Annotated in this window: 74 protein-coding genes and 1 pseudogene; 37 read left to right on the forward strand and 38 right to left on the reverse strand. The window is 71.8% G+C overall.

Features of this window, described 5'->3' with window-relative positions; all coding sequences use genetic code 11:
* Positions 1-139: 139 nt before the first annotated feature.
* Positions 140-1,237: a bifunctional succinyldiaminopimelate transaminase/glutamate-prephenate aminotransferase gene (locus tag ACGF4C_RS30745; protein ID WP_393570580.1), complete on the reverse strand. Its 1,098-nt coding sequence runs from the start codon at positions 1,235-1,237 to the stop codon at positions 140-142.
* A 149-nt stretch (positions 1,238-1,386) separates the two neighbouring features.
* Entirely contained in the window at positions 1,387-1,707 is a 321-nt protein-coding gene (gene fdxA / locus ACGF4C_RS30750; RefSeq protein ID WP_018089397.1) for a ferredoxin, read from the reverse strand.
* Positions 1,708-1,847: 140 nt separating this feature from the next.
* Between fdxA and ACGF4C_RS30755 the strand changes: the two genes are divergently transcribed.
* Together ACGF4C_RS30755 and ACGF4C_RS30760 are read left to right on the forward strand one after the other, a co-directional pair.
* Positions 1,848-2,918 carry a GNAT family N-acetyltransferase gene (locus ACGF4C_RS30755; RefSeq protein WP_393570582.1) on the forward strand — a complete coding sequence of 357 codons (1,071 nt, stop codon included), beginning with the start codon at positions 1,848-1,850 and terminating at the stop codon, positions 2,916-2,918.
* 17 nt (positions 2,919-2,935) lie between these two features.
* Entirely contained in the window at positions 2,936-3,805 is an 870-nt protein-coding gene (locus ACGF4C_RS30760; RefSeq protein ID WP_393570584.1) for a tetratricopeptide repeat protein, read from the forward strand.
* On the opposite strand, the gene ACGF4C_RS30765 is transcribed toward ACGF4C_RS30760, so the two are convergent.
* The 9 genes from ACGF4C_RS30765 to ACGF4C_RS30805 all read right to left on the reverse strand — a co-directional run bounded on the left by ACGF4C_RS30765 (position 3,772) and on the right by ACGF4C_RS30805 (position 12,974).
* Entirely contained in the window at positions 3,772-4,905 is a 1,134-nt protein-coding gene (locus ACGF4C_RS30765; protein ID WP_393570586.1) for a PP2C family protein-serine/threonine phosphatase, read from the reverse strand. The two genes, ACGF4C_RS30760 and ACGF4C_RS30765, sit on opposite strands and share 34 nt — an antisense overlap.
* A gap of 94 nt (positions 4,906-4,999) precedes the next feature.
* Positions 5,000-5,605 (reverse strand): response regulator, encoded by a 606-nt coding sequence (locus ACGF4C_RS30770; RefSeq protein ID WP_393570588.1) that lies wholly within the window; start codon positions 5,603-5,605, stop codon positions 5,000-5,002.
* A gap of 54 nt (positions 5,606-5,659) precedes the next feature.
* Complete coding sequence (locus ACGF4C_RS30775; protein WP_393570590.1) at positions 5,660-6,901, reverse strand: sensor histidine kinase; 1,242 nt, start codon at positions 6,899-6,901, stop codon at positions 5,660-5,662.
* Positions 6,898-7,635 (reverse strand): ABC transporter permease, encoded by a 738-nt coding sequence (locus ACGF4C_RS30780; RefSeq protein WP_393570592.1) that lies wholly within the window; start codon positions 7,633-7,635, stop codon positions 6,898-6,900. Before ACGF4C_RS30780 ends, ACGF4C_RS30775 begins: the two co-directional genes overlap by 4 nt.
* Positions 7,632-8,627 (reverse strand): ABC transporter ATP-binding protein, encoded by a 996-nt coding sequence (locus ACGF4C_RS30785; protein WP_393570594.1) that lies wholly within the window; start codon positions 8,625-8,627, stop codon positions 7,632-7,634. Before ACGF4C_RS30785 ends, ACGF4C_RS30780 begins: the two co-directional genes overlap by 4 nt.
* Positions 8,628-8,796: 169 nt before the next feature.
* Entirely contained in the window at positions 8,797-10,947 is a 2,151-nt protein-coding gene (locus ACGF4C_RS30790) for a hypothetical protein (protein ID WP_393570596.1), read from the reverse strand.
* Positions 10,948-11,165: 218 nt separating this feature from the next.
* On the reverse strand, positions 11,166-11,693 hold the full coding sequence (locus ACGF4C_RS30795; RefSeq protein ID WP_393570598.1) for a DUF6113 family protein: 528 nt from the start codon (positions 11,691-11,693) through the stop codon (positions 11,166-11,168).
* Positions 11,690-12,631, reverse strand: a complete 942-nt coding sequence (gene mshB / locus ACGF4C_RS30800) for an N-acetyl-1-D-myo-inositol-2-amino-2-deoxy-alpha-D-glucopyranoside deacetylase (protein WP_393570600.1) — start codon at positions 12,629-12,631, stop codon at positions 11,690-11,692. Before mshB ends, ACGF4C_RS30795 begins: the two co-directional genes overlap by 4 nt.
* A gap of 148 nt (positions 12,632-12,779) precedes the next feature.
* The gene (locus tag ACGF4C_RS30805) at positions 12,780-12,974 is read right to left on the reverse strand and encodes a hypothetical protein (protein WP_360947039.1); all 195 of its coding nucleotides are present in this window, start codon (positions 12,972-12,974) and stop codon (positions 12,780-12,782) included.
* A 268-nt stretch (positions 12,975-13,242) separates the two neighbouring features.
* On the opposite strand from ACGF4C_RS30805, the gene ACGF4C_RS30810 reads away from it, so the two are divergent.
* Positions 13,243-15,411 (forward strand): prolyl oligopeptidase family serine peptidase, encoded by a 2,169-nt coding sequence (locus ACGF4C_RS30810; RefSeq protein WP_393570603.1) that lies wholly within the window; start codon positions 13,243-13,245, stop codon positions 15,409-15,411.
* 207 nt (positions 15,412-15,618) lie between these two features.
* Here the strand turns inward: ACGF4C_RS30810 and ACGF4C_RS30815 are convergent, their stop codons facing one another.
* Positions 15,619-16,743, reverse strand: a complete 1,125-nt coding sequence (locus ACGF4C_RS30815) for a hypothetical protein (protein ID WP_393570605.1) — start codon at positions 16,741-16,743, stop codon at positions 15,619-15,621.
* Between the two features lie 509 nt (positions 16,744-17,252).
* On the opposite strand from ACGF4C_RS30815, the gene ACGF4C_RS30820 reads away from it, so the two are divergent.
* From ACGF4C_RS30820 to ACGF4C_RS30845, 6 genes are all read left to right on the forward strand, one after another.
* A complete protein-coding gene (locus ACGF4C_RS30820) occupies positions 17,253-18,287 on the forward strand; it encodes an ABC transporter permease (protein ID WP_078865975.1) in 1,035 nt (344 codons plus the stop codon).
* A 109-nt stretch (positions 18,288-18,396) separates the two neighbouring features.
* A complete protein-coding gene (locus ACGF4C_RS30825; protein WP_393570607.1) occupies positions 18,397-20,196 on the forward strand; it encodes an ABC transporter substrate-binding protein in 1,800 nt (599 codons plus the stop codon).
* 141 nt (positions 20,197-20,337) lie between these two features.
* Positions 20,338-21,309: an ABC transporter permease gene (locus ACGF4C_RS30830; protein WP_030412233.1), complete on the forward strand. Its 972-nt coding sequence runs from the start codon at positions 20,338-20,340 to the stop codon at positions 21,307-21,309.
* A gap of 11 nt (positions 21,310-21,320) precedes the next feature.
* Positions 21,321-22,382 carry an ABC transporter ATP-binding protein gene (locus ACGF4C_RS30835; RefSeq protein WP_393570610.1) on the forward strand — a complete coding sequence of 354 codons (1,062 nt, stop codon included), beginning with the start codon at positions 21,321-21,323 and terminating at the stop codon, positions 22,380-22,382.
* Between the two features lie 12 nt (positions 22,383-22,394).
* Positions 22,395-23,528 (forward strand): ABC transporter ATP-binding protein, encoded by a 1,134-nt coding sequence (locus ACGF4C_RS30840; RefSeq protein ID WP_393570612.1) that lies wholly within the window; start codon positions 22,395-22,397, stop codon positions 23,526-23,528.
* Between the two features lie 84 nt (positions 23,529-23,612).
* The gene (locus ACGF4C_RS30845; protein WP_393570614.1) at positions 23,613-23,981 is read left to right on the forward strand and encodes a MerR family transcriptional regulator; all 369 of its coding nucleotides are present in this window, start codon (positions 23,613-23,615) and stop codon (positions 23,979-23,981) included.
* A gap of 8 nt (positions 23,982-23,989) precedes the next feature.
* Here ACGF4C_RS30845 and ACGF4C_RS30850 read toward each other — a convergent pair whose 3' ends face one another.
* The 7 genes from ACGF4C_RS30850 to ACGF4C_RS30880 all read right to left on the reverse strand — a co-directional run bounded on the left by ACGF4C_RS30850 (position 23,990) and on the right by ACGF4C_RS30880 (position 34,412).
* Positions 23,990-25,024, reverse strand: coding sequence for an ABC transporter ATP-binding protein (locus ACGF4C_RS30850; RefSeq protein WP_393570616.1), 1,035 nt, complete (start codon positions 25,022-25,024; stop codon positions 23,990-23,992).
* Complete coding sequence (locus ACGF4C_RS30855; RefSeq protein WP_393570618.1) at positions 25,011-26,051, reverse strand: ABC transporter ATP-binding protein; 1,041 nt, start codon at positions 26,049-26,051, stop codon at positions 25,011-25,013. Before ACGF4C_RS30855 ends, ACGF4C_RS30850 begins: the two co-directional genes overlap by 14 nt.
* An 11-nt stretch (positions 26,052-26,062) precedes the next feature.
* Entirely contained in the window at positions 26,063-27,052 is a 990-nt protein-coding gene (locus ACGF4C_RS30860) for an ABC transporter permease (protein WP_393570620.1), read from the reverse strand.
* Positions 27,045-27,968 (reverse strand): ABC transporter permease, encoded by a 924-nt coding sequence (locus tag ACGF4C_RS30865; protein WP_030412226.1) that lies wholly within the window; start codon positions 27,966-27,968, stop codon positions 27,045-27,047. Before ACGF4C_RS30865 ends, ACGF4C_RS30860 begins: the two co-directional genes overlap by 8 nt.
* Positions 27,969-27,992: 24 nt before the next feature.
* Positions 27,993-29,615 (reverse strand): ABC transporter substrate-binding protein, encoded by a 1,623-nt coding sequence (locus tag ACGF4C_RS30870; RefSeq protein ID WP_393570623.1) that lies wholly within the window; start codon positions 29,613-29,615, stop codon positions 27,993-27,995.
* Positions 29,616-29,913: 298 nt separating this feature from the next.
* Positions 29,914-31,818, reverse strand: coding sequence for a translational GTPase TypA (gene typA / locus ACGF4C_RS30875; RefSeq protein WP_201801693.1), 1,905 nt, complete (start codon positions 31,816-31,818; stop codon positions 29,914-29,916).
* A 203-nt stretch (positions 31,819-32,021) separates the two neighbouring features.
* On the reverse strand, positions 32,022-34,412 hold the full coding sequence (locus tag ACGF4C_RS30880; RefSeq protein WP_393570625.1) for an ABC transporter family substrate-binding protein: 2,391 nt from the start codon (positions 34,410-34,412) through the stop codon (positions 32,022-32,024).
* Positions 34,413-34,819: 407 nt separating this feature from the next.
* On the opposite strand from ACGF4C_RS30880, the gene ACGF4C_RS30885 reads away from it, so the two are divergent.
* From ACGF4C_RS30885 to ACGF4C_RS30905, 5 genes are all read left to right on the forward strand, one after another.
* Positions 34,820-35,119 carry a hypothetical protein gene (locus tag ACGF4C_RS30885; RefSeq protein ID WP_393570627.1) on the forward strand — a complete coding sequence of 100 codons (300 nt, stop codon included), beginning with the start codon at positions 34,820-34,822 and terminating at the stop codon, positions 35,117-35,119.
* A gap of 104 nt (positions 35,120-35,223) precedes the next feature.
* Positions 35,224-36,051, forward strand: coding sequence for a hypothetical protein (locus ACGF4C_RS30890; protein ID WP_393570629.1), 828 nt, complete (start codon positions 35,224-35,226; stop codon positions 36,049-36,051).
* A gap of 83 nt (positions 36,052-36,134) precedes the next feature.
* Positions 36,135-38,078, forward strand: coding sequence for a fumarate reductase/succinate dehydrogenase flavoprotein subunit (locus ACGF4C_RS30895; protein ID WP_393570631.1), 1,944 nt, complete (start codon positions 36,135-36,137; stop codon positions 38,076-38,078).
* The gene (locus tag ACGF4C_RS30900) at positions 38,075-38,893 is read left to right on the forward strand and encodes a succinate dehydrogenase/fumarate reductase iron-sulfur subunit (RefSeq protein WP_393570633.1); all 819 of its coding nucleotides are present in this window, start codon (positions 38,075-38,077) and stop codon (positions 38,891-38,893) included. The genes ACGF4C_RS30895 and ACGF4C_RS30900 overlap by 4 nt, the downstream gene beginning before the upstream one ends.
* Before the next feature lie 140 nt (positions 38,894-39,033).
* The gene (locus ACGF4C_RS30905) at positions 39,034-40,449 is read left to right on the forward strand and encodes an amidohydrolase family protein (protein ID WP_393570635.1); all 1,416 of its coding nucleotides are present in this window, start codon (positions 39,034-39,036) and stop codon (positions 40,447-40,449) included.
* A 34-nt stretch (positions 40,450-40,483) separates the two neighbouring features.
* Here ACGF4C_RS30905 and ACGF4C_RS30910 read toward each other — a convergent pair whose 3' ends face one another.
* From ACGF4C_RS30910 to ACGF4C_RS30935, 6 genes are all read right to left on the reverse strand, one after another.
* Positions 40,484-43,171 (reverse strand): SpoIIE family protein phosphatase, encoded by a 2,688-nt coding sequence (locus tag ACGF4C_RS30910; RefSeq protein ID WP_393570694.1) that lies wholly within the window; start codon positions 43,169-43,171, stop codon positions 40,484-40,486.
* Positions 43,172-43,342: 171 nt separating this feature from the next.
* On the reverse strand, positions 43,343-43,804 hold the full coding sequence (locus ACGF4C_RS30915) for an ATP-binding protein (protein ID WP_037807863.1): 462 nt from the start codon (positions 43,802-43,804) through the stop codon (positions 43,343-43,345).
* A 341-nt stretch (positions 43,805-44,145) separates the two neighbouring features.
* Positions 44,146-44,571, reverse strand: coding sequence for a (deoxy)nucleoside triphosphate pyrophosphohydrolase (locus ACGF4C_RS30920; RefSeq protein ID WP_393570637.1), 426 nt, complete (start codon positions 44,569-44,571; stop codon positions 44,146-44,148).
* A 50-nt stretch (positions 44,572-44,621) separates the two neighbouring features.
* Positions 44,622-44,801, reverse strand: coding sequence for an SPOR domain-containing protein (locus ACGF4C_RS30925; protein ID WP_030412215.1), 180 nt, complete (start codon positions 44,799-44,801; stop codon positions 44,622-44,624).
* A gap of 264 nt (positions 44,802-45,065) precedes the next feature.
* Complete coding sequence (locus ACGF4C_RS30930) at positions 45,066-46,769, reverse strand: APC family permease (RefSeq protein ID WP_393570640.1); 1,704 nt, start codon at positions 46,767-46,769, stop codon at positions 45,066-45,068.
* Positions 46,770-47,202: 433 nt separating this feature from the next.
* The gene (locus tag ACGF4C_RS30935) at positions 47,203-47,955 is read right to left on the reverse strand and encodes a GntR family transcriptional regulator (protein WP_201801698.1); all 753 of its coding nucleotides are present in this window, start codon (positions 47,953-47,955) and stop codon (positions 47,203-47,205) included.
* A gap of 459 nt (positions 47,956-48,414) precedes the next feature.
* On the opposite strand from ACGF4C_RS30935, the gene ACGF4C_RS30940 reads away from it, so the two are divergent.
* Positions 48,415-49,164 (forward strand): PIG-L deacetylase family protein, encoded by a 750-nt coding sequence (locus tag ACGF4C_RS30940; protein WP_393570643.1) that lies wholly within the window; start codon positions 48,415-48,417, stop codon positions 49,162-49,164.
* A 12-nt stretch (positions 49,165-49,176) separates the two neighbouring features.
* Here the strand turns inward: ACGF4C_RS30940 and ACGF4C_RS30945 are convergent, their stop codons facing one another.
* Both ACGF4C_RS30945 and ACGF4C_RS30950 read right to left on the reverse strand, forming a co-directional pair.
* Positions 49,177-50,157 carry an alpha/beta fold hydrolase gene (locus ACGF4C_RS30945; protein WP_393570645.1) on the reverse strand — a complete coding sequence of 327 codons (981 nt, stop codon included), beginning with the start codon at positions 50,155-50,157 and terminating at the stop codon, positions 49,177-49,179.
* 198 nt (positions 50,158-50,355) lie between these two features.
* Entirely contained in the window at positions 50,356-50,778 is a 423-nt protein-coding gene (locus ACGF4C_RS30950; protein ID WP_393570647.1) for an ATP-binding protein, read from the reverse strand.
* Between the two features lie 176 nt (positions 50,779-50,954).
* On the opposite strand from ACGF4C_RS30950, the gene ACGF4C_RS30955 reads away from it, so the two are divergent.
* A complete protein-coding gene (locus ACGF4C_RS30955) occupies positions 50,955-51,722 on the forward strand; it encodes an IclR family transcriptional regulator (protein ID WP_393570649.1) in 768 nt (255 codons plus the stop codon).
* Between the two features lie 36 nt (positions 51,723-51,758).
* Positions 51,759-53,273: a glycerol kinase GlpK gene (glpK, locus tag ACGF4C_RS30960; protein ID WP_393570651.1), complete on the forward strand. Its 1,515-nt coding sequence runs from the start codon at positions 51,759-51,761 to the stop codon at positions 53,271-53,273.
* 133 nt (positions 53,274-53,406) lie between these two features.
* Here the strand turns inward: glpK and ychF are convergent, their stop codons facing one another.
* Positions 53,407-54,495 carry a redox-regulated ATPase YchF gene (gene ychF, locus ACGF4C_RS30965; RefSeq protein WP_030815653.1) on the reverse strand — a complete coding sequence of 363 codons (1,089 nt, stop codon included), beginning with the start codon at positions 54,493-54,495 and terminating at the stop codon, positions 53,407-53,409.
* A gap of 621 nt (positions 54,496-55,116) precedes the next feature.
* On the opposite strand from ychF, the pseudogene ACGF4C_RS30970 reads away from it, so the two are divergent.
* Positions 55,117-55,455: pseudogene (locus ACGF4C_RS30970) on the forward strand (DUF6542 domain-containing protein); the annotation flags it as partial.
* Between the two features lie 13 nt (positions 55,456-55,468).
* Here the strand turns inward: ACGF4C_RS30970 and ppgK are convergent.
* Positions 55,469-56,356, reverse strand: a complete 888-nt coding sequence (gene ppgK, locus ACGF4C_RS30975) for a polyphosphate--glucose phosphotransferase (RefSeq protein WP_393570654.1) — start codon at positions 56,354-56,356, stop codon at positions 55,469-55,471.
* 99 nt (positions 56,357-56,455) lie between these two features.
* Positions 56,456-57,514 (reverse strand): 4-hydroxy-3-methylbut-2-enyl diphosphate reductase, encoded by a 1,059-nt coding sequence (locus ACGF4C_RS30980; RefSeq protein WP_393570656.1) that lies wholly within the window; start codon positions 57,512-57,514, stop codon positions 56,456-56,458.
* Positions 57,515-57,611: 97 nt separating this feature from the next.
* Between ACGF4C_RS30980 and ACGF4C_RS30985 the strand changes: the two genes are divergently transcribed.
* The 4 genes from ACGF4C_RS30985 (at position 57,612) to ACGF4C_RS31000 (ending at position 61,607) form a co-directional block, all read left to right on the forward strand.
* Positions 57,612-59,099, forward strand: coding sequence for an APC family permease (locus ACGF4C_RS30985; protein WP_393570658.1), 1,488 nt, complete (start codon positions 57,612-57,614; stop codon positions 59,097-59,099).
* A 47-nt stretch (positions 59,100-59,146) separates the two neighbouring features.
* Positions 59,147-60,382, forward strand: a complete 1,236-nt coding sequence (gene xseA, locus ACGF4C_RS30990) for an exodeoxyribonuclease VII large subunit (RefSeq protein WP_393570660.1) — start codon at positions 59,147-59,149, stop codon at positions 60,380-60,382.
* 181 nt (positions 60,383-60,563) lie between these two features.
* Entirely contained in the window at positions 60,564-60,767 is a 204-nt protein-coding gene (locus ACGF4C_RS30995) for an exodeoxyribonuclease VII small subunit (RefSeq protein ID WP_030412200.1), read from the forward strand.
* A gap of 246 nt (positions 60,768-61,013) precedes the next feature.
* Positions 61,014-61,607 (forward strand): malonic semialdehyde reductase, encoded by a 594-nt coding sequence (locus tag ACGF4C_RS31000; protein WP_201801725.1) that lies wholly within the window; start codon positions 61,014-61,016, stop codon positions 61,605-61,607.
* Between the two features lie 118 nt (positions 61,608-61,725).
* Here the strand turns inward: ACGF4C_RS31000 and ACGF4C_RS31005 are convergent, their stop codons facing one another.
* Positions 61,726-62,256 carry a DUF4245 domain-containing protein gene (locus ACGF4C_RS31005; protein WP_393570697.1) on the reverse strand — a complete coding sequence of 177 codons (531 nt, stop codon included), beginning with the start codon at positions 62,254-62,256 and terminating at the stop codon, positions 61,726-61,728.
* 236 nt (positions 62,257-62,492) lie between these two features.
* On the opposite strand from ACGF4C_RS31005, the gene glpX reads away from it, so the two are divergent.
* Positions 62,493-63,524, forward strand: a complete 1,032-nt coding sequence (glpX, locus tag ACGF4C_RS31010) for a class II fructose-bisphosphatase (protein WP_030412197.1) — start codon at positions 62,493-62,495, stop codon at positions 63,522-63,524.
* Between the two features lie 87 nt (positions 63,525-63,611).
* Here the strand turns inward: glpX and ACGF4C_RS31015 are convergent, their stop codons facing one another.
* Positions 63,612-63,971: a WhiB family transcriptional regulator gene (locus ACGF4C_RS31015; protein WP_030412196.1), complete on the reverse strand. Its 360-nt coding sequence runs from the start codon at positions 63,969-63,971 to the stop codon at positions 63,612-63,614.
* Between the two features lie 208 nt (positions 63,972-64,179).
* On the reverse strand, positions 64,180-65,037 hold the full coding sequence (locus ACGF4C_RS31020) for a DUF1707 domain-containing protein (protein ID WP_393570663.1): 858 nt from the start codon (positions 65,035-65,037) through the stop codon (positions 64,180-64,182).
* Between the two features lie 215 nt (positions 65,038-65,252).
* On the opposite strand from ACGF4C_RS31020, the gene ACGF4C_RS31025 reads away from it, so the two are divergent.
* The 5 genes from ACGF4C_RS31025 (at position 65,253) to ACGF4C_RS31045 (ending at position 72,728) form a co-directional block, all read left to right on the forward strand.
* Positions 65,253-66,935, forward strand: coding sequence for a fumarate hydratase (locus ACGF4C_RS31025; RefSeq protein WP_393570665.1), 1,683 nt, complete (start codon positions 65,253-65,255; stop codon positions 66,933-66,935).
* A 118-nt stretch (positions 66,936-67,053) separates the two neighbouring features.
* The gene (locus ACGF4C_RS31030; RefSeq protein ID WP_393570667.1) at positions 67,054-68,466 is read left to right on the forward strand and encodes a class II fumarate hydratase; all 1,413 of its coding nucleotides are present in this window, start codon (positions 67,054-67,056) and stop codon (positions 68,464-68,466) included.
* 89 nt (positions 68,467-68,555) lie between these two features.
* Positions 68,556-69,296, forward strand: a complete 741-nt coding sequence (locus ACGF4C_RS31035) for a DUF402 domain-containing protein (protein ID WP_393570669.1) — start codon at positions 68,556-68,558, stop codon at positions 69,294-69,296.
* Between the two features lie 222 nt (positions 69,297-69,518).
* Positions 69,519-70,202 carry a class I SAM-dependent methyltransferase gene (locus ACGF4C_RS31040; RefSeq protein WP_393570671.1) on the forward strand — a complete coding sequence of 228 codons (684 nt, stop codon included), beginning with the start codon at positions 69,519-69,521 and terminating at the stop codon, positions 70,200-70,202.
* Between the two features lie 90 nt (positions 70,203-70,292).
* Complete coding sequence (locus ACGF4C_RS31045; RefSeq protein WP_393570673.1) at positions 70,293-72,728, forward strand: SpoIIE family protein phosphatase; 2,436 nt, start codon at positions 70,293-70,295, stop codon at positions 72,726-72,728.
* A gap of 80 nt (positions 72,729-72,808) precedes the next feature.
* Here the strand turns inward: ACGF4C_RS31045 and ACGF4C_RS31050 are convergent, their stop codons facing one another.
* Positions 72,809-75,103: a transglycosylase domain-containing protein gene (locus tag ACGF4C_RS31050; RefSeq protein WP_393570675.1), complete on the reverse strand. Its 2,295-nt coding sequence runs from the start codon at positions 75,101-75,103 to the stop codon at positions 72,809-72,811.
* 396 nt (positions 75,104-75,499) lie between these two features.
* Between ACGF4C_RS31050 and ACGF4C_RS31055 the strand changes: the two genes are divergently transcribed.
* The 7 genes from ACGF4C_RS31055 to ACGF4C_RS31085 all read left to right on the forward strand — a co-directional run bounded on the left by ACGF4C_RS31055 (position 75,500) and on the right by ACGF4C_RS31085 (position 81,888).
* Positions 75,500-76,402: an SPFH domain-containing protein gene (locus ACGF4C_RS31055; protein ID WP_393570699.1), complete on the forward strand. Its 903-nt coding sequence runs from the start codon at positions 75,500-75,502 to the stop codon at positions 76,400-76,402.
* A gap of 73 nt (positions 76,403-76,475) precedes the next feature.
* Positions 76,476-76,745 (forward strand): hypothetical protein, encoded by a 270-nt coding sequence (locus tag ACGF4C_RS31060; RefSeq protein WP_393570677.1) that lies wholly within the window; start codon positions 76,476-76,478, stop codon positions 76,743-76,745.
* Positions 76,746-76,833: 88 nt separating this feature from the next.
* Complete coding sequence (locus tag ACGF4C_RS31065) at positions 76,834-77,358, forward strand: PadR family transcriptional regulator (protein ID WP_030412186.1); 525 nt, start codon at positions 76,834-76,836, stop codon at positions 77,356-77,358.
* A complete protein-coding gene (locus ACGF4C_RS31070) occupies positions 77,355-78,044 on the forward strand; it encodes an ABC transporter ATP-binding protein (RefSeq protein ID WP_393570680.1) in 690 nt (229 codons plus the stop codon). Before ACGF4C_RS31065 ends, ACGF4C_RS31070 begins: the two co-directional genes overlap by 4 nt.
* A complete protein-coding gene (locus tag ACGF4C_RS31075) occupies positions 78,041-80,461 on the forward strand; it encodes an FtsX-like permease family protein (RefSeq protein WP_393570682.1) in 2,421 nt (806 codons plus the stop codon). The genes ACGF4C_RS31070 and ACGF4C_RS31075 overlap by 4 nt, the downstream gene beginning before the upstream one ends.
* A 116-nt stretch (positions 80,462-80,577) precedes the next feature.
* A complete protein-coding gene (locus tag ACGF4C_RS31080) occupies positions 80,578-81,165 on the forward strand; it encodes a Uma2 family endonuclease (protein WP_393570684.1) in 588 nt (195 codons plus the stop codon).
* A gap of 96 nt (positions 81,166-81,261) precedes the next feature.
* Entirely contained in the window at positions 81,262-81,888 is a 627-nt protein-coding gene (locus ACGF4C_RS31085; protein WP_393570686.1) for a Uma2 family endonuclease, read from the forward strand.
* Between the two features lie 3 nt (positions 81,889-81,891).
* Here the strand turns inward: ACGF4C_RS31085 and ACGF4C_RS31090 are convergent, their stop codons facing one another.
* Positions 81,892-82,851, reverse strand: a complete 960-nt coding sequence (locus ACGF4C_RS31090) for a LysR substrate-binding domain-containing protein (RefSeq protein WP_393570688.1) — start codon at positions 82,849-82,851, stop codon at positions 81,892-81,894.
* A gap of 131 nt (positions 82,852-82,982) precedes the next feature.
* On the opposite strand from ACGF4C_RS31090, the gene ACGF4C_RS31095 reads away from it, so the two are divergent.
* Complete coding sequence (locus tag ACGF4C_RS31095; RefSeq protein WP_030800852.1) at positions 82,983-83,537, forward strand: peroxiredoxin; 555 nt, start codon at positions 82,983-82,985, stop codon at positions 83,535-83,537.
* Positions 83,538-83,542: 5 nt separating this feature from the next.
* A complete protein-coding gene (locus ACGF4C_RS31100) occupies positions 83,543-84,076 on the forward strand; it encodes an alkyl hydroperoxide reductase (protein ID WP_030412180.1) in 534 nt (177 codons plus the stop codon).
* Between the two features lie 85 nt (positions 84,077-84,161).
* On the opposite strand, the gene ACGF4C_RS31105 is transcribed toward ACGF4C_RS31100, so the two are convergent.
* From ACGF4C_RS31105 to ACGF4C_RS31115, 3 genes are all read right to left on the reverse strand, one after another.
* Entirely contained in the window at positions 84,162-85,670 is a 1,509-nt protein-coding gene (locus tag ACGF4C_RS31105) for an AI-2E family transporter (protein WP_393570691.1), read from the reverse strand.
* A gap of 124 nt (positions 85,671-85,794) precedes the next feature.
* Positions 85,795-86,493, reverse strand: a complete 699-nt coding sequence (locus tag ACGF4C_RS31110; protein ID WP_030412178.1) for a transglycosylase SLT domain-containing protein — start codon at positions 86,491-86,493, stop codon at positions 85,795-85,797.
* A 452-nt stretch (positions 86,494-86,945) separates the two neighbouring features.
* Entirely contained in the window at positions 86,946-88,283 is a 1,338-nt protein-coding gene (locus ACGF4C_RS31115; protein ID WP_030412177.1) for a PhoH family protein, read from the reverse strand.
* Positions 88,284-88,883 lie beyond the last annotated feature (600 nt).

Consider the following 88,883-nt stretch of genomic DNA (forward strand, 5'->3'; position numbering starts at 1 on the left):
CGGACGCCCTCCCCAGACACAACGTCGGCCTTCACGACCACAACCAGGTCGTGAAGGCCGACGTCACGCTCGGGCCCGAATTAACCAACAGCGTCAGAGTGTCTCCCCGGGCCCCTGTATGCGTGGCGTCAGACGGCGGTCATCCCGCCAGGCGGCCCACCGCGGCGGCCACCCGCTCGTCGGTGGCCGTGAACGCGATCCGGACGAACCGCTCGCCCGCGGCGCCGTAGAACTCACCCGGGGCGACCAGGATGCCGCGCTCGGCGAGGGCGCCGACGGTGTCCCAGCAGGGCTCGTCGCGGGTCGCCCACAGGTAGAGCGACGCCTCGCTGTGCTCGATGCGGAAGCCGTCGGCGAGCAGCGCCTCGCGCAGCGCCGTACGGCGGGCCGCGTAGCGCTCGCGCTGTTCGTGGACGTGCGTGTCGTCGCCGAGCGCCGCCACCACCGCGGCCTGGGTGGGCGCCGAGGTCATCATGCCGCCGTGCTTGCGGATCTCCAGCAGCGGGCCGAGGACGGCCGGGTCGCCGGCCAGGAAGGCCGCGCGGTAGCCCGCGAGGTTGGAGCGCTTGGAGAGCGAGTGGACCGCGACCAGGCCGTCGTACGAGCCGCCGTTGACGTCCGGGTGCAGGACCGAGACCGGGTCGGCCTCCCAGCCCAGTTCGAGGTAGCACTCGTCGGAGACGAGGAGCACGCCGTGCTCGCGGGCCCAGGCGACGATGCCGGTCAGCTCGTCCTTGGACAGGACCCTGCCGGTCGGGTTGGACGGCGAGTTCAGCCAGAGCAGCTTCAGGTGCGTCGGGTCCAGCTCGCGCGGGTCGTCGTAGACCACGTGATCGGCGCGGGCCAGGCGGGCGCCGACCTCGTAGGTCGGGTAGGCCAGGCGCGGGTGGGCGACCTTGTCGCCCGGGCCGAGGCCCAGCTGGGTCGGCAGCCAGGCGACGAGCTCCTTGGAGCCGACGATCGGCAGGACGTGGTGGTGGGTGACCCCGCGGGCGCCCAGACGGCGCTCCAGCCAGCCGGTGATCGCGTCGCGCAGTGCGGGGGTGCCCCAGACCGTCGGATAGCCCGGGGAGTCCGCCGCGTCGATCAGCGCCTTCCGGACCAGCTCGGGGACCGGGTCGACCGGGGTGCCGACGGAGAGGTCGACGATCCCGTCCGGGTGCGCGGCGGCCGTCTTCTTGTACGGCTCCAGCTTGTCCCAGGGGAAGACCGGAAGCCGGGCGGTGACTGCGGACACGGGGTGGCTCACTTTCCTCGGTGCGGCAAACGCCTCGGTCCCGTACGGCGGCGATCAAGGCGATCGGGCCGTACGGGACCGTGGCGGCGCCGTTCGGCCGCTGATGACGCCGGGGAGGGGGAGCCGGCCGGCTCCCTCCGCCCGGGCGGTTACTGGTTCTGCGGCGGCAGCGCTGCGATGAAGGGGTGGTCCCGCTCGATCAGGCCGAGCTTGCTGGCGCCACCGGGCGAGCCCAGCTCGTCGAAGAACTCGACGTTCGCCTTGTAGTAGTCCTTCCACTCCTCCGGGGTGTCGTCCTCGTAGAAGATGGCCTCAACCGGGCAGACCGGCTCACAGGCGCCACAGTCGACGCATTCGTCCGGGTGGATGTACAAGGACCGGGAGCCCTCGTAGATGCAGTCGACCGGGCACTCCTCGATGCACGCCTTGTCCTTGACGTCGACACAAGGCTGCGCGATGACGTAGGTCACGCTGTCGTTCCTCCTCGTTAGGGCCGGCGGACCGATTGGCGGTACCGCCGCAGGGCGCGCGGGAGCGCGGCGTCGTCGATGCCCGCCACCTAGTATCTCCGTTCCCGGGCACGAGACGAACAAGAGGGGCGGTTTGAGCGATGGAATTCCTGGCCGGCGGTCGCACGGAGGTCCGCATCACCCGTGCTGACGTGGGCAAAAGGGTATCCGTCCGGCGCCTCACCGGGGACCGGGAGGGCGGAGCGGCGTTCACGGACGCGGTCGGGGTGCTCACATCGTGGGACGAGGGTGTGCTGAGCATCACACGCCGCTCCGGTGAGTGCGTACGGATCGAGGAGTCCTCGCTGGTCGCCGCCAAGGTGGTGCCCGCGGCCCGGCCCCGCCGGAAGGTCCCCTCCGCCGGCGCACGTGAGCTCCAGGAGGTCGCGGCACGCGGCTGGCCGGCCACCGAGACCGAGCGTCTCGGCGAATGGACGCTGCGGGCCAGCGTGCAGGAGGTGCCCGGCGAAGCCGGTCCCGGTGGGGTGGTGGCCGGGCGACGGGTGGGCTTCACCAGGCGGGGCAATTCCGTGCTGCCGCTCGGCGATCCCGGGATGCCGCTGGACACCGCGCTGGAGCGGATCGCGCAGTGGTACGCGGCGCGCGGGCTGCCGCCGGTGATCACGGTCGCCACCGGCCGCCCGGACGCCGACGACGCGCTGGCCGCGGAGCTGGCGCGGCGCGGCTGGACCGCCGAGGCGCACACCCGGGTCCTGATCTCGGCGCTGGCCCCGCTGGCCGACACCGACGCGGACCTCTCCCGCGTCACGCTGTCCCGGGAGCCGGGCGACGCCTGGCTGGCCCTCTACAACCGGACCGGCGACGCCGGCGGCCCCACCCCGACCGCTCGGCAGGTGCTGACCGGCGGCCCGTCGGTGTGGTTCGCGACGGTACGGGGTGAGGACGGCGGCACGGCGGCCATCGGGCGGCTGGTCGTCGACGGCCGGTGGGCCGGTTTCGCAGCGATCGAGGTGGCCCCGGCCGAGCGGCGGCAGGGGCTGGCCTCACTGGTCATGGCGGCGCTCGCCGAACGGGCGCTGGACGAGGGCGCCTCCGCGGCGTACCTCCAGGTCGAGGCGGACAACGAGGGCGCGCTGGCGCTCTACGAACGGCTCGGCTTCACCGACCACCACGGCTACCACTACCGGCGGGCCCTGCCCGGCGGGCGCTGAACGGGTATCGGTCGGGTATGGCATCCCGTACGCCCGAGGAACCCGGGCCGGAGCCGGACGCGCGGGCCGCGCGGCGGCGCCGGTTCGCCGCGGCCGCCCGCGAGGAGCGGCCCGATCTGTCCCTGCTCTGCCTGCTGGTGGCGGCCGAGGCCGATCCCGGGCTGGACGAGGCCGGCCTGGACGCGGCCCAGATCGAGCTGGACCGGCTGGCCGGGCTGCTGCCGTACCACCCGGCGGGCGGCCCGGGGGCCTGGGCCCGCAATCTGGCCGAGCTGCTCGGCACCCGCTGCGGTTTCGGCGGCTCGCCCGCCGACTACCGGCGGCTGTCCTCCTCGTTGCTGCACGAGGTGCTGCGGCGCCGCCGCGGGCTGCCGATCCTGCTGTCGGTGGTGTGGATGGAGGTCGCCCGGCGGGCCGGCGCGCCGGTGTACGGGGTGGCGCTGCCGGGCCATTTCGTCGTCGGCTTCGGTGATCCGGCCGGGGCGCATGTGCTCGCCGATCCGTTCGCCGGCGGGCGGCTGCTCACCGACGAGGACGCGGCGCTGCTGGTCGCGGGGGCGACCGGCGGGCAGCTGACCCGGCCGATGACGGCCCCGGCAGATCCGCTGGAGATCGTGCTGCGGGTGCTCAACAACATCCGGGCCTGGGCCGAGGCCCGGCCCGAGCACAGCGCGGTGCAGCTGTGGGCGCTGGACCTGTCACTGCTGCTGCCCAGCCGTCCCGCGCGGCTGCGCCTGGAGCGGGCCCAACTCCTGGTCCGGCGCGGGGAGTTCCTCGAAGGGGCGGCGGAGCTGACGGAGTACGCCGAGGTGGTGGCGGCGGTCGACCCGGCCGGTGCGGAGGCGATCCGCCGTCAGGCCGCGGCGGCCCGCGCGATGCTCAACTGAGCCGTCTCCGCGCGGCGGCCGACGACCAGGACCGTGGCGTCGTCCTTGAGGTCGCCGCCGGTGAAGCCCTCCAGGTCGGCCCGCAGCGTGCGGGCCAGTTCGGGCGGTGCCAGCCGGGTCCAGCCGGCCAGCCGCTCGCCCAGGGGGTAGAAGGTGCCGTCCGGGCCGCGCGCCTCGGTCACGCCGTCCGTGCACAGCAGGATCCGGTCGCCGGGCTCCGGGCGGACCGGCACCCCGCGCCGTGGTTCGCCGCCGAGCGTGCCCAGGCCCAGCGGCAGCCCGCCCTCGCCGTCCCGGCGCTCGTACACCGCGCCGTCGCGGATCAGGTAGTACGGGATGTGGCCGCAGGACAGCACCCGGCCGCGCGGCGGCCCGGCCCCGCCGTCCCGCACCTCCATCAGCAGCGCGGTGACGAACCGCTCGTCGGTGCCCTGCTCGGCCGAGCGCGTGTTGTAGCGGGCCAGCGCCTGCTCCATCCGGTCGGCCACCGTCTCCAGGGCGTCGTGGTAGTGCGCGGCCTCCCGGAACGCCGCCAGCACCTCCAGCCCGGCGCCGATCGCCGGCATGCCCTTGCCCTGGACGTCGCCGATCATCAGCCGCAGCCCGTGCGGGGTGTCGACGGCCTCGTAGATGTCGCCGCCGACCCGGGCGCCTTCCTGGGCGGAGACGTAGAAGCCGTACGCCTCGACCGGGCCGGCGCGCAGCGGCAGCTCGCGCAGCATGGCCCGCTGCACGGTGTCGGCCACCAGGCTGGTCCGGGCGTGCAGCGCCTCCCGCTGGAGCCGGACGCGGCACAGCATCACGGAGAAGGCCGCCGCCAGGCAGGCCCAGAAGACGGCGGTGATCCGGCTGACCGGGGCCCAGTCGACGGTGGTGAAGGTGTCGACGTACGTCAGGCACAGCAGGTAGACGGCCGCGACCAGGACGGTCCGCCGCAGGGAGCAGCGCAGCGCGGCGTACAGCGGGGCGATGCCCAGGAAGGCGGACTGGTGCAGTTCGGGGCCGATGTCGACCGCGTCCAGGACCGTGACGCCGACGATCACGAGGATCAGCACCACGGTGGTGCCGCGGCCGCCCTCCGGGGCGCGGTTGAGGGGCATAACACTTCAAGCCTGCGGGACGGCACCCGACGGCGCACAGGGGAGCAGGTCCCGGGGCGGGCGGCCCGGGCGTGCGGGGCGGTGCCCCGGGGTCTTACAGCCAGCCCTTGTCGCGGGCCGTGCGCACCGCCTCGGCGCGGTTGCGGGCGCCGGTCTTCTGGATGGCGGTGGACAGGTAGTTGCGGACCGTGCCCTGGGAGAGGTGGAGGGCGGCGGCGATCTCGGCGTTGGTGGAGCCGTCCGCGGCGGTCCGCAGCACCTCCCGTTCGCGCTCGGTGAGCGGGCTGGCGCCGTCGGCCAGCGCGGCCGCCGCCAGCGCCGGGTCGATGACCCGCTCGCCGCGCAGCACCCGGCGCACCGCGTCCGCGAGCCGGGCCGCCGGGGCGTCCTTGACCAGGAAGGCGTCCGCGCCGGCCTCCATGGCGCGGCGCAGATAGCCGGGGCGGCCGAAGGTGGTGAGGATGACGATCTTCACGCCGGGCAGCTCGCCGCGCAGCGCGGCCGCCGCGTCCAGGCCGGTGAGGCCCGGCATCTCGATGTCCAGCAGGGCGACGTCCACGTCGTGTGCCCGCGCGGTGGCCACCACCTCGTCGCCGCGCGCCGCCTGTGCGACGACCTCCAGGTCCGCCTCCAGCGACAGCAGCGCGGCCAGCGCCTCCCGGACCATCGACTGGTCCTCGGCCAGCAACACCCTGATCATGCCGGTCAGCTTAGAGGCTGGGCGCGGCCCGCCGGGCGGGCGTGCGGCCGGTGGCTACGCCTGGCCCGGCAGCGGCTCCGGGAAGGCCCCGGCGGCGGGCGGCGAGGGGGCCGGGGCGGCCAGCGGCACGTAGGCGCGCAGGGCGAAGCCGGGGCCGCGCGGGGCCGGGCCGGTCTCCAGCCGGCCGTCGGCCAGGGCCAGCCGCTCGCGCAGGCCGGTCAGGCCGTTGCCGTCGTGTCCGCCGCCGCGCGGCGGCCCGATGCCGTCGTCGATGACCGCCAGGCACAGGTAGCGCCGCTCGTCGGCCTCCCACTCCTCGGTCAGCAGCACCTCGCAGCGGTGGGCGCCGCTGTGCCGGACGACGTTGGTGACCGCCTCGCGCAGCGCCCAGGCCAGCGCGCTCTCCTCGTCGGCCGCGAGGCCCCGGTGCTCCTCGTCCAGCGCCGGGTCGACGGCGGCGGTGATGCCGGCGGTGCGCAGCGCGGCCCGGACCCCGGCCAGCTCGACGGCGATCCGGGGGCGGCGGTAGCCGGTGACCGCCTCCCGCACGTCGACCAGCGCCTGCCGGCTGACCCGTTCGATGTCGGCCACCTGGCGGGCGGCGTCGTCCGGGCGGTCCGGCAGCATCCGGCCGGCCAGCTCGCTCTTGAGCGTGATCAGGGAGAGCGAGTGGCCGAGGAGGTCGTGCAGATCGCGGGCGAGCCGCAGCCGCTCGTCGTTGGCGGCGAGCCGGGCGACCTCCTGGCGGGCGGCGCGCAGCTCCTGGGTCGTACGGATCAGGTGCTGCACGCCGACCATCGCGAAGCCGCTGAGCAGACAGGGCAGGGCGTAGGCGAACAGGTAGATCCGGACGTCCGGGTAGCTCGTGCCGACCAGGACGAGGACGGCGGTCAGTGCGGGGATGGCCCACCGGGACGTGCGGAAGGGCTGGGTGACCGCGACCGCGACGCACACGAACGTGAAGAGCACCAGCCAGTTCGGCCCGAGCGTCGAGGCCAGCAGCACGGCCAGCGCCGCGATGAAGACCACGGCCGCCCGGATCACGCCCGAGGGCATCGGCCGGTGGGCCATGTGCCGGAAGACCAGGACGAAGTAGACGCCGACGAACGTCAGGAGACCGCTCCAGCCCAGCACCTCGCGGGCCGGGGACAGCCCGCCCTCGGCCAGGCTCCCGATGGGGCCCGCGAGGTAGAGGAACCAGATGACGATCCAGACGGACTTCACCAGCGCCTGGCGGCGGGTGCGCGGCGGGGTGCCGATCATCACCGGGTTGTCGTCGGTCTCCGGTCCGTTCATGCCCGGCGGGTGTCCTTCCGGTAGAGCCAGGCCGCGCCGCCGGCGAACAGCACCAGGTAGCCGGCGAGGAGGGCGATGTCCTTCACGTGCGGGGCGCCACCGGCCTCGACGGCGGTGCCGAGCGCCGTGTACGCGTGGGTGGGCAGCCATTCGGCGATGTCCTGCACCCACTGCGGCAGGATCGTCAGCGGCATCCACAGGCCGCCGAGGAACGCCAGGCCGAAGTAGATCAGCATGGCGATCGGGCGGACCGCGTCACCGGTGGCGAGGTAGCCGATGGCGACGCCCAGGGCGGCGAAGACGAAGCTGCCGAGCCAGGTGCCGGCGGCGATCGCCAGCCACTGCCAGGCTTCCAGCCGGACGCCCTTGACGACCGCGGCGGCGAGCATGACCAGCACGATCGACGGCAGGCTGACGGTCGCGGCGGCGGCCATCTTGGCGGCGACGTAGCCGCGGCCCGGCAGGGCGGTCAGCCGCAGCTGCCGCACCCACCCCTTCTCGCGCTCCTTGGCGATGCGCTCGCTGTTGCCCAGCAGCACGGCGGTCATGGCACCGAATGCTGCCATGGACACCATGAAGTACAGCCCCATGTTCAGTTTCATGCCGGGGATCGGGGTGCTGTCCGCGCCGCCGGCGATGATCAGGTACAGCGCCGGCGGGTAGATCACCGAGAAGAACATGAACTTCTTGTTGCGCAGCGCGCGGACGATCTCCAGCTTGATCAGGGTGGTCATCGGGCCGCCTCCTCGGCGGTGGCGGGGCTCTGGTCGGACGCGGTGGTCAGGGCGATGAAGGCCTGCTCCAGGCCGAGGCCGGAGACCTCCAGGTTGTGCGGGTAGAGGCCGAGGCGGTAGACGGCGTGCACGGTGGCGTCGGCGTCCCGGGACTGGATCCGGACGGTGCGGCGGGAGCCCGCGGCGGAGCCGCCGTCGGACACGGTCAGCGAGGTCAGGTGCGGCAGGCCGTGCAGCGCGTCGTGATCGACCGGCCCGTCGAGGTCGAAGGTGATCCGGCGGGCACCGGCCCGGGCCTTGATCTCGGCGGCGGTGCCGTCGGCCAGCACCCGGCCGCGGTGCAGCACGATCACCCGGTCGGCGATCGCGTCGGCCTCTTCGAGGTAGTGGGTGGCGAACAGCACCGTGCGGCCCTGCTGGGCCTGCTTGCGCATCGCGCCCCAGAAGGTCTGCCGGGACGTCACGTCCATGCCGGTGGTCGGCTCGTCCAGCACGATCAGGTCGTTGGCGCCGGCGGTGGCGAGCGCGAAGCGGACCCGCTGTTCCTGGCCGCCGGAGAGCTTGTCGACCATGCGGTCGGCGATCTCGGTGATGCCGGCGGTGGCCAGGACCTCGTCGAGCGGAGCGCCGCGCGGGTGCAGATCGCGGGCCAGCTTCACCAGCTCCCGGACCTTGACGCCCTCCATCAGGCCGCCGCTCTGCAGCATCGCGCCGACCCTGCCCTGTTCGATGGCGCGCTGCGGGGTGGTGCCGAAGAGGGTCACCGTGCCGGCGTCCGCGCTGCGCAGGCCGAGCAGCAGGTCGAGGGTGGAGGACTTGCCGGCGCCGTTCGGGCCGAGGAGGGCGACGGTCTCGCCGGGGTGCAGCTCCAGGTTCAGGTCGGCGACCGCGCGCACCGCGCCGTAGCTCTTGCTGACCTGTCGGAAGCTGACCACCGGTGCCCGGTCCGCCTCCTGGGCGGCGGTGACTGTGCTGGTCGCTGTCGTCGTCATGGTGCCAGCTTCCCGGGCGCGCCCCGGTGCCCGGCAGTGTCGGACGTCCGCACTCCGGCATGACATCTGTCATGGGGGAGGCCCCCTAGGGGTTCTCCCGGGGCGGTGCGCCGGGAGTGCCTCCAGGGGGCCTCGGGCCGGTGGCCGGCCGGGTGCGTACGGTCCGCCGTCAGCCGTCCGCGCCGATGGTCTGGATCCGCTCGGCGGGGGTGCGGCCGAGCAGCGCCTTGGCGACCGCGCTGGCCACCTCCTCGACCGTGATCGGCTTCTTCGAGCCGTCGCCCTTGGTGAGCAGGACGCCGTTGAAGGTGTCGCCGTAGAGCTGCTTGAGGGCCGCCCGGTCGTAGTACGGCACCAGCTCGCCGTTGCTGCCGATCTTGAACGACAGGAACTTCGGGATGGACTTCTGCGGGCTGAAGGAGACCGCGTGGGCGCCCGTACGGACCGTCACCAGGCCGGACATGGCGGGCTGGGCGTACTGCTTCATCGCCCGGTCCACCGCGGCCTTGCTCACCCGCGGCTGCTGGGTGCCGGCGGCGAGCACCACGGGGGTGTCGGTGCCGTTGGTGACCCGCTCGCGGTAGGCGTCGGCGACCTTCTGGCGGGAGGCCTTGACGTCGATCGCCTTGTGCGGGACGCCGTAGTGGGGCACCGCCTTGCCGTTCTCGAAGGTGATCCCGCCGTCCTCGGCGGCGCCGCCGGGGCCGGCGATGTTCTCCAGCGCGACCGACAGCTTCTCGTCGTCGACGACCATGGCGGGCTTGGCCGTCCGGTCGACGCCGAACAGCGAGCCGATGACGGAGACCGGGTTGTAGTCCCGGCCGGCCGCGTTGCGGACCGTCGCCTGCGGGTCGATGTCCAGGCCCGCCTTGGCCGGCAGCAGGGTCGCGGGCTTGCCGTCGACGGTGAGCTTGAGCGGCGCGGTGCGGCGGTCCTTGAGCGCCGACTCCAGCTTCTTGACGGCCTCTTCCTTGGTGGCGCCGCCGATGTTCACGCCGAGCGCGGTGGTGCCGTTGGGCACGTCGGCGTGGTCGAGCAGCAGGCCCGCGCCGTAGGCGACACCGGCCAGGACGACGACCGCGACGGCCGCCAGGACCAGCTTGTTGCGGCCCTTCTTGGGCGGGTTGATCGGCTCGGGGATCTTGGGCCGCGGCTTGGGGGCCGCGCTGTCGCCGTCACCCGGTGCGGAGGCGAACGGCGACGGGGCCGACGGGCCGTCGGATCCGGGCACCGTGGGAATGCCGCTGACCAGGGTGTCGCCGGACACCCGGTCGCGACGGCCGGGCGCCTGGCCCCGGGTGCCGCCCTTCGGGCCGCCGGCGGCCGGGCCGGCCTGCGAGCCGGGCAGGCCGCCCGAGATGCCGCCGGCGCCGCGGCCGCTGCCCGGGCCGGTCAGCGGTCCGGGGGCCTGCGGGGTGAGTTCGGCGGTGTCGTCGATCTTCGGTGCCGGGCCGCCGAAGCCGGGCGGGAGGTTGAGCGCCGAGTCGCCCTTGGCCGGACCCGTGGTGGGGCCGGCGGGTCCGCCCGGGCCGCCCACCGGGGCGTCGAAGGGGCTGTGGTCCGGGGCCACGCCGGTGGGCGCGTCGAACGGCGAGGCGCTGCCCTGCCCCGCGCCGTCGAACGGCGAACCGGCGTCCCGCGGGCCGCCGTCGAAGGGCGAACCGGCGTCCGGCCGCCCGCCGTCGAACGGCGAGGGGCCACCGGCCCGGCCGCCCTCGTCGAACGGCGAGCCGCCGCCCTGCGCCACCGGGGCGTCGGAGAAGTACGGCAGATCGGGGCGCTGGGGCGCGCCGGTGCCCGACGGGCCGCGCGGCGGGGTCGGGCCGCCCGGGGCGGGCGGCGCGGGGTGCGATCCGGTGCTCGACGACGAGCCGGCCGGCCCGGGCGCCCCGGCCTGCGGCTTGCGCGGCGCGAACCAGTCGCTGGTCTTGTCGCCGCGGCCGCCCGTGGTGGCGTCGTCCGCGGCGGCCTCCGGGCGGGGGGTGCTGCCGGTGCGTTCGGCACCGCGCTCGGCACCGCGCGCCGGGCGCGGGGCGCCACGGGAACCGCCGGAAGCGGCCGATGCGTTCATACCGGACTCCTCACCGACGGGCTTGCGCACGACGACCGGCGGGATCGGGCGGGAGCCCGGAATGTTGATCTTGATCCGCGTCGTCAGCGTGGTCTCGGTCTTGGGCTCCTCCGGCTGCGCCGCGGCACCGGGCGCCAGCCCCTCGTCGGCGTCTCCCCTGGGCGAGCCGTACGGCGGCGTCCCCGACGGGTACGCGGCTCCGCCACGGCCCCGCGGGCCGGAGGACGAACTGTCAGATTCACGACTCAAAGCAGGTTCTCCCGGTTGGCGCTCCGCCGCTCGTCAGAGATGATCCCCGGCCTCAGGACCGGAGGGTGCCCCCAGGGCGGCGCGACGGCGCGCACCACCATACTGTCCGCCGCAGGCGGACACCCGGGGAGCTTACGAACACCGCCGCCATGGGCGAACCCCCTGGACCGGGGCCGTTGGTCCGGACCCGCACGGCATTCGTCCCGGTATGCACCACGTCATCCGCCAACTCGGCCGGGCCGGGCGCCCATCGTGCGCATCTGGGCCGCGGTGGCACAGATCACAGCCACCACGATGCCGCCCAGCAGGAAGACGTAGGAGCCGGCGCCGGGGCCGAAGAGGAAGTCCCCTTCCGGCCGGACGTCGCTCAGCAGCACGAACACCGTCACCAGCCAGGCCGCGCCGGGCACCAGCGCGCCCGCGGTGGTGCCGCTCGCCCGGGTGCCGCCGTAGAAGAGGCCGCCGACGGCCGCCAGGGCCAGCACCAATCCGCCCGGGAACCAAGCGGCTTGCACCAGCGTCCCGGCCAGCGCCACCAGCACGCCCGCGACCAGGAGCAGGACGTATATGCCGATCCGGCCGGGGGTGAGTGGTGCCGGCCCGGCCGCGGGTGCGGCCGGTGCGCCGGACCGCCCGCCGGGCCCGGACCCGCCGCCGGACGTCGCGCGCGAGCGCCGCCCCTCGGCCGCGCCGCCCTTGCCGTCGTCAGCGGCCGCGCCGCCGTTGCCGCCCTTCGCCGTGCTCATTCCGCAGCCTCCTCGATCCGGGCACTCTCCTCCATACCCACCATTTCGCCGATACCCGCGAAGAGGTCGTCCTCACGGTCCCCGGCCGCTGCCCCTGGAACTCCGTGCACCAGCCGATAGTGCTCCGTGCCGAACAGCGGCTGCCCCAAGTCGTTGGAGAGCGCGAAGAACGGCCCGTCGACCGCGATCTGGGTGTAGTGGGCGCGCATCGCCGCCGCCTTGGCGGCGGCGTACGCCGGGCCGCCGGAAATCGAGGCGGTGACCTCGGAGTCCGGCACCACCCCCGGTACGTCGTCGACGGTGGCCACGCCGGGGAAGCTGTGCCCGGCCGCCTGCAGCCGCGCGAAGCCCTCCTCGACCACGGAACGGGGGTTGCAGTTCCAGTAAATCTTCCCGATCGCATACGCGCCGCCGAGCTCCGGACGGAAATCCGCCCGCGCGGCCAGCTCGGCGCCGCGCATGGCCACGCGGTGCGCCTTGATGTGGTCGGGGTGGCCGTATCCGCCGTTCGGGTCATAGGTGACCAGGACCTGCGGCCGGACCTCGCGGATGACCGCCACCAGATCGGCGGCCGCCGCGTCGAGCGGGGCCTGCCAGAAGGAGTCGGGGCGGTCGTTCTGCGGGGCGCCCATCATGCCGGAGTCGCGGTACCGGCCCGGCGCGCCGAGGAAGCGGTGGTCGGTGACGCCCAGCTCGGCCATGGCGGCGGCCAGCTCACCGACGCGGTGCGGGCCGAGGGTGTCGTCCCGGTCCGGCGCGAGGTGCGCGAGCTCGGACGGGATCACCTCGCCCTCCTCGCCGCGCGTGCAGGTGACGAGGGTGACCAGCGCGCCCTCGGCCGCGTACTTGGCCATGGTCACGCCGTTGTTGATCGACTCGTCGTCCGGATGGGCGTGGACCAGCAGGAGACGACGGGCGGAGGGAGGGTGCGCGGTCATGCGGACAAGCCTACGAGCCGCCACCGACACCCTCACCCCGCGCTCGGTCCGCCGGCCGGGGACCGGCCGGAACGCACCGCTTGGGACGTACCGCTCAGGAAGTACCGCCCGGCACGTGCCGCTCGGCACGCTGCCCGGAACCCGCTGCTCAGAACTTGATGCCGCCGATCATGCTGGCGACGTTCGTCGTCAGCTGCTTGACCGACGGTGCGATGGACGAGCTGGCCAGATAGAAGCCCAGCAACATACAGACGAAGGCATGCACGGCCTTCAGCCCGGCCTTCTTGACGAGCAAGAAGACGATGATCGCCAGCAGCACCACCGCCGAAATCGAGAGTGCCACGGCGGCTCACCTCCAAGTATCCACGGCCCGAACAGAGTTGATGGCACACGGACCGCCGTCGCGGACCCGTACACCGGGGTATGCCAAGGGCTCTTTACCCCGTACCCACTACGCGCAAGGGATCATAACTTTCCGTCCAAGCGCATAAGTCGGAGCACGGAAGCAGAGCGGGGGCGCACACGATCTTCACGAGCGCGACGCGGTGAGCCGGGCAATCCCCCGCTCCCGAACCGGCCCGATCCGGGGACACCTCGCCTAGGCTCGGCCCATGACCGGACAGCCTTCGTTCCCGCGGCAGTACGCCCGTACGCAGCGCTTCACCCTCGGCGCCCCGCGCAGCTACACCGTCTCCCCCGACGCCGCCCGGATCGTCTTCCTCCGTTCCCCCTCGGGCACCGAGCGCAGCCAGCAGCTGTGGGTGCTGGACCTGGACGAGGGACGGGAGTTCACCGCCGCCGATCCGCAGGCACTGCTGGCCGGCGCCCAGGAGGACCTCTCCCCCGAGGAGCGGGCCCGCCGCGAGCGCAGCCGGGAGAGTTCGGCGGGCATCGTGGGCTATGCCACGGACGCCGCGGTGGAGTTGGCGGCGTTCCCGCTCTCCGGCCGGCTGTTCGTCTCCGAGCTGCGGGCCGGCACCACGCGTGAACTCCCGGTGCCGGGCCCGGTGGTGGACCCCCGCCCGTCCCCGGACGGCCGGCATGTGGCCTTCGTGGCGGAGGGCCGGCTGCGGGTGGTCGCAGTGGCCGGCGCGATGACGTCGGACGGCGGCGGGACGGCCGAGAGGGTGCTGGCCGAGCCGGACGGGCCCGAGGTGACCTGGGGCCTCGCGGAGTTCATCGCGGCCGAGGAGATGGGGCGGTACCGGGGCTTCTGGTGGTCCCCGGACAGCGACGCGGTGCTGGCCGCACGGGTGGACGAGGCACCGGTGCGGCGCTGGTGGATCTCCGACCCGGCGCACCCGGACCGCGAGCCCGCCCGGATCGCGTACCCGGCCGCCGGCACCGCCAATGCCGAGGTCTCGCTGACCCTGTTCGGGCTGGACGGCTCGCGCACCGACATCGACTGGGACCGCGGGCGCTACCCCTACCTCGCCCGCGTCCACTGGTCCGCGGCCGGTCCGCCGCTGCTCCTCGTCCAGGCCCGGGACCAGCGCGACCAGCGCTATCTCACGGTCGACACCGCGACCGGTGCGACCCGGACGGTGCACGAGGACGAGGACGAGGCGTGGGTCGAGCCGTTCCCCGGGGTGCCGGCCTGGACGCCGGACGGCCGGCTGGTGCGGATCGCCGACGAGGGCGGCGCGCGCAAGCTGTTCGTCGGCGACCGGCCGCTGACCGGGGCGCCGCTGCACGTCCGCGCGGTGCTGGACATCGGCGAGGAGGACGTGCTGTTCTCCGCGAGCGGCGCCGACATGCACGACATCGGCGTCTACCGCGCCTGGTTCCGCGGCAGCGGCGACCAGGGCGGCTGGGAGCGGGTGGGCGACCGGCCGTACCCGACGGTGTCCTCCGCGGTGCGCGGCGGCGCGCTGACCGTGCTCTCCCAGACCTCACTGGAGCGCCCCGGCACCCAGGTGGACGTGGTCCGGCTGGACCCGGACGGCGGGGAGAAGACCCTCGCCACGATCGGCTCGTACGCCGAGGAGCCGGCGCTCACCGCCCGGCCCCGGCTGGTCCTGGCCGGCGAGCGGGAGATCCCGTGCGCGGTGCTGCTGCCCGACGGTTATGCGGAGGGCGACGGTCCGCTGCCGGTGCTGCTGGACCCGTACGGCGGTCCGCACGGCCAGCGGGTGGTCGCCGCGCACAACGCGCATCTGACCTCGCAGTGGTTCGCCGACCAGGGGTTCGCGGTGATCGTCGCGGACGGCCGGGGCACCCCGGGCCGCTCCCCCGCCTGGGAGAAGGCGGTCTCCCGGCGGATCGCCGAGATCACCCTGGACGACCAGGTGCACGCCCTGCAGGCACTGGCCGGATCCTTTCCCCTGGACCTCGACCGGGTGGCGATCCGCGGCTGGTCCTTCGGCGGCTATCTGGCGGGGCTGGCCGCACTGCGCCGGCCCGATGTCTTCCATGCCGCGGTGGTCGGCGCCCCGGTCACCGACCTCCGGCTGTACGACACCCACTATCAGGAGCGGTACCTCGGCCATCCGGACCAGGAACCGACGGTCTACGCGGAGAACTCGCTGGTCACGGACGAGGGGCTGGCCGGGGCGCGGGAGCCGCACCGCCCGATGCTGATCGTGCACGGCCTGGCGGACGACAACGTGGTCGTGGCCCACTCACTGCGCCTGTCCTCGGCCCTGCTGGCGGCCGGCCGCCCGCACGAGGTCCTGCCACTGTCCGGGGTGACCCATATGACGCCCCAGGAACAGGTGACCGAAAACCTACTGCTGCTCCAGGTGGACTTCCTCAAGCGGTCATTGGGGATGCGGCGTTGAGGCTGCCGTACGAGGGCGCCGCCCCGACGGGTCCGTTCTGACGGGCCGTTCTGACGGGGCCGTTCTGACCGCGGGAATATCCCCCTGCCCCGACCCGTTGTGGCCCCGAAGGGGGGCATGTGTCCCTTAGGGGATCTGTTCGACCGCCCCCTAAGGGCCGATCCGGCCCCGCCCCGCCCCACCCGCTCCCCCCACCCCGCCCCGTGATCACCACCCCGGCGGCAGCGTGCTCGGCGGGGGTGGGGCGTGTGGGGGGCGGGTCTCGCCCGGGGCGGAGCCGTAGGCGCGCAGCTCGTCGGGGTCCGCGGCGGGCGGTGGCAGACCGGGCCGGGCCGCGGCGAGCAGCACGACCGGGCCCGCGGCCGCCGACAGGGCCGCCGCGGCGAGCCCGAGCTGGACCCCGCCCGGCACCACCGCCAGCCGCCCGAACTGCCCCGCGCGCACGGCGAGGGCAAGCGTCACCGCGCCGTGCACGGTCAGCAGTGCCCCGGCGGCGGCCGCTGCGGGCCGGGCCCAGGCGGCCCGGCGGAACGCGGCCGCCGCACCGGCCAGCGCCAGCAGTGCCAGCACCGCCGTCTGCCAGTCGGCCGGGGGCTCCAGCAGGGCCCGTACGGCGCCCGTGCCGCCGGTCAGCCGCCTGCCGTACGCCTCGCCGCCGAGCCGTACCCAGTGGTGGGCCTCATGGGCCGTCAGGGCCAGTCCGGCGGCGCCCAGGAGGAGGCCCGCAAGGACCGCCGGCCCCTTGTACGGGCGGCCGGCCGGGCCGGGGCCCGCCCCGTACGGCACCGCGTGCACGACCCCGTACGCCGAGGACGCCACCTCGGGCAGGGCGTCGGCCCGGCGCCCGCCGGGCCGGCCCGTGCGCCCGCGCCGCCGGACCGCGCCGGCCGCCACCGCGCACAGCACCGCCGCCGCCACGAGCTGGGCCCCGACGGTCGCCCGGGCCCACGTCAGCAGCCCGCCGTCCGCGCCGGGCGGCGGGGCCGCGGCCGTCGTCCACAGCACCGGCAGCCGCAGCAGGACGAGGCCGGCCGCGAGGGAGCACAGGGCGCCGGCGGCGACGGCGGGAGCGGGGGCCCGGCGCCGTACGGCCGCCACGGCACCGAGCGCGCCGAGCACCAGCAGCGGGTCCAGGGCCGAGGTGGCCCAGACGGTGTGCCCGCCCGGCCGGCGGGCCGCGCCGCTCCAGTGCCGCCACAGGTCCGCGCCCTGCCCGGCGACGGCGAGGTCCCGGACGATCCAGCCGGCGCCGGAGAGCGCCAGCAGCACGCAGAGCCAAGTGGCGGTGCGGCGCATGCCTTTGGTGAGAAAGCTGTCCCGCTCTGTGGACACGGCCCGTCCCCCGTCCGTGTCGGTGTGCCGGGTGGCCTGGGGCGCCGCGGGGACGCGGCGTCCACCGCAGATCTACTCCAGTACCGGCGTGGGCACAACAGAGCGGGACGGGGTACGGGGTGGGCGGGCCGCCGCACCGTGGGGACAAAACCCCCCGAAACGGCAACCGGCCGGGCCGCCCTCTGGCGTCCCGGCCGGTCCACGGCACCCGCACGGCCGTACGTTGTTCATCATGGCGCGTCCGTATATCGGTGTTGCGACAGTGAAGTTGCCTTCACGTTAAAGCGGTTGGTGGCGATATGTCCCCCATGCCGGATATCCCGCCCTCCTGTCAAGCACGCACTGGCGTCGATCTGCGCAATGTTCGCTCAAGAAGTAGACGACCTGTTCGCGAGCACACCCGATCCCCTTGACTCCGCCATAAATCACTTGCGAAAGTCCGCACATCCAGCGGTGCGAATCGACACCGCTTCACGTTCCAAGAGAACTCGGCGCGGGGGCACTTCGCGATGACTAGTCCATCCCAGACCGCCGCTGACAGGTCCGACACCCCAGGGCTTGGATCCGGCGGCCTGAAGAAGGAAAAGAAGGGCAAGGGCGGTGAGCTCGTCGGCCGTTCCCCCGGCCAATTGATGTGGACGCGCTTCAAGCGCGACCGCACCGGCATGATCTGCGCGATCGTCGTACTCGCCTTCTTCGTCATCGCGGCACTGGCCCCGGTGATCAGTGCGCTGTACGGCAAGGACCCGTACACCCTCTACGGCAGCGACGACCCGAATCTCCTCGATGAATTCGGCTATCCGGCCGGCCCCAACGGCGGGATCTCCCCGGAACACTGGTTCGGCATCGAACCGCAGCTGGGCCGCGATGTGTTCATGCGGCTGGTCTACGGCATGCGGATGTCGCTCGGCATCTCCGTCGCGGTGACCCTCCTGACCGTGCTCACCGGCATCATCATCGGCATCACCGCCGGCTACATCGGCGGCAAGACCGACTACTTCCTCAGCCGGGTCATCGACTTCCTGCTGGCGTTCCCGAGCCAGCTGACCTTCGTGGCCTTCATGCCGGTCGTGGTGGCGCTCTTCGTGCCGCCGGGCGACGAGACCCCGACCTACGTGCGGGTCTGTGCGCTGATCATCGTGCAGTGGTCCCTGGGCTGGATGGGTCTGGCCCGACTGCTCCGCGGCCAGGTGCTCTCCCTCCGCGAGCGGGAGTTCGTCGAGGCCGCGAAGATCACCGGCGCCTCGCCCTGGCGGATCATCCGCAAGGAACTGCTGCCGAACGTCGTCACTCCGGTGCTGGTGCAGGGCACCTACATGCTGCCCCTCTTCGTGACCGCGGAGGCGGGTCTGTCCTTCCTGGGCGTCGGCATCGTCGAGCCGACCCCGGACTGGGGTGCGCTGTTCCAGGCGGGCGCGCGCTTCTACGAGAACGACCCGACGTTCCTGCTCATCCCCGCCGTGGCCATGGTGGTCTTCGTGCTCTGCTTCAACCTGCTCGGAGACTCGGTACGCGACGCCTTCGATCCCAAGTCCGGGCGCTGATCGTCCGCTTGAGGGGGCTTGCTGTCACCCCACCCGTCCGGGCCTGTCCCGGGATGCGTCAGACAGCACATCTGGACCCACCAACTGACAGGCAGGTGCTTGGAACCCCATGAACGCACTTTCTACGCGCAGAGCACGCGCGGCGATCGTGGCCCTCGCGGCCGGATCGCTCGCGCTCACCGGCTGCAGCGGCGGCAGCAACAACAACAAGGACAAGGCGCAGACCGACGCGGACGCCGCGGCCCAGGCCAAGACGATCCCGATGGGCACCGCCGCCGACTCCACCGGCCCGGCCGTCGCCGTCAAGGGTGCCCGCAACGGCGGCACCATCCGCGTGTACCAGCGTGACAGCTACAACCACCTGGACCCGGGTCAGATGTACGTCAGCGACATGAAGGCGCTGTCGCAGCTGATCTTCCGCGGGCTGACCGCCTTCAAGCAGGACGACCAGGGCAACGCCAAGGTCGTCGGTGACCTCGCCACCGACGCCGGCCAGATGTCCGACGGCGGCAAGACCTGGAAGTACACGCTCAAGGACGGCATCAAGTTCGAGGACGGCAAGCCGATCACCTCGAAGGACATCCGCCACTCCATAGAGCGCCTGTACGCCAAGTTCATCACCGACGGCCCGACCTACGTCCAGACCTGGCTGTCGGGCGCCGGCACCACCTACCGCAAGGCGCTGCCGGAGGGCCCGTACAAGGGCGACCACCTGCCCAAGAGCGTCCTGGACACGCCGGACGACAAGACCGTCATCTTCCACTTCAAGAAGCCGCAGTCGCAGCTGCCGTACGCGCTGACGATGCCCGGCTACAGCGTGGTCCCGGACAGCGCCAAGGACACCAAGGACGCCTACGACGTGGCGCCGGTGTGCTCCGGTCCGTACAAGATCGCGTCGTTCAAGTCCGGCAAGTCCATGCAGCTGGTGCGCAACAAGAACTGGGACGCGAAGACCGACCCGGTCCACCACCAGTACCCGGACGGCTTCAACATCACCTTCAACCACCAGGCGTCGGACTCCACCAAGCGCCTGATGGCCGACCAGGGTGAGGCCAAGAACGCGGTGAGCTTCACCAACGCGGTCGACCCCACGCTGACCAAGGACGTGCTGAACAACGCCAGCGCCAGCAAGCGCATGGTGCAGGGCTACCAGCCCTACGTCTGGCAGATGAACTTCAACATGGACCGCCTCAAGGACAAGCGGATCCGTGACGCGATCACCTACGCGCTGCCGGACCAGCAGCTGGTCCGCCTCAACGGCGGCAGCTACGGCGGTGAGATCGCCGGCGGTCTGCTCGCCCCGACCGTCGCGGGCTACAAGAAGGGCTACGACCCCTACGGCAAGCTCTCGCACCCCAACGGTGAGCCGGAGAAGGCCAAGAAGCTCCTCAAGGAGGCCGGCAAGACGGGCATGAAGCTCGTCTACGCGTACTCCAACACCGAGTCCCGCCAGAAGGAAGCCGTCGCCATCGAGGACGCGCTGACCAAGGCCGGCTTCAACGTGCAGAAGAAGGAGGTCGACGCGGCCTCCTGGTACGAGCAGATGGGCAAGGTCGACAACGGCTTCGACATCTACATGACCGGCTGGGGCCAGGACTGGCCGGACGCCTCGACCGTGATCCCGCCGTCGTACGACGGCACCACGATCCAGGACGGCGCCTCGAACTACTCCCACGTCAACGACAAGCACGTGAACTCCGAGATCGCCCGGATCTCCGAGATCACCGACGTCAAGAAGGCGACCGAGGAGTGGCAGAAGCTGCACCAGTACATCGTGGAGAAGGTCAACCCGGCCGCGCCGGCCTTCTACACCAAGGTGCTCCAGCTGTACGGCTCGAACGTCGGTGGCATCCGCTACAACCTGGACGTCAGCTACCTCGACCCGAACACGCTGTACCTGAAGAAGTGACCCGAGCGGTTGCCCTTACGGCAATCGCCTGACGAAGGCACTCCGGAGAGCGCGCACACGGCGGAACGCGCGCTCTCCGGGGCCTTCGTCCGCCACCCCTCACGCCCACTGCCGCCGCCGTCCTGAGAGCAGCGAACTGCCATGCTTCAATTCCTACTTCGCCGGACGTTCGGCGCTGTTGTCATCCTTCTCCTGCTCAGTGCCTTCACCTTCTTCGTGTTCTTCGGTGCCGGCGACCCGGCAGCGATGTCCTGCGGCAAGAACTGCACCGCGGACAACATCGCGCTGATCCACCAGAACCTCGGCCTCGACAAGCCGCTGACCACCCAGTACTGGGACTGGCTGGTCGGCATCTTCGCCGGCCGGGACTACTCCATCGGCCACTGCAGCGCCCCCTGCTTCGGCTACTCCTTCGCCACCAAGCAGGACGTCTGGTCCACGCTGATCGACCGGCTCCCCACCACCGCCTCGCTGGCCATCGGCGGCGCCGCGGTGTTCCTGACCGTCGGTCTGGCCACCGGCCTGCTCGCCGCGTACAAGCGCGGTTCGATGCTCGACAAGGTGCTCACCTCCATCTCGATGGTGCTGAGCTCGGCGCAGATCTACATCCTCGGCCCGATCGCGCTCGGTCTGTTCGTCTACAGCGGCCTGATGGACTCGCCCAAGTACGTGGACTTCACCTCGGACCCGGCCGGCTGGTTCATGGGCCTGCTGATCCCCTGGATCGTGATGGCGACGATCTTCACGGCGCAGTACACCCGTATGTCCCGCTCGACGATGATCGAGCAGCTGCAGGAGGAACACGTCCGGACGGCCAAGGCCAAGGGCATGTCCAGCAGTTACGTCTTCCTGCGCTACGCCTGGCGCGGTTCGCTGATCCCGATCGTGACCATCCTCGGCATGGACCTCAGCTCGCTGTTCGGCGGCGCGATGATCACCGAGTTCACCTTCCAGCTGGCCGGTGTCGGACGGCTCGCGATCGACTCCGTCATCACCCTTGATCTGCCCATGGTCCTGGGCGTGCTGGTCTTCAGCGCCGCCCTGATCCTGGTGTTCAACATCATCGTGGATGCGACGTACGCCTTCATCGACCCGCGCGTGCGCCTGTCCTAGGAGAGCCTGAAGTGACCACACTCACCAAGACCGAAGGCACCACCGTGCCGGCCGGGTCCGACCCCTTCCTGTCCGTTCGTGACCTGCACGTGCGGTTCTCCACCGAGGACGGCATCGTCAAGGCGGTCGACGGTCTCTCCTTCGATCTGGAACGCGGCGAAACGCTCGGCATCGTCGGCGAATCGGGCTCCGGCAAGTCGGTGACCAACCTGGCGATCCTGGGTCTGCACAACCCCAAGGCCACCGAGATCGGCGGCGAGATCCACCTGGACGGCCAGGAGCTCACCGGGGCCAAGGAGAAGACCCTGGAGAAGCTCCGCGGCAACAAGATGGCGATGATCTTCCAGGACGCGCTGACCGCGCTGTCGCCGTACTACACGGTCGGCCGGCAGATCGCCGAGCCGTTCATGAAGCACACCGGCGCCAGCAAGCGCGAGGGCCGGCAGCGCGCCATCGAGATGCTGACCAAGGTCGGCATCCCGCAGCCCAACCTGCGGGTGGACGACTACCCGCACCAGTTCTCCGGCGGTATGCGCCAGCGCGCGATGATCGCCATGGCGCTGGTCTGCAATCCGCAGCTGCTGATCGCCGACGAGCCGACCACCGCCCTCGACGTCACCGTCCAGGCGCAGATCCTCGACCTGCTCAAGGACCTCCAGCAGGAGTTCGGCTCCGCGATCATCCTGATCACCCACGACCTCGGCGTGGTCGCCAACACGGCGGACAAGCTGCTGGTGATGTACGCGGGCCGGGCGGTCGAGCGGGGCTCCGTCAAGGAGATCCTCACCGAGCCGCGGCACCCGTACACCTGGGGCCTGCTCAGCTCGATGCCGCGGCTCTCCTCGGACGTCACCGAGGCGCTGCACCCGATCCCGGGCTCCCCGCCGAGCCTGCTGAACCCGCCGTCCGGCTGCCCGTTCAACCCCCGCTGCGGCTTCACCGCCGAGGTCGGCGGCAGCCGTTGCACCGACGAGCGGCCGCCGCTGGCGCCGGGTCGCGCCGCCGCGTGCCACCTGAGCGTCGAGCAGAAGCAGACCTTCTTCACCGAGCAGATCAAGCCCCGGCTGGGCTAGGGAGCGACCACCATGACCGACAACGTCACCCTCCCCGCGCCCCGGGACGCCGTGCCCGCGAAGGGCGAGCCGCTGCTCACCGCCGAGGGCCTCACCAAGCACTTCCCGATCTACGGCGGTTTTCCGTTCAAGCGGCGGGTCGGCGCGGTGCAGGCCGTCGACGGCGTCGACCTGACCGTGCACGCCGGGGAGAGCTTCGGCCTGGTCGGCGAGTCCGGCTGCGGCAAGTCCACCACCGGACGGCTGCTCACCCGGCTGATGGAGCCGACCTCCGGCAAGATCACGTACCAGGGCCGGGACATCACCCACGCGGGTCGCAAGGAGCTGGCACCGATCCGCTCCGAGATCCAGATGATCTTCCAGGACCCGTACGCCTCGCTCAACCCGCGGCAGACGGTCGGCACGATCATCGGCGGCCCGATGGAGATCAACGGGATCAATCCGCCCGGTGGCCGGGAGAAGCGGATCCGCGAGCTCCTGGAGACCGTGGGTCTGAACCCGGAGCACTACAACCGCTTCCCGCACGAGTTCTCCGGCGGCCAGCGGCAGCGCATCGGCGTCGCCCGGGCGCTCGCCCTGGAGCCGAAGCTGATCGTCGCCGACGAGCCGGTCTCCGCGCTCGACGTGTCCATCCAGGCGCAGGTCGTCAACCTGCTCCAGGACCTCCAGCGCGAGCTGGGCATCGCGTTCCTGTTCATCGCCCACGACCTGGCGATCGTGCGCCACTTCAGCGAGCGGGTCGCGGTGATGTACCTCGGCAAGATCGTCGAGGTGGGCAGCCGCGACGAGATCTACCACCGGCCGCGCCACCCGTACACCCACGCGCTGCTCTCGGCCGTGCCCGAGGCCAAGTTCGTGGAGAGCGAGGAGGAGGAGCGCGAGCGCATCCGCCTCGCCGGTGACGTGCCCTCGCCGGTCAACCCGCCCTCGGGCTGCCGCTTCCGCACCCGCTGCTGGAAGGCGCAGGAGAAGTGCGCGACCGAGGAGCCGCCGCTGATCCAGCTCGGCGGCAACGCGGCGGGCCACCTGACGGCCTGCCACTTCCCCGAGGAGCCGACGACCGCGGCCCGCGACGAGGACATCATCCTGGACCCGGCGCTGGCAGCCATCGAGGAGTCCGCGGCGGAGTCGGAGTCCACCGAGTAACGCGGACGCGACGGCCCGGCGCCGCCGTGGCGGGAATGATCCCCGCCACGGCGGCGCTGTCGTTTCCACAGGAGGTGGGTGCCGATGCGGATCGGGGAGCTGTCGGAGCGTACGGGCACGCCCCGGCGGCTGTTGCGGTATTACGAGGAGCAGGGGCTGATCGTCTCCGACCGCTGCGCCAACGGCTACCGCGCCTACGACGAGCCGACCGTCGACCGGGTGCGGCAGATCCGGGGCCTGCTGGACGCCGGGCTGCCGACCCGGATCATCCGGCAGATCCTGCCCTGTCTGAACGGGCCCCGGGCGATCCACTTCCCGGACGCCACCCCGGAGATGCTCGCCACCCTGGAGCACGAGCGCGACCGGATGACCGAACGCATCGAGACCCTGTGCCGGAATCGGGACGCCATCGGCGCGTACCTGGCGGTGGTGCGCGGCGGCGTCCGGGCCTGAGGCACCGGCTACTCGCTCGGCACGACGTGCCGCTCCTCCGCGAAGTGGCAGGCCGACGCGTGGTGCGCGGGTCCGGTCGACTCGCGGAATTCCGGGGGCACGTCGAGCGGCGGGACGACCTCGGCGCACAGCGGGCGGGCCTTCCAGCAGCGGGTGCGGAAGGGGCAGCCGGACGGCGGGTCGGCCGGTGAGGGGACGTCCCCGCTGAGCAGGATGCGGTCCCGGTGGACGCGGGCCTCCGGGTCGGGCACGGGGACGGCGGAGAGCAGGGCCTGGGTGTAGGGGTGGGTGGGGTGGTCGTAGATCTGCTCGTCGGTGCCGGTCTCGGCGATCCGGCCCAGGTACATCACCGCGATCCGGTCGGAGATGTGCCGGACGACGGACAGGTCGTGCGCGATGAAGACGTAGGAGAGGTCGAACTCGTCCTGCAACTGCTCCAGCAGGTTGACCACTTGGGCCTGCACGGAGACGTCCAGCGCGGAGACCGGTTCGTCGGCGACGATGATCTCCGGGCGCAGCGCCAGACCGCGGGCGATGCCGATGCGCTGGCGCTGGCCGCCGGAGAACTGGTGCGGGTAGCGGTTGACGAACTCCGGGTTGAGGCCGACGACTTCGAGGAGTTCCTGGACCCGGCGGCGGCGGTCCCCCTTGGGGGCGGCCTCCGGGTGGATCTCGTACGGTTCGCCGATGATGTCGCCGACCGTCATACGGGGGTTGAGGGAGGTGTAGGGGTCCTGGAAGACCATCTGGATGTTGCGGCGCACGGCGGTGAGGGCGCGGCCCGAGAGGGCCGTGATGTCCTCGCCGTGGTAGCGGATCTGACCGGACGTCGGGCGTTCCAGGCCGACCAGCAGCCGGGCGAGGGTGGACTTCCCGCACCCCGATTCGCCGACCACACCGAGCGTTTCGCCCTTCCGGAGCGTCAAGGAGACCCCGTCGACGGCCTTGACCGCGCCGATCTGCTTCCGGAAGAGCACGCCCCGGGTGAGCGGGAAGTGCTTGACCAGGTCGCGCACTTCGAGGAGGGGTTCACCGGGCGCCATCGAGGGTCTCCTTCCAGAAGTGGCAGGCGCTGGCCCGGCCGGGCCCGGCCTCGTACAGCGGCGGCGGGTCGGTGCGGCAGACGTCCTGGGCCAGCGGGCAGCGCGGGTGGAAGGGGCAGCCCGGCGGGATGGCGGTCAGGCTGGGCGGCAGTCCCTTGATGGCGTGCAGCCGGCGGCCCTTGTGGTCCAGCCGCGGGATGGACTCCAGCAGTCCGCGGGTGTACGGGTGGGCGGGCGCGCGGTAGAGGGCGTGGACGGGCGCGGTCTCGACGATCCGGCCCGCGTACATCACCGCGATGGTGTCGGCGACGTCCGCGACCACCCCGAGGTCGTGGGTGATCAGGATCAGTCCCATGGTGAGCTCGCGCTGCAGCTCGGCGAGCAGGTCCATCACCTGGGCCTGGACGGTGACGTCGAGTGCGGTGGTCGGCTCGTCGGCGATGATCAGGTCGGGGCCGAGGGCGAGCGCCATGGCGATCATGATGCGCTGGCGCATCCCGCCGGAGAACTGGTGCGGGTAGTCGCCCACCCGCTGCCGGGCGGCGGGGATGCCGACCCGTTCCATCAGCTCCACGGCCCGGCCGCGGGCCGCCTTGCGGGAGGTGCCCTCGTGGACCGTGAACATCTCGGCGAGCTGGGCCCCGACGCTGAGGACCGGGTTCAGCGCGGACAGCGCGTCCTGGAAGATCATCGCCATCTTGGCGCCGCGGATCCGGCGCCGCTCGTCCTTGCGCAGGGTCAGCAGGTCGCGGCCGTGGAAGAGCACCTGGCCGCCGGTCACCCGGCCGGGCGGGGAGTCGAGGATGCCCATCACGGCCTGGGCGGTGACGGACTTGCCGGAGCCGGACTCGCCGAGCACCGCCAGGGTCTCCCCCGGCGCCACGCGGTAGCTGACGCCGTTGACGGCGTGCGCCACCCCGTCCCGGGTCCGGAACTCCACCTTCAGGTCCCGTACGTCCAGCAGGGCCGTCCCGCCGCCCTCCCCGCTGTGCCCGCCGCCCTCCCCGCTGTGCCCGTCGTTCGTCATCTGCCGTCTCCTCAGCGCAACTTGGGGTCGAGGGCGTCGCGGACCGCGTCGCCGAGCATGATGAAGGCCAGGACGGTGATGCTCAGCGCGCCCGCGGGCCACAGCAGCATGTGCGGGGCGCTGCGGATGTAGGTGGAGGCCGTGGAGATGTCGATGCCCCAGGAGACGGTCGGCGGCTTCAGGCCCGCGCCCAGGTAGGACAGCGTCGCCTCCAGCGCGATGTACGTACCGAGCGCGATGGTGGCGACGACGATGACCGGGGCCACCGCGTTGGGCGCGATGTGCCGCAGCAGCAGCCGCCGGTTGCTCGCGCCCAGCGCCCGCGCGGCCTGTACGTAGTCGTTCTGCTTGGCGGTGACGACCGAGCCGCGGGCGATCCGGGAGACCTGCGGCCAGCCGAGCAGCACGATGAAGCCGACCACCGGCCAGACGGTGGTGCTGGTGACGACGGAGAGGAAGACCAGGCCGCCGAGGATCACCGGGATGCCGAAGAAGATGTCGGCGAGCCGGGAGAGCAGGGTGTCTCCCCAGCTGCCGAAGAAGCCGGCCAGCCCGCCGAGCAGGCTGCCGAGCAGCGCCGCGCCGGCGGTGGCGCAGACGCCGACGGTGATGGAGGCCCGGGCGCCGTAGACCACCCGGGTGTAGACGTCCCGGCCCTGGGTGTCGAAGCCGAAGGGGTGGCCGGGCTGGGAGCCCTGCTGCGCCTTGGCGAGGTCGGCGCGGTACGGGTTGCCGGTGGCGATCAGCTGCGGCCAGATCGCGATGACCACCAGGAAGACGATGACCAGCGCGGAGAGCACGAAGACCGGGTTGCGGCGCAGATCGTGCCAGGCGTCGCTCCACAGGCTGCGGGGTTTGCCGACGGGGGCGCCGGGCGGGCCGGCGGTCGGCGGTGCGGCGGACGGCCGGCGCTCCAGCGACTCCGCCTCGCCGATGGCCAGCGCGGCGGTGCCGCCGTCGCCGTGGCCGATGGCTTCCTTGGGGACGTAGGGCTCAGGCATAGCGGATCCTCGGGTCGAGGACGGCGTACAGCAGGTCGACGAGGAGGTTGGCGAGCAGGAAGACCAGGACCAGGATCGTCACGAAGCCCACCACGGTCGGTGAGTTCTGCCGCAGGATGCCCTGGTAGAGCTGGAATCCGACGCCGTGGATGTTGAAGATCCGCTCGGTGACGATCGCGCCGCCCATCAGGGCGCCGATGTCGGTGCCGATGAAGGTGACGACCGGGATCAGCGAATTGCGCAGCAGATGGCGGGTGATGACGCGGTGCCGGGGCAGGCCCTTGGCGAGCGCGGTGCGGACGTAGTCGGCGCGGACGTTCTCGGCGATGGAGGTACGGGTCAGCCGGGTCACGTAGGCGAGCGAGACCAGCGCCAGCACCAGCCCGGGCAGCAGCAGTTCGTTCAGCGGCGCCTCCGGGGCGACGGACGGCGCCGCCCAGGCCCATCGCACGCCGAACACGAACTGCAGCAGATAGCCGCTGACGAACGTCGGGACGGACACCACGACCAGCGACAGCAGCAGCACGCCGGTGTCGATGCCCCGGCCGCGCCGCAGCCCGCTGAACACCCCCAGCGTGATGCCCACGAGCATTTCCAGCACGATGGCGACCAGGGTCAGCCGGAGCGTCACGGGAAAGGCCGACGCCATGAGTTCGGTGACCGACTGCCCGTTGAACGCGGTCCCGAAATTCCCCTGGAAGATCTGGCCCATGTAATGCAGGTACTGCTTTCCCAGTGGCTGGTCGAGATAGAGGTCGCGGCGGATCTGCGCGGCGGTGGCGGGGTCCGGCGCCCGGTCGCCGAACATGGCCGCGACCGGGTCCCCCAGGGCGTACACCATGAAGAAGATGAGGAAGGTGCTGCCGATGAACACCGGGATCATCTGCAGCAGCCGCCGGACCACATAACGCCCCATGCGCGCCCCGCCTCTCTCGTCCTGTCAGTTGACCGTGATCGCGTTGTAGACCGGCACGCTGAACGGATTCAGGGAGACATGACTGATCCGTTCCGAATAGCCGCCGCTGCCGTTCTGGTACCACAGCGGGATCGACGGCATCTGCTGCGCGAGGATCTTCTCCGCGTCCTGGAAGGTCGCCACGGCCTTTGCCCGGTCCGTCGCGGCGTTCGCCTCGTTCACCAGCTTGTCGAACCGCTTGTCGCTGAACTTGCCGTCATTGGCGGAGCCGTTGGTGTAATACAGCGGCTGCAGGAAGTTCTGGATCAGCGGGTAGTCCATCTGCCAGCCGGCCCGGAACGGCCCGTTCATCGCCTTTGCCGAAATCTTGTTCCGGAAGTCGGCGAACGTGCCGACCGGATCGCCCACACAGGCCCGGTCGTTGCCCAGCGACCGGTTGATGCTGTTGCAGATCGCGTCGATCCAGTCCTTGTGCGACCCGGTGTCCGCGTTGTACGCGAGGGTCATCCGGCCGCCCGGCAGCCCCCCGCCCTCCTTGATCAGCTGCCGCGCCTTCGCCGGGTCGAACTCGCAGGCCGCACCGCACAGCCCGGCCCGGTAGCCGCCGTCCGCGCCCAGCACGGGCGAGGTCCAGTCGGTCGCCGGGGTGCGGGTGTTCTCGAAGATCTCCTTGGTGATCTGCTGCCGGTCGATGGCCATCGACAGCCCCCGCCGGACCTTGTCCGACCCCGGCCGCGACCATTCCTTCCGGTACATCGGAAAGGTGAGGGTCTGAATGATCCCGGCCGGCTGGTTGATGTACCGGCCGCCCAGGTCCGATTTCACATGCCGCAGCTGCGAGGCCGGCACATCGTCCACCAGGTCCAGATTCCCCGCCTGCAGATCCGTATAGGCGGTGTTGTTGTCCGTGTAGACCCGGAGATCGATGCCCCCGTTACGCGCCGGATCACTGCCCGGGTACTTGTCCCATTTCCGCATCCGCAGCACGGACCCCTTCTCGTAGGAGTCCACCAGATACGGCCCGTTCCCCACCGGCTTCTGCAGCCAGCCGCCGTGGTCGGTGAAGAACGCCCGGGGCAGCGGCATGAACGCGGAATAGCCGAGGGTGTCCGGCCAGCTGGAGAATTTCTGGTTCAGCCGGACGGTGAAGGTCTTGTCGTCCTTGACCACCAGCCCGGACAGCGTACGGGCGGTGGGCTTCCCGTTCTCCGGATGCACCCGGTCGAAGCCGTCGATGTACTGGAAGAAGGGCGCGTTCTTCTGCTTGTTGCCGATGAAAGCGCCGTAATTCCAGGCGTCGACAAAGGACTTGGCGGTGACCTTCTCCCCGTTGCTGAAGGTCCAGCCCGGCTTCAGGGTCACCGTGAAGTTCTGCGAATCCGCGGTCTCGATCCGCTCCGCGAGCACGTTCTCCGCCGCACCGGTCGTCGGGTTGTACCGCTTGAGCCCCCGGAACAGCATTTCCAGGACCTTCCCGCCCTGGACCTCATTGGTGTTCGCCGGCTCCAGCGGGTTCTGCGGATCCCCCCAGGAAGCACTCACCACGCCGGCCTGGCCGGCGTTCCCCCCTCCACAGGCGGTGGCCGCCAGCGCGACGGCCGCGGCGAGGGCGCAGGCCCCCCACTGCACGCGCCCGCGTCCGCGCATGACGCCTCCTCAGGTTCACGATCACGCCTAGCCCACATAAGATCGCAAACCGGGACGTACCGCACGTCAGCGACGGCCATCGCTACTCCGATTGCCCCACGCCCGACAAAGGGAAAGGCCGGTGGGGGTGCACGTGAACGATCACGTGCACCCCCACCGGCCTCAATTCACCCACTCACGGGAGGGGCCGCGCCGCAGGACGAAGTCCGGAGGAGCGGCACCGCACCCGACACTCCACGCCCGCCGCAGGCGCAAGGGCGAGCAACAACCGCGGCGGGAGAGCCAGGTACGTGGGGGGTTACCGCTTGGCGCGCGACGCCGTGCGCCCGCGCTCCTTCTGGTCCAGGACGACCTTGCGGATGCGCACGGCCTCCGGGGTCACCTCGACGCACTCGTCGTCGCGGCAGAACTCCAGGGACTGCTCCAGCGACAGCTTGCGCGGCGGCACGATCGCCTCGAAGGAGTCGGCGGAGGAGGAGCGCATGTTGGTGAGCTTCTTCTCCTTGGTGATGTTGACGTCCATGTCGTCGGCGCGGGAGTTCTCGCCGACGATCATGCCCTCGTACACCTCGGTGCCCGGGTCGGTGAAGAGCACACCGCGCTCCTGGAGGTTCGTCATCGCGAAGGCGGTGACGGAGCCGGCGCGGTCGGCGACCAGGGAGCCGTTGTTACGGGTCTGGAGGTTGCCGAACCACGGCTCGTGGCCCTCGTGGATGGAGTGCGCGATACCGGTGCCGCGGGTGTTGGTGAGGAACTCCGTACGGAAGCCGATCAGACCGCGGGACGGGACGACGAACTCCATCCGGACCCAGCCCGAGCCGTGGTTGGACATGTTGTCCATCCGGCCCTTGCGGACACCCATGAGCTGGGTGACGGCGCCCATGTGCTCCTCGGGCACGTCGATGGTCATGCGCTCGACGGGCTCGTAGGTCTTGCCGTCGACCTGCTTGGTGACCACCTGCGGCTTGCCGATGGTCATCTCGAAGCCCTCGCGGCGCATCTGCTCGACCAGGATGGCCAGCGCCAGCTCACCGCGGCCCTGCACCTCCCAGGCGTCGGGGCGCTCGGTGTCCAGCACGCGCAGCGAGACGTTACCGATCAGCTCGCGCTCCAGACGGTCCTTGACCTGGCGCGCGGTGACCTTGCGGTCCTTGACCGCGGCCTTGGCGTCCGCGCCCTTGCCGGTGCCACCACGGCCGACCAGCGGGGAGGTGTTGGTGCCGATGGTCATCGAGATCGCGGGCTCGTCGACCGTGATCAGCGGCAGCGCGATCGGGTTCTCCGGGTCGGCCAGCGTCTCGCCGATCATGATGTCGGGGATACCGGCGACCGCGCAGATGTCGCCCGGGCCGGCCTTCTCGGCGGGCTTGCGGGTGAGCGCCTCGGTCATCATCAGCTCGGTGATGCGGACGTTGGAGATCGAGCCGTCGCGCTTGATCCAGGCGACGTTCTGGCCCTTGCGCAGCTCGCCCTGCTCGACGCGGAGCAGCGCGATGCGGCCGAGGAAGTTGTCCGCGTCGAGGTTGGTGACGTGCGCCTGCAGCGGGGCGGTCTCGTCGTACTCGGGCGCGGGGACGTGCTCCAGCAGCGTGGTGAAGAACGGCTCCAGGTTGGTGCTGTCGGCCGGGACCGTGCCGTCCTCCGGCTTGGTCAGCGAGGCGACGCCGTCCCGGGCGCAGGCGTAGACGATCGGGAACTCGATCTGGTCCTCGTCCGCGTCGAGGTCGAGGAAGAGGTCGTAGGTCTCGTTGACGACCTCGTCGATGCGGGAGTCCGGGCGGTCGGTCTTGTTGATGCACAGGATGACCGGCATCCGGGCGGCGAGCGCCTTGCGGAGCACGAAGCGGGTCTGCGGCAGCGGGCCCTCGGAGGCGTCGACCAGCAGGACGACCGCGTCGACCATCGACAGGCCGCGCTCGACCTCACCGCCGAAGTCGGCGTGGCCGGGGGTGTCGATGATGTTGATCGTGATGGGCTCCCCGCCGTCCTTGGGGTGATACTTCACCGCCGTGTTCTTGGCGAGGATCGTGATGCCCTTCTCACGCTCCAGGTCGTTGGAGTCCATCATCCGGTCGTCGAGCTTCTCGGCGGCGTGCTCGGCGAACGCGCCGGCCTGCTTGAGCATGGCGTCGACGAGGGTCGTCTTGCCGTGGTCGACGTGGGCGACGATGGCTACATTACGAATGTCGTGGCGCGTGGGCACTAGCGGTGCTTCTCCCGGAATCGTGGATGGCAGCGCGTACGGACCGGTACGCGCGCCCGCCGGGCATGAAGACGCCACGGCCTCACCCCATGGTACGGGGCTGGGGCGACAAAGGCCGCCCCAGCCCGTACACAGCACCGCTGACCTGCGCTTCCCTTTCGAAAAGAGGGGTTGCGCGGGGTCTTCCGGGGGCTTCCCGGGTCCTATTTCTGGTAGCCGATGTCCTGGAAGCGCGGGGTGGCGAAACCGAAGGCGCCGACGTTGGCGAGCGACTTCTTCGTGGCCACCAGCTCGGGCCGCTGGTAGAGCGGGATCGAGCCGGCGGCCGCCCAGATCCGGGCGTCGGCCTGCGCCACGAGCGTGCGCGCGGAGTCCTCGTCCAGCTCGGAGGCGGCCTGGTCGAAGAGCTGGTCGATGTGGTCGGTGCCGACCCGGGTGTAGTTCTGCTCGACGGTCAGCGAGCCGTCCGGCGCCGGCTGCGGCTTGGCGTAGATCGGCCGGGCGTCGGTGGCCGGGTAGGCGGTGCCGGGCCAGGAGTACAGCGCCAGGTCGTAGTCGCCGGAGGCCACGTGGTCCTGGAAGTAGCTGGCGTCGGAGACCCGCTGCAGGGAGGTCTGCACGCCGATCTTGGCGAGCATCGCGGCGATCCGGCTGCCCACAGTGCGCAGCTGCTCGGAGGCCGCGCCGTCGGGGAGCACGAAGCGCAGGGTGAGCGGCTTGCCGTCCTTCTTGAGGGCGGGGCCGCGGGCCGCCGCCTTGTCACCGGCCGGCGGGGCGGCCAGCGGGGCGTCGAAGGAGCGCGGGACTGCGGCGTGCTCGGCGCCCGGGTGGCCGCCGGATCCGGGCAGGTCGTGGCCCTGGCCGGTCTCGATCACCTCGGCGGCGCTCAGTGCCTGGGCGGCGCGCTTCTTGTACCGCTTGTACTTGGCGTAGGCACCGGAGGCGGTGTCGCCGTCGGCGTCCTCCTTCTCGGCGGCGGCCGCGTCCTTGTAGAAGGCGGCGCTCTGCCGCAGCAGGGCGGCCTGCTGGACCTCGGAGCCGACCGCGCCGGTGAAGGACAGCGGGGCGTTTGCCGCGGCGGGCCGGGCGCCCGCCTCGTGGTCGCCCTTGGCGGGGCCGACGGCCTGTGCGGGGACCGGGCGGCCGGGGTTGCGGCCGTCGGCGGCACCGTCGGCATCCGGGTCGTAGCCCCCCTCGTCGCCGTCCCCGTCGTCCGCGCGGTCGTCGGCGCGCTCGTCCTCGTCCTCGTCGCCGTGGTCGCGGGTGCCGAGCCAGCCGCCGGGCGCGGGGGCGCCGGCCTTCTCGCCGGCCTGCTGGTGGCCGGCGCCGTCGGGCTTCCAGCCGGCGTCGGCGAGCAGCGCCTTGGCGGCGCCGGTGTCCTGGTCGCCGAGCGCGTCGCTGTGGTCCTCGTAGCCCGGCTGCCCGGCCATCAGCAGATGGCTGCCGAGCGGCTTGGACGGCAGGTCGAGCGGCTTCAGCACGGTGTCGGCGAGGGCCTGCCGGTCGATGGCGCGGGCCACCGCGCGGCGCACCCGGTCGTCGGCCAGCGGGCCGCTGCTGCCGTTGAGGGCGAGCTGGGTGTAGGCGGGCTCCAGGGCCTTGTGGATGACGTAGCCGCGCAGCGCCTTGCTCCCGGCGGCGGCCCTGGTGCCCGGTCCGGCCGCCCGGCCGGGCTGCGGGCCCGCGTTGCCGTCCGCCTTTCCGGCCGCCTCGACGCGCTTGGCGGCGGCCCGGTCGACGGCGGCGACGTCGATGGAGCCGTCGGCCAGTGCCGCGGCCCGCTTGTCCGCCGGCAGCGCCTGCAGCACGATCTTGGCCAGCTTGGCGCGGGCGCCCCACCACGAGGGGTTGCGGACCAGGACGACCCGCCCCTCGTCGGCGTCGCGCTTCTGCACCAGGAACGGGCCGGCGCCGACCTGGAGCCGCTCGCGCACCCCGTCGTTGAAGGCGTTGGGGCTGCCCATCACGCTCTGCGGGTAGAGCGGGGTGAACAGCGAGCGCCAGTCGGCGTAGGGGCGGGCGAAGGTGACCTTGACCTCGTGGGCGCCGGCGCCCTGTTCGACCTTGCCGATCCGGTCGTAGCCGGCATTGCGGGCGGTCCAGAACGCGTTGTCCTTGCCGCGCAGCGCGGTCCACTGGGCGATGAAGTCCGCGGCGGTGATCGGCTTGCCGTCGCTCCACCGCGCCTTGGCGTTGATCTTGTACGTGACGACCTGCTTGGGGTCGCGGGCGCTGACGTCGGCGGCGTCGAGGTAGTCGGCGTTGCGCTGCGGGGTGCCGTTGGCGTCGACGGTGAACATGCTGGGCAGCACGGCGCCGGTGATCCGGGCGGTGGTGGCGTCGGCGTCGGCCTGGAAGGCGTTGAAGGTGCCGGGCATCGCGTCGACGGCCCAGCGCAGGGTGCCGCCGTCCTTGAGCTCGCCGCGCGGCGCCGGGGCGATGTCCTGGGACGCCTCGGCGGACGCCTCCCGGTCGTCGCTGCTGCATCCGGCCAGGGCCGGCAGGGGGAGCAGCACCCCCGCCGCGACGAGGGCGGCACAGCGGCGTCTGCGGCCCGCCGTGCGGCGGCCTGAGGGGTGGTCGTGGTCGGTCATGACGGTTACCTCCGGGCTCGCCCGCGCCGCGCCGAGCACCGCGCTGGTGCTGACCGGCGCACCACGTTCGGCCGACTTTGCGGCTCATCACATCTATGGCATCCCTACTGAAGGCGACCGGAGGCGGACCGGCATCCCGACACGGCGACCGCCCCGCCAAGGCCACCCGCCCGGCCCAACATCAGGCCCGTACGGCGGAGTGGAGGCCGGCGCACGAGGGGGGCGCGCGGGGCGCCGTATCCGCCGTTTCCCGCAATGGCGTTCGACCCCCGCCGCGGCGCATGGGTTCCGAAACGCACCGGTTCGAGTCGTAGTCGCGTTGGACCCCTTCCCAAGCCCTACTGTGACGCGCGACACTCTCGGGCGCATGAGATCGCCCAGCACACCTTCAAAAGTGAGGGCACGTTATGTCCCTTCAGGACGAATTGACGGCGGTTGAACGCAACCTGGACGACCTGGTCCGGTCGGTGGGCAGGCTCGAGGTGCGGCTCGGCGGCGGCCTGGACATCCGCCGGGTCCGGAGCGACACCGACCACCTGCGGCAGAGCCTGGCCCTGCTCAAGCAGAGCGCGACATGCGGACCGGCCGCCCGTGGGCAGGCCGTCGCGGCCGAGATGGTCACGATCTCCGACGCGCCCTACAACTCCGCGCTGTGGGCCGGTGCCGACGACGAGGGCCTCGGGTCGAGACACGGGCACGCCCCCTAAAGAGGACCGAGCCGCAGGAGGAGACCTCCCCCTGGGCACCTTCCCGTCCGCCCCTCATCCCGCCCCGCCGCGCCCCGACGGAGCGCCCTTCACGGAGACCGACGTTGGCCACTGGCACCGAACCCACCTCACCGACGGGCACGACCGGCGTGCACACCCCGTCGCGCGCCGCCATCCCGGCCCGCCATCTGCGGACCGACCGCTGGTGGCTGGCACCGGCCATCACCGCCGCCGGGCTGCTCGCGTTCATCGTCTACTCGACCTGGCGGGCGTTCGCGAACGCCGACTACTACAGCGCGCCCTACGTCTCGCCGTTCTACTCGCCGTGCCTGGCGGAGAACTGCCACACCATGCGCGGCGGGCCCAACTGGGAGATCTTCGGGAGCTGGTGGGGCCTGTCCCCGGCCCTGCTGATCCTGATCTTCCCGCTGGGCTTCCGGCTCACCTGCTACTACTACCGCAAGGCCTACTACCGGGGCTTCTGGGCCTCGCCGCCGGCCTGCGCGGTCGCCGAGCCGCACAAGAAGTACACCGGCGAGACCCGGTTCCCGCTGATCCTGCAGAACATCCACCGCTACTTCTTCTACTTCGCGGTGCTGGTGGCCGGCGTGCTGACCTACGACACCGTGCTCACCTTCCGCGACGAGCACTACGCCTGGGGCCACATGGGCCTGGGCAGCCTGGTGTTCCTCGCCAACATCGTGCTGATCTGGGCGTACACCCTCTCCTGCCACTCCTGCCGGCACATCGTCGGCGGCCGGCTGCGGCATTTCTCCAAGCACCCGGTGCGCTACCGGCTCTGGGGCTGGATCGGCAAGCTCAACGAGCGGCACATGCTGCTCGCCTGGTCGTCGCTGATCAGCGTGGCGCTGGCGGACTTCTACGTCTTCCTGCTGGCCAGCGGGGCGTTCGCGGACCCGCGCTTCTTCTGACACGGCGCGCCCCGAACCCGTACCCCTCCCCCTCAACAACTCCTGTTCCTACGACAGTTCTCCAAGGAAGGTTGTGCCCCCCGATGGCGCATGTGGACCGGCAGACATGGGACGTGGTCGTGGTGGGCGCGGGCGGCGCCGGACTGCGCGCCGCCATCGAGGCCCGCGAGGCAGGCATGCGGACGGCCGTGATCTGCAAGTCCCTGTTCGGCAAGGCCCATACGGTGATGGCCGAGGGCGGTATCGCGGCCAGCATGGGCAACGCCAACGAGCACGACAACTGGCAGGTCCACTTCCGCGACACCATGCGCGGCGGGAAGTTCCTCAACCACTGGCGGATGGCCGAGCTGCACGCCCGGGAGGCGCCGGACCGGGTCTGGGAACTGGAGACCTGGGGCGCGCTCTTCGACCGGACGCCGGACGGCCGGATCTCCCAGCGCAACTTCGGCGGCCATGAGTACCCGCGGCTGGCGCACGTCGGCGACCGCACCGGACTGGAACTGATCCGCACCCTCCAGCAGAAGATCGTCTCGCTGCAGCAGGCGGACGAGAAGGAGTTCGGCGCGTACGACGCCCGGCTGAAGGTCTTCCAGGAGTGCACGGTCACCCGGGTCCTCAAGACGGATGGCAAGGTGTCCGGCACCTTCTGCTACGAGCGGGAGTCCGGCCGGTTCTTCGTGCTGGAGGCGCCCGCGGTGGTGCTGGCCACCGGCGGCATCGGCAAGTCCTTCAAGGTGACGTCGAACTCCTGGGAGTACACCGGCGACGGGCACGCGCTGGCGCTGCTGGCCGGGGCACCGCTGATCAACATGGAGTTCGTGCAGTTCCACCCGACCGGCATGGTCTGGCCGCCGTCGGTCAAGGGCATCCTGGTCACCGAGTCGGTGCGCGGGGACGGCGGGGTACTGCGCAACAGCGACGGCAAGCGCTTCATGTTCGACTACATCCCGGACGTCTTCAAGGAGAAGTACGCCGAGACCGAGGACGAGGGCGACCGCTGGTACGAGGACCCGGACCACAACCGCCGCCCGCCCGAGCTGCTGCCCCGCGACGAGGTCGCCCGGGCCATCAACGCCGAGGTCAAGGCGGGCCGCGGCTCCCCGCACGGCGGGGTCTTCCTGGACGTCTCGACCCGGATGCCGGCCGAGGTGATCAAGCGCCGGCTGCCGTCGATGCACCACCAGTTCAAGGAGCTGGCGGACGTCGACATCACGGCGGAGCCGATGGAGGTCGGGCCGACCTGCCACTACGTGATGGGCGGGGTGGACGTGGACCCGGACACCGCGGCGGCGACCGGCGTACCGGGGCTGTTCGCCGCCGGTGAGGTGGCCGGCGGCATGCACGGCTCCAACCGCCTGGGCGGCAACTCCCTCTCCGACCTGCTGGTCTTCGGCCGCCGGGCGGGTCTGTACGCGGCCGAGTACGTGACCGGGCTGACCGCGCGGCCGGCGGCCGATCCGCTGCAGATCGACGCCGCGGAGGCGGAGGCACTCCGTCCGTTCAGCGCCGAGGGCGAGGAGCGGGAGGGCGCCGCCGAGCGCGGCCCGGCGGAGAACCCGTACACCCTGCACCAGGAGCTCCAGCAGGCGATGAACGACCTGGTCGGCATCATCCGCAAGGAGAGCGAGATGTTCGAGGCGCTCAAGCGGCTGGCCGATCTGCGGGTGCGGGCCCGGCGGGCCGGCGTCGAGGGCCACCGGCAGTACAACCCGGGCTGGCACCTGGCCATCGACCTGCGGAACATGCTGCTGGTCAGCGAGTGCGTGGCGCGGGCGGCGCTGGAGCGCGAGGAGAGCCGCGGCGGGCACACCCGCGACGACCACCCGGCGATGGACCGGAGCTGGCGCAACATCAACCTCGTCTGTGAACTGGCCGATCCGCAGGGCGACGCCCGGGCCGCCGACCCGTCGCTGGGCCAGATCCGGCTGGCCCGGCGGGAGACCCCGCCGATCCGCCGCGATCTGCTGGAGCTGTTCGAGAAGGACGAGCTGGCGAAGTACCTGACCGACGAGGAGCTGACCCGGTGACCGAGCAGCAGAGCGCGCAGCACGTGGCGGAGCAGCCGGGCGCGTCCGGCACCTACCAGGCGCACTTCCGGGTGTGGCGGGGCGACACGGACGGCGGAGGGCTCGCGGACTTCACGGTCGAGGTGCACGAGGGCGAGGTGGTGCTCGACATCATCCACCGGCTGCAGGCCACCCAGGCCCCGGACCTCGCGGTCCGCTGGAACTGCAAGGCGGGCAAGTGCGGTTCGTGCAGTGCGGAGATCAACGGCCGGCCGCGGCTGATGTGCATGACCCGGATGTCGGTGTTCGAGCGTACGGAGACGATCACGGTGACGCCGATGCGGGCGTTCCCGGTGGTGCGGGACCTGGTCACCGACGTCTCCTTCAACTACGCCAAGGCCCGGGAGATCCCGGCGTTCGTGCCGCCGCCGGAGCTGGGGCCGGGCGAGTACCGCATGCAGCAGGAGGACGTCGGGCGCTCGCAGGAGTTCCGCAAGTGCATCGAGTGCTTCCTGTGCCAGGACACCTGTCATGTGGTCCGGGACCACGAGGAGAACAAGGCGGCGTTCGCCGGTCCGCGGTTCCTGATGCGGATCGCCGAGCTGGACATGCATCCGCTGGACGCGGCGCCGGAGTCCGGCATCGACCGCAAGCGGACCGCGCAGGACGAGCACGGGTTGGGTTACTGCAACATCACCAAGTGCTGCACCGAGGTCTGCCCCGAGCACATCAAGATCACCGACAATGCGCTGATCCCGCTCAAGGAACGCGCCGCGGACCGGAAGTACGACCCGCTGGTGTGGCTCGGGAACAAGATCCGGCGCCGCACCGAATGACCGCCGCACGGCCGGACACACCCGCCTCTCAGGCCCGACATGTCCGCCCAACTGCCCCTACATAACCACTTACTGACGAGGCATCAAATGGCCTGATCTCACCTCCCGGCGCGCTCTTGTCAACGCGGTATAAAAACGGAATGAATTTTCCGAAACTGAGCCGGCGCCGGGTCCTCGCCGGTATCGGCGGCGTGCCGCTGGCGGCCGCGGCAGGGGTACCGGCGCGCGGCCGGGAACGTCCCGGAAGGCCGGTCGAGGCGCCGGGCGGCAGACGGACCACCCTGCTGCGCGGCGCCGACCTCGTCCTGACCATGGACCCGGAACTCGGCGACGGCCCGCTGGGCACCCTGGAGGACGGCGTCGACGTCCTGCTCGAGGACGGCACGATCGCCGCGGTCGGCCGGAAGCTCGACGCGCCCGCCGGCGCCCGGATCATGGACGCCGGCGGAAAACTCGTCCTTCCCGGCTTCGTCGATCTGCACAACCACCTGTGGCAGTCGAGCATCCGCGGCGGCTGCTCGACCCAGGACCTGTACGGCTGGCTGGCCGGCTGCAACCGTGCCACCCTGCCGAAGATCGACCCCCAGGACATGTACCGCTTCGTCCACCTCGCCGCCCTCGACGCCCTCCAGGCGGGCGTGACCACGCTCGTCGACTGGGTCCACCCCATCCCGTACGACACCGGCGAACGCTACGTCCGGGCGCTGGACGACGCCGGTCTGCGGTTCGTCTACGCCGCCACCCAGGGCACCGCCGACCTCGACCTCATCCCCCGGGTCAAGAAGGACTTCCTGGATCCGCTGCCGCTGGCCTCCGCACAGGTGTCGGTGCACGCCGGGATGTCCGCCCGCAAGGAGCTGCGGCAGTTCCACGAGCTCGCCCGGGACCTCGGGGTGATGCTCAACTCCCACGTCCTGGAACACCGCGACGACCGCAAGGACGACCCGATCCGCGCGCTGCGCGAGGCCGGTGCGTTCGGCCCGGACCTGCTGATGAACCACGCGATCCACCTCACCGACGAGGAGATCGCGCTGACCGGCGCACACGACGTCCGGGTCGCCCACTGCCCGCTCAGCAACATGCGGCTGGCGTCCGGCATCATGCCGCTGCCGGCCCTGCACCGGCACGGCGTACGGGCCGGGCTGGGGCACGACGGCGGCACCAACGACACCTCGGACATGTTCAACGTGATGAAGGCGGCGGTCGGCCTCCAGCGGGCCCGGCACGAGGACGCGTCGGTCCACCCGACGATCCCTGCGGTGCTGCGGATGGCGACGCTGGGCGGCGCGGAGTGCATCGGCCTGGCGGACCGGGTCGGGTCGCTGACACCGGGCAAGCGCGCCGATGTCGTCGTCCTGGACCCCGGCACGCTCAACTTCGCCCCGCGCTTCGACTGGACCAGCCAGATCGTGCTCAACGGCCAGCCGCCGAACGTCAGCGAGGTCTTCGTCGACGGCCACCTCCGCAAACACCAGGGCCGACTGGTCCACGTCGACCCGATCCACGTCGTCCACGAGGCGGAACGCGCGGCGGCCCGCGTACGGGGGGCGGCGTAAGGGGGCGGCCGGTCCCCAGGGGGCCGTACGCCCCTCAGAAGAGGCTCAGCAGGGCTTCCGTCGGGTCGGGGGCCGTGGACTCGCCGTCGGGCAGGGCGAGTTCGAACCAGACCGTCTTGCCGCGTGGCGTACGGCGGCTGCCCCAGCCCTCGCTCAGCAGGCCGACGAGCTGCAGCCCGCGGCCGCCCTCGTCGGTGTCGCGGGCGCGGCGGCGGCGCGGCTGGGCGAGGTCGGCGTCCCAGACCTCGCAGACCAGCGTGCGGTCCAGCAGTAGCCGCAGCCGGATCTCGCCGTGGCCGTGCCGGAGGGCATTGGTGACCAGCTCGCTGACCAGCAGCTCCGTGGTGTCGACCAGGCCCGCAAGGCCCCAGTCCGTCAGCTGGTCGCGGGCCAGTTCGCGGGCCCGGGCCACCGAGCGGGCCTCCGGCGCGAGGCTCCAGTCGCCCACCGCGTCCTTGGGCAGCCCGTGCACCCGGGCCATCAGCAGCGCGATGTCGTCCTCGCCGTGCGAGGTGTCCAGGGCGCTGAGTACGTGGTCGCAGGCGTCCTCCAGCGGGCGGTCGGCGCCCGACAGCGCCCGGCGGAACGCCTGCAGCCCCTCGTCCAGCGGGTGTTCGCGGGACTCGACCAGTCCGTCGGTGTACAGCGCGAGCAGCGCCCCGTCCGGCAGCTCGACCTCGATCTCCTCGAACGGTTCACCGCCCACCCCCAGCGGCATCCCCGGCGGTACGTCGAGCAGCAGCGCGTCCTCGCCCTCCTCGACGAGCACGGGCGGCAGGTGCCCGGCGTTGGCGAACGTGGCACGCCGGGTGACCGGGTCGTAGACCGCGTAGACGCAGGTGGCGAGGTAGACCTCGGAGAGGTCGGCGGTGCGGGCGGAGCGCCTCGACTCCGCGGCGGAGGCGGCGGAGCCGGCGGTGCCCGAACGGCCGCGCGGGCCGCGGCCCCCCTTGGTGCGGCCGTCGCCGCTGCCGCCGAGCCCGCGGGCGATCTCGTCGAGCGCGGAGAGCACCTCGGCCGGTTCCAGGTCCAGCAGGGCCAGGGTCCGTACGGCGGTGCGCAGTTCGCCCATGGCGACGGCGGCGCGCAGTCCGCGGCCCATGACGTCGCCGACGACCAACGCGGTGCGGTGGCCGGGGAGTTCGATGACGTCGAACCAGTCGCCGCCGACCTCGGTGGCGGTGGTGCCGGGCAGGTAGCGGCAGGCGATGTCGAGGCCGGCCGCCTCCGGGTCGCCCGGCGGCAGCAGACTGCGCTGCAATATCAGGGCGCGTTCGTGTTCGCGGCGGTAGAGGCGGGCGTTGTCGATGCAGACCGCGGCGCGCGCGGCGAGTTCGACGGCGAGTGCGGTGTCGCGTTCGCCGAACGGTTCGCTGCCCTTCGTACGGGAGAACTGCACCAGGCCGACGACGGTGTCCCGGGCGACCATCGGGACGGCGAGGGTGGAGTGCACCACGGCGCCCAGCTCCGGCCCGTCGTCGCTCTCCCGGCCGGGGATGATCTGCGCCTGGGCGGTCCGCAGGGCGCCGGCGCAGGGGGAGTTGAAGGGGTAGCGGTGGACGGCGCCGACCGCGACCGGGCCGGGTGCGTCCGGCGGCTCGCAGCAGGGGGCCCCGGCGAGCGGGGCGTCGGAGACGGCGCTGGCGAAGGCGACCCGGCGGAGCTCGGCGCTGCCGTCGCTGGTGCCGGGCGGGGCCTCGTCGCCGGACAGCAGGCCCTGGTAGAGGTCCACGGAGGCCAGGTCGCAGAACTGGGGGACGGCGACGTCGAGGAGGGTGCGGGCGGTGGTCTCCAGGTCGAGGGAGTTGCCTATCCGGGCGCCGGCCTCGTTCAGCAGGGCGAGGTTGCGGCGGGCGTTGGCGGCCTCGCGCTCGGCCCGGCGCCGGCCGGTGACGTCGGCGGCGAGCGCGGCGACGCCGATGGGGCGGCCGCTGGCGCCGTGCAGCCGGTAGAGCGAGATCGACCAGCGGCGGCGCTCGTCCTCGCCGGGCACCGCGCCGACCAGCTGCATTTCGGTGACCGGTTCGCCGGTGTCCAGGACACGGCGCAGCGCGACGGTCATCCGCTCGGCCTCGGGGCGGGGCAGGAAGTCGTGCGGGGTGCAGCCGCGGTACTTGCGCGCCGGGCCGCCGAAGACCGTGGCGAAGCGTTCGTTGACGCGCAGCAGCTTCAGGTCCGTGCCGAACAGGGTGAAGCCCATGGGAGATTGACCGAAAACGGCCTGCGAGGCGGCGAGGTCGGTCTCGATGCCGCGCAGGGCCCGGACGTCCACGACGACGCAGACCGCGGCGCGTTCACCCGCTTCGTTGCGGGAGGGCATGACGTAGATCTCGGCGAGCCCGTCGGCCGGTCCGTCCTCGTTCCGGCGGTAGGGCACCAGGCCGGTCCACTCCCGGCCGTCGAGGATCTCGGAGACCTTGCGGCGCCCGGTTTCCCGCAACTCGCTGGGTACGAAGGCCGCTACGGGGTCCTTGCCGAGGGCGTAGCGGGCGGGGATGCCGAGCATCTGCTCGGCGCGCTCGCTCCACTGGTCGATGCGTCCGTCGGGTCCGAGGGAGAAGGAGGCCACCCGGATGTAGTCGTAGATCGATCCGGGGCGGCTGCTCTGCCAGACGGGCGGGCCCTGCGGTTCGCGCGCGTGCGAACGGGCACCTGGGCCGCCGGGGCCGTCCGCACCGCCCTGATCCTCGGCCTGCGCGGGTTCTGCCCCGCCAGATGTCATCTCGCTCACGAGCCCCGTCCCCTCCAGCTCATCGTGCCCGGACCGGACCAACCTGAGTATCCAGCACCTCGGCTATCCGGAACACGGTCTTCACGATCACAGCACAGTCTCGATCGCAGGCCATCGACGGAATGTCGATGAAATGGCAACGATCAGGACCCCACCTGTCTCCTAACCAGCCACCGACAGCTCGAACCACACTGTCTTGCCACTCTTTCCGCGACGGGTCCCCCAGCGCCGCGAACTGCAGGCGACCAGCTGCAATCCGCGTCCCCCCTCGTCGTCGGGGGCGGCGGTGCGCTCCTGCGGCGGGTCGGGCAGCGGATCGGAGACCTCGACCAGCAGCTCGCCGGCGCTCAGCAGGACCATGCGCACCCCGATCGGTCCGGTGGCATGGCGCAGGGAGTTGGTGACGAGCTCGCTGACGAGGAGTACGGCCATGTCGGCTGCGCCGTTCAGGCCCCAGTCGTTGAGCACCCGGCGGACGACGGTGCGGGCGGTGCGTACGGCGCCCGGATCGGCCGGGAAGCTCCATTCGGCGATCGGTGAACCGGTGGCCCTGCCGCGCTTGCGGGCGGGGCCGGGGCCGGGTGCCGGGACGCCTTCCGCTGCGCTGTCGCTCACGCCGATCACATCCCAGCCGAGGCATCCCCGTCGGATTACCCGCATTCAAGGGCTCAATCAGGACATACCCGATATCGAGGGCGAAGTACCGCCCGCAACCGTGCACTGTGGCACAAATGGCGCATATGACTGCGGTGCCGCGAGGGATGCCTGGTGGGCGGGCGTCCGTGCGCGACGGAGGGGCCGCGATGCGCCGGGCGTGCCGGCCGGCGGACGGACGACCACGCGCCCTGCGGGAGCCGCTCGGCGGCGTCACAGCACGGGCCGGACCGCTCGGCGCTCAGCGGCGTACCAGCACGGCCTCGGACCGCTTCAGCGCTCAGCGGCGTACGGGCACGGGCGCGGACCGTTCAGCGGCGGACGCCCGGGACCCCGGCGGCCGTGGCGGCCAGCCGTCGCATCGCCTCGGCCACCGCCGGCCGGTCCTGGTCCAGCCAGTCGACCTGCGCTTCCTCCCCGGGCCGCAGCCAGCGCAGCTCGTCGTGGTCCTGCAGCGGCTGCGGCACCCCGGACACCAGCCGCGCCGTCCACACCTGGAGGACGTAGCCGGGCCGCAGCACCCACTCCCCCGGGATGCGGTCCCCGATCTCGGTCCCGACGCCGAGCTCCTCGCGCAGCTCGCGCTCCAGCGCCCGCTCGGGCGTCTCCCCGTCCTCGACCTTGCCGCCGGGCAGCTCCCAGCGGCCGGCCAGCGCGGGCGGTGCGCTGCGCCGGGCGGCCAGCAGCCGCCCGCCTTCGCACACCGCTCCGCCCACCACTACGCGCACCGTCGTCATGCGCGGCAGCCTACGTCCCCCGTCCTCGTCCCGCTTCTGCGCGGCGTCCCTCAGGTCGTCGCACGATCGGCCTTCTCGACCACGTAGAGCCGCCGGCTGCCCCGGGTATCGAGCCGTTCGGCCACCCGCTCCGCCTCCGCTCGGGTGGCATAACGGCCCACGCGATACCGGTTGCCGCCTTCGTCCTGGCGGATGACGAGCCAGGGCAGCACGGCTCCGTTGTCGGTCATTGCGCCCCTCCGTCCGCCGGACAGCGCGCCGTGACGCGCCCCTCGTGTGCTGATGCCGAAATCGCAATCCGCATATGCCCGAGCGTACGCCCGACCTTTACTCAGCGGATATGGAATTACACAAAGAGATACCGAACCGGCCACCCGCGGGCCCCGGCGTACCGGGGCGGCCTGCGAGTGGCCGGTGGGGCCCGAAGGACTCGGGCAGGTGTGGTGATGAGGAGGGCGACCGGTCATCGGCCGCCCCGAGGACGGAAGTCCGGGTTACGCCCGCACGGACGCCTTGGCCTCCTCGGCCTCTCCCGTCCCGTCCGCCGCACGGCTCTCGGCCTCGGCGGCGAGCTCGCCCTCGACCGTCACCAGGGACGGGTTGCGCCAGGAGCTGCGGACGCCCCAGTAGTAGAAGGCGAGCGCGATCACGGCGACGAGGAGGATGTCCCAGCCCTCGGGCAGGTAGCCCTTGCCGCCGAAGTCCTTGCCGCCGAGGTACGACACGGCAGCCATGACCAGGAGGTACGCCACCATCCAGGCGCCGGCCTTCAGGTGCGGGACCAGCGCGGCCCACGGCTTGCGGCCCTGGGTGAGCGGCTTGCCGATCTCGTACCAGGCCCAGACGGGCAGGCCGACGGCCATGATCAGGATGACCTTGCCGGTCAGCGGCCAGCGGCCCCAGTAGAGGACCAGCGAGCCGAAGATCATCGCGATCGGCGCGATGACCGGCATGGCGCGGAGCTTGACCGGACGCTTGAGGTCCGGCGACAGCCGGCGCAGCGACATCACGGCGACCGGGCCGGTGATGTACGAGATGACCGTGGCGACCGAGACGATCTCGGCCAGCGAGCCCCAGCCGCGGAAGACCGCGAGGAAGAGGAACGCGATCACGAGGTTGAGCAGCAGCGCCGGGCGCGGCACACCGGTCTTCTTGTCCACCTTGCCGAAGACGCCGGGCAGGTGGCCGTTCTCCTGCACGCCCTGGATCATGCGCGAGGTGGTGGCGGCGTAGATCATGCCGGTGCCGGACGGCGAGACGAAGGCGTCCGCGTAGAGCAGCAGCGCGAGCCAGTTCAGGCCCCAGGCCACGGCCAGGTCGGCGAGCGGCGAGTTGAAGCCGAGGCCGGCCCAGCCGCCGTTGGCGCCCAGCTTGTCGCCGGGGACCGCCATCAGGAACGCGACCTGCAGCGCCACGTAGATGACCAGCGCGATGATGATCGACGAGACCACGGCCTTGGGCAGCGACTTGCCGGGGTTGCGGGCCTCGGCGGCGAGGTTCAGCGGGGACTGGAAGCCGTTGTAGGCCCAGACGATGCCGGAGACCGCGACGGCGGTGAAGACCGAGCTCCAGCCGTTGGGGGTGAAGCCACCGTGGTGCGTGATGTTGCTGGTGTCGAAGTGCGCCAGCATCAGGGCGCTGGCGGTCAGCACCGGGACGACGACCTTGAAGACCGTGATCGCGGTGTTGGTCTTCGCGAACAGCGTGATCGCGAACCAGTTGAGGAAGAAGTAGAAGATCAGCAGGATGCTGGCGAGCCCGACGCCGGTGCCGGTCAGCTCCTCGCCGTCGTAGAGCGCGTGCGCCCAGCCGAAGTCCCACGAGCTCATGTACTGGACGGAGGCGGTGGCCTCGCCGGGTATGACCGAAACGATGGCGATCCAGTTCGCCCACGCGGCGAGGTAGCCGGCGAGCGAGCCGTGCGAGTACTGGCCGTAACGGACCATGCCGCCGGCCTTCGGGAACATCGCGCCGAGCTCGGAGTAGGTCAGGGCGATGGTGAGTGCGACCAGCGCGCCGATGATCCAGGCGATGATCGCGGCCGGCCCCGCGATGGCGGCGGCCCGCTCGGCCCCGAAGAGCCAGCCGGAGCCGATGATGGACCCGAGACCAGTGGCGGTCAGGGCGATGGTCCCGAGGGACCGACGGTAATGCGAATGCGAACCCTGCTCCGCACCCGGGTTTTTCGTCGTGCTCACGTGCTGGTCTCCTGGTCTTCCCCCGTGCCGTGCACAAACTTCGCCATCGTAAGAGCGAATCCGAAGATCGGCTTCCCGCTCTCGGCCAAAAAAGCCGCCCAGTTGCGCCTGTGTGAGGTTTCCAACACCAAAATCCGGCCAACGTTTACGTGCATACGGGGGAGAAACGGACAACGGACTTGAGGCCGAAAGTCACTACGGATCTCGCACGAGGCGTGACTTCGGGGCATCACACGGGAATTCCGCCGCTTCACGCGGGAATACCGGCCCCCCTGCCGCCGTTGTCGGCCCACAGGGGGCGCGCGCAACCCCTACGGGATCTGTTCGACCGCGCCCTAGGGGAAAGCGGCTCCACTGCTTACGGAGCCCGGCGAGGGCCCCACCCAGCGCCCGCCCGTCCCCGTCCCCGCCGCCCACTTCACCGGCAGGCCGCCTACTTCACCGGCAGGTGGTATGCGACCCGGTAGCGGTCCGCGAGCGTGACGATGTCGGCCGTCTCGACCGGGCGGCCGCCCGCGAAGTACGTCCGCGAGATCACCAGCACCGCATGGCCCGGAACCCCGCCCAGCGCCATGGCTTCCTCGGCCAGCGCGGCCCGCGCGCCGACCTCCTCGATGACGTTGTCCACCACCACATCGATGGCCGCCATCCGCTCGACGACACCGCGGCCGGCCAGTGGCCCCTCCTCCGGCAGCATCACCGGCGTCCGGCCGGTCACGTCCAGCGGCTCCCAGGACGTCGAGAGCATCGCCGGCTCGCCCTCGGCGCGGAAGAGGTAGCGGGTCCGCATGACCCTGCCGCCCGGCGGGATCCGCAGCCGCCCGGCCACCGCCGAACTGGCCGCCTCCTGCTCGCTGCTGGACTCCCAGGTGCCGCGCACCCGCTCGTCCGTCTGCTCCTGCCGGAAGGGCGTACACCCACCCACCGCATGGAACCCGACCCGCGCGATACGCCGCGGAACGGGCTGCTCGCGCACGTACGTCCCCGACCCCGAGCGGCCCTCGACGAGCCCCTCCGCCATCAGGACCTTGCGGGCCTCCAGGGCGACGGTGTCCGAGACGCCGTACTCCTCGCGGATCCGGGCCTGGGAGGGGAGGCGGGTGTGCGGCGGCAGCACCCCGTCGACGATCTTCTGGCGCAGGTCGCCGGCGACGCGGAGGTACGCGGGCTGCTCACCGAAAGGCACGTGCCCCTCCCAACAGCTTGACAGTCAGCAACAGCGTGGCAACCGCGCGTGGTCGACCGCAACCTCGGGCCAGATATTCACCTGTTGTGATGAAACCCAGCTCAGCCACCTGGGGACCGCGCGTGCCCGCACCGGCGTTCCGCATCTTCCGCCTCGCCCACCTCCGGCGTCACACCCGCAGGCGCCACCTCGTCATGTCACGATCGTCCACACGCCCCCACCACCGGGGCCCGACGACGACCACGACCACCACGACGACCGCGACCACCACGGCGACCACGACAAACGCGACGCCCCGACGGCAGCCCGACGGAACGCCCGGACGACCGCCCGGAAAGTGTCCGAAAATCGACCGAACGGCGAACGTGCCGGACAGCCCCGGAACGGAAGCGACCGCTTCGGAACGGAACCGACCACCCGGAGCAGGAACGACCACCCGGAGCAGGAAGGAAGGCGCCCATGCCCGCCGAGTCCCACCTCTCCCCCATGCCCAAGGACTGGCAGCGGGCCCTCGCCGTCGCCGCCCACCCCGACGACCTCGAATACGGCGCCGCGGCGGCCATCGCCGAATGGACCACCGCCGGGCGGGAGGTGAGCTACCTCCTGGTCACCCGTGGCGAGGCCGGTATCGACGGGCTGGCCCCCGACGAATGCGCCCGGGTGCGCGAGGCCGAACAGCGGGCCGGCGCCGCGCTCGTCGGCGTCCAGACCGTGGAATTCCTCGACCACCACCGGGACGGCACGATCGAAGGCGGGCCGGTTCTGCGCCGCGACCTCTCGGCGGCCGTCCGCCGCCACCGCCCGGAGCTCCTGATCACCCTCAACCACCACGACACATGGGCCGGGGGGCACTGGAACACCCCGGACCACCGGGCGGTCGGCCGGGCGGTGCTGGACGCGGCGGGCGACGCCGGCAATCGGTGGATCTTCCCGGAGCTCGCCGACGCGCTCGGCCTCGCTCCCTGGAACGGTGTCCGCTGGGTGGCGGTGGCCGGCTCGCCGTACCCCACGCACGCCGCCGAGGTCGGCCCCGGCATCGACCGCGCGGTGGCCTCCCTGGCGGCGCACAGTACGTACATCAACGGCCTGCGCGGCCACGGACAGAACGCGCAGTCCTACGCCCGCACCTTCATCGAGCAGGCCCTCCGCACCGGCGGGGAACGCCACCGCGGCCGCCCGGCAACCCTGTTCGAGCTGTTCCCGCGCTAGGCCCCCGTACGGTCACGAACCCCAAGTATCGTCCCCCGCAACCCCGTTCACCGCGCCCGCCGCGAACGTGGCCACCAGTTCCGCGATCTCCGCCGGCCGTTCCAGCACCATCGCGTGGGTGGCGTCCACCCCGGCGACGGTGACGTACGGCCGGGTCCGGGCCAGCTCCGCCAGGTCGCGCCGCAGGCCCTCCGTATAGGCCGCCATCAGGTCGTCGAACCACGACGGCACGCCCGGCACCGGCGGGTGGGGGCGCAGCGCCCGGGCGATCAGCAGCGGCCGGGAAACGTTCCGGTAGCGCCCGAACAGGTCGATCCCGGCCATCGCCTCCTGCAGCTCGCCGGCCTGCTGCCGCCCGGGCCGCAGGAAGAGCCGCCCGTCCCCGGCCTCCGCCAGCGACCGCCGCACCCCTGCCTCCATCACGTCGGCGGGAATCCCCAACTCGGCGGCCATGCCGGTCTGATAACCGATCACACCCGCCAACGCCGCTGCGTCGAAGGGCCGTCCGCCCGCCTCCGCCGCGAACTGCCGTGCCTCGGCGAGCCGTTCCCGCACCCATTCCGGATCCAGTCCCACGTACTGCTCGGGCCGTCCCATCCCGTGCCCGTCGAGGTTGACCGCCGCGGGCACGGCGTCCGCCAGGGCCTCCAGACACCGTACGGCCACCATCCCGCCCAGCGAGTGCCCCACCACCACGGCCCGCGGTGCCCCGCACGCCGTCAGCACCGCCCGTACGTCCTCGACGGCCACCTCGAACGTCCACGGCACCGCCCCGTCCCCCGACCGCCCGTGGCCGCGCAGATCCATAGCCAGCACCCGGTGCCCGGCGGCCAGCAGGGGCGCCACCCGCTCCCAGTCCATCAGCGTCCGCCCGGCCCCGTGCAGCAACAGCACCGCCGCCCCCGCCCCGCCGTGATCCCGCACCGCCAGCTCCACCCCGTCGCCGGCCTCGCACACCAGGTCCCGGCCCGCATTCCACGTGCTTTGTGTCATGCGTCCACGCTAGGGCCGCCGAACGCGTTCAAGATCATCCGCGAAGTCGATGCGCCGGGCGCCTTTTCCGGGAGAGAATGGATCATCACCTCCGCGCCGACGGCCACCGTTGTCACTCCTGGTGTGCGTCGGCATTCCTGGTGTGCGACACATTCCTGGTGTGCGACACATTCCTGGTGTGCGACGGCGATTCACGACTTACGCGGCGTGGAGTTCCGCCCACCGGGTGGTGCCGCCCGCGTGGACCCGCGTGCCGCATTCGGCCGCCAGGGCGGTGACGATGCAGAGCCCGCGGCCGTGCTCGTCCGTGCAGCGCTCGGCGACCGGCGGCCCGTCCGGCGTGGCGGCCCCGGTGTCGGTGACCTCGACGCGCAGGACGTTGCGCCCGTCGACGGCCCGCGACAGCCGCAGCACCGCCGGCGGCCGGGCGTGCACGACCGCGTTGGTGACGAGTTCCGAGACCACGAGGAGCGCGTCCTCGGCGAGGCCCGGAGTCAGGTTCCAGCCGGCCAGGACCGCACGCACCCGCCGGCGTACGACCGAGACGGCTTCGGGGATGTGGGGCAGCGGGCAGACGTGTTCGACCGCCTCCCCGACCACCTCTTCGAGCTGTGCCGTCATGCCGCCTCCTCCGAGGCCCCCTACCGGCTGGATGCCGGGCTTTGAAGGGACGCTATGGGGGTCGGCGGGGGCGGTCAATGAACAGCGGTCGGCATTACCGAACGCTGCCCGCGAAGGGCCGTCCCTACCGGCAGATGCCGACCGCGGGACTACGACCGCGGGACTACGATTGCCTCATGGCCGGCCCGGTCCAGTCGATCGAACGGGCGGCGGCAATCCTGCGTCTGCTCGCCAGTGGGCCCCGTCGGCTCGGGCTGGGTGAGGTGGCCGCGTCGCTCGCGCTGGCGAAGGGCACCACCCACGGCATTCTGCGCACCCTGCAGAACATCGACTTCGTCGAGCAGGACCCGGCGACCGGGAAGTACCAGCTCGGGGCCGCGCTGCTGCACCTGGGCACCAGCTACCTCGACGTGAACGAGCTGCGCTCCCGCTCCATCAACTGGGCCGACGCCCTGGCCGCCCGCAGCGGGGAGGCGGTCCGCCTGGGCGCGCCCCTGGAGGGCAAGGTGCTCATCGTCCACCACGTCTTCCGCCCCGACGACACCCTCCAGACCCTGGACGTGGGCGCGCTGCTGCCGCTGCACGCCTCCTCGCTCGGCAAGGTCCTGCTGGCCTTCGGCAGCGTGCCGCTGGAGCCGGCCGTGGAGGCCGGGCTGGAGGCGTACACCCGGCACACCCTGGTCGACCGCGAGCACCTCACCCGGGCGCTCACCGAGGTCCGCGAGCTCGGGTGGGCGGCCGAAGTACAGGAGATGATCACGGGCGAGGCCGGTATCGCCGCGCCGGTCCGGGGCCACGGCGGCCTTGTGGTGGGAGCCATCGGCGTCTCCGGCACGGTCGAGCGGATCTGCGACACCAAAGGGGTCCCGCAGCCGGCCCTGGTCACCCAGGTCCGCCACGCCGCCCGGGCGATCTCCCGAGACCTGGGAGCCGCCCGCTGGTGAGCCACCGCTCTCGCGCCCCGCAACGGAGGGTTGATCATGGTTAAGCGGTATGTGATGTCCATCGACCAGGGCACCACCTCCACCCGATGCATCCTGTTCGACCACCAGGGGCGGCTGGTGTCGGTCGCCCAGCGGGAGCACCAGCAGTACTTCCCCCGGCCCGGGTGGGTCGAGCACGACGCCGTCGAGATCTGGCACACCCTGCAGCGCGTGGTGCCGCAGGCGCTCTCCCATGCGGATGTCAGCCCCGACGAGGTCGCCGCCGTCGGGATCGCCAACCAGCGCGAGACGACCGTGCTCTGGGACCCGCGTACGGGCACCCCGCTGGGCAGGGCGATCGTCTGGCAGGACACCCGTACGGCTCCGCTGGTCGAGGACCTCAGGAGCCGGCCCGGGGACGAGTTCTTCCTCCGGCGCTGCTGCCTGGCCCCTTCCGCGTACTTCTCCGCGCCCCGGATCCGCTGGCTGTTCGACCACGTCGACGGGTTGCGGCAGCGCGCCGAGGACGGCGAGGTGCTGTTCGGCACGATGGAGAGCTGGCTGATCTGGAACCTCACCGGCGGACCGGCCGGCGGTGTGCACCTCACCGACGTCACCAACGCCAGCCGCACCATGCTCATGAACATCAGCACCCTCGACTGGGACGAGGAGCTGCTGGAGTTCTTCGGGGTTCCCCGGCCGATGCTCCCGGAGATCCGCGCCTCGGCCGAGAGCTACGGAGCCGCCCGTGCCGTCATCCCGGGCGTCCCCATCACCGCGGCCCTCGGTGACCAGCAGGCGGCGCTGTTCGGGCAGACCTGCTTCGCCCCCGGCGAGGCGAAGTGCACCTACGGAACCGGCAGCTTCCTGCTGCTCAACACCGGCACCGACCTCGTACGGTCCCGGCACGGGCTGCTCACCACCGTCGCCTACAAGGTCGAGGACCAGCCCGCGGTCTACGCGCTCGAAGGCCCGATCGCCGTCACGGGCGCGCTGGTCCAGTGGTTCCGCGACCGGCTGGGGCTGATCAGCACCGCTCCCGAGATCGAGACGCTCGCCCGCACCGTCGAGAACAACGGCGGCTGCTACATCGTCCCGGCGTTCTCCGGCCTGTACGCACCGCACTGGCGCAGCGACGCCCGCGGGGTCATCGTCGGCCTCACCTCGTACATCACCAAGGGGCACCTGGCCCGGGCCGTGCTGGAGGCCACCGGCTGGCAGACCCGGGAGGTGGTCGACGCCATGAACGCCGACTCCTCGCTCGCCCTGAAGGTGCTCAAGGTGGACGGCGGGATGACGTCGGACAACCTGCTCATGCAGTTCCTGGCCGATGTGCTCGACGTACCCGTGGTGCGCCCCATGGCCGTCGAAACGGTCTCCCTGGGCGCCGCCTACGCCGCCGGCCTCGCCGCCGGCTACTGGCCCGACCTGGAGGTCCTCCGCCGCAACTGGCACCGGGCCGCCCAGTGGCTGCCGGACATGCCCCCCGAGCGCCGGGAGGCGGAGTACGAGGACTGGAAACGGGCGGTCGAGCGCTCTTTGGGCTGGATCAGGTCGCCGCGGCCGCCCTGAGAAAGCCAGGGGCCCGAAAACCAGCGGCCCAAAAACCAGTGGCCCGACCCTGAAGGGCCGGGCCGCTGTGCGGTGTCGGGGTGCCGGATCAGCGGGGTGACGTTGGGTCAGCCGCGTGGCGTGACATCACCTGCTACACGTTGAACCGGAACTCCACCACATCCCCGTCCTGCATCACATACTCCTTGCCCTCCATGCGGGCCTTGCCCGCGGAGCGGGCGTCGGCGACCGAGCCGGTCTCAACGAGGTCGGCGAAGGAGATGACCTCGGCCTTGATGAAGCCCTTTTGGAAGTCGGTGTGGATGACGCCCGCGGCCTCGGGGGCGGTGGCGCCCTGCTTGATGGTCCAGGCGCGGGTTTCCTTGGGGCCGGCCGTCAGGTAGGTCTGCAGGCCGAGGGTGCGGAAGCCGACGTGGGCGAGGGTGGCGAGGCCGGGCTCCTCCTGGCCGACGGACTGGAGGAGTTCGAGGGCCTCGTCCTCGTCCAGTTCGGCGAGGTCGGCCTCCAGCTTGGCGTTGAGGAAGATCGCCTCGGCGGGGGCGACCAGTTCGCGCTGCTCGTTCTTGAAGTCCTCGTCGGTCAGCTCGTCCTCGTCGACGTTGAAGACGTAGAGGAACGGCTTGGTGGTGAGGAGGTGGAGGTCGTGGAGGAGCTCGTTGCGCTCGCTGCCCTGGACGATGCCGTGGGCGAAGAGGGTGTCGCCCTTCTCCAGGATGGCCTTGGCCTCTTCGACGGCCTTGACCTTGGGGGCCACGTCCTTCTTGATCCGCGATTCCTTCACCAGGCGCGGAAGGACCTTCTCGATGGTCTGGAGGTCGGCGAGGATCAGCTCGGTGTTGATCGTCTCGATGTCGTCCTTGGGCGAGACCTTGCCGTCGACGTGGACGACGTTCTCGTCCTTGAAGGCGCGGATGACCTGGCAGATCGCGTCGGACTCGCGGATGTTCGCGAGGAACTTGTTGCCCAGGCCCTCGCCCTCGGAGGCGCCGCGGACGATGCCGGCGATGTCGACGAAGTCGACGGTGGCCGGGAGGATCTTCTGGGAGGCGAAGATCTCCGCGAGCTTGGCCAGGCGGGGGTCGGGGACGCCGACGACGCCGACGTTCGGCTCGATGGTGGCGAACGGGTAGTTGGCCGCCAGCACGTCGTTCTTGGTCAGGGCGTTGAACAGGGTCGACTTGCCGACATTCGGCAGACCGACGATTCCGATCGTGAGCGACACGGTGGCGACTCGACTTCCGAAGGGAGAGTGGTGGGGTGGGCAACGGCCTCGTGAGGGGCCGATCCACCAGTCTACGGGGCGGGCGGCGGCGCCCGGCCGCCCCAGCCCGGGCCGGTGCCCCGCCGCCGCGTCCCGTCCTCCGGCCGCCTCCCGGCCCGGCCCGCACCCGCTCGTGTCGAACGCAGTGCCAAGCTCGGCCAAAGGGCGTGTCCCGTAACCGGTTAATACCACTTAGCGGCCTACCGTTGCCGAGTGGAGCAACACGAAGCGCGCACCCCCCAGCACGGCCCGCCGTGGTCCGGACGCCCGGCCGCGGACCAGGACGCCCGGCTCCCGCGCCCGGCGGAGGCCGTGGCCCCCGACCCCGACGACGACTTCCTCTCCGCGATGCGGGCCTCCGGCTTCGCGTCCGTCCCGATCGCCGCGCCCACGCCCGTACGGGCCGCGGCGCGCGGCCCGGCGCAGGCGTGGGCCGCCCGGGGGCCCACCGCGGCAGCCGTGGCGGGACCCGTTGGTGAGCGGGCGGCCGTGCCGCCCCCGGTGGTGCCGGAATCCTCGGCCGTCTACCGGGCGCGTCCGCAGCGTCCGATCCCCGCGGCGCCGGACGGCCTGCGACGCCGGATGCCCGCGGCCAAGCTCACCGGCCTGGGCTGCTGGCTGCTGGCGACCCTCGCGCTGCTCGCCTTCGCCTGCCTGGACCAGCTGCTGCTCGGCGGCGCCCAGACCCCGTACGGCGTGTTCTTCCTGCTGGTCGGCGTCGGCGCGGCGGTGTGGGTGCGGCCGTACGACCTGATCTGTGCGCCGGTCACGCTGCCGATCGCCTTCACGCTCGGCGCGGTGCCGATCCACCGCGGCGGGGACGGTTTCGGCGGGCTGCTGATGGGCGTCTTCACCGTATTGGCGCTGAACGCGGGCTGGCTCTACGCGGGCACGCTGGTCTGCGGACTGATCGCGGTCGTCCGGCGGGCGGCGGTCAGCGCGCGGCGTCGGGCCAGCCGACCGGTGACGCGACCGCGGAGCGGGGAGCCCGGGCCGGCGGACCGGGCGGCGGCGCGGAAGGCCGGCCGGACCCGGCCGGGGCCACGGCCGCGGCAGGTGGCGCGCCAGCCCGAGCGGCGTACGCGGCCATCGCAGCCCCCACGATCCCCGCGTTGTTCTGAAGCTGAGCCGGCACGATCTCGGCCCTGATGCCCTCGATCAGCGGCAGGAACTTCTCGGCCTTGCGGCTCACCCCGCCGCCGATCACGAACAGCTCGGGCGAGAACAGCATCTCCACATGGGCGAGGTACTTCTGGACCCGGCGCGCCCAGCGCTGCCAGCTGAGGTCCTCGTCCTCCTTGACCTTGGTGGAGGCGCGTTTCTCGGCATCGTGGCCGTTCAGTTCGAGGTGGCCGAGCTCGGTGTTCGCCAGGAGCCGGCCATCGGTGAAGACGGCGCTGCCGATGCCGGTGCCGAGGGTGAGGACGATGACGGTGCCGGTCCGGCCGCGGCCGGCGCCGAAGCGCATCTCGGCCAGGCCGGCCGCGTCCGCGTCGTTGAGGAGGGTGACCGGGCAGCCGCCGGCCTCGCCGCCGAGCCGGTCGGTGAGCAGGGCGGCGGCGTCGGTGCCGATCCATCGTTTGTCGACGTTGGCGGCGGTGCGGGTGATTCCGCCGGTGACCACTCCGGGGAAGGTCGCGCCGACCGGGCCGGTCCATCCGAAGTGCGCGACCACCTCGCGGACGCCGTCCGCGACGGCGTCCGGGGTGGCCGGATGCGGGGTCAGCACCTTGTGGCGCTCGTCGGCGAGGTCGCCGCGTTCGAGATCCACCGGGGCGCCCTTGATGCCCGATCCGCCGATGTCCACACCGAAGACCCTCATGGGGAAAAGGCTAGGCGCGGACGGGCCCGGCCGCCCAGGGAACGCGGATCCGGCGGCGCTTTCGTCCGCCGGGGCCGCGCTCGTCGTCGGGCCGGAGCGTCAGGCCTCGGTGTCCTCGGCGTCCTCGGTCGCGGCCTTGGCCTCGGCGCGCAGATCGCGGCGGAGTTCCTTGGGCAGCGAGAAGGTGATGGACTCCTCGGCCGCCTTGACGAGCTCGACGTCGCCGTAGCCGCGCTCGGCGAGCCACTCCAGGACCTGCTCGACCAGGACCTCCGGGACGGAGGCGCCGGAGGTGACGCCGACCGTGGTCACGCCCTCCAGCCAGGCCTCGTCGATCTCGGCGGCGAAGTCCACGAGGTAGGCCTCGCGGGCACCGGCGAGCTTGGCGACCTCGACGAGCCGCTTGGAGTTGGAGGAGTTGCGGGAGCCGACCACGATGACCAGGTCCGCCTCGGCGCCCATCTGCTTCACGGCGAGCTGCCGGTTCTGGGTGGCGTAGCAGATGTCGTCGCTGGGCGGGGAGACGAGGCCGGGGAACTTGGTCTTCAGGGCGTCGACGGTCTCCATGGTCTCGTCCACGGAGAGGGTGGTCTGCGACAGCCAGACGATCTTCGACGGGTCGCGGACCTCGACCTTGTCGACGTCCTCGGGGCCGTCGACGAGCTGGATGTGGTCGGGGGCCTCGCCGGAGGTGCCGATGACCTCCTCGTGGCCCTCGTGGCCGATCAGGAGGATGTCGTAGTCCTCCTTGGCGTAGCGGACGGCTTCCTTGTGGACCTTGGTCACCAGGGGGCAGGTCGCGTCGATGGTGGCGAGGCGGCCGCGCTTGGCCTCCTCGTGGACGACGGGGGCCACGCCGTGTGCGGAGAACATCACGATGTTGCCCGGCGGGACCTCCTCCGTGCGCTCGACGAAGATCGCGCCCTTCTTCTCCAGGGTCTGCACGACGTACTTGTTGTGCACGATCTCGTGGCGTACGTAGACGGGCGCGCCGTACTGCTCCAGGGCTTTCTCGACGGCGATCACGGCGCGGTCCACGCCCGCGCAGTAGCCACGGGGGGCGGCGAGCAGGACCTTGCGGCCGGCGGGGGGGCGGATGTCACTGGGACGCGCAGCGTCTCCACTGGGGGCGGCGGTGGGCGACGGGCGGGAAGTCATGCCGTCCATCGTAAGGGCCGTGGCCGGCGCCCGAAGATCGGCCGTTGGCCGAGACTGGGAGGCCACTACCGAGGCCGGAACCACCGAGGAGGCCGGGATGGAGTCGGGGCGGCGGGGCAGGGCGGCCGAGGCCGCGGGGCCGGCGGCGCTGCGGCGGACGCTGACGTTCCGGGACCTGGTCGTCTACGGGCTGCTGTTCATCGCCCCGATGGCTCCGGTCGGGATCTTCGGCACCCTGCTGGCCACGTCACACGGCGCGATCACCCTGGTCTACGTGGTGGCGACGGCCGCGATGGCGTGCACGGCGTACTCGTACGCCCAGATGGTGCGGGTCGCGCCGCGGGCCGGGTCGGTCTACACCTACGCCCGGGTGGGGCTGGGCGACGGTGCCGGGTTCGTCGCCGGGTGGATGGCGATGCTGGACTATCTGCTGATCCCGGCGGTGGCGTATCTGTTCTCCGGGATCGCGCTGCACGCCCTGGTGCCCTCGGTGCACCAGTGGGTGTGGACGGCGCTGGCCGTGGTGGTGACGACGCTGCTGAACCTGTGGGGCGTACGGACCGCGGCGGTGGTCGGCTTCGTGGTGCTGGCTCTGGAGCTCGCGGTGCTGGTGGTGTTCGTCGGCGCGGCCGGGTACGTGCTGGTCACGGCGGGGGCGCGGCGCGGCTGGAGCGAGCCGTTCACCGGTGCGGGGGCCTTCTCCCCGGTCGCGGTGCTCGCGGCGGTGTCGGTGGCGGTCCTGTCGTTCCTGGGCTTCGACGCGATCGCGTCGTTCGCGGAGGAGGCCAAAGATGCGCCGCGCGAGGGGGGTGCCCCGGGACGGAGTCCGGGGGAGCGTCCCGGGAAGGGTGGCGGTGGGCGACGGGCGGGCGGCCCCCGGCGGGTCGCGCGGGCGGTGCTGGCCTGCCTGGCGGTGGCGGGGGCGCTGTTCGCCGTACAGACGTATCTCGCGGCGCTGCTCGCCCCGGTGTCGGCGGCCGGACTGGCGGCCAGACCGGGTGAGCAGGGCAGCGCCTTCTACGTGACGGCGGAGGCGGCCGCCGGCCCGTGGCTGGGGCAGCTGGTGGCGGCCGGCAAGGCGGTCGGGGCGGCGTTCGCGGCGCTGGCGGGGCAGGCGGCGGCCGGGCGGCTGCTGTTCGCGATGGCCCGGGACCGGCGGCTGCCGGGGGCGATGGCCGAGGTGGACGCCCGCCGCGGGGTGCCGCGCCGGGCGCTGCTGGGCGCGGCGGGGGTGACGCTGGTGGCGGCGGTGTGGGCGGCGCGCCGGGACGACGGGCTGGAGCAGCTGTCGTCGATCGTGAACGTGGGGGCGCTGACCGCTTTCGGGCTGCTGCACGCCTCGGTGATCGGCTGGTTCCGCTTCCGGGCACGGGAGCGGGCCGGGGTGCCGGGCGTGCTGCGGCACGTGGTGGTGCCGCTGCTGGGGCTCGCGGTGGTGGTCGCGGTGCTCGTGGCGGCGTCGCCGACGGCGCAGGCCGTGGGCGGGTGCTGGCTGGCGGTGGGGCTGGTGTGGCTGGCGGTGCAGTACGGGCGGCGGTCGCGGGCCGGCGGGGCGGGGACCGAGGGAGGCGGGGCGGCGGGCTGAGGGCGAGGCGGCCGGCGCTGTCGGTGGCCGCCGCTACGCTCGCTCGTATGGCTGTCTCCACGTCCCCCGAAACGCCGATCCCGGTCGGCGAGGTGTCCCGGCTCATCGGCGGCTGGATCGACCGGCTCGGCGCGGTCTGGGTCGAGGGGCAGATCACCCAGCTCTCCCGCCGCCCCGGCGCGGGCGTGGTCTTCCTGACGCTGCGCGATCCGTCCCACGACATCTCGCTCCGCGTGACGTGCTACCGCCAGGTCTTCGACAAGGTCGCGGACGTGATCAGCGAGGGCGCCCGGGTGGTGGTGCACGCCAAACCGGAGTGGTACGCCCCGCGCGGTCAACTGTCGCTGCGGGCCGCGGAGATCCGGCCGGTCGGCGTCGGTGAACTGCTCGCGCGGCTGGAGCAGTTGAAGAAGTCACTGGCGGCGGAAGGGCTGTTCGCGGCGGACCGCAAGAGGCCGCTGCCGTTCCTGCCGCAGCTGATCGGGCTGGTCTGCGGGCGGGCCAGCGCCGCGGAGCGGGACGTGCTGGAGAACGCCCGGCACCGCTGGCCGGCCGTCCGCTTCGAGGTGCGCAACGTCCCCGTGCAGGGCGTGCATGCGGTGCCGCAGGTGATCGCGGCGGTGCAGGAGCTGGACGCGCTGCCCGAGGTGGATGTGATCATCGTGGCCCGCGGCGGCGGCAGCGTGGAGGACCTGCTGCCGTTCTCCGACGAGCAGCTGGTCCGGGCGGTGAGCACGGCGGTGACGCCGGTCGTCTCGGCGATCGGTCATGAGCCGGACACGCCCCTGCTGGACCTGGTGGCCGATCTGCGCGCCTCGACTCCGACGGACGCGGCGAAGAAGGTGGTCCCGGACGTCGGCGAGGAGCTGGCCCGGGTGCAACAGCTGCGGGAGCGGGCGTTGCGCGCGGTCGAGGGCTTCCTGCAGCGGGAGCAGCGGGGGCTGGCGGCGGCGCTGCAGCGGCCGTGCATGGAGCGGCCGCAGCGGATGGTCGAGGAGCGTGAGGAGCAGGTCACGGCTCTGGTGGAGCGCGGCCGGCGGACGCTGGGGCATCTGCTGGACCGGGCCGATTCGGAGCTGACGCACACCCTCGCGCGGGTGGTCGCGCTCTCGCCCAGGGCGACGCTGGAGCGCGGCTACGCGGTGCTCCAGAAGGCGGACGGGGCGGCGGTGCGCTCCCCCGCGGAGGTCGATGCCGGGGAGGAGCTGCGGGCCCGGGTGTCCGCGGGCGAGTTCCGGGTCCGGGTCGGCGGCGTCCAGGGCACTGTCAGTGACCCCGAATAGGGTGGGAGACATGGCGAAGGCGCAGGCGAAGACGGAGCGGGAGACGGACGGCGTGGCGGAGACGGAGCAGGGCCCGGCGGCCGGCGCGGACACCGGCGCGCGGGGCCCCAAGAGTGCGGAGCCCGCCGCGGAGCCGGGCCCGGACGCCGCCGGACCGCAGCCGGGCACATCCGCGGACGCGGTGCCCCCGGTGGATTCCACGCTCGGCTACGAGCAGGCGCGGGACGAGCTGATCGAGGTCGTCCGCAGCCTGGAGGCGGGCGGTACGACGCTGGAGGAGTCGCTGGCGCTGTGGGAGCGCGGCGAGGCGCTGGCGAAGGTGTGCCGCCGCTGGCTGGACGGCGCCCGGGCCCGGCTGGACGCGGCGCTGGCCGAGGAGCGGTAGGCGCGGCGGTCTCCGGGCCGCGCGCCGCTCGCCGCCCGCAGATCAGGCGGCCCTTCACACCCCCTCATGTGAACCGGCTCACAACACCCCCGATTTAGTTGAATATTAATCTATCTGCTTTAGAGTGGAGAGCACGGAGAACCGTGCAGTATGTGGACTGCGGTATCCGCATCGTGGTACTCGCCGCCTCCGCGGCGGCTACCGCAGACCCGTTTGACCACCGAGCTGACCACCGAGGTGCTTTTCATGTCTCTCGCCCTTGACGCCGCCGCCCAGGACCTGCTGTTCCGCGAGGCCCAGACCGCCAACACGTTCACGGACGAGCCGGTGACGGACGAGCAGGTCCAGGCGATCTACGACCTGGTGAAGTTCGGCCCGACCGCCTTCAACCAGTCGCCGCTGCGGATAACCCTGGTCCGTTCGCCCGAGGCCCGGCAGCGCCTGGTCAACCACGCCATGGGCGCCAACGGCCCGAAGACCCTGACCGCGCCGCTGACCGCGATCCTCTCCGTCGACCTGGACTTCCACGAGAAGCTGCCGGAGCTCTTCCCGCACGCCCCCGGCATCAAGGACACCTTCTTCGCCGAGGCCGCCGTCCGCGAGGTCGCCGGCACCCAGAACGCCACCCTGCAGGCCGGCTACTTCATCGTCGGCGTCCGCGCCGCCGGCCTGGCCGCCGGCCCGATGACCGGCTTCGACTTCACCGGCATCGACAAGGAGTTCTTCGGCGACGGCAAGCAGAAGTCCTTCCTCGTCATCAACATCGGCAAGCCGGGCCCGGACGCCTTCTTCCCGCGCGCGCCGCGCCTGACCTTCGACGACGCCGTCACCACCGTCTGACGGCCGTCACCACCCTCCGACCGCGGTCGGCACCGTCCGACGGCCGTCGGAAACCACACAGGGGCCGCCGCACCCAGCCCGGGTGCGGCGGCCCCTGCATGCTTCGCCTGCGTCAGCGCTACTTCGCCACCAGGGCGGCCGCCAGGTCCGCCAGCCGCCCGTACGGCGCGGTGCCGGTGACGACCGTGGTCACGCCCTTCTCCTCGCGGACCAGCGCCTTGTACCTGTCGCCCTCATAGCGGTCCCACTTCTTGCTGCCGACGGCCTGCTTGCCCTCGGTCCTGGTGGCGCCGAGGGTGACCTCCTGGATGAACTTCCGCGGCGGCGCGTCACTCTGCTCGACCGCCGCGTACTGCTCCTCCGGGTCGAGCATGCCCAGGTGCCAGGCACCGCCCTTGCCGTCGTCGCTCACCTTGTAGGAGACGGAGGTGGCACGCCAGGTCCTGGGGAGCCCCTGGGGTGCGGCGACCGGATAGGGCGCCGCCCGCCGGGCGGTGATCAGCTCGACGCGGTAGTCGACCGTCTTCACCGCGTTCTTCGCCGCGTCCGCACTCTCGTCGTGCGGGATGAAGATGTAGATCGCCCCGACCAGGACGCCGATCACTGCCAGCGACAGGACCATGTCCCGCACCGTTTGCCTGCCTCGCATACCTGCCACGCCCCTATGGTCCCCCATCCCCGCGCCGGCCCCGACAGGCCCCCCGGTGACGCCCGTCACCTGCGCGAACACCGTGTCGCGCATCCCCCGGTCGGCCGCTCATGCGAAGGGCCCTCTGCTCATTTTGGTGACGTGCGGATACTGTGAACCTCTGGGGGAGACCCCCGCGCCCCCGCACAGCCACCCTCACTCCTCCACGGCCGTCGCCGTACAGAAAGGTGCGCTCGATGACCGAGCATCATCTCCCGTCCCAACTCGAGGTCAGCCCCGAGGCCCCGGACCGCAACCTCGCCCTGGAACTCGTCCGGGTCACCGAGGCCGGTGCCATGGCGTCGGGCCGCTGGGTGGGGCGAGGTGACAAGAACGGCGCGGACGGCGCGGCGGTCAAGGCCATGCGCGCCCTGATCCACACCGTGTCCATGAACGGGGTCGTCGTCATCGGGGAGGGCGAGAAGGACCACGCCCCGATGCTGTACAACGGCGAACGCGTCGGGGACGGCACCGGCCCGGAGTGCGACGTGGCCGTGGACCCGGTGGACGGTACGACGCTGACCGCCAAGGGCATGGCCAACGCGGTGTCCGTGATGGCGGTCGCCGAGCGCGGGTCGATGTTCGACCCGTCCGCGGTCTTCTACATGGACAAGCTCGCCACCGGCCCGGAGGCGGCGGACTTCGTCGACATCACCGCCCCGGTGGCGGTGAACATCAAGCGGATCGCCAAGGCGAAGAAGTCCGCGGTCGAGGACGTCACCGTGGTCATCCTGGACCGGCCGCGCCACGAGGGCCTGGTCAAGGAGGTCCGGGAGGCGGGCGCCCGGATCAAGTTCATCGCCGACGGCGATGTCGCGGGCGCGATCATGGCGGCCCGCGAGGGCACCGGCGTCGACCTGCTGCTGGGCATCGGCGGTACGCCCGAGGGCATCATCACGGCCTGTGCCATGAAGTGTCTGGGCGGCACCCTGCAGGCCAAGCTGTGGCCCAAGGACGACGAGGAGCGGCAGCGCGCCCTGGACGCCGGGCACGACCTGGACAAGGTGCTGGAGATCGACGACCTGGTCCGTGGCGACAACGTCTTCTTCGTCGCCACCGGCATCACCGACGGCGAGCTGCTGCGCGGCGTGCGCTACCGCGCCGAGACCGCCTACACCCAGTCCCTGGTGATGCGGTCCAAGTCCGGCACGATCCGGCAGATCGACTCCCAGCACCGGCTGTCGAAGCTGCGCGCCTACAGCTCGGTGGACTTCGAGCGCCCGAGCTGACGGCTCCCACCGGGACGACCCCGGACGCACTTCGCCCCCGCCGGAGAGGCTCCGGCGGGGGCGAAGTGGCCCATACGCGCGGTCGGTTCAGCCGGCCGCGGGCATATGGGCCGCACGCTGCAGCTCGGACTCCCGGCGCCGGCGCCGGGTCAGCACGACCCTGCGCTCGGCCGCGGTGAGCCCGCCCCAGACGCCGTACGGCTCCGGCTGGAGGAGCGCGTGCTCCCGGCACTCGACCATCACCGGGCAGCGGGCACAGACCCGCTTCGCGGCTTCTTCCCTGGCCAGCCGCGCGGCGGTCGGCTCCTTCGACGGGGCGAAGAACAGCCCGGCTTCGTCCCGGCGGCACACCGCCTCGGAATGCCAGGGACCGGCCTCGTCGCGCGCAGGTACTCGCGGGGACGGAAGGACAGCGGCATCCTGCAGGGGCTGATGCGGTAGCAGCACGGTCTACTCCTGACGACGGCTTCGGCGCGAGAATCACCCTTGCCCGTCTCGCTGCGCACGGCCTTTTTCCGCACCCCGCAGCCGTACGAGAGACGATGCACCAGCCCTACCCGCTGTGCGCACGCTTATGCACACCGTGGCGATCGTGCGGAAAGGAGATCACGCGACAACGCGAAAAGTCGTACCGCGGCCCCGGGACGTCCGTACCTCAGCGGCCGCGGTCGTGCCTCTTGCGGAAGCGGTCCCGGCGCTCCTGCCGCTCCAGACGCAGCAGTTGGTGCCGCTCGCGGTGCTCGTCGCGGAGCTGCCGGCGCAGATCGCGGTGGTCCTCCCACACCCGGCCGCGCAGCTCGCGGTGGTTCTCCCGCATCCGGTCCCGCAGGTCGCTGATCAGCGCCCCGCGCTTGGGCCGGGCCTCCACGCTGCCGAGGACGGCGAAGCCGTTGACCTGGATCTGCGGGGCGTCGCCGTCCTCCGCCTCGTGGGTGTCGATCTCGAAGGCCCCCAGGATCCCCGAGCCGCTGCTGCGCAGCGTGACGTTCTCCGGCACCCGGATCTCCACGCTCCCGAAGAGGGAGGTGACGGTGATCTGGACCTGCTGCTGCGGGAAGACCGCCTCGGTCAGGTCGATCTCGACGGACCCGAAGATCGCGACGGCGTTGATCCGCGCCGGGACGTGCCAACGCCCCTTGCGGGAGGCGGCGCTGAAGATCGCGACGAGGTTCTGGTCCGGGGGCGGCGCGCCGGTGCCGGCCGCGGCCGCCGACGTGCCCGGTCCCGGCTGCGGACGGCCGCCGGCGGCCGGCAGGTCGCGGACGACCGGCTCCAGCTCGCCCAGGGTCTTGGCGCGGTAGACCGTGTCGATCCGCTCGGCGTGCTCCTCGGGATCGAGGCGGCCCTCCGCCAGCGCCTCCCGGAGTATCGCGGCGATCCGATCGCGGTCCGCGTCGGACGCCCGGATGTCCGCCTCGGCCACGGGCGCGCCCGCGGGCCTGGCCGCGGCCTTGGTCAGGTCCACCGTTTGCGGGGTCTCGGGGCCCACTCGTCCCCCGTTGTCTGCATCCACCGCCCCAGCGTACCGAAACGCGATAGATCGCGACTAGGGATTGCCGCGGCGGACCGCACATTCGCCCGAACCGGAGCCCGCACCGGCCCCGTACCGCCGCCGAACCGGAGCCTGCCGCCGACTGAGCCTTACCTCACAGCCCCGTCCGCGCGCCAGGGTTCTACGCTGTTGGGGCGCTGCCGCAGATGTCAGCCGAAGCCATCGTCGAGTAAGGATTGGCCGCGATGCCGGAATTCGCCTACACCGACCTACTGCCCACGGGAGAGGACAAGACCCCGTACCGCCTCATCACGAAGGAAGGTGTCAGCACCTTCGAGGCCGACGGCCGGACGTTCCTCAAGGTCGAGCCGGAGGCGCTGCGCAAGCTGGCCGAAGCGGCGATCCATGACATCCAGCACTACCTGCGCCCCGAGCACCTCGGGCAGCTCCGGAAGATCATCGACGACCCCGAGGCCTCGGCCAACGACAAGTTCGTCGCCCTCGACCTGCTGAAGAACGCCAACATCGCGGCCGCCGGCGTGCTGCCCATGTGCCAGGACACCGGCACCGCGATCGTGATGGGCAAGCGCGGCCAGAACGTGCTCACCGAGGGCGGCGACGAGGAAGCGCTCTCCCGCGGCATCTTCGACGCGTACACGCAGCTGAACCTGCGCTATTCGCAGATGGCCCCGCTGACCATGTGGGAGGAGAAGAACACCGGCTCCAACCTCCCGGCGCAGATCGAGCTGTACGCGACCGACGGCGGCGCCTACAAGTTCCTCTTCATGGCCAAGGGCGGCGGCAGCGCCAACAAGTCCTTCCTCTACCAGGAGACCAAGGCGGTCCTCAACGAGGGCTCCATGATGAAGTTCCTGGAGCAGAAGATCCGCTCGCTCGGTACGGCCGCCTGCCCGCCGTACCACCTCGCGATCGTCGTCGGCGGTACGTCGGCCGAGTACGCCCTCAAGACCGCCAAGTACGCCTCCGCGCACTACCTGGACGAGCTGCCCGCCGAGGGCTCGCCCACGGGCCACGGCTTCCGGGACAAGGAGCTGGAGGAGAAGGTCTTCGAGCTGACGCAGAAGATCGGCATCGGCGCGCAGTTCGGCGGCAAGTACTTCTGCCACGACGTCCGCGTGGTCCGCCTCCCCCGGCACGGCGCCTCCTGCCCGGTCGCCATCGCGGTGTCCTGCTCCGCGGACCGCCAGGCCGTCGCCAAGATCACCGCCGAGGGCGTCTTCCTGGAGCAGCTGGAGACCGACCCGGCCCGCTTCCTGCCGGAGACGACGGACGAGGAACTGACCGAGGGCGCCGGCCCCGACCTCGACGCGGTCGCCATCGACCTCGACCGTCCCATGGACGAGGTCCTCGCCGAGCTGACCAAGCACCCGGTGAAGACCCGGCTGTCCCTGACCGGCACGCTGGTCGTCGCCCGCGACATCGCGCACGCCAAGATCAAGGAGCGTCTGGACGCCGGCGAGGAGATGCCGGAGTACCTCAAGAACCACCCGGTCTACTACGCGGGCCCGGCCAAGACCCCCGAGGGCTACGCCTCCGGCTCGTTCGGCCCGACGACCGCGGGCCGGATGGACGCCTACGTCGAGCAGTTCCAGGCCGCCGGCGGCTCGAAGATCATGCTCGCCAAGGGCAACCGCTCGCAGCAGGTCACCGACGCCTGCGCCGCCCACGGCGGCTTCTACCTCGGCTCCATCGGCGGCCCGGCCGCCCGTCTGGCCCAGGACTGCATCAAGAAGGTCGAGGTCCTGGAGTACGAGGAGCTCGGCATGGAGGCGGTCTGGAAGATCGAGGTCGAGGACTTCCCGGCCTTCATCGTCGTCGACGACAAGGGCAACGACTTCTTCCAGGACCCGGCCCCGGCCCCGACGTTCACCAGCATCCCGGTGCGCCAGGGCGCCTGACCCGCCCGGCCCTCCCCCGGGCCGCCGCACACCACCACCGCCCCGCCGGGCGAACTGCCGGCGGGGCGGAGTGCGTCGGGGCGGGAACAGATCCCCTCCGCAGGGCACTGTCATAGGTATGAGTGACACGAGTGCAGTGGGTGACGGCGGCGGGTTTCGCGTGGAGCACGACTCCATGGGCGAGGTCCGGGTGCCCGCGGAGGCCAAGTGGCGGGCGCAGACACAGCGCGCGGTGGAGAACTTCCCCGTTTCCGGGCAGCGGCTGGAGCGGGCGCACATCGAGGCGCTGGCGCGGATCAAGGGCGCGGCCGCCAAGGTGAACGCCGAGCTGGGGGTGCTGGAGAAGGACGTCGCGGAGGCCGTGCAGGAGGCGGCCGCTGCGGTCGCCGGGGGTGAGTGGGACGCGCACTTCCCGGTCGATGTGTTCCAGACGGGCTCCGGGACGTCGTCGAACATGAACACCAACGAGGTCGTCGCCACGCTCGCGAGCGAGCGGCTGGGGCGGGACGTCCATCCGAACGACCACGTCAATGCGAGCCAGTCGTCCAATGATGTGTTTCCCTCGTCGATCCACATCGCGGCCACTTCGGCGGTGCTGAACGGTCTGATTCCGGCGTTGGAGCATCTCGCGGCGGCGTTCGAGCGGAAGGCGGAGGAATTCGCGGACGTCGTGAAGTCGGGGCGGACGCATTTGATGGATGCCACGCCGGTGACCCTGGGCCAGGAATTCGGCGGATATGCCGCCCAGGTGCGGTACGGCGTGGAGCGGCTGCGCAGTGCGGTCCCGCGGCTGGCGGAACTGCCGCTCGGCGGTACGGCCGTCGGCACGGGCATCAATACACCACCCGGATTCTCCGCCGCGGTGATCGCGGAAGTGGCCCGGGCCACCGGACTGCCGCTGACCGAGGCGCGCAATCATTTCGAGGCGCAGGGCGCACGGGACGGCATCGTCGAGACCAGCGGGCAGCTGCGGACGATCGCCGTCGGGCTGACGAAGATCGCCAATGACCTGCGGTGGATGGCGTCGGGGCCGCGCACCGGGCTCGCCGAGATCAATCTGCCGGACCTCCAGCCCGGTTCGTCGATCATGCCGGGGAAGGTCAATCCGGTGATTCCGGAGGCGGTGCTGATGGTCGCCGCACAGGTCACCGGGAATGACGCGACGGTGGCCGCGGCCGGCGCGGCCGGTAATTTCGAGCTCAATGTGATGCTCCCGGTGATCGCGCGGAACGTCCTCGAATCGATCCGGCTGCTCGGTAATGTGGCGCGACTGCTGGCGGACCGTACGGTCGACGGCATCACCGCCAATCCGGAACGGGCCCGCGAATACGCCGAATCGTCGCCGTCCGTCGTCACGCCGCTGAACAAGTACCTCGGTTATGAAGAGGCGGCCAAGGTGGCGAAGAAATCGCTCGCCGAGCGGAGGACGATCCGTCAGGTGGTCCTGGACGAGGGGTACGTGGAACGCGGGCTGCTCACCGAGGAGCAGCTGGACGAGGCGCTGGACGTGCTGCGCATGACCCGGCCGTAACACCGCAAGCAAGGTACGTTACCGCGCCCGTAACGCCCGCTGCGTCTCATGTCACGGCGGGCGTCATACGGCACCTCTAAAATCTGCCCATGACAGCGGACATGGTGGACACGACGGAAGGCGGGACGGCCGGCGGGCGCGGGACGTCCGGGGTGCGGCAGGTGGCGGCGGACGGCGCGGCGGGCCCCTGGGCGCCGGGCGACCACGTCCTGTGGCGCTACCGCGACAACGCCGACCCGGGGCGCTTCCACATCTGCCGGCCGATGACCGTCGTCCAGGACACCGAGGAGCTGCTGGCGGTGTGGATGGCGCCGGGGACCGCGTGCATCAAGCCGGTGCTGGCCGACGGCACGCCGGTGCACCGCGAGCCGCTCGCCACCCGCTACACCAAACCGCGCCGGACCACCCGCGACCACTGGTTCGGCACCGGCGTGCTGAAGCTCGCGCGGCCCGGCGACCCCTGGTCGGTCTGGCTCTTCTGGGAGCAGGGCTGGCAGTTCAAGAACTGGTACGTCAATCTGGAGCAGCCGCGCCGTCGTTGGTCAGGGGGAATTGACTCCGAGGACCACTTCCTCGACATCTGTGTCTATCCGGACCGGCACTGGGAGTGGCGGGACGAGGACGAATTCGCACAGGCGCAGCGGGACGGGCTGATGACAAAAGCGCGGGCCGCGGAGGTCCGGTCCGCCGGACGGGCCGCGATCGCACAGATCTCGGCCTGGCGCGAACCGTACTCGGACGGCTGGGAGGACTGGCGGCCCGACCCGGCCTGGCAGGTTCCGCGGCTCCCGGAGGACTGGGACCGCCCACCGGAGTGTTTGCGGTCGTGAGGGAGCGAAGTGAAACGGGGTACACCGAGTGGGAGTGAAGGGGGCGGACCGTGGAAAGGTGCGCCTTTGGGCAAAGCTGTTTCCCGCGGGGCGAGGAGCCGGTCCGAGCCCCCTTGCTGCGCCCCGGGTCTTCAAACGTAGGATCGTCCTCCGCAAGACTGCACAGGCGCAACTCCAGAACTGGAAAACGAACTTGACCGCGGTCGCAGGAGAGGCGAGGTCGTGAGCGCGAAGAGCTACGACGAGTACGAGGGCCTGAACCGGTTAGCGCTGGACCGGGCCGGGCAGGCCGACGCCTTCGACGCGATCGGCGACCGCTACAACGACGCCTTTCCGCACAAGGAGGGTCAGGTGTCCTCGGGCGCCTGGCTGGCCGGTGCACTGCCCGCGGGCGCCCGCGTCCTGGACGTCGGGTCCGGTACGGGCCTGCCGACCGCCCGTCAGCTCGCCGAGGCCGGGCACCGCGTGGTCGGTATCGATCTCTCCCCCTCCATGGTCAAGCTGGCCCGGGACAACGCCCCGGGTGCCGAATTCCACCGCCTGGACATCGCCGATCTGCGGGGCGGCCGGCTCGGCGGCCCCGGTTCCTTCGACGGTGTCGCCGCTTATTTCTCGCTGTTGATGCTGCCCCGTGCGGAAATCCCTTACGCACTGGGCCTGCTGCATGATCTGCTACGACCCGGGGGCCTGATGGCCCTGTCGATGGTCGAGGCGGACGTGGACGACTTCCCGATCCCGTTCCTGGGCAACACGATCCGGGTATCGGGTTACCTGCGGGACGACCTGCGCCGGGTCGTGCACGACGCGGGTTTCGACGTCGTCGGGGAGGACGCCTACGCCTACGCCCCGGCGAGCACGGACGTACCACCCGAGATCCAGCTCTTTCTGCACCTGCGACGCGCCTGAAACGCAGCGCGTCGGGCGCGTCCCGTACGGGCTGCGCGCCCGGAACGCGGCGCGTCGGACGCGCAGCCCCGGACGGATGGAATCCCACGCGTGACGGAGCATCCCACCTCCCACGAATCGCGGCGGTCGGCCCCGACCGCCGCGCCCTCGGCGTCCCCTGCGCGGGGGCCGGGCCGGACACCGCCGCTGGGCGCCGTCCCGGACCCGCGCGGCGCCCTGCAGCAGCCCGCCGCGGCCGGCTTCGTCCCGGCGGGGCCGCCGGCCGGCCGGGCCGACGGCGAGCCGCCCGCGGACCACGGTGCGGCCCGGGACGACGCGGCGATTCCGTACGGGGAGGCGTACGGGGACACCTTCGGCGGCGCGGGCGCGTACCGTGGCGCGGGCATGTACAGCGGCGCGAACGCCTTTGGCGGCGCGGACACTTACGGCGGCGACCCCTGGGGCGCCGACTCTTACGGGGAGGTGGCCATGCCGGCGAGCGGGCGGCCGGGCGGCGCACCGGACGGGGAACGCGAGGCGGCCCCGGCGCGGCGGCGGGTGGCGCAGGGCGCGGTGGGCCGCGCGGGCACACCGGATCCGGCCGAGGAGCCGCACCGCGGCGAGCGTCCGCGGCCGGGCGGCGAGGGCATCGGGCGGCCGCGGGACGGCGGCGCCGGACGGTCCCGGGCGGCCGGGGAGGCGACCGGGGCACAGGTGCCGGCGCCGGCCGGGCCGCCGTCGGGCCCGCCGCCCGCTCCGCTGCCGCCGGCCGGCCCGGCGCGTTCGGCGCATCCGGGCGAGAGCGGTGAGGTCGCGGCGGCCCGGCAGGCGGGCGGTGACCGGCTGCGGTTCATCGGTGCGGCGACCCGGCGGATCGCCCGCGGCATCGACCTCGACGAGATCGTGCTGGGGCTGTGCCGGGCGACGGTGCCGACCTTCGCCGACGCGATCCTGGTGTATCTGCGCGATCCGCTGCCGGTGGGTGACGAGCGGCCCACCGGACCGGTGGTGCTGCGGCTGCGGCGCACCGACCGGATCCCGGAGGAGCCGGACACCAACGGCGGGCGGCTGCCGGTGCTGCCGGCGCAGCCCGATCTGGGTCCGGCGATGGGCGGCAGCGCCGCGGAGCTGGCCGAGGTGCGGCCCGGCGGTCCGCTGGCGGAGGTGCTGCGGGGCGTACGGCCGCTGTTCGGCGAGGCGCAGGCGGCGCGGACCGCGCTGCCCGAGCTGCTGGGCCCCGATCCGCGGCTGCCGGGCGGGCACCGGGTGATCCTGGCGCCGCTGCGCGGGCGGCGGCGGGTGATCGGGGCGGCGGTGTTCCTGCGCCGGCCCGACCGGCCGGCGTTCGAGCCGGACGACCTGCTGGTGGCGGCGCAGCTGGCGACGCACACCGCGCTGGGCGTGGACAAGGCGGTGCTGTACGGCCGGGAGGCGTACATCGCGGACGCGCTGCAGCGCACGATGCTGCCGGACTCGCTGCCGCAGCCGACCGGGGTGCGGCTGGCCAGCCGTTATCTGCCGGCCGCCGAGACGGCCCGGGTGGGCGGTGACTGGTACGACGCGATCCCGCTGCCGGGCAGCCGGGTGGCGCTGGTGGTCGGTGACGTCATGGGGCATTCGATGACCTCGGCGGCGATCATGGGCCAGCTGCGCACCACCGCGCAGACCCTGGCCGGTCTCGACCTGCCGCCGCAGGAGGTGCTGCACCACCTCGACGAGCAGGCCCAGCGGCTGGGTTCGGACCGGATGGCGACCTGCCTGTACGCGGTGTACGACCCGGTCGCGCACCGGATCACGATCGCCAACGCGGGCCATCCGCCGCCGCTGATGCTGCACCGCGGCGGGCGCGCGGAGGTGCTGCGGGTGCCGCCGGGCGCGCCGATCGGCGTCGGCGGGGTGGACTTCGAGGCGGTGGAGCTGGACGCCCCGGCGGGGGCCACGCTCGTGCTGTACACCGACGGTCTGGTGGAGTCGCGGATCCGCGATGTGTGGACCGGGATCGAGCAGCTGCGGGAGCGGCTGGCGGAGACGGCCCGGCTGACGGGCCCGAACCCGCCGCCGCTGGAGCCGCTGTGCGACGAGGTGCTGGACATGCTCGGGCCGGGCGACCGGGACGACGACATCGCGCTGCTGGCGGCCCGGTTCGACGGGATCGCGCCGAGCGACGTCGCGTACTGGTACCTGGACCCGAAGGCGCAGACCGCCGGGCAGGCCCGCCGGCTGGCCCGCCGGGCGCTGGCGCGCTGGGGTCTGGACGACCTCACCGATCAGCTGGAGCTGCTGGTCAGTGAGGTGGTGACGAACGCGGTGCGGTACGCGGAGCGGCCGATCACGCTGCGGCTGCTGCGCACCGACGTGCTGCGCTGCGAGGTCGGGGACGACGTACCGCAGCTGCCGCGGCTGCGGCAGGCCCGGCCTTCGGACGAGGGCGGGCGGGGGCTCTACCTCGTCAACCGGATGGCCCGGCGGTGGGGTGCGACCCGGCTGAGCATGGGCAAGGTGGTCTGGTTCGAGCTGAGCATGCCGCCGGGGACGCCGCGCCGCTGACCCGGTTCCGTACGGCAACAGCGCGGCCCCCGCCGGTTCGGCGGGGGCCGCGCTGTTGTCGTTCTGGTCGGCTGCCGGCGTCAGTTGAAGCCCGGCATGCTGTTGGCGCCCTTGGTGCCGCCGTTGCCGTTGCCGCCGGTGCCGCCGTCGACGCCGCTGGTGGTGCCGGTGGTGTCACCGCCGTCCACACCGCCGTCCGGCGGTGAGGCCGTGTCGCTCGGGGTGGTCGGGCTGCTCGGGCGGCCGCTCGGGGTGTGCGACGGGCGGCCCGACGGGGACGACGGGGTGCCGCTGGGGGTGCTGCTCGGGCTGCCGGTCGGCGACGGGGTCGTCGAGGGGGTGGCGGTCGGCGACGGGGTGGTGGTCGGCGGGACCGCGGCGCCCATGTCCGTCTCCAGGTCGAAGTCGCCGCCGGTGCTGCCGCCGAGCGCGGTCTGTGTGTAGTCCGCCCACACCTTGGCCGGGTAGCCGCCGCCGTTGACCCGGCCGCCGCCACCGGTGCCCTTGAGGGTCACCTGGGCGCCGCCGTTGGGCGACTCGCCGAACATGCCGACCGCGGTGACCAGCTTGGGCGTGTAGCCCACGAACCAGGCCGACTTGTCGTCGTCGGAGGTACCGGTCTTGCCGGCGGCCTTGTAGGCGGTGTTCTTGACGGCCTCCGAGGCGGTGCCGTCGTTGACCACGCCGGTGAGGACGGAGGTCACGGTGTCGGCGGTCCTGCGCTCGAGGACCTGCTGGCCGATCGGGTCCTTGATCTTCAGCTCGTGCTCCACGCCGTCGACGCTGTGCACGGCCTTGGTGACCATCGTGGGGGTGACCTTGACGCCGTGGTTGTCGAGCGTGGCGTAGGCCCCGGCCATCTGGAGCGGGCTGGCGCCCATGGCGCCCAGGGTCATGGCCGGCTTGACGTCCATCTTGGAGCCGTCCATGCCGAGGCTGACCGCGGTCTTCTTCACGTTGTCCAGGCCGACGTCCGCGCCCATCTGCGCGAAGACCGCGTTGACGGAGTTGTTGGTGGCCGTCTGGACGGTGATCTTGTCGTAGTCGTGCTCGTCCTCGTTGGGCGGCGCGAAGGGGATGGTGCCGCCGACGACCGGACGGCGGTTGCTGCCGTCGTAGATCGTGTTCGGGGTGATCTGCACGCCGTCCTGGGTCTGCGCGCTGTTCTGCATCGCCGAGGCGAGGATCAGCGGCTTGAAGGTGGAGGCCGCCTGGTAGTCGGAGCGGGTCGCGTTGTTGCGGTAGTGCTTCGGGTAGCCGGCACCGCCGTACATCGCGACGATGTGTCCGGTCCTGGGGTCCACGGAGGCGGCGCCGAGCTGGGCGTCGCCGTCGACCTTGCGCTTGGCGGGGTCGAGGTCGCCGGTGAACTTGCGCTGGACGGACTTCTCCAGTGCCTTCTGCTTGTCGGGGTCGATGCCGAGGGTGACGGTCCAGCCGCCGGCGTCGAACCGCTTCGGGTCGACGCCCTGGGCGAAGAGCTCCTGCTTGGCCGCTTCGAGGATGTAGGCCTTCTGGCCGGTCACACCGGGCATCGGCTTGGGCGGCTTGGGCTTCTCGAAGTGCTGCCGGGCGCGCTCGTCGGGCGAGAGCCAGTGCATCTCGGCCATGTTGTTGAGCGTGTACGCCCAGCGCTGCTTGACCAGCTTCCGGCCGGTGGCGGTGGCGGCCTGCCAGTCGTACTGGCTCGGCGCCTGGAGCAGCGAGGCGAGGTAGGCGCCCTCCGTGACGGTCAGCTTCTCGGCGTCCTTGCGGTAGTACGCCTGGGCGGCGGCCTGGATGCCGTAGGCGCCGCGGCCGTAGTAGCTGGTGTTGAGGTAGCCCTCGAGGATCTGGCTCTTGGAGAGCTTGTCGTCCACCTTGAGCGAGATGACGATCTCCTGCAGCTTGCGGCTGACCGTCTGCTCGTCGCTCAGGTAGTAGTTCTTGACGTACTGCTGGGTGATCGTCGAGCCGCCCTGCTTGCCGTGCCCCATCAGCGTGTTGAGGATGCCGCGGGCGGTGCCCCACAGGTCGACGCCGGAGTCGTGGTAGAAGCTCTTGTTCTCCGCGGCGACGAAGGCGTGCTGCACCTTCGTGTCGATCTGACTGAGGCTGATCGCCTCGCGGTTGAGCTTGCCGCCGCGGGCGAAGACCTTGCCGTTGGCGTACTTGAAGACGTTGGCCTGCTTGCCTGCGTCCTCGTTGCCCTTGGCGGGGATGTCCACGTACAGGTACAGCCCGATGAAGGCGGCCATGCCCAGCAGGCACACCCCGAGGAAGGTCCCGAGGATCTTCTTCCAGGTGAAGAGGCGGCGTATGCCGGACTTCTTCTGCTTCGTCTTGGCCCGGCGGGCGCTCCCCTGCTGCGCCCGTCTCGCTTCCGCTCGGCCCATCGCTTCGACAACTCCAGTCGTTCCGCCCCCAGCTAACTCAGCTGTTGAAGCTAACACCGCATCTGTCAACAAATACTCATCGATCAAGGCTTTTCCCGACGTGACAAACAGCACCCGGCGCGACGGAACCAGGGGGTGGGTTTTCTGCGTCGCCCGGCTCTCACCTGTGCACTTGCCGTAAATCGGGCTCGGCGCGGGGACTGGACGACCGGGTCGCCCGTCCGTTAATCTGCTATCACTTTGCTAGACCAGCGACATCATGAAGTGCGGCGGACATCACGCGCCGCATCGGGAGAAACGGGGATATCCATGTCCGAGAAGCCAGCGGCCGACCACCTCACCGGCCCCACCTCAGGCCCCACCGCCGGCGACGACCTCGCCGTGACCGCCCCCGAGATGCCCCGCCCGCAGATCCGCGAGGTCAGGGCACACAGCATCGCGGGCGGGCTGGCCCTGCTGCTGACCGTGCTCGGCGTGGCGCTGGGCGTCGCCGGGATCGCCGTCGGCGGCTTCCTGGCCGACGGCGGCAACAAGGCGGCCGGCATACCCCTGATCCTGGCCGGGGCCGCGATCCTGCTCGGCTCCCTCTTCTGCATGACCGGCGTGAAGATGGTGGCCCCCGGCGAGGCCCGGGTCATCCAGCTCTTCGGGCGGTACGTCGGCACCATCCGCACCGACGGCCTGCGCTGGGTCAACCCGCTGACCACCGCCCGCAGCATCTCCACCCGGGTGCGCAACCACGAGACCGCGGTGCTGAAGGTCAACGACGCCTACGGCAACCCGATCGAGCTGGCCTCGATCGTGGTCTGGCAGGTGGAGGACACCGCCCAGGCGCTGTTCGAGGTCGACGACTTCCTGGAGTTCGTCGCCACCCAGACCGAGGCGGCGGTCCGGCACATCGCGATCGAGTACCCCTACGACGCGCACGACGAGGACGCCCTGTCGCTGCGCGGCAACGCCGAGGAGATCACCGAGAAGCTGGCCCTGGAGCTGACCGCGCGGGTCCAGGCGGCCGGCGTGCGGATCATCGAGTCCCGCTTCAGCCACCTCGCCTACGCTCCCGAGATCGCCTCGGCGATGCTCCAGCGCCAGCAGGCCGGCGCGATGGTCGCGGCCCGCCAGCAGATCGTCGAGGGTGCGGTCGGCATGGTGGAGCAGGCACTGGCGAGGATCAGCGAGCAGGACATCGTCGAACTGGACGAGGAACGGAAGGCTGCCATGGTCAGCAATCTGATGGTGGTGCTGTGCGGCGACCGGGCCGCCCAGCCGGTACTGAACACGGGCTCGCTGTACCAGTGAGGGAGCGTAGCGAGCGAACCATTAGGGGGTGCGTGCCTCGCGAATGCGAGGCCGAGCGTAGCGAGGTTTCAGCATGAGCACGGGGACCCCGGAGGAGTCCGGCGCCGAAGGCGGACGGACCCCCGCGCGACGGCCGCAGCAGCGCAAGCAGGTGCTGCTGCGGCTGGACCCGTTGATCCATGACGCGCTGGCCCGCTGGGCGGACGACGAACTGCGCAGCGCCAACGCGCAGATCGAGTTCCTGCTCCGCAAGGCGCTCTCCGAGGCGGGGCGGCTACCCCGGGGCGCGGGGGCGATCCCGCGCCGGGGCCGCCCGCCGAAGAAGCCGGACGACCAGCAATAGGGCCGCACACCACGACGGGCGGCGCCGCCTCCTCCCCCTATACACCTGACGTATACACCGCCGTTACACCGCCAGTAAGGTGGTCGGCATGTCAATCGGTCATACGCTGCTGGGCCTTTTGGAGTCCGGCCCCCGCCACGGCTACGACCTCAAGCGGGCCTTCGACGAGCACTTCGGCCAGGACCGCCCGCTGCACTACGGGCAGGTCTACTCCACGATGTCCCGGCTGCTGAAGAACGGCCTGGTCGAGGTGGACGCGGTGGAGCCCGGCGCCGGCCCGGAGCGCAAGCGGTACGCGATCACCGACGCCGGCGTCACCGATGTCGCGCAGTGGCTGGCCCGCCCGGAGAAGCCCGAGCCGTACCTGCAGTCGACGCTCTACACCAAGGTGGTGCTGGCCCTGCTGACCGACCGCAACGCCGCCGAACTCCTCGACGCCCAACGCGCCGAACACCTGCGGATGATGCGCGGACTGACCGAGCGCAAGCGCACCGGCGACCTCGCCGACCAGCTGATCTGCGACCACGCGCTGTTCCACCTGGAGGCCGATCTGCGCTGGCTGGAGCTGACCGCCGCCCGGCTGGAGAAACTGGCGGAAGCGGTCCGGGCATGACCCCCGAGGGCTCCCTGCTCGCCGCCGAGGGGCTGCACAAGGCCTACGGCCGCACCCCGGCCCTGGCCGGCGCGGACTTTTCGATCCACCCCGGTGAGGTCGTCGCCGTGATGGGCCCCTCCGGCTCCGGCAAGTCGACCCTGCTGCACTGCCTCGCCGGAATCATCACCCCCGACTCCGGCACGGTCCACTACGGCCCGCACACCCTCACCGGCCTGACCGACGCCCAGCGCAGCGCCCTGCGCCGCACCGACTTCGGCTTCGTCTTCCAATTCGGCCGTCTGGTACCGGAGTTGACCTGCCTGGAGAACGTCGCGCTGCCGCTGCGGCTGAACGGCACCCGGCGCAAGGAGGCCGAACGCCGCGCCCACGAGTGGCTGGAGCGCCTGGAGGTCGAGGCGGTGGCCGGCCAGCGGCCCGGCGAGGTCTCCGGCGGCCAGGGCCAGCGGGTCGCGGTCGCCCGTGCGCTCGCCACCCGGCCCCGGGTGATCTTCGCCGACGAACCCACCGGCGCGCTGGACTCGCTCAACGGCGAGCGCGTGCTGACCCTGCTGACCGACGCCGCGCGGGAGACCAGTGCCGCCGTCGTCCTGGTCACCCACGAGGCCCGGGTGGCCGCGTACTCCGACCGCGAGGTCGTCGTGCGCGACGGCAAGGTGAAGGACATGCTGGCGGGCCTGATATGAGCCTGCTGCGCTCCCGCACCGGCACCTACGGCGCGGGCGGCGACGGCCGCGGCCCGCTCGGCGCCGCCCGCTTCGGCCCCGGCGCCTGGGCCCGCGACCTCGCGATGGGCATGCGGTTCGCGGCCGGCGGCGGCCGCGAGGGCTGGATCCGCACCGCGCTGACCGCCGCCGGGGTCGCCCTCGGCGTGGCCGTCCTGCTGCTCGGCGCGTCCGTCCCGCACCTGATGGACGCCTGGCACGGCCGGGAGAAGGCCCGCGAGAACCTCGGCCAGCTGCACGAACCCCGGCCCTCCGACACCACCTTGCGCTACGCCTCGGCCGACACCACCTTCCACGGCGCCGAGGTCCGCGGCCGGCTGGTCCGTCCCGACGGCGCGCACCCGCCGGTCCCGCCCGGCATCGACCGCCTCCCCGGCCCCGGCCGGATGCTGGTGTCCCCCGCCCTCAAGGACCTGCTGGGCTCCCCCGGCGGTGCCCTGCTGCGCGACCGCCTGCCGTACGAGATCGCCGGCACCATCGGCGACGCGGGGCTGCTCGGCCCGAAGGAGCTCACGTACGTCGCGCAGCGCGCCACCCTGGCCGCACCGGACGGCTACCGCATCGACCACTTCGGCAAGAGCTGGGACCCGCGGCCGATGAGCGCCCCTGCCGTGCTGCTGGTGATCATGACGTGTGTGGCACTGATGACGCCGGTGATGGTCTTCATCGGCACGTCGGTGCGGTTCGGCAACGAGCGCCGCGAGGAGCGGCTGGCGGCGCTGCGGCTGGTCGGCACCGACGTCCCGACGACCCGCCGGATTGCCTCCGGGGAGGCGCTGTTCGGCTCGCTGCTCGGGGTGGCCGGCGGTGCCGCGCTGTTCCTGGCCGCCCGCGGCCTCGCCCCGTACATCACGCTGTGGGACATCAACGTCTTCCCCGCCGACATCACCCCCGGCCCGCTCGCCGCCGCCCTGATCACGCTGCTCGTCCCGGCCGCGGCGGTCCTGGTCACCCTCCTCGCCCAGCGCTCCGTCACCGTCGATCCGCTCGGCGTCGTCCACCACCGCCGGCCGGTCCGCCGCCGGCTGTGGTGGCGTCCGGCGCTGCCCGCCGTCGGTGCGCTGCTGCTGGTCCCGCTGGCCTGGGAGGGGCCGTGGACCGACGACCCGCTCAACACCGTCCGCCTCGCGGCCGGTGCGATGCTGCTGCTGCTCGGGGTCACCGCACTGCTGCCCTGGCTGGTGGACGCGGTGGTCGGCCGGCTGCACGGCGGCCCCGTCTCCTGGCAACTGGCCGTCCGCCGCCTGCAGTTGAGCAGCGGTTCGGCCACCCGCGCGGTCAGCGGGATCACCGTCGCGGTGGCCGGCGCCATCGCCGTCCACATGCTGATGACCGGGATGCAGGCCGGGTACGCCACGGCCTACGCGGAGTCCGGCAAGCTGCCGCGGATCGGCCTGTGGGGCAACGCGAAGGACTGGCCCACGACCCAGCGGGCGCTCACCGCGCTGCGCGCCACCCCCGGCGTGACGGACGCCCGCGGCACCATCGACGGCCTCGCCGGCCCCCTCCCCACCGACCGCGCCGCCGCTGCTCCCGCTCCCCCCGAACACCCCTCCACCCTGGCCATCGGCAGCTGCGCCGAACTGCGCCGGCTCGCCCAGCTGCCCTCCTGCCGGGACGGCGAGGTCTTCCTCACCGCCAACACCCCGGACCGCGAACCGGCCCTGGTCCCCGGGGCCCGGCTCGACCTCAACCCGCCGATGGTGCGGGGCGACCGGCTCGACCCGCACCCCTGGACCATCCCCCGGTCCGCCCGCACCGCCCGGCTGCTCGCCCCCGGCCACGGCCCCGGCCTGTTCTCCTACGACCTGCTGGTCACCCCGTCCGCGCTCGACCCGGGCCGGCTGAACGCCCCCAGCATGGAGCTCCGGGTCGACTTCGACCGCTCCGTCCCCGACGCGGTGGAACACCTCCGCACCACCGCGTCCCGGTTCGACCCGACCGTGCTGGAGTCGTCCGCGGTCGACAATCCGCACGACGGCCAGTACTCCAGCGTCCGCAACGCCCTGTTCGCGGGCGCCGTGGTCACCCTGCTGCTGATCGGCGCGGGCCTGATCATCACCACCGTCGAGCAGCTCCACGAACGCCGCCGCCTGCTCGCCACCCTCGACGCCCACGGCATCCGCCGCGCCACCCTCGGCCGGTCGCTCCTCTGGCAGACCGCCCTCCCCGTCCTCCTCGGCCTCGCCCTCGCCCTGGCTTGCGGACTCTCCCTCGGCGCCCTGCTCCTCACCATGATCGACAGCGCCGTCACCGTCGACTGGCCGGTCGTCCTCGCCATGACCGCCACCGGCGCCGCCGTCATCCTCTTCGTCACCGCCCTGAGCCTGCCGCCCCTGTGGCGCATGATGCGACCGGAGGGCCTGCAGACGGAGTGACGCGCGCGTCCTCGAACGGGTGAACCACTCCGTACGGCGAGCGGGCCAGGACCGGGTACGACGACGATGCCCTGACACCGCTCAAGGACACCTCAACGCCCGTCAGGAGCCGAGAAATGCCACCCCGTGCGACCCGTGCGTCCACCCTCCTCGACGAGGTCGACCAGCTCATGGACCGCCTCCCCGGCGTCCGCTTCGAGGTCATCGGCGGGGAGATCCGGGTGACCCCGCTGCCGGACGGGGCCCATGGGTGCGTACTGACCGACCTGACGCTTCTGTTCATCGAGGCCGGTCTGCACGCCGGGAACAGGCACGTCCTCCAGAAGCTCGCCGTCCGGCTGCCGACCGGCCCCTACGACTTCGCCATCCCCGATCTCGCCCTCACCGACGACTTCGACGGACATCTCGTCGAGTTCAACTGCTACGACCCCGTCATCTTCCGCCTGGTCCTGGAAGTCACCTCGAACAACTATGGCAACGAGCTGGACACCAAGGTCGCGGCCTATGCCAGCGCCGAGATCCCGGTCTACGTCATCCTCAACCGTCGCGACGACTGCCTCCACGTCCTGACCGACCCGCGCCACGGTACGTACCGAAACCACCGGGTCCATCACCCCGGCGAACAGGTGACCCTCCCGGCCTCCGTCGGGACAAGGGTGCACCTCGACGTGGCGGCATTGCTCACCCGAGCCCGCCGCTGCTGAGCATGATCCTCGAACGGGTGAACACTGTCGTACGAGACGTGCGCAGGCACTCCTGCCTACGATGATGGCCTCGGCACCAGCCAACGGGAGGCATGCATGTCCGCAGCAGCTGTCGAGGGTCCTTACGCGCACGGCCGCGAGCCTCTGACGCTCCTCGAACAGGCCGACCAGCTCATGAAGCAGCTCCCTGGCCACCGCGTCGAGATCCTCGGAGGCGTCCTCACCGTGACCCCACCCCCTGACCCCGCCCATGCAAAGGGGCTTTCCCGTCTCCGGCGACCCTTCGTCGCGGCCGGGCTGGACGGCGGCCGGACAGAGGTGCTGGAAGGCCTCGGCCTGTGGTTGCCGGACGGACCGGAGGACTTCGCCGTTCCTGACCTCTCCGTGGTGGACGCCGACTTCCAGGATCACGTCATCGAGTACGGGTGCTGCGACCCGGCGGTCTTCCGGATGGTGCTGGAGGTCACGTCCACGAATTACATCAACGACCTGCGCACGAAGGTGACCGCCTACGGGGCGGCGAAGGTGCCGGTATATGTGATCGTCGACCGCAGGCACGAACGCCTACACGTCCTCACCGAGCCGATGGTGGACGACTATGCCGTGCACCGCATTCATGTGGCCGGCGAGAAGGTCACCCTTCCGGAGTCGATCGGCGCCGAAGTCACTCTGGACGTCGGGCAGGTCCTGGACGACGCCCGGCCGCGGGCCGCCCGCCCCTGACCCTCACCCCGTAACCATCCGCACCGGCAGCCCCCGCAGCGCCTCCCGCAGTGCCGCCGCGAACTCCTGGAACTCCTCCTGCCGGGCCGCGCCCGTGCGCATGGCCAGGGCGATCCGGCGGGACGGGGCCGGGTCGGCGAAGTAGCCGGTGGTGAGCTGGTCGTTGCGGCCGGTCTCGACGCGGAGGGCGGTGCGCGGCAGGAGGGTCACGCCCAGGCCGCCGGCCACGAGCTGGACGAGGGTGGAGAGGCCCGCCGCGCTGGTGGTGACCGGGGTGTTCTCGTCGCGGCCGGCCTCCCGGCAGATGTCCAGGGCCTGGTCGCGCAGGCAGTGGCCCTCGTCGAGCAGCAGCAGGTCGAGCTCCTGGAGCGCCTGGCGGGGGATGTCGCCGCGGCCGCCGAGCCAGTGGTCCTTGGGCGCGACGAGCACGAAGTCCTCGTCGAAGAGCGGGAGTTCGGTCACCTGGGGGACGCCGAGCGGGACGGCGAGCAGGAGCAGATCGAGGCGCCCGTGCGCCAGGCCGTCGAGCAGCGACGCGGTCTGTTCCTCGTGGACCTGGAGGTCCAGGTCGGGATAGGTGTCGTGGACCAGGCGGAGCACGGCCGGGAGGAGGTACGGCGCCACGGTCGGGATGACGCCGAGACGGAGGACGCCGGTGAAGGGCGCGCGGGCCGCCTCGGCCTCCTCCATCAGGTCGCCGACGGCCTCCAGGACCGTACGGGCCCGGGCGGCCACCCGCTCCCCCGCGGGCGACAGCAGCACCTTGCGCGTCGTACGCTCCAGCAGCTGCACCCCGAGGGCCTCCTCCAGCGCGGAGACCGCGCCGGACAACGCGGGCTGGCTCATGCCGATCTCGGCCGCCGCCTCGCGGAAATGCAGATGCTCGGCCACCGCCGCGAACGCCCGCAGCTGGGCCAGGCTGGGCTGGCGGGGCCGGCCGCCCTGGCTGGCTGGTGAAGCCACTGATAACCACCTCCGATCAACATCAACCAGTCTAGCTATTTCCCTGATCAATGCGTCCTGTGGCACTGTGAGTTCCGTCCAAGCCTCAAGGAAAGCCTCAAAAGGGACTTTCTACGCAACAAGGAGAGCGCGTGCTCACTGTCGGTGACAAGTTCCCCGAGTTCGACCTGACTGCCTGTGTCTCGCTGGAGAAGGGCAAGGAGTTCGAGCAGATCAACCACAAGACCTACGAGGGCAAGTGGAAGATCGTCTTCGCGTGGCCCAAGGACTTCACCTTCGTGTGCCCGACCGAGATCGCCGCGTTCGGCAAGCTGAACGAGGAGTTCGCCGACCGTGACGCGCAGGTCCTCGGCTTCTCCGGCGACTCCGAGTTCGTGCACCACGCCTGGCGCAAGGACCACCCGGACCTGACCGACCTGCCCTTCCCGATGCTCGCCGACTCGAAGCACGAGCTCATGCGCGACCTCGGCATCGAGGGCGAGGACGGCTTCGCGCAGCGCGCCGTCTTCATCGTCGACCAGAACAACGAGATCCAGTTCACGATGGTGACCGCCGGCTCCGTCGGCCGTAACCCCAAGGAGGTCCTGCGGGTCCTCGACGCCCTCCAGACGGACGAGCTGTGCCCGTGCAACTGGAGCAAGGGCGAGGACACCCTGGACCCGGTCGCGCTGCTGGCCGGTGAGTGAGACCCATGGCCCTCGATGACCTGAAGTCCGCGGTCCCGGACTACGCCAAGGACCTCAAGCTGAACCTCGGTTCGGTGATCGGCAACAGCGACCTGCCGCAGCAGCAGCTGTGGGGCACGGTCCTGGCCTGCGCGATCGCCTCGCGCTCGCCGAAGGTGCTGCGCGAGCTGGAGCCCGAGGCGAAGGCGAACCTCTCCGCCGAGGCGTACACCGCCGCCAAGTCGGCCGCCGCCATCATGGCGATGAACAACGTCTTCTACCGGACCCGGCACCTGCTGTCGGACCCGGAGTACGGCAACCTGCGCGCCGGCCTGCGGATGAACGTCATCGGCAACCCGGGCGTCGACAAGGTCGACTTCGAGCTGTGGTCGCTGGCCGTCTCGGCCATCAACGGCTGCGGCATGTGCCTGGACTCGCACGAGCAGGTGCTGCGCAAGGCCGGTGTGGAGCGCGAGACGATCCAGGAGGCGGTCAAGATCGCTTCCGTGCTGCAGGCGGTCGGCGCCACCCTGGACGCCGAGGCCGCACTCGCCGAGTGACCCGGTAGCCCTACGGCGCCCGAAACCCGAAGAACCCCGCGGACGTTGCGTCGTCCGCGGGGTTCTTCGTGTCGTCGTCCGGGTGCTACTCCCGTTCGCCGTCGCCGTCCTCGTCGCTCCGGGCCCTCCGGACCGGCGGCGGGGTCGGCGCCACCCCGAGGGCGGTGGCGCCGCGCGGGGCCACCGACATCCGCACCGCCTGCTCCCGGGAGTACGAGCGCAAATACCCGACGACCGTGTTGGTGACCGCCACCAGGGGCACGGCGACGACCGCACCGCCGATCCCGGCGATCAGTCCGCCGGCCGCGACCGAGAGGATCACCGCGAGCGGGTGCACCCGGACCGCCCGGCCCAGGATGAACGGCTGCAGCACATGGCCCTCGATCTGCTGCACGGCCAGCACCACCGCCAGCACCATCAGCGCCGTGAACACGCCCTGGGTGACCAGCGCGACCACGCACGCCAGCGCGCCCGAGACCACCGCGCCGACCAGCGGGATGAAGGCGAACAGGAAGATGAAGACGGCGAGCGGGACGGCCAGCGGCACGTTGAGGAAGTACAGCCCGATGCCGATGAAGATGGCGTCGATGAGCGCCACGATCACCGTGCCGCGCACATAGGCGGTCAGCGTGCGCCAGGCCCGCGGCCCGGCGCCCGCCACGCCCTCCCGGGCCGCGCCGGGGACGAGCTTGAGCACCCACTCCCAGATCCGCCGCCCGTCGTAGAGCAGGAACAGGGTGGTGAACATGGCCAGCAGGATGCCGGTGAGGACCTCCAGGACGACGGTGACGCCCTCCAGGCCGACCGAGGTGATCGCCTCGGTGTTGGCGCCGATCGCGTCCTGCAGGTTCTTGGCGATGCTGTTGATCTGACTCTCGGTCACATGGAACGGGCTCTTCAGCAGCCAGCCCTTGAGCTCGCTGATGCCCTCCTGGATGCGGCTGGAGACCGAGTCGATGTTGTCCTGGACCTGCCACACCACGAACCAGCCGACCAGGCCCATGACCACGAAGCCGCCGATGAAGGTCAGCGTGGTGGCCGGCCCGCGCGGCAGCCCGCGCCGGCGCAGCCAGCCGACCGTCGGCTGGAGCAGCGCGGTGATCAGCATCGCCGCGATGAAGGACAGCACGACCAGCTGGATGCTGGTGATCACTTGCGCCAGCACCCACAGCGTGGCGGCCAGCACCAGCAGCCGCCAGCCCGCCTCGGCGGCGACCCGTACGCCCCACGGCACGGCGTCGACCGGATCGGGCCGGGCCGCCACGGCCGGCGCGTACGAGGGCGGCGCGGGCACCGAGTCCGGGGCCCGCGAAGGGGCCGGCGGTGCCGCGTCCTCCGCGCCCGTGCCCGGGTGCGGTACGCCGTCCCCGGCCTCCGGCAGCTGCGTACGGGGCACGGCGAGCGTGGCCACCGGTGCGTCGGCCACCGGTCCGTCGAGCGCCGACGACGCCGAGCGTTCGACACGCCCCAGCTCGTCCGTGTCCCCGGCTGCTGCGGCGGCGGCCTCGGCGCGGCGGCGCTGTTCCTCCAGCCGCTGCGAGAGCCGCGTCAGACCGGCGCCGAGGCCACCGACCCACTGAGGCAATCTGGACATCTGCCTTCCTCTTCCCCTCCCGTGCGCCACGTTGACGGGCACGACGTTACCCGTGCACGACGCACGAAACCCCCGACGCGGTGCGTTCGGGGGTTTCGAGAGGCGCGGTGTGCGGCCGATGGGCCTAGTACCAGCTGTTCGCCTGCCAGAACGACCAGGCGCCGCAGGGGCTGCCGTAGCGGTCGTTCATGTAGTTCAGGCCCCACTTGATCTGGGTCGCCGGGTTCGTCTGCCAGTCGGAGCCCGCGGAGGCCATCTTCGAGCCGGGCAGCGCCTGGACGAGGCCGTAGGCGCCCGAGCCGGCGTTGGTGGCCTTGTAGTTCCAGCCGGACTCGTGGCTCACGATGTTGCTGAAGCACTGGAACTGGTCGCCCGCCATCATCTGACGCGCGATGGCCTGCGTCTCGGCGATGGTGTACGAGCTCTTGCCGACCAGGTCGCCGAGGTCGGTGCGCTCGGAGGAGCGGGACGCGGCCAGCTCCTTCTTCTTGCGCGCGTCGGCTTCCTTCTTGGCCTGCTGGTCCGCGGCGTCCTTCTTGCTCTGCGCGGTCTCCGCGGCAGCCTTGCGCGCGGCCTCCTGTGCAGACTTGAGGGCGCTCGCGTCCGCCTGGGTGGACGCCTCGTCCGCCTGCTGCGTCAGGGAAGCCGTCTGCACCTGGGCCTGAGCGCCCGCGGGGATGTCGGCAATGGTCGTCGCGTCGGCAGCGGTGGCCTCGGCGTTGACCGTGGCGGGCTGCCCTGCAGCGACGCCGACGACGGCGCCGACGGTGGTGACCGCGGTGGCGGAGGCCACGGCGAATCCCCGGACCGAGATCCGGCTCACACGTTTTCCTTCCAGCATCGCCCGCTTAGGTGACCTCGCGGACGCAATCGTGCCCCTGGCGCTGGTCTCCCCTTGTTCCGGGCCCTGTTGAGCGGGCGGGACCGGCTGGTCACGGGAGGCACTGGCCCGGTACGTCCCCCTCGGGGTCCGCGTGGTGCTCGGGCGGCATACGGCGACTCACTATGAAGTTCGGGTGTTCTGCACCGCTGGGGGTGCGGATGCCGTATGCGGGGCCTGACAGGACCCAGACTCTGCCCGAACGACACACCGGGAATCAATTCCCGGCCGGGTGTGAAAGCTCACACCTCGTTTACCCCCGGGTATTTTCGGATATCGGCGCGCAGCAGAACGCCGCCCGGCTAAGCTCCTTCGCTTCGCCGGGCGGCGCCGCCTTACAGCGGGTCAGATCCGGACAACTGGCCCGATCCGAGCGGTTGTCCAGGTCTGGCGGGTCAGATCCTGACGTCCTCCAGCATTTCGGTCACCAGTGCCGCAATCGGCGACCGTTCCGAGCGGTTCAGGGTGACATGGGCGAAAAGCGGATGCCCTTTCAGCTTCTCGACGACGGCGACCACTCCGTCGTAGCGCCCGACCCGGAGGTTGTCCCGCTGGGCGACGTCATGGGTGAGCACGACCCGGGAGTTGGCCCCGATACGGGACAGAACCGTCAAAAGGACATTGCGCTCCAGGGACTGGGCCTCGTCCACGATGACGAACGCGTCGTGCAGCGACCGCCCGCGGATGTGGGTCAGCGGCAGCACCTCCAACATGCCGCGCCCCACCACCTCTTCGATGACGTCCTTGGTGGTCACCGCGGAGAGCGTGTCGAAGACGGCCTGCGCCCAGGGGCTCATCTTCTCCGCCTCGCTGCCCGGCAGATAGCCCAGCTCCTGCCCGCCGACCGCGTACAGCGGGCGGAACACCATCACCTTGCGGTGCTGCCGGCGCTCCAGCACCGCCTCCAGGCCTGCGCACAGCGCCAGCGCCGACTTGCCCGTGCCGGCCCGCCCGCCCATCGACACGATGCCGACGTCCGGGTCGAGCAGCAGGTCCAGCGCGATCCGCTGTTCGGCGCTGCGCCCGTGGATGCCGAACGCCTCCCGGTCGCCCCGGACCAGCCGGACCGTGCCGTCCGCGGTGACCCGGCCGAGCGCCTTGCCGCGCTCGGACTGCAGCACCAGGCCGGTGTGCACCGGCAGCCCGGCCGCCTCCGGTACGTACACGGTCTCGGCGGAGAACAGGTCGTCGACCTGGTCGGCGGGGACGGCCACCTCGGCCATCCCGGTCCACCCGGACTCGGTGATGGCGAGTTCGGCGCGGTACTCCTCGGCCAGCAGGCCCACCGAGGACGCCTTGATGCGCATCGGCAGGTCCTTGGAGACGACCGTGACGTCGAACCCCTCGGCCTGGAGGTTGCGCGCGACGGCGAGGATCCGCGAGTCGTTGTCACCCAGCCGGCTGTGCCCGTTGAGGAAGCCCGGGGGCAGGATGCCGGTGTCGGAGTGGTTCAGTTCGACCCGGAGCGTCCCGCCGAGCTCCCCGATGGGGATGGGCGAGTCCAGCCGCCCGTGCTGCACCCGGTACTCGTCCAGCCGGCGCAGCGCCTGCCGGGCGAAGTAGCCGAGCTCGGGATGGTGCCGCTTGGCCTCCAGTTCCGTGACCACCACGACCGGCAGCACGACCTCGTGCTCGTCGAAGCGGGTCATGGCGCCTGGATCCGCCAGCAACACACTGGTGTCGAGGACATAAGTGCGCCGGTCGTTGTCACGGCGCTGCTTGCTGTTCACCACGGGTGGACGAACCCCCTCGGATGAGGTTGGGGTGCGACGGCGTCGCGGGGCGGTGTGCTCCCGGAGGCGTGGTGCTCCCAGCGGCTGCTGGGCAGCGCCCTCGGGACCCCCGGCCATCTCATGACCGGACCGGGCTCAGGCCACGATGCACGGGCCGAGCGCCGGCCCCTCGCGTCGCCCGTGCGGTACGCACGGATCTCCGTGATGTGCAAAGGGCCTCCCGGGCGGACGGCACCGTGCCGTCCGCTGAGATGCGGCGCCCGATGGCTTGTTCCGGACGCCGACCTGGATGGGATATTCCCTCGAACCCCCGTCGCCATGCCACGGCATATGACGCACGGTCGATGAACCTTGGGTTACGCGTGATCGCTTCGCCGGGGCGGCCGGCGCGGGCGGCGCGAGAGGGGCCGACCGGGTGGTTCGCGGGCGAAGACGCCGTCAGAAAAGCCCCCGCCGGGGCCCGTTCGGGGCCGGCGGGGGCTTCGCTGTGAGGAGGGTACGGCCTGCTAGGAGATGTCTTCAAATGTCACGCCCACATCAGGAGCGAGGCGAGGGTGACGGCGGCCTGGTAGGACTCGGTGGTCTTGTCGTAGCGAGTGG

Origin of the sequence: Streptomyces sp. NPDC048197 (assembly GCF_043202395.1) — a bacterium.
GTDB classification, from domain to species: domain Bacteria; phylum Actinomycetota; class Actinomycetes; order Streptomycetales; family Streptomycetaceae; genus Streptomyces; species Streptomyces siderophoricus.

Bases quoted from the DNA above. Each gene is read 5' to 3' on its own strand.
- ACGF4C_RS30755 (WP_393570582.1), top strand. From the start codon at position 1,848: ATGGAATTCCTGGCCGGCGGTCGCACGGAGGTCCGCATCACCCGTGCT.
- ACGF4C_RS30760 (WP_393570584.1), top strand. From the start codon at position 2,936: ATGGCATCCCGTACGCCCGAGGAACCCGGGCCGGAGCCGGACGCGCGG.
- ACGF4C_RS30765 (WP_393570586.1), bottom strand. From the start codon at position 4,905: ATGCCCCTCAACCGCGCCCCGGAGGGCGGCCGCGGCACCACCGTGGTG.
- ACGF4C_RS30770 (WP_393570588.1), bottom strand. From the start codon at position 5,605: ATGATCAGGGTGTTGCTGGCCGAGGACCAGTCGATGGTCCGGGAGGCG.
- ACGF4C_RS30775 (WP_393570590.1), bottom strand. From the start codon at position 6,901: ATGAACGGACCGGAGACCGACGACAACCCGGTGATGATCGGCACCCCG.
- ACGF4C_RS30780 (WP_393570592.1), bottom strand. From the start codon at position 7,635: ATGACCACCCTGATCAAGCTGGAGATCGTCCGCGCGCTGCGCAACAAG.
- ACGF4C_RS30785 (WP_393570594.1), bottom strand. From the start codon at position 8,627: ATGACGACGACAGCGACCAGCACAGTCACCGCCGCCCAGGAGGCGGAC.
- ACGF4C_RS30795 (WP_393570598.1), bottom strand. From the start codon at position 11,693: ATGAGCACGGCGAAGGGCGGCAACGGCGGCGCGGCCGCTGACGACGGC.
- mshB (WP_393570600.1), bottom strand. From the start codon at position 12,631: ATGACCGCGCACCCTCCCTCCGCCCGTCGTCTCCTGCTGGTCCACGCC.
- ACGF4C_RS30810 (WP_393570603.1), top strand. From the start codon at position 13,243: ATGACCGGACAGCCTTCGTTCCCGCGGCAGTACGCCCGTACGCAGCGC.
- ACGF4C_RS30820 (WP_078865975.1), top strand. From the start codon at position 17,253: ATGACTAGTCCATCCCAGACCGCCGCTGACAGGTCCGACACCCCAGGG.
- ACGF4C_RS30825 (WP_393570607.1), top strand. From the start codon at position 18,397: ATGAACGCACTTTCTACGCGCAGAGCACGCGCGGCGATCGTGGCCCTC.
- ACGF4C_RS30830 (WP_030412233.1), top strand. From the start codon at position 20,338: ATGCTTCAATTCCTACTTCGCCGGACGTTCGGCGCTGTTGTCATCCTT.
- ACGF4C_RS30840 (WP_393570612.1), top strand. From the start codon at position 22,395: ATGACCGACAACGTCACCCTCCCCGCGCCCCGGGACGCCGTGCCCGCG.
- ACGF4C_RS30845 (WP_393570614.1), top strand. From the start codon at position 23,613: ATGCGGATCGGGGAGCTGTCGGAGCGTACGGGCACGCCCCGGCGGCTG.
- ACGF4C_RS30850 (WP_393570616.1), bottom strand. From the start codon at position 25,024: ATGGCGCCCGGTGAACCCCTCCTCGAAGTGCGCGACCTGGTCAAGCAC.
- ACGF4C_RS30855 (WP_393570618.1), bottom strand. From the start codon at position 26,051: ATGACGAACGACGGGCACAGCGGGGAGGGCGGCGGGCACAGCGGGGAG.
- ACGF4C_RS30860 (WP_393570620.1), bottom strand. From the start codon at position 27,052: ATGCCTGAGCCCTACGTCCCCAAGGAAGCCATCGGCCACGGCGACGGC.
- ACGF4C_RS30865 (WP_030412226.1), bottom strand. From the start codon at position 27,968: ATGGGGCGTTATGTGGTCCGGCGGCTGCTGCAGATGATCCCGGTGTTC.
- ACGF4C_RS30870 (WP_393570623.1), bottom strand. From the start codon at position 29,615: ATGCGCGGACGCGGGCGCGTGCAGTGGGGGGCCTGCGCCCTCGCCGCG.
- ACGF4C_RS30880 (WP_393570625.1), bottom strand. From the start codon at position 34,412: ATGACCGACCACGACCACCCCTCAGGCCGCCGCACGGCGGGCCGCAGA.
- ACGF4C_RS30885 (WP_393570627.1), top strand. From the start codon at position 34,820: ATGTCCCTTCAGGACGAATTGACGGCGGTTGAACGCAACCTGGACGAC.
- ACGF4C_RS30895 (WP_393570631.1), top strand. From the start codon at position 36,135: ATGGCGCATGTGGACCGGCAGACATGGGACGTGGTCGTGGTGGGCGCG.
- ACGF4C_RS30905 (WP_393570635.1), top strand. From the start codon at position 39,034: ATGAATTTTCCGAAACTGAGCCGGCGCCGGGTCCTCGCCGGTATCGGC.
- ACGF4C_RS30910 (WP_393570694.1), bottom strand. From the start codon at position 43,171: ATGACATCTGGCGGGGCAGAACCCGCGCAGGCCGAGGATCAGGGCGGT.
- ACGF4C_RS30920 (WP_393570637.1), bottom strand. From the start codon at position 44,571: ATGACGACGGTGCGCGTAGTGGTGGGCGGAGCGGTGTGCGAAGGCGGG.
- ACGF4C_RS30925 (WP_030412215.1), bottom strand. From the start codon at position 44,801: ATGACCGACAACGGAGCCGTGCTGCCCTGGCTCGTCATCCGCCAGGAC.
- ACGF4C_RS30940 (WP_393570643.1), top strand. From the start codon at position 48,415: ATGCCCGCCGAGTCCCACCTCTCCCCCATGCCCAAGGACTGGCAGCGG.
- ACGF4C_RS30945 (WP_393570645.1), bottom strand. From the start codon at position 50,157: ATGACACAAAGCACGTGGAATGCGGGCCGGGACCTGGTGTGCGAGGCC.
- ACGF4C_RS30950 (WP_393570647.1), bottom strand. From the start codon at position 50,778: ATGACGGCACAGCTCGAAGAGGTGGTCGGGGAGGCGGTCGAACACGTC.
- ACGF4C_RS30955 (WP_393570649.1), top strand. From the start codon at position 50,955: ATGGCCGGCCCGGTCCAGTCGATCGAACGGGCGGCGGCAATCCTGCGT.
- glpK (WP_393570651.1), top strand. From the start codon at position 51,759: ATGGTTAAGCGGTATGTGATGTCCATCGACCAGGGCACCACCTCCACC.
- ppgK (WP_393570654.1), bottom strand. From the start codon at position 56,356: ATGAGGGTCTTCGGTGTGGACATCGGCGGATCGGGCATCAAGGGCGCC.
- ACGF4C_RS30980 (WP_393570656.1), bottom strand. From the start codon at position 57,514: ATGACTTCCCGCCCGTCGCCCACCGCCGCCCCCAGTGGAGACGCTGCG.
- ACGF4C_RS30985 (WP_393570658.1), top strand. From the start codon at position 57,612: ATGGAGTCGGGGCGGCGGGGCAGGGCGGCCGAGGCCGCGGGGCCGGCG.
- xseA (WP_393570660.1), top strand. From the start codon at position 59,147: ATGGCTGTCTCCACGTCCCCCGAAACGCCGATCCCGGTCGGCGAGGTG.
- ACGF4C_RS31000 (WP_201801725.1), top strand. From the start codon at position 61,014: ATGTCTCTCGCCCTTGACGCCGCCGCCCAGGACCTGCTGTTCCGCGAG.
- ACGF4C_RS31005 (WP_393570697.1), bottom strand. From the start codon at position 62,256: ATGCGAGGCAGGCAAACGGTGCGGGACATGGTCCTGTCGCTGGCAGTG.
- glpX (WP_030412197.1), top strand. From the start codon at position 62,493: ATGACCGAGCATCATCTCCCGTCCCAACTCGAGGTCAGCCCCGAGGCC.
- ACGF4C_RS31030 (WP_393570667.1), top strand. From the start codon at position 67,054: ATGAGTGACACGAGTGCAGTGGGTGACGGCGGCGGGTTTCGCGTGGAG.
- ACGF4C_RS31035 (WP_393570669.1), top strand. From the start codon at position 68,556: ATGACAGCGGACATGGTGGACACGACGGAAGGCGGGACGGCCGGCGGG.
- ACGF4C_RS31050 (WP_393570675.1), bottom strand. From the start codon at position 75,103: ATGGGCCGAGCGGAAGCGAGACGGGCGCAGCAGGGGAGCGCCCGCCGG.
- ACGF4C_RS31055 (WP_393570699.1), top strand. From the start codon at position 75,500: ATGCCCCGCCCGCAGATCCGCGAGGTCAGGGCACACAGCATCGCGGGC.
- ACGF4C_RS31060 (WP_393570677.1), top strand. From the start codon at position 76,476: ATGAGCACGGGGACCCCGGAGGAGTCCGGCGCCGAAGGCGGACGGACC.
- ACGF4C_RS31065 (WP_030412186.1), top strand. From the start codon at position 76,834: ATGTCAATCGGTCATACGCTGCTGGGCCTTTTGGAGTCCGGCCCCCGC.
- ACGF4C_RS31070 (WP_393570680.1), top strand. From the start codon at position 77,355: ATGACCCCCGAGGGCTCCCTGCTCGCCGCCGAGGGGCTGCACAAGGCC.
- ACGF4C_RS31075 (WP_393570682.1), top strand. From the start codon at position 78,041: ATGAGCCTGCTGCGCTCCCGCACCGGCACCTACGGCGCGGGCGGCGAC.
- ACGF4C_RS31080 (WP_393570684.1), top strand. From the start codon at position 80,578: ATGCCACCCCGTGCGACCCGTGCGTCCACCCTCCTCGACGAGGTCGAC.
- ACGF4C_RS31085 (WP_393570686.1), top strand. From the start codon at position 81,262: ATGTCCGCAGCAGCTGTCGAGGGTCCTTACGCGCACGGCCGCGAGCCT.
- ACGF4C_RS31100 (WP_030412180.1), top strand. From the start codon at position 83,543: ATGGCCCTCGATGACCTGAAGTCCGCGGTCCCGGACTACGCCAAGGAC.
- ACGF4C_RS31105 (WP_393570691.1), bottom strand. From the start codon at position 85,670: ATGTCCAGATTGCCTCAGTGGGTCGGTGGCCTCGGCGCCGGTCTGACG.